Origin of the sequence: Methylocystis echinoides, assembly GCF_040687965.1 — a bacterium.
Lineage (GTDB): Bacteria > Pseudomonadota > Alphaproteobacteria > Rhizobiales > Beijerinckiaceae > Methylocystis > Methylocystis echinoides_A.
The window spans coordinates 1,619,074-1,730,508 of record NZ_CP156084.1 but is presented as its reverse complement, the minus strand read 5'-3'; the positions used below and the strand labels follow the sequence as shown (position 1 = coordinate 1,730,508).

Below are 111,435 nucleotides of genomic sequence, written 5' to 3'. Positions count from 1 at the left end.
GAGGAGACGCATCAATACGGCATCGTCGCCAAGGGCAAGGACTATGGCGCGACCTTTGAAATCACCGGCATGGTCGAGAAGCCCCCGCAGGGGACGGCGCCGAGCAATTTCATCATTTCGGGACGCTATATTCTGGAGCCCGAGATTTTCGCGCTGCTCGAAAAGGGCGAGAAGGGCGCGGGCGGCGAAATCCAATTGACCGACGCCATGATCCACCTCGCCAAAGAGCGCCCCTTCCATGGCGTGCGTTTCGACGGCCGCACCTATGACACGGGCTCCAAGCTCGGCTTCCTCGCCGCCAACGTCGCCTTCGGGCTGGCGCGGCCGGATGTGGCGGAGGGGCTCAAGGCGGAATTGAAGAAGCTTCTGGGGTGAGAGGGAAAGGGCGGAGCGTTCGCCGCCGCCGCCCTCAGCTTGTTGACACGCCTGCGAGGCGGCCTCGTCCTTCGGGACGCCGCCTTCGGCGGCTCCTCACGATGAGGCCTGAGTTTTTGGCCCGTCGTAAAGGAGACCCTCATGCTGAGGAGCTTGCGCAGCAGGCGTCTCGAAGCGTGACGCAGACCGGGCGTCTTCCATCAGGAGGTCGGCCGAGTTTCCGGACGCTGCCGCCATCGCCGCCCGATCGCCAACCGCAGCAAGACGATCTGCGCCGCCAGCGCCACGAACAGCGTCTGCCAGATGACGAAAATTGCGCAGGGCTCGTTGTCGTCGCCGCAGCCAAAGGCGCCGCTGAGCGGGCCCGCCGCCAGCGCGCCCGCGGGCAGTGAAATCGGAAAGGACAGAATCAGCATGGCGCGGCGCGTAAAACGCCCGAGGCCGCGAAGTCGCTCGCCCACATCGTAGTCGTCATAGGCGTTGACGTAGATTGCTAACAAAACGAGCGCGGCCGTGATTGTCGCGATGGCGTAGAGAAGCCAGATCTTCCGGGCGAGGCGCTCCGCCTTGCCGCTGGCCTCCGCGTCGCCGCTCACCCCTTCTTCGGGCGGATGCGGATGATCACGTCGCAGCCGACGATTTCCATGCCCTCGGGCGGGGCCGGGAGGCGGGTGAATTCGACCGAGCCGTCGGCGGCGTCGAACATGCGGCCCGTCGCTTCGTCCATGAAGTGATGGTGCGGCGAGGTGCGGGTGTGAAAATAGGTGCGCGGGCCCTGCACCGCAATCTCGCGCAGAAGCCCCGCCTCGGCGAACTGGTTCAGCGTATTATAGACGGTCGAGAGCGACATGGTGAGGCCGGCTTCGCGGGCCTCGGCGTGCAGCGCCTCGGCGCTGACGTGGCGGTCGCCCTTGCCGAACAGCAGCTTGCTGAGCGCCAGCCGCTGCACCGTCGGACGCAGGCCGGCGTTGCGCAGACGCGTCTTGGGGTCGACCGGCACGCCGGCGGGCTGCTCGCGCAAACGACGGGAATGATCGAAGCTTCTGCCAGTGGGCTGATGCGTCATAGAAGGTCCAATGCGAGAGGTCTCGCCCCTTGAAAAACTCTTGAAGTTCAGTAGACGGCAGCGCAGCGGCGCTGTCAAATGCCGCAAAGTGAAAGATTTCCAAACAAGAGCGTCGTTAAGGCCATGACAAAAAACAGCTCTACGGGCCTTCTCACGGATCGGCGCGCCGCCTTGCGGGGCCTCTCGCTGGCTCTCCTGACCGCCGCCTGGCCGGCGCGCGGCGCGGATTTCAGCGCATTCGTTGAAGGATTATGGCCGTCGGCGCAGGCGGCCGGCGTCTCGCGGGAGACCTTCGAGTCGGCGGTCTCGGGCCTCGCGCCGGAGCCCGGCGTCCTCGCCAAACCAAAGGCGCAGGCGGAATTCACGATTTCCATTCCCGCCTATCTCGCCGCCTCAGTGACAAATGGTCGCGTCGCGCGCGGCCAGTCGGTCGCCGCCGAACTTGCGGGCCCGTTGCGGCGAGCGACGGACCGCCACGGCGTCCCGGGCGAGATCATCGTCGCCATCCTCGGCGTCGAGAGTAATTTCGGCGTCGCGACGGGCGGGGCCGACGCGCTGAAGGTGCTGGCGACGCTCGCCTGGAAAGGCCACCGCGCCGAGACCTTCATCGAGGAATTCGTCGCCGCGCTCGTCATGCTCGAAAAGGGCTATGCGACGCGCGGCCAGTTGCGGGGCTCGTGGGCGGGCGCCATGGGCCAGCCGCAGTTCATGCCTTCGGCCTATCTCAAATACGCCGAGAGCGACGCGGGGACGGGCGCGCCGGACATTTGGCGCTCGCATGCGGATTCCGTCGCGAGCATCGCCAATTTCTTGGCCAAATCAGGCTGGGCCGCGGGGCTGCCGGCGGTGACGGAGGTGCGGCTGCCGGACGCCTTCGACTACGCCGCTTTCGATCTCGACTTCCCGCGCTGGCGCGCGCTCGGCGTCATGCGCGCCGACGGCGCCGCGCTGCCGGCGAGCGGCGCGGCGAGCCTCTATCTCCCCGCCGGCGCGCGCGGGCCGGCCTTCTTGATTTCGGATAATTTCGAGGTCATCCGCCAGTACAACACCTCCGACGCCTACGCCATGTCGGTCGCGGTCCTCGCCGAGCGCATCGCGGGCCGCGACATTCCGCTCGCCCCCTGGCCGCGGGTCGCCCCGCTCTCGACCGCCGACGTCAAGGCCATGCAACAATTGCTCACCGAGAAGGGCCATTACCACGGGACGATCGACGGGAAGCTCGGCCGAACCAGCCGCAACGCCGTGCACGCCTTTCAACTCGCGGAAGGCATTCAGCCGGCAGACGGCTTTGCGACCAAGGAGATTCTCTTGCGGCTGCGCGGCGGCTAAGGCGGCCGGTTACCGCACGGGCGCCGAGACGAAGCCGAAGGCGACGCGGGTCAGCATGTCGGAGCCGAAGCGCTCCTCCGCCCGCCGCACGGTCTGGCCGCCGAGGCTGCGATAGAAGGCGAGCGCCTTCTCATTGTCGGCGAGCGCCCAGACGATGGTCGACAGATAACCGTGCTCGGCGAGTTCACGCCGCGCGGCGCCGAATAATCGGCGGCCCAGGCCGAGGCCCTGATATTCGGGCGCAAGATAAAGTTCGAAAATCTCGCCCGAATAGGGCATGGACGGCACGCGATTGCGCCCATAGGTCGAATAGCCGCCGATCCGCTTGTCACAGTCGAGGACCAGCAGTCCCGTGCCGCGCACGATCGCCGAATGCCACCACCTCGGCCCCCGCCGCGCAATCATGCGCTCGAGTTCGACGCCCGGGATGACGCCACGATAGGCGTCGCGCCAGGAGGCGTCGTGGACGCGAGCGATTTCCTCGGCGTCGCCGGGTCGAGCGTGGCGAATGGAGAAAGCGGTTTTAACCATAGGGATGATGTTAGGGCTCATTCGGCGCTTTGGGCAAGAGCCCCAAACCGACGAAAATGTAAAAAAACGAATGCAGTCCGGCTTAACTTTCGTTAACCTTGCGGCGCTCGGGGATGCACCCGTTGCGCCGCCGGCCTTGGCTTGCGCGCGGCCACGCGTTTGCTTATCCTGAAGCGATTTCGGCCATTGGCCGTTAAGCGAGGACTGTGAATCGTGGCTGTTGCTTACGCCACATATAGAGCCGTCGAGGCGCGTGGACAGCGCGGCGCTTGCGCCGCCGTGACGCCCGACCTGCGTCCGCTCGCCGGCCTGCTGCTGCTTCGTCGCCCCTGATCGCCCGCAGGGCTCTCGCCCAGGCCTTCAGGGGATTTAAAGACGAGAAACCATCAGGCCCTTCGAGGGCGAGCAGCTTTCAGAAAGTTTCCGACATGACCAATCCCGCACACGGCTCCACGGACAGCGCGCGCGTCGTCATTTTCGACACCACCTTGCGCGACGGCGAGCAATCGCCCGGCGCCTCGATGACGCTGGAAGAGAAACTGGAGGTCGCCGATCTCCTGGATCAGATGGGCGTCGACATTATCGAGGCGGGCTTTCCCATCGCCAGTCCCGGCGATTTCGAAAGCGTCGCCGAGGTCGCGCGCCGGGTGAAGAACGCCTCCGTGGCCGGCCTCGCCCGCGCCTCGGAGAAGGACATCGACCGTTGCGCCGAGGCCTTGCGCGAGGCCAAGCGTCCGCGCATCCACACCTTCATCTCCACTTCCCCGGTGCACATGAAATACAAGCTCCAGATGGAGCCCGAGCGGGTGCTGGAGCTGGTCGCGTCCTCGGTGAGCCGCGCCCGCAATCATGTCGCGGACGTGGAATGGTCGGCGGAAGACGGCACCCGCACGGAGATCGATTTCCTGTGCCGCTGCGTGGAGACCGCGATCAACGCGGGCGCGACGACGATCAATATTCCCGACACGGTCGGTTATACGACGCCGCAGGAATATGAGCAGCTGTTCCGCACGGTGCGCGAGCGCGTGCCCAACGCCGACAAGGCCATCTTCTCGGTGCATTGCCATGACGATCTGGGACTCGCCGTCGCCAATTCCCTGGCCGGCGTGCGCGGCGGCGCGCGTCAGGTCGAATGCACGATCAACGGCCTCGGCGAGCGCGCCGGCAACGCCGCGATGGAGGAAGTCGTGATGGCGCTGAAGACGCGCCACGACATTCTGCCCTATCACACCAATATCGACGCGAAGCTGCTGACGCGCGCCTCGAAGCTGGTGTCGGCCGTGACCTCCTTCCCGGTGCAATACAACAAGGCGATCGTCGGCCGGAACGCCTTTGCGCATGAGAGCGGCATCCATCAGGACGGCATGCTGAAGAATGCGCACACTTACGAGATCATGACGCCCGAAAGCGTCGGCGTCTCCAAGACGTCGCTCGTCATGGGCAAGCATTCCGGCCGCCACGCCTTCCGCGAGAAGCTCAAGGAGCTGGGCTATGATCTGGGCGAAAACCAGCTCAACGACGCCTTCAACCGCTTCAAGGATCTCGCCGACCGCAAGAAGTTCGTCTACGACGAAGATCTGATCGCGCTCGTCGACGACGAGATCGTCACCGCCCATGACCACATCAAGGTGCTGGCCTTGATGGTGATGGCCGGCACGCATGGGCCGCAGTCGGCGGCGCTGACGCTCGACATCGACGGCGACAAGGTCACCCATCAGGCGACCGGCAATGGTCCCGTGGACGCCATCTTCAACGCCATCAAGGCGCTGGCCCCGCATGAGGCGACGCTGGAGCTCTATCAGGTCCACGCCGTCACCGAAGGCACCGACGCGCAGGCGGAAGTCTCCGTGCGCCTCTCCGAGGACGGCAAGTCCGTCACCGGCCGCGGCGCCGATCCGGACACGCTCGTCGCCTCGGCGCGCGCCTATGTCTCGGCGCTCAACAAGCTGTTGGTGAAGCGCGGCCGCGCCAAGCCGGAGGCGATGCAGGCTGTTTGACGCGGCCCATTGTCATCTCTGCGTTCGAGCCCCTCCCCTCGCGGGGAGGGAGTCGGCGCGACGCGGCGACGGGGCGGGCACCGCGCCCTGGAACTAAAACCGCGTCTGCAGCCGCAGCGCCATAAAGGTTGCGCGCGGCCGTAGCGCATTCCACGGCTCCACCACCTGGAGATCGCCCGAAAGGCGCACCCACGGCGTGATCGCCCAGTTGTAGAAGGCCTCGATCCCGCCTTCGCTGCGCCGATAGATGCGCCGCTCGGCGAGGCCGGCGAGCAGTGGCGTCGTCAGCCCATAATGGAAGAAGCCGACGCCCCATTGATCGTCGGCTCGGCCCGGCAGCAGATTATTGCCGGCGAGCCCGGCGAGCGCGCTCCAGCGCACGGGGTTCGGATTGCCGTCCGAGAGAGTCGCCAGGCCGAAGAGGCCCCAGCCGACCGAGGGGTTGTCGGGGCTCGCCACGAGATATTGCTGGACCGCGTAGGACGCGAGCCAGAACCCTTTCTTGGTCACGGGCTGACGCGCGATCAGCCGCGCCCTGAGATCGTCCGTTTCCTCGAGGTCGAAGCCGCGCGCATTGCTGTAACCGCCGCGAATCGTATGAAAGCCGCGCAGCCCGCCGATCTCGATCGGCACGGTGACGCCCCCGACGACGCCGACGCCGCGCTCGAAGGGGCGCTGGAGGACGCGCGGATTCGCGGCGTTGCGCGGATCGGCGAAGACGAGCGTCGCGGTCGCAAAATCCGTCTTCAGCGTCGCGATTCCACCGAGAATGTAAGGCGGCGACACGATCAGCCGGTCGGCGACCGTGCCTGGCGACGCGACGCCGATGCCGGTCGACGGCAGGGCGAAGGCGCGGTTCATGAAGGTGTCGAGACCGCCGCCGCCGATCAGCGGCGTCTGCGCGGCGAGGGTCATGGTGTTGAACTTGCCGACGCTGAGCGAGAGTTGCTGACTCAACTGCTGCGTCACGACGAGCGACAGCGCCGAATGGTAATTGTCGTTCGCGATGAACGCCTGCGCGGCGTTCACCGGGACGAGGGCGAAGTCCTTGTTGTTGATGTTGAGCCCGAAGTAATGCTCGTATTGCGCGCTGATCCGCAGACCCCGCCACAGGCCGAGCTTTTCCGCGTCGATCTTCAGGAAGCCGTCGACTTTGCCGCCGTAGCGCGAGACGCCGTTATTGCCTCCCGCCGCGATCCCCTGGAAAAATTGCGTGACCCAGACGTCGGCGTCGACCCCGTACCGGCGCAGCAGCGCCTTGGGACCGTCGGGTGCGTCGGCGAAGGATTTTCGCTTGAGCAGAGAGGCCGCCTCGGGCGCAGGACCGTCTTTGCCGGGCGCGCGGTCCTCGGCGTTCGCGGCGCCGGCGAGGAGTTGCCCCGCCATCACGAAGACGAAAATCTTTCGAGTCTGCTGCAAATCGCCGTTCCGCCTGCGCCGATGACCACAGGCGAGAGTGCATATTTTATGCGTGCGCGGCTATGACAGCCTCGCAACAGCCACGAATTGTTTAATGGTTTTGCGCGCCGGACGGCTCACCTTGCAGCGGCCGGATCCGCGCCTATCTCTTGGATGAGCCGGCGGCCCGTTCCGCCGGAGAAAAACGGCCCGAGCGCGGATGTACCGCCGGGCCGTTTTTCACATGGGGTCAGCGCCAATGATGGCCACGCCACCCCCAATGGCGGTGCGGCCGCCAGCCGTAGCGGCGCCAGCCGTGGCGATGACCAGCGGTCGTCAAGAAACAGCCGCGCGGGCCACACACCCGCACTGCGTGGACCGGCTCCGTCGCGGGCGTTGCGTCGACCCCGACCCTGGCGACGGGCAGCGCCGCCGCGGGTGCTGAAACGAGGACGGCGAAGCCGCAGGCAAAGGCGGCCGAGGCGATGACGTTGACAGAGTTATCCATGCGGATTGTCCCTTTTTCTCGGGTCCTGGGCGCAAGCGCGCAGCAAGTCAGAGGTCTCTCGAAGGAAAAGAAGCCGTCGCCTTGCCGCGCCGCGCCAGAGACGATGAAGGGAACCTGTCGCTGGTCGCCTCTGTGTCAACCCCGCGATTGCGCGCCTGCTATCGACGTGCGCGGCCGAGATTCTTCTCCAGTTCGACGAGGCGCGTCGTCGTGTGCAGCACCGTATCAGGGTTGAGGCTGATCGAATCGATCCCGAGTCGCACGAGGAACTCCGCCATTTCCGGATAATCCGACGGCGCTTGGCCGCAGATTCCAATATGGCGCCCGTTGCGCTTCGCGCCCTCGATCGCCAAGCGGATGATCGTCTTCACGCCCGCGTCGCGCTCGTCGAAATCGAAGGCGACGATTTCGGAATCGCGGTCGACCCCCAGGGTCAGCTGGGTGAGATCGTTCGAGCCGATCGAGAATCCGTCAAAATGCTTCGAGAATTCGTCGATCAGCAACACGTTGTTGGGGATCTCGCACATCACATAGATTTCGAGGCCGTTCTTGCCGCGTTCGAGGCCGAGTTCGCGCATCAGCGCGATCACGCGCTCCGCTTCCTCGACGCGTCGGCAGAAGGGGATCATCAGTTTGACGTTCGCAAGACCGAGTTCGTCGCGAACGCGCTTCATCGCCGCGCATTCGAGCGCGAAGCCTTCGCGGTAGTTGGGGTGCGCGTAACGAGAGGCCCCGCGGAAGCCGATCATCGGATTCTCTTCCTTGCCCTCGAAGGCGCGGCCGCCGAGCAGCGTCGCATATTCATTGCTCTTGAAGTCGGACATGCGCACGATGACGGGCTTGGGATAGAAGGCCGCCGCAATCGTTCCGACGCCCTCGGAGAGGCGCTCGACGAAGAAATCGCGCGGGCTCGGATAATGCGCCGTGAGTCGCGCGATCTCGGCGCGCTCCTTGTCGTCGAGCTTTTCCGGATGAATGAGCGCCATCGGATGCGCCTTGATCGACTCCGAAATGATGAACTCCATGCGCGCGAGGCCAACGCCGTCGTTCGGCAGCGCGGACAGGCCAAGGGCGACTTCCGGGTTGCCGACGTTCATCATGAGATGCGTCGCCGGCCGCTCGAGGCTCGTAAGGTCCGTCTTGACGACGTCGAAGTCGATCTCGCCCTCATAGACCTTGCCGACGTCGCCCTCGGCGCAGCTCACCGCGATGAGATCGCCGGTGCGAATGACATGCGTCGCCTGATCGGTTCCGACAATCGCCGGAATGCCGAGTTCGCGCGCGACGATGGCCGCATGGCAGGTGCGTCCGCCGCGATTGGTGACGATGCCGGCGGCCGACTTCATCACCGTGCCCCAGTCGGGAGAGGTCGTGTCGGCGACGAGGATTTCACCGGGGACGAATTTCGAGAGCTCGCTTGCATGCTCGATGACGCGCGCCTTGCCGAAGGCGATCTTGGCGCCGACGGCGCGGCCCTCGACCTTCACCGGTCCATGCTTCTTGACGCGATATTCCTCGACGACGTTGCGATTTTTTCGCGAGGCGACGGTTTCGGGCCGCGCCTGGACGATATAGAGCTCGCCGTCGACGCCGTCCTTGGCCCATTCGATATCCATGGGACGACGCGCGCCGGCCTTGGCGCTGTAATGTTCTTCGATGGCGATCGCCTGCCCTGCGAGCGCCAGCGCCTCTGCGTCGGTGATGCAGAATTTCTCGCGCTCCTTGCGGTCGGTCGGAATGTTGCGCGTCGTTGCGCGGCCGCGGCTGGAGAAGATCATCTTGATCTTCTTCGGCCCGAGCGACCGCTTCAACACGGCGCGCTTGCCGGCCTTGTAGGTCGGCTTGAAGACATAGAACTCATCTGGGTCGACCGCGCCCTGCACGACGTTCTCGCCGAGCCCATAGGCGCCGGTGATGAAGACGACGTCCTCGAAGCCGGTTTCGGTGTCGATCGTGAAGATGACGCCCGACGCCGCGAGGTCGGAGCGCACCATTTTCATGACGGCGACGGAATTGAACACTTTGAAATGGTCGAAGCCATTGTCGATGCGGTAGCGGATGGCGCGATCGGTGAAGAGGCTCGCGAAACAATGGCGCACGGCGTCGAGCACGGCCGCCGGACCCTGCACGTTGAGATAGGTGTCGTGCTGTCCGGCGAAACTGGCGCTCGGCAAATCTTCAGCCGTCGCCGACGAGCGAACGGCGACCGAGAGGTCCGGCCCATATTCGTCGGTAAGCCGCGCGAGCCCGGCGCGGATGTCGGCCTCGACCTCCACCGGGAGGCCCGCGCCATAGACGATGTCGCGCGCGCGGGCGGCGCGGCGGGCGAGGTCGTCCACATCGTCCGGATTGAGCCCCTCGAGCGCCGCTTTCAGCGCATCCCACGCGCCCGCATCGTCCAATACGCGACGATAGGCCTCGGCCGTGACCGCGAAGCCGTTCGGAACGCGAAGGCCCTTCGCCGTCAATTCGCGATACATTTCACCGAGGGAAGCGTTCTTGCCGCCCACGAGCGGAACGTCCTCTATGCCAACCTCGGAAAAGAAGCGGACATAGCGGCCGTCGCCACGGACGGAGGAAGGGGCCGGCTGGTTTTTGTCGTGCATGTATCGAACCACTTCTCGGTTGGGGCGTCGCGACCTTATCGAAAACCGATACGAAGGAAAATTAACAGGCTGACGGGCGCGCGGGGCCTTGAGGCATTTAGCCGCGCGCCGCGCCCGTCCCATACTGATCGAGCAGCTCGATCACTTCGTCATCGGAGACCTGACGGAAATCGGCGTAATAGCCGCCGACGCCATAAAAATACTCATGCGCCTCGAGGCAGACGATCTCGTCCGCTTCGGCGCGCAGCGCGTCGAGGGCTTCGGTCGACGCCACCGGGACGGCGAGGATCAGCCGTTTCGGCGCCTGCGCCCGCACCGCCCGCAGCGCGGCGCGCGTCGTCGCGCCGGTGGCGACGCCGTCGTCGACGACCACGGCGACCCGGCCCCTTGCGTCGGCGCGGCGCCGGGAGCCGAAGTAGAGTTTGCGTCGCCGTTCGATCTCGGCGCATTCGTGCGCGCAGGCCTCGTTGAAACGAGCGTCGCTGACGCCGATGAGCTCGATCACGTCCTCGTTGCGCACCACGACAGGCGTTCCGCTGTCGGCGACGGCGCCCATGGCGAGTTCGGGCTGATAGGGCGAGCCGATCTTTCGGACCAGCGCCAGATCGAGCGGCGCCTTCAGCGCTCGGGCGATCGGCGCCGCCACCGGCGCGCCGCCCCGCGGCAGCGCGAAAACGACGACCTCCGCGCCGGTAAGGCGGGGAGCCAGTTCTTCGGCGAGCCGTCGGCCCGCTTCTTCACGGTCGAGAAACGGCACGTTCGTTCCCTTCATTTAGAAGTCCTGCGCCAGAAGGCGCTCTGCTATTGAAAGATAGCGGCCCGCGAGCGGCGTCCATTTCTGTGGATGGCGCGGCGCGGGCTCAAGAAGATGCGCGAAGGACAGCCGCGCGCGCAGCGCCGCCCGCCAGGCCCCGTAAAGCGCCACGAGATCGTAAGGCGGCGGCGCGCCAAGTCGTTCCGCAAGCGCCTCCGTGAAGCGCCGCAACAGCGCCGGCGCGCCGAGCTGCGCACATTCGACGCCGAGAAGCGCGATTTCGTCGAAAGGGTCGACCTGCCTGAGCGCCGCATTGAACTCGAGACAGTCGAATATGACTACGGGGTGATTGAGACAAATATGCTCGGGCCGCAAATCGCCGTGGCCGTCGACGACATGCCCCTCCAGCAGGCGCGCCTCCAACCGCCCCCGGGCTGCGGCGAGGCGCGCGTCCAAGGCGTCGAGCAAGCGGGCCGCCTGGTCACGGCTGGCGAAGTCTGGCCGCGTCAAGACCGCGCGGTTGAGGCGCTGTTCGGCGACGAAGCGCGCGACATAGTCCGAGGCAGTGAGGAATGTGCGATCGGCGCCGCGGTAGAAGCGCGCCAGAGCGTCGCAGATTTCACCGAGCTGCGCGTCGCTCGGGCCGCCCTGCGCAATGAGCCTGTCAAGCATCAGGTCGCGCGGCAGCCGACGCATTTCGACGAGCCAGTCGACCACGACGCCGCCGCCGCCAATGGCCAGTCGACCCTCTTCCGTCGTGAGCGCCACGACGCCGAGATAGACGTCCGGCGCCAGACGCCGGTTGAGCTGCGCCTCCGCGCGGCAATCCTCTTCGCGCGCCTCGAGCGTCGAGAAATCGAGGAAGGGATAGCGCACGGGCTTCTTGAGCTTATAGGCGCGCGCGCCGGCGAGAAAGACATAGGACATGTGCGTCTCGACCGCCTCGACCGACGCCGGGCCAAAGACGTAGGACGCGGGCGCGCTCAGGAATCTGAGCTTCTCCGCCAAAGAAGGCTCAAGCATGTCGCCGCTTTCGATGAGGCTGCTCACGTCGGCTGTCTCGTTCACGCTTGCGCGCCGTCGCCATTCTCGTCTCCCCTCACATATGATAGCCCGCTCACGAGCAGGACGGAAAAGGCGATGGCCTGGGAAGACTGGACGCGACATCTCTGGGACTGGCCGCTGGCCTCGCTCGAGATGTGGCGTCGCGCGCTCGAGCCCGGCGATGAGGCGACGGCGGGGCGGCCGCCGCCGCCATGGACGACGCCCGCCCGTCTTACGCTCGAGCTCGCCTCCATGCGCCTGTGGGATTTCTCCACCGCAAGGAAGCAGCGGCCGGCTGTGATTCTCTCGCCCTTCGCCCTGCATGACGCGCAGATCGCCGACCTTGCGCCGGGCCACAGCATTGTGGCGACGCTGCTGCGCCATGGCTGCCGGCGTCTCTATCTGATCGAGTGGAAATCGGCGACGCCGGCGACGCGGCTCGAAACGATCGACGATCTCCTGGCCGCGCTCAATGTCGCAATCGACGATCTGGGCGCGCCGGTCGACCTCGTCGGCCTTTGCCAGGGCGGGTGGCTCTCGCTCCTTTATGCCGCGCGTTTTCCGGCGAAGGTCAGCCGCATCGTCCTCGCCGGCGCGCCGGTCGACGTGGCCGCCGAGGCCTCGGCGCTATCGGAGCCGGTGAAATCAACCTGCGACGACGAAATCCGACGGCTCATCGACCTCGGCGGCGGATGCGTGAAGGGCGAGCGGATGGCGCCGCTCTGGCCGCGCGAAGACGACTGTGAAAAGCGCCTGATCGACGCGCTCGAGATCGAGCCGCCCTTCAGCGCGCCGCGCGCGGCGCGGGCGGCGGCGGCCTTTCGGGAATGGGACCGCCGCACGCTCGATCTGCCGGGCCCCTATTTCCATGAAGTCTTCCGACATCTCTTTCGTGACAATCTTCTCGCGAAAGGCGGCTTCCCGGCCCTCGGCCGCCCCGTCGATCTTGCCGTCCTTCGCCACCCTTTGTTCCTGCTCATCGGCGAGAAAGACGCCATTGCCCCGCCAGCGCAGGCCCTCGCCGTCACGCGCCTTACACAAGGAGCGGCGGAGACGGCGCAAGCGCCTTGCGGTCACCTCGCGTTGTTCATGGGACGAAAGACGATTGCACGAGAATGGCCGCGCGTCGCGGCCTGGCTCACAAAGGCGGAGGCGCATCCATGACCACGGAGCCCATGATCTTCGCGCTCGGCGCCAGCCGCTCCTTCGGCGCCGCGGTCGCCGCCTCCGTCGGACTCGACCTTGCGCCGCTCGAAGAGCGCGCTTTCGAAGACGGCGAATATAAACTGCGGCCGCTCACGAGCGTGCGCGGCCGCGACGTCTATGCGGTGTCGAGCCTTTACGCCGAAGCTGGCGCGAGCGGCGCCGACAAGCTCCTCAAGCTTCTTTTCTTCATTGGCGCGCTCAAGGACAACGGCGCCGCCCGCGTCACGGCGGTCGCGCCCTATCTCGCCTTTTCGCGCAAGGATCGCCGCACCAAGCCGCGCGATCCCATCGCCACGCGTTATGTCGCGCAGCTTTTCGACGCCATGCGCGCAGATGCGGTGATGACGGTGGACGTCCATAATATTGCGGCGTTCGAGAACGCCTTCCGCTGTGAAACCCTGCCGCTCGACGCTCATGCGCTGTTTGCAAAACATGTCGCGCCGCTCGTCGCCCAGGCCCCGGTCGCCGTCGTGTCGCCGGACCTCGGCGGCGAGAAACGCGCCGAGCTTTTCCGCCAAAGGCTGGAGCGTCTGTTGCAGCGGCCGGCCGCCAAGGCCTTCATGGACAAGGTGCGCAGCGAAGGGCGCGTCAGCGGCGAGATTTTCGCCGGCGACGTCGCCGGCCGCACGGCGCTCATCCTCGACGATCTGATCGCCGGCGGCGGCACGGTCGCGCGCACGGCGGCCGCTTGTCGGGCGCAGGGGGCCGCACAGGTCTTCGCCCTCGCGACGCATGGCGTCTTCGCCAAGGCGGCGGGGCAAGTCCTGGGCGCGGCCCCGATCGACAGGTTGATCCTGACCGACTCCGTTCCTGTCCCGGAGGAGAGCCCGGTCGCCCAGGCGCTCGGCGCGCGGCTGTCCGTTCTCCCGCTGGCGCCGCTCATCGGGCAAGCCATCAGGCGTCGTCACGAGAACCGCTCGATTGTCGATCTGCTGGCGGAAGGCCCATAGCGCCTTCACGGAAGCGCTACAATTGACCGCCATTGTTGCGATCCAGTTCATTCTCCAGGAGCCTCATGACCTCCCCGCCGACACGCCGCGACGCCGCGCCGCGCCCCCTCCATCGCGCCACGCCGCCGCTCATGCCGCTGCTCCGGCCGCAGTCCTTCGAGACGGTGGACCGCGTCGCCCAGGCGACCGCCGCCCGCTTTACGCAAGGCATCTCGCCGCATGCGCAAATGTCGGCCTGGATCGATTGGGCGTCGCATCTCGCGCAAGCGCCCGGCCGACAATTGGAGCTTGCCCTGGAGGGCTGGTCCTCCGCGGCGCGGCTCGCGCATTTCGGCCTGCACAATCTGTTCAGCGACAAGGCCGAGCGGCCGTTCCCGCCGGAACCCGACGACCGGCGCTTCGACGATCCGGCGTGGCGGACCTTCCCCTATCTCTTCATCGAACAGGCGCACCTCGCCCAGCGGCAATGGTGGCGAAAGGCCACGCGCGAGGTGCGCGGCATGCGCCCGAACAACGCTTCGCGCGTCTCCTTTCTGGCGCTCAAATATTTAGACGCCTTCTCGCCTTCCAATCTGCCCTGGCTCAATCCCGTCGTCGCCGATCGCACGCAACGCGAAGGCGGCGCCAATCTGTTGCGCGGCTTCGATTATTTCCTCGAAGATTTTCTCGACGTCGCGACGCAGAGCGAAAACGGCAATGGCTATGTCGTCGGCGAGGACGTCGCGGCGACGCCCGGCGAGGTGATCTATCGCAATCATCTGATGGAGCTGATCCAGTACAAGCCCGCGACCGACAGCGTCTACGCCGAGCCGCTGCTCATCGTTCCGGCCTGGATCATGAAATATTACGTGCTCGATCTCGCCGCGCATCATTCGCTCGTGCGCTATCTGGTCGAGCGCGGCTTCACCGTGTTCATGATCTCCTGGCGCAACCCGACCGCCGAGGACCGCGACGTCACGCTCGACGATTACCGCACGCAGGGGATCATGGAGGCGCTCGACGTCGTCGAAGCGGTTCTGCCCGGACGCAAGATTCACGCGGCCGGCTATTGTCTCGGCGGCACGTTGCTGTCCATCGCCGCGGCGACCATGGCGCGCGACGGCGACAATCGTCTCGCTTCGGTGACCCTGCTCGCCTCGCAAACCGATTTCAGCGAGCCCGGCGACCTGATGCTCTTCGTCGACGCGGCGCAGGTCGCCTTTCTCGAAGACATGATGTGGGATCAGGGCTATCTCGACACCCATCAGATGGCGGGCGTGTTCATGGCGCTGCGCTCGAATGAATTATTCTGGGCGCGCGCGATCAAGGAATATCTGCTCGGGGACCGCGAACATGCAACCGACCTCATGGCCTGGAGCGCCGATCAGACGCGCATGCCCTATCTCATGCATTCGCAATATCTGCGCGGGCTCTTTCTGGAGAATCGGCTGACCGCCGGGCGCTTCGCGGTCAATGACGAAGTGATCGCGTTGAAGGACATCAGCGCGCCCATGTTCGTCGTCGGGACGGAGACGGACCATATCTCGCCCTGGCGCTCGGTCTACAAGGTCCATCTCTTCACCGACAATGACATGACCTTCGTACTCACCAATGGCGGCCACAACGCCGGCATTGTCTCGGAGCCCGGACATCCCGGAAGGCGCCACCATATTGCCGTGCGGGCGCGAAACGATCGCTATGTCGGCCCCGATCATTGGCGCGAGCGCGCGAAACTCATCGAAGGCTCCTGGTGGCCGGCCTGGGCGGCGTGGCTCGAGCGCCATAGCGCGGCGGAGCCGGTCGCGCGGCCGCCGATTGGGGCGCCGCGAGAAGGCCACGTTCCGCTCGAGCCCGCGCCGGGAAGCTATGTCCGCCAGCGCTGATGATCGGAAACTTCCCCGCTCGCGCCTGAAAGGGTTTAACCTTATGCCCGCGTTACGATTCGCGAGGGGAAAGACATGGCGACGTTCAGGCCTGACCAGGAGAATTCCGTCTACATTGGACAGGGCGCGCAGCTCACCGGCGAGCTTCGGGCGGATGACATTATCGTCGTCGACGGCGCCTTCGACGGCGAGATTTTCTGTAACCACCTCATCGTCGGTCCCACGGGCGTGGTGAAGGGCAAAATCATCGTGTCGAGCGCCGAGATTTCCGGTCAGGTGAGCGCGGAGATCACCGCCAAGCAGTTGATGAGCGTGCGCGCCACGGGCCGCGTCGAGGGCAGCTGGGATTGCGGCGCCATCGAGGTTGCGCGCGGCGCCGTGTTGAACGGCTCGGCGAATGTGGCCGAAACCACTGGCGCCAAGCCGCGCGAGGTCCCGGCGCCGCGTCGCATCGAGCCGCCCATGATCGAGGAGGAGCACGATGAGCGCGACGCTGTCGCCGCCATTGCGGCGCCGCTCGGCGCGCGGCGGCTGACCAAGTTGAACCTGCGCGTCCCCCGCCGTTCGGTGGGGTGACTGGAAGGGTTCATGGATTTGACGACGTCATTGCGAGTGGAGCGAAGCAATCGGGGAGCAAATGAGGCTCTGGCGCTTGCGCGCTTCTCTCCTGCGATGATGGCGGTCAAACCTTCCAGATCTCCTGCGCATATTCGCGGATGGTGCGGTCGGACGAGAACCAGGCGACCCGCGCCGTATTGAGAATCGCCGCGCGCCGCCACGCCTTCTCATCGCGCCAGCGCGCGTCGACCTGCCGCTGCGCGGCGCAATAGGCGTCGAAATCCTTCGTCACCAAAAAGTGATCGTAATAGGTGAGCGTGTCGACGAGCTGCGCGTAGCGATGCTTGTCATCCGGCGAGAACAGTCCGCTGGCGACGGCGTTGAGCGCCCCGGCGAGGCGCGGGCTTGCGGCGATGGCCTCGCGCGCGTCGATGCCCCGCGCGCGGCTCGCCTCGACCTCATGCGCGGTGAGCCCGAAAATGAAGATGTTTTCGTCGCCGACGCGCTCCCTGATTTCGACATTGGCGCCGTCGAGCGTGCCGATCGTCAACGCGCCGTTCAACGCGAATTTCATATTGCCTGTGCCTGACGCCTCCATGCCGGCGGTCGAAATCTGCTCCGAGAGATCGGCCGCGGGAATGATCTTTTCGGCGAGGCTCACATTGTAATTGGGCAGGAAGACGATCTTGAGAAGTCCGCGCGCCGCCGGATCGGCGTTGACGATCTGCGCCACGTCGTTCGCGAGCTTGATGATGAGCTTCGCCTGATGATAGCTCGCCGCCGCCTTGCCCGCGAAAATTTTCACGCGAGGCACGAAATCTCGGTTCGGCTGCGCGGCGATGTCGAGATAGAGCGCCGCCGCATCCAGCACATTGAGCAGTTGTCGCTTATATTCGTGGATGCGCTTGATCTGCACGTCGAAGAGCGCCTGCGGATCGACCCGCACGCCGACGCGGTCCAAGATCGTCGACGCGAGCCGCTCCTTGTTCTCGCGCTTCGCCGCCGCGAAGCGCTCCTGAAACGCGGGATCGCCGGCGAAGGCTTCAAGGCCTGAAAGTTTCGTGGGGTCGTCGAAGACCGCCGGCCCGATCGTCTCGGCGAGCAGGCGCGAGAGCGGCGGATTGGCCTCCAGCAGCCAGCGCCGGAAGGTGACGCCATTCGTCTTGTTGACGACGCGGTCGGGATAGAGACGGTGGAATTCCTTGAACACCGTCTCTTTGACGAGCTCGCTGTGCAAGGCGGAGACGCCATTGACCTTGTGCGAGCCGAGAAATGCCAGATGCCCCATGCGCACATGACGGCCATTGTGCTCGTCGATGAGCGAGACCGAGGACAGCACGCCCGCATCGCTCACGCCCTCGGCGCGCAACCCGTCGAGATGCATGGCGTTGATGAGGTAGATGATCTGCATGTGGCGCGGGAGCAGCTTCTCCATCAGCCACACCGGCCAGGTCTCCAACGCTTCGGGCAACAGCGTGTGATTGGTGTAGGAGAAGGTCGCCTGGGTGATGCGCCAGGCCTCGCTCCACTCGAGGCCATAGACGTCGACGAGCAGCCGCATCAGCTCGGCGACGCCGATCGCCGGATGGGTGTCGTTGAGCTGGATGGCGACCTTGTCGGCGAGCTTCCGGATGTCGCCCGTCTGCTTCAAGTGCCGGCGGACGAGGTCCTGCAACGAGGCGGAAGCGAAGAAATATTCCTGCCGCAGCCGCAGTTCCTGGCCGGCGGGGGTCGAGTCGCTCGGATAGAGCACCTTGGAGATCGCCTCGGCGCGCACCTGCTCTGACAGCGCGCCGACATGGTCGCCCTGATTGAAGGCGTCGAGACGCAAGGGGTCGGGCGCGCGGGCCGACCAGAGGCGCAGCGTGTTGACGTGGCGGCCACGCCAGCCGACGACCGGCGTGTCATAGGCGACGGCGACGATCGTCTCGGCCGGGCGCCAGACATGCGCGAGCAGATTGTCCGAAAGCCGCGTGCTTTCGACATGGCCGCCGAAGCCGATATCATAGGTGATCTCCGGGCGGGGAAACTGCCAGGCGTTGCCGAAGGAGAGCCAGTCTTCCGGATATTCGTGCTGCCAGCCGTCCTTGATGGTCTGGCGGAAAAGCCCGTGATCGTATCGGATGCCATAGCCCATGGCGGCGATTTCCAGCGTCGCCATGCTGTCCATGAAACAGGCGGCGAGCCGGCCGAGGCCGCCATTGCCGAGGGCCGCGTCCGGCTCCACCTCGCGCAGCCGATCGAGATCGACGCCGAGTTCGGAGAGCGCGTCGCGCATGGCGCCGGTGAGGCCGAGATTGGTGAGCGTGTCGACGAGCAGCCGGCCGACCAGAAACTCAAGCGAAAGGTAATAGACCCGGCGTCGATCCTCCCGGTAATTGCGCTTGGTCGAGGCGAGCCAGGATTCGACGAGACGATCGCGCGTCGCGAGCGCCGTCGCCACGAACCAGTCGCGCGGGCTCGCCGCCTCATTGTCCTTGCCGACCGTATAGGTGAGGCGGCGCTGCACTTCGCTCTTCAGGGCGGCGACGGTCTCGGCGTGGGAATGCTGATTCATCGCGACGACGTTCAACGGGATCTCTTTCTTACCGAGGGAGGCAATTCCGTGGGGGCGGGCGCGACTTTATGAGGCGCGGGCCTTTAGGCAATCCAAGCTTAAACAAGGGGATCGGCCAGGTAAACCAAGGCGCGGCGCGGCGGCGCCGAATTGGTCAGAAGAAGAGCGGTCAGCGCAAAATATAGTCGACGGCGCCCGAGCCGCGGCGGGGCTCCTGCGCGCCGGCGCAGCAGCCGACCGCCACAAGCCGGCGGCCGGCCACGCCCTCGCGGCGCAGATAACGCTCGGCCGCGAGCGCGCGGCGGCGCGCCAGCCCCTCGTTCGACGCGCCCGCGTCGGCATGGCCCCTGACTTCGATCGTCGCCTGCGGACAGCGGCGGATCACCTCCACCGCCTTGTCGAGCGCGAGCGCCGCGCGGCGGTCGATGGTCGTGCGCGCCGGGCGGAAAGCGACGGGCTCCGACGCCGCGGTCTCGTCGAGGGCGCGCTGGCACGCCGTCGCGTCGAGTTCACCGGCGTGCAGAGCGGCGGGGGTGGGCTCGGGGTCGCTGTCGGGCGGCGGCGGCGCGATAGTCGCCGTCCGATCCGGCGTCGTCTCGGGCGCGGCGGGCGCAGCGGTTTGCGCGACGATCACCCGCCGCACGCCCGGCGTCGCGGCGATCTCGGCCATGAGCGCCGGCTTGTCGGCGGCGGCGCTGGGCGCGGTGACGTCCCGGCCAGAGACGCCAAAGCCTGCCGGATCGACCCCTGCGCCTTGCGCGAGGGCGGCGATACGCTTTTGCACATAAGCTTCATAGGCCGGCGCGCCGATTTCGACGGCGCCCCACCACACTAGCGCGACGGGAAGCAAGCCCACGGCCCAGCGTTCGTGATCGTCGAGCGTTCCGCGCTTCAGCGCCGCGAGCGCGGCCCCGAGCAGGAAGGCGGCGAAACAGGCGAGCGCGATTTCGATCGCCGTCGAAACCACGCCCTCGACGGCGCCGACGGCGACCGCCGTCACGCCCGCGACAGAGGCCGCGCCGAACCAGGAGAGCCAGCGCGCCGGCCGGGAGCGAAGCGTCCCGCCGTGGAGGAACGTGGCCGCCGCCGCGCCGATCGCGAGACAGGCGACGAGCCAGGGCCATAGGTGAGCGAGAAAATCCAGCATGGCGGCCTTTGTCGCGGAAAAAAGCCGCGCAGTCGCGACAATGCGGCGCCCAAACAGGGATCGCAAGCCCAACCGTGCGCGCGTGAATCCGACCGCGTTGACTTTCGCGCTCGCGGGCGCGCATCCTCCCGGACGTCTTTTCCCGCCCGGTATCGCAATGGATTTTCAGACCATCCTCGCCGTCAATCTGATGGCGCTTTCGGCCCTGTCCCTCCTCCTCGACCTTTTGCAGCGCCGGGGCGGGCCGCACAGCTTCGCGTTCGTCAACGCCCTGGTGCTTTTCATCGGCGCCTTCGCCCTGTGGTTTTTTCCGCAGGAGGCGGGCAAACTCGTTTCCCTGGCGTTCTTCCCGCTCGTCGCCGCGCCGATGACGCTCGCCGCGCTGCAGTCGCGCCACACCCGCGCCGGACGGCTCGAACAGGCCGCGCGCTGCGCCGATCTCGCCGCCCTGTTTCATCCCACCAGGGCGATGCGCCTTTCCGCCGCCTACGCCCGCGCCGCCGCCATCGACGACCCGCGCGAAAAGGCGCGCGCCTTCGCCGCCCTCGCCGCCGAGGCGCCGCCCGAACAGGCGGCCGCCATCGAGACGCGGCTTCTCGCCGAGCGCGGCGACTGGGCGAAGGCGTTGGCCCTCTCGCAAAATCCCGAAAACGCCCGCCAGCTTTCCGCCTATCGGTTCCGCGCGCTCGGCGAAACCGGCCGCATCGAGGAGCTCATGCGCGATTACGCGCGCTCGGCGGACTCGACCCCCTTGGAGCAGATCGCCTTTTCCTGGCTCTTCGTCCTCGCCTTCGGCGGGCGCCCGCGCGAGGTCGACGCGCTCGTCGCGCATCTTTTGCGCCTCGACCCGGACTCCGCCGCTTATTGGATCGCCGTGGCGCAGAAGCGCGCCGGGGAAGAAGCGCCGGCGCGGGCGACCTTCGAGCGGCTCGCCATCAGCCTCAAGGAGACGCCGGCGGCGATCGCCGCGCGCCGCCAGCTCGCGGCGCCCTGGGGAGAGCCCGCGCCGCTCTCGCCGCGCGCGCAGGAGATCGTCGAGGGCGTCGCCGCGCGCGTCGATCTGGAATGCGCGCGGGCGACGCGGGGCTGGCGGCTGCCGCCGGTCACTTTGACGCTCCTCGTCGTCAATTCAGCCATGTTCGCGGCTGAAACGGCGTTCGGCGGGTCGCAGGATTTGCAGACGCTGATTAGGCTCGGCGCGCTCTGGGCGCCGCTGGCCCTGCATGGCGAAAGCTGGCGTCTCATCACCGCGACGCTGCTGCATTACGGCCCGCTGCATTTTGCCCTCAACATGGTCATGCTGGCCCTCATCGGGCGCGAACTCGAAGATGAAATCGGCGGCTGGCGCCTGCTCGCGGCCTATCTGGGCGCGGCGCTGATTTCATCGGTCGTCGTGCTGGCTGTGATGATCATGGGCGCCGGCTATGGGCTCTATGTCGGGGCCTCGGGCGCGATCTTCGGTCTTTTCGGCGTCGTCGGCGCGTTGAGAATGAAGGACTGGCTGCGCCATCGCGCCAGTCTCGACGCCTTCCGCGCCACGGCGCTCGGCCTCGCCATGCTGGTGCAGATCGCCGCCGATTTCATCCTGCCGATGTCGAGCCTCGCCGCGCATCTCTCCGGCTTCGGCTTCGGGCTGCTGGTCGGGATCATCGTCGAACCGAAGCGCCGATAGGGGCTGGCGCTACACCCGCATCGGCATCAGCACATAGAGCGCGTTGGCGCCGTCGCGGTCCTGGATCAGCGTCGGCGAGCCGGGGTCGGCGAGCTTGAAGAGCGCCGTGTCGCTGTCGAGCTGCTGGGTAATGTCGAGCAGATAGCGGGCGTTGAAGCCGACGTCGAGCGGCGCGCCGTCGTAGTCCGCCTCGATCTCCTCGACGGCCGATCCCTGGTCGGGATTGGTGACCGAGAGCACGAGCTTGCCTTCGGTCAAAGCGAGCTTCACCGCACGGCCGCGCTCTGAGGAAATGGTCGAGACGCGGTCCACGGCCTTGGCGAAAACGTCGCGCTCGACGGTGAGGCGCTTGTCGTTGCCGGTCGGTATGACGCGGGCGTAATCGGGGAAGGTGCCGTCGATGAGCTTCGTCGTCAGCAGCGCGTCGCCGAAGGAAAAGCGCATCTTGTTCGTCGAGAGTTCGATCAGGACGTCGGCCTGCGCGTCCTCGATGAGGCGCAGCACTTCCTGCACCGCCTTGCGCGGCAAGATCACGCCCGGCATGCCCGCGCAACCCTCCGGCGCCGGCAGTTCGAGACGGGCGAGCCGATGGCCGTCGGTCGCGACCGCGCGCAGCATCAGCCGGCCCTCGACCTCCATGGCGTGGAAATAAATGCCGTTGAGGTAATAGCGCGTCTCCTCGCTCGAGATGGCGAACTGAGTCTTCTCGATCAAGCGCTTGAGGTCCGCCGGCGCGAGCGTGAAGCGATGGCTGAACTCCCCCGAGGTGACGTCCGGGAAATCGCTCTCCGGCAACGTCGACAGATTGAAGCGGGAGCGGCCGGAGCGCAGGGTGAGCTGGCCGGTCTCGCCGCTTTCGTCGAGCGACACCTGCGCGCCTTCTGGAAGCTTGCGCACGATGTCGTAGAGCGTATGCGCGGGCAGCGTCGTCGCGCCCGGCTGTCCCACCTCGGCGGGCGCCTTTTCGGTGATCTCGAGGTCGAGATCGGTCGCCTTGAGGGTGAGCGCGCCGTCGCGGGCCGCGATCAGGACATTGGCCAGAATCGGAATGGTCGTGCGGCGCTCCACCACCCTGTGAACATGGCCGAGCGCCCGCAACAGCGCCGCTCTCTCGATCGTGACCTTCATCGCAGGAATACCAGCATTTCATCGGGCGCCGCGCGCCGGGGGCGCAGACTTTGGCAAGCCGGGCGTTGAAGCGCAAGTGCCGACCCCGCGGGGATTGTGGAGAAAATCCGCCCTCCCAGGCGGCGTTCCGGGCTTGGGCGCCGGAAGCCATCGCTTAACCTGCCCTTAAACGGCCTTTCTTAGGGTGAATCGACTACTTGGGGAGGCTGCGGCGGAGCCTCGGGGCGGGTGCAACATGGCGCGTAACGGCAGACGCCGGGAACCCAGGTTCGACGACGAGGCCGAAGACGACGAGCTTCGGGCGGAGCCGAGGCCTCGCGCGCGCAAGTCAGAACGTCCGAAACGGCGCCGCTCGGGCTCGCTCATCGGCGCCCTGATCTACTGGAGCCTGACCCTCTCCGTCTGGGGCGCGATCGGCGGCGGGGCGCTCGCGGTCTATTACGGTTCGCAACTCCCGCCCATCGATCAGCTCTCGGTCCCCAAACGGCCGCCCAATATTGCCATCCTGGGAGCCGACGGGGAGCTTCTCGCCAATCGCGGCGACACCGGCGGGGCGACGGTCAGGATCTCCGAACTGCCGCCTTATCTGCCCAAAGCTTTCGTCGCGATCGAGGACCGCCGCTTCTATTCGCATTGGGGCGTCGATCCGCAGGGCGTCGCCCGCGCGCTGGTGCGCAATGTCGCCGGCCGCGGCGGCATGCAGGGCGGCTCGACCTTGACCCAGCAGCTCGCCAAAAATCTGTTTCTGACGCAGGAGCGCACGATCTCCCGCAAGATTCAGGAGGCGATCCTCGCCGTCTGGCTGGAGCACAAATATTCGAAGGACCAGATCCTCGAACTGTATCTCAACCGGGTCTATTTCGGCTCCGGCGCCTATGGCGTGGAGGCCGCCTGCCAGCGTTATTTTGGCCATGGCGCCAAGACTGCGACGCTTTCGGAGGCCGCCGTCCTCGCGGGGCTGATGAAAGCCCCGAGCAAGCTCGCGCCCGACCGCAATCCGGACGGCGCGACGGAGCGCGCGGCGCAGGTCGTGACCGCCATGGCGCAGGAAGGGTTCATCAACGACAGCGCGGCAAAGGCGGCGCTCGCCAATCCCGCGCAGGTGCAGAAGACCATCGGGGCCGGCTCGATCAACTACGCCGCCGATTATGTCATGGACATGCTCGACGACACCGTCGGCGCGATCGACCAGGACATTGTCGTCACCACCACCATCGATCCGCGGCTTCAGACCGTCGCCGAAGGCGCGCTGAAGGAAGAGCTCGACAAGAAGGGCGCGAAGTTCAACGTGTCGCAGGGCGCCGTCGTCTCGCTCGATCCAACGGGCGCGATCCGCGCATTGGTTGGCGGGCGCGACTATTCGGAGAGCCAGTTCAATCGCGCCGTTTCCGCCAGGCGCCAGCCGGGCTCCGCCTTCAAGCCGTTCGTCTATCTCGCCGGCCTGGAGCATGGCCTCACGCCCGATACGGTGCGCGAGGACGCCCCGCTCAATATCAAAGGCTGGACGCCCGAAAATTACAGCCACGAATATTTCGGCCCGGTCACGCTCACCAAGGCGCTGGCGCTGTCGCTCAATACGGTCGCGGTGCGCGTCGGCATGGAGGTCGGCCCGAAGACGGTGGTGAAGACGGCGCGCCGGCTCGGCGTGCAATCAGAGCTTCAAACCAACGCCTCGCTCGCGCTCGGCACGTCGGAGGTGACGCCGCTCGAACTCGTCGCAGCCTACGCGCCCTTCGCCAACGGCGGCTTCGGCGTGCAGCCCTATATCATCGCGCGCGTGAAAACAGCCGTCGGCAAGACCCTCTATCAGCGCAAGACGCCCGCGCCGTCCCGAGTCGTCGACGCCGACGATGTGGCGATGATGAACGTCATGATGCAGGAGACCCTGCTCACCGGCACGGCGCGCAAGGCGGAGCTGCCCGGCTGGCAGGCGGCGGGCAAGACCGGCACCAGCCAGGATTTTCGCGACGCCTGGTTCATCGGCTACACGAGCCGGCTCGTCACCGGCGTGTGGCTCGGCAATGACGACAGTTCGCCCACGAAAAAGGCCTCGGGCGGCAATCTTCCTGTCGAAATCTGGAGCCGCTACATGGGCATCGCCCATCGTGGGCTGCAGGTCGCCGGCCTGCCCGCGGGCAATTGGCGCTCCGACGGTTCGCTCGACGACGTCGTGGCGCGGCCGCTCGACGAGCTCATCGGGATGTTCACCGGCGGCGGGGGCGCGCCGGCCCCGGCGCCGCCGCCACGCCCGCGGCAATCGGCGCCGCTTCCGCCGCCCGAGCCATCGGCCGGCCGACGCGCGCCAGACGACGCCACTGCGACCATCCCCATTGCGCCGGAGGCCGCGCGCGCTACCCGCGCGGCGCCGCGCAGCGTCGACGAACTGCTGCCGCCGGAGGACATTCCCGACGCCGGCGCCCCCCCGCCAGCGCCCCGCGGACGACGGCCCGCCGCTCAGCGAAACATCTTCGAGGAGCTGTTTGGCGGCGGCTAGAGCATCGGCGCCCGCGCTGGGACGCGGGCTTCCCTCAGGGCGCCGCGCGCTCTTGCTCCTCGGGGGGAACTTGTGCGGAGCCCTCCGTTTCAGCCGCCATCTTCGCCTCCCCCACATAGCGTTGCACGGCGCCGAGCGCGCCTTGCGCCAGTCCGGCAAGGGCAAGCTCAGGGGAGCGGAGCGCGAGCCCGACCGCAAGCTTCGTCCGCCCTACCGCTTCATTCGCATAGCCGCGCAATTGGTCGCTCGGGCCCGACTGAACGACGCCGTCAAACGCCTGCGTCAGCGTCTGATTGAGCCGCTCGGCGGCGCTGCGCTCGCACTCCGGCTCCGGCTCCGGCTCCGCCGCCGCCGGCGCGACGATCGCGATGCGCGGCGGCGTCTCTTCCGGCTCGATTTCGCTTATCGGGTTAGACATTTTCCTGTCGCCTTGTGGTAAGTCTCGCTGAGCCGAAGGTTTAGGCGGCGCTCCCGACCGCGCGGCCGCGATCGCCGACGCCCTCGGCGACGTCTTTCCATTCGCGCATCCAGAAGTCGGCGACGCTGAAGCGCGCGATTTCAGCGCCACGCGGGTCGACGACGACGATAGCGTCGAAGTCAACTGTCTGAAGCGCCTTGGGGCTGCTCAATTCAATCTCGAAGAAACGTCTCACCTGTTCAATGACCTCTGCCTTGTCAGCCGAGGGTCGCTCATACTCGCGCAAAATTTTCGTCTCGGACGGAGCGTCGCCCCTCTGCGCTATGCTGATTTCCCTGACGCGATACGGTTCCATCTTGTCGCCACAACTTTCTCCAGCGCTATGAAGTGAAATTGGCGGCGCGTCGGATGCGTCAAGACCGCCGAACCAACCATGGCTGCAGGGACCGTCCAAGCAGCTCACACGCTCGCCTTCTCATCGTCGCGACCTAGTAATGATTCACGAGGCCAGGCGGTTCAGCTTGGATCGCCGGCGCCAAACTGCTGCGGAGAGTCGCATGACTGAGAACTGGCAATATCAGATCCGCTTCAGGCTGAGCGAGGAACAGGCGGAAGCGGCTCGAAGCCGCACCGACGGTCCGGCCTTCAAGCCGATCGCCGACGTCCTCGCACTACAGAATGCGATGGCGCGGAGCCAATACGACGCCTTTGCCGGCTATGTTTCCGAAGCGGAACGCAACGGCGTCGAGCAGTATCCGCTTTACAAATGGACGAAAGCGACGATCGAAGACCCAATCAAGAGAGCGAAGCACGCCTGCTCTTTCGCCGTTCTGGTCGGCGGCGCCGAAGTCTATGACAAACCCGTCGCGGACGCGCTCGAAGCGGCGTTGCGTCCGCTTCTCGAGCAGGGCGTGATCACGGGCCTATCCCGGCACGATACGAACCCCGCCAATAATCCGCAGCCGCCAGCAAAGTTTCGCTGACGATCGCGGGCCGTCAAAAGCGTAATCGTTGTTTTTTTTGAGAGGCTTGATAGCGCCCGCACGGGCGCTAGCTCACGCCCTGTCGAGGGTGGCTGTTCGTAAAAATGTTTATGAGGGCTTAGCCATGAGACACAAATCATTCGTTGCAGTCGTTTGGGTTGGATTCCTTGTCGGAGCGTCGACCGCGCTTGCGTCGGACATCTGCGTGCAACTTGGCGGCGGCGGCGGCTACGCCGTTTTCAAATCGCCCAAAATCCAGCTCAATTGTTGCCCGCCAGACCCGGCTGAGTTGAACAATTGCGCGCCGCTCAATGGCGTCGAAGCGATCAGTCCGCCACCGCCGAATCCCCCATCTCCCGGTCTCGGCGGCGCGCTGACCGGCACGCTTTGCGTGGATCAACAAGGGAACGGGGTGATTTATCATTATGTTTACCATAACGCCGTCGGGTTGAGAGAAAGCTTGAAGGCGTATTTCGAGTCCGGCTATTGCCGCTTCAAGTTCGGCCCGGTTGGCAAGGACCCCAACTCCGGCATCACAGGAACATGCCGCGGCACCGTGATAACAAACCCGACGCCGCCAGGAGGCTCGGGGACTTTCTTCCAAAGCGCGACGCTTTGGAAATGCGACGTGCCGGTCTTCTCCGCAAATCCAAACTGACGCCGTAGACAGCCATCGGCGACAGGGGAAGGCCCGGTTCTCACCGCGGCCTTCCTGCATTCGTCGTCTTCACGACCGACGGCGTCCCTTTATTTTTAAAAAAATCGTTTTGACGAATTGCTGGGTCCTATCCCGTTATTGTGATCCGCCCTCATGCGGCGGCGTCCGCTACCCCCCGGGCGCGCGGCCCCTCGTCGCCCAAAGTGCGCGCTTGATGCGTCGACCGGCGCGTTATAACGCCGTGGGCTCAACGCGTCGGCGAATCCGCTTCTTGGCTTCGCCGCAATGGGCAAGACGCGATCGACCTCCGGAGCGTGCAATGGACACGAGATTTGAGCGCCCCGCAGGCGTCGCGGGCGAAGAGGAGCGAACGGCGGCGAAGCGGCCAAGGACGGCGTCGGCACAGCTTTAATCGCCGTGGTTTTGGCGGCCGCGGGGGCGTCGCTTGCTGGTCTGGCGCTGTTCGCCGCGGGCGCAGCCCTGGACGTGCTTTTTGGCCCGGGATTTACGCTGAACCGGCGCAACGGGACGGCGCTTCTCGCCATCCTGGTCTTCGCCGGAACCTATTTCGTCATCGCGATCGGAAAGTTGCCGGGCTTCCAGCTCGATCGGGCCGGGGCGGCGCTGCTCGGGGCGAGCCTGATGGTCGGGCTCGGCGTCCTTTCCCTCGACGACGCCTACCGCGCCATCGACCTGGATACGATCACGCTCCTTCTCGGCATGATGATCGTGGTCGCGAACCTTCGCCTCTCCGGTTTCTTCCGGGTGACGAGCGATTTTGTCGTGGCGCGCGCGACGCGCCCCCTGCTGGTGCTGATCGCAATTGTGATGGTCTCTGGCCTGTTCTCCGCCTTCCTTGTCAATGACGCAGTCTGCCTCGTCCTGACGCCGCTCGTTCTCGATCTCGTGAGGCGTCTCCAGCGCGATCCCGTCCCCTATCTGATGGCGATTCCGCTGGCTTCAAACATCGGCGGCGCGGCGACGATCACCGGCAACCCGCAGAATATGATGATCGGCGCCTTTTCACGCATCCCCTATCGCGCCTTTGCGGGCGCTCTTTGGCCCGTCGCCCTTTTTGGGCTGCTCTCGACAATCCTGCTCATTGCGCTCGTCTATCGCCATGAATTCCTCACGCGAGAAAGGCTGCCTGAAATCACGCCGCCGCAGACGCGCTATCGCTCCGCTTTGATGCTCAAGTCTGTCGCCGTCACGGCGGTCATGATGGTCCTGTTTTTCGCGGGACAACCCGTCGCCAAGGTCGCGATCGTCGGCGGCGCGTTCCTGCTGCTGACGCGCAAGGTAAAGTCCGAAAAGGTCTATCGGGAGATCGACTGGCCCTTGCTGCTCATGTTCGTCGGACTCTTCGTGGTTGTGGCGGGTCTCGAGAAGGCGGTGATCACGCCGGACTTCGTCGCCGCCGTTGGGGGCCTCGATCTCGACGCGCCCGCGACCCTCTCGCTCATCACCGCCGGCTTGTCCAACGTCGTCAGCAATGTTCCGGCGGTTCTGGTGCTGAAGCCCTTCGTCTCGAGCGCAGCCGACCCGCAAAAGTCTTGGCTCGTCGTCGCCATGGCGTCCACGCTCGCCGGCAATTTCACCCTCGTCGGTTCGGTCGCCAATCTGATCGTCGCGCAGAAGGCGAAAGCGGGCGGCGTCGACCTCGGTTTCTGGCCTCATTTCAAGCTTGGCGCCCCATTGACGCTCGCGACGATTTGTTTCGGCGTCTGGTGGCTGTAAGGCTTGTGTGAGACTCTTCTGGGGCGGATCGCTTGCGTCTCTCGCCGCAAGCGGGGTTGGTTGTTGGAGGCCGATTCTTGACGTTCTGTTTCGTGGTCGGCGCAGTCGCAGCGGCGTCGCTCTGCCTCGGGGTCTTTTTTCTCTCGGACGGCGCCGTTCGCAAAGCCATTCAATTTTCTTTGGCGCGTCGCGTCGGCGGCCTGTTTTCTCCAAGACTCATCGTCGTCGGCGACAGCCTCGCGGCGTCCTGCCCCTGGAGGAGACTGGCCGCGCATCCTTTCGCCGTTCTCAACCTGGCGATGGGAGGCGCGACGCTGAAGGAAATCGCCGGGCAAATCTACCGCTCCCGCGACATTGCGGCGGACTTCCTCCTGGTGAACGGCGGTCTCAACGATCTCTTGTTCGACCAAGCGGAGGCGCGCCAGATCGAAGCGGATTTCCTTGCGCTTTCGCGTCGGATCGAGGGGAGGACGGTGATCGTGACCCTCATGCCCTTCACCAGCGATCCGGCCAGGACAGCGCATATCGTCAAAGCCAATGAGCTGTTGTCGCGACTGTGTCGCCAGTTCGGATATTGCACCGTGGACCTGAACGCGTCAGTGTCGGTCGATGGCGTGCGCCGACCGGACATGACGGAAGACGGGCTGCATTTTACCGGCGCCGCGGACCGCATATGGCTCGCCGCGATCCGCGATGCGCTTTCGCGCGCGCGAATCTAACCCGGCCGAAAGTTCATTCAATTCCCGCCGCCCGCTTCAATTCGGCGATCAACGCAAACGCTTCGGGCAAAGCAAGAACAGCGGAAGGGGCGCCCTCGAGCGTCACGGCGAGATTGTCGCCGATCAGGCGCGCCTCCAGATCATAATCGCTCGCAATCGGGCTCATATAAATCTGCGGCTCCCGACTTGCCCCGGTCGCCAGCGCCTGCAGGCCGCGCGCGACAATCGCCGCCTCCTGCCGCGTGAAGCGGCGCTCGGGCTGGCCGGCCAGGCGCAATGTTATCAAGGCGCCAAAGGCGACATGTCTCTCGCTTGACAAGGTGAAGGCCGCAGCTCGGTCTGGAGACGACATCTATTTGATTCCTCGTGGCTTTCGCTGGCCGTTGCGAAGGGCGCCGTTCTTGAATGGGCTTTGGGGCCCCTCACCGCATGAGAAAAAGCAATGCCTAACAATTTTTGTGCCCGGCGCCGCCGATCATGAACGACAGCGCAGACCGGTTTCCGTCTGACATCCGCGGCTATCATCAGCGCACCAAGCATGCGCCGCATCGTTATGCGCTGGGTCCCGCCTTCCTCGACTGGACGTCGCAGCCGTCGCCCTATCGCCGCTTCGCCGGCGCAGGGCTCATCGACTTGCCGCTGAGCGCAGAGGCGCAGGCCGTTTTTCCCGGCCCTGCGGAGGAGGCGCGGCCAATCGACCGCAATTCTCTGGGTCTTTTCTTCGAACTGGCCTTTGGCCTCAGCGCCTGGAAGAGCGTCGAGGGGTCGACATGGGCGGTGCGCAACAACCCCTCTTCCGGCAATCTCCATCCAACTGAAGCCTATGCGTTGCTCGACGCAGTCGAAGGCGTCGGCGACGCCGCCGCGCTCTATCATTACGCGCCGCTCGAGCACGCCCTCGAAGAACGCGCCCTCTACGCAGCGGCGCGCCTGCTTCCTTCTGGCGGCTTTCTTGTCGCGCTGACCCAGATTCCGTGGCGCGAGGCCTGGAAATATGGCGAGCGCGCCTTTCGCTACTGCCAGCTCGACGCCGGCCATGCGATTGGCGCGGCGGCGCAGGCCGGCGCCGCGCTCGGCTGGCGCGCGCATGTTCTGGCGTCGCCCGCCGATACGGAGATCGCCGCGCTGATCGGGCTCGATCGACCGGACGCCTTCCACCGGCGCGAGGAAGAACATCCCGATACGCTGCTCTGGGTCGCCGTGGACGGCGGTCCGCCGCCAGCGCTCGATCTTGCGCGGCTCGCGGCGGCCGAGAGGCGTTTTTGCGGGTCAGCCAATCGCCTGAGCGAGGATCACGACGCCTGGCCCGTCGTCGATCTCGCGATGCGGTTTTGTCACAAGGACGCGACCGCTCGGACGCCCGCCGTCGCGCCAAGCCCGGCCCCGCAGCCGGACGGGCCGCCCATCGCGGACGTCGTGCGCCGTCGCCGCAGCGTGCAGCGCATGGACGGCGTCGCGACCCTCTCGCTCGACGCCTTCCAGCGCATGCTTGCGGCGACTCTGCCGGGCGCCGAGCCGATAATGAGCGCCTTCCCGTTCGAGCCGCGCCTCTCTCTCGTTCTCTATGTGCATCGCGTCGCCGGACTCGCGCCGGGCCTCTATCTCCTCGAGCGGGACGAGACCTGCGCGACCCGCCTTCGCGCGGCTTTCTCCGCCGACTTCGACTGGTCGCCTGTCGAGCTTTCCGGCGTCCGGCTGTTTCGTCTGAAGGACGGGCCGCAGGAGCGGGAAGCCACGCGCGCCGCCTGCCTGCAGCCGATCGCCGGCAAGGGCTGTTTCGCCGTCGCGATGATCGCCGATTTCGAGCGCACGCTCGCCGACGAGGGGCCCTTCGCCTATCGGCGCCTGCACTGGGAGGCCGGCCTCATCGGCCAGGTTCTCTATCTCTGGGCGACGGCCGCTGGACTCGCCGGCACGGGAATCGGGTGCTTCTTCGACGACGAGGTCCACGCCCTCCTCGGCCTCGCGGCCGGCGATATGCAGTTCCAGGACGTTTATCACTTTACGGTCGGCGGAGCCGTGGAGGATGCGCGCATCCTCACGCTTCCTCCCTATCCGCGCGAGCGACGGCGTTAGCTCGGCTGGGGACCGCCGCGAGATCGGCCACCACTTCTTCGAGGCGATCCAGAGCGAAATCGAGATCCTCGCGCGAGATGACGAGCGGCGGGGCGAGACGGACCACGGTTTGATGCGTCGCCGTCGACAGCACGCCCTTCTCGAGCAGGCGCAGGCACGCCTCGCGCGCGCTTGCGTAGCGTGGCTCGATCTCGGCGCCCGCCCACAAGCCGCGTCCGCGCACCGCGCGCAGTGCGGGCGCGCGTATCTTTCGCAACCGCTCGAGCATATGTTCTCCAAGGACGCGGCTTTTCTCGACGAGGCCCTCGTCGCGGATCACCTGCAGCGTCTCCAGGCCAATGGCGGCGGCGAGCGGATTGCCGCCAAAGGTCGAGCCATGAGACCCAGGCGTCAGCACGTCCATCACCTCTCGGCGCGCGACAAAGGCTGAAACGGGCAAGACGCCGCCGCCCAGCGCCTTCCCGAGCATGACGCCGTCCGGGCGGATATTTTCGTGCTGGTAAGCGAACCAGGCGCCGGTGCGGCCCAGGCCCGACTGAATTTCGTCGACGAGGAGAAGGATTCCGCGTTCGTCGCAGAGCTGGCGCAAGCCGGCGAGCCATCCCGCCGGCGGCACGATGATGCCGGCTTCGCCCTGAATGGGCTCGACCAGAATGGCGACCGTCTCGGACGTGACGGCGGCCTCCATCGCCGCCAGGTCTCCGAAGCGCGCCGCGCGAAAGCCAGGCGTGAACGGCCCGAAACCGTCACGATAGTCCGGCTCGGATGAGAAGCTGATGATGGTCGTCGTGCGGCCGTGAAAATTTCCTTCCGCCACGATGATTTCCGGATTGGCTGCGCCTTTGACCCAATGCCCCCATCGTCGCGCGGCTTTAATCGCCGTCTCCACCGCTTCGGCGCCGCTGTTCATCGGCAGCGCCACATCGAGGCCGGTGAGCCTGCAGAGCTCCGCGAGAAACGGGGCGAGCCGATCGTTGAAATAGGCGCGGGAAGGAACCGCGAGGCGGCCCGCCTGTTCGGCAAGCGCTGCGACGATGCGCGGATGCGCGTGGCCGAGGCTGACCGCGGAATAGGCGCTCATCATGTCGATGTAGCGCCGGCCCTCGACGTCCCAGAGATAGGCGCCTTGACCGCGCGTCAGCACGACAGGAAGCGGATCATAGTTTTGCGCACAGTGCGGATTGTTGAAGCTTGGGCCCATGTTCTCAGGCGTTTCGCGGCGCCATCTGCACCAGCGAGAGGCGCGCCATAGATAGTTAGGCAAGGGACGCCGCGGCGCCAGCGGCGGCAGCTATGGAGACCTTGGATGGCGGCGCAGACGCTGGCCGGCGACATCGCGCGCGATACGCAAGACATCCTCGCAAGGCTCGGCGTTGCGCCGAACCGGCGTCTCGACGGCGCGCTCGAGGCGCGGTCGCCGATCACCGGCGAGGCCATCGGCAGGGTCGACGCAGGCGGCGCCGCCTCCACCAAGGCCGCCATCGCATGCGCCGACGCGGCTTTCCTTGTCTGGCGCAACGTCCCGGCGCCGCGGCGCGGCGAGCTCGTCCGTCTCTTTGGCGAAGAATTGCGGCGCGCGAAGAGCGAACTGGCTGCGCTCGTGACGATCGAAGCGGGCAAGATCCGCTCGGAAGGCCTCGGCGAAGTTCAGGAGATGATCGACATCTGCGATTTCGCCGTGGGCCTCTCTCGCCAGCTTTACGGTCTCACGCTAGCCACCGAGCGCCCAGGCCACCGGATGATGGAGACGTGGCATCCGCTCGGCGTCGCCGGCGTCATCACGAGCTTCAACTTCCCTGTCGCCGTCTGGGCCTGGAACGCCGCGATCGCGCTCGTCTGCGGCAATTCGCTTGTCTGGAAGCCCTCAGAAAAGACGCCGCTGACCGCCCTTGCGACGGAAACTCTGTTCGAGCGCGCGGTTGCGCGTTTTGGCTCCGCGCCTGACGGCCTTTCGATCGTCGTTCAGGGCGGCCGTGAGGTTGGCGGCGCGCTCGTCGAGGACCCGCGCGTAAGGCTCGTCTCCGCGACCGGATCGACGGCCATGGGCAGAGCGATCGCGCCGCGTCTCGCGCAGCGTTTTGCGCGCACGATCTTCGAGCTCGGCGGCAACAACGCCGCCGTCGTCTGTCCCTCGGCGTCGCTCGATCTCGCCGTGCGCGCGATTGCTTTCGCCGCTATGGGAACGGCGGGACAACGCTGCACGACGCTCAGACGCCTGTTCGTGCATGAGACGGTTTACGACGACCTCATGGCGCGCCTGCGCGCCGCCTTTACGGCGGTCTCAGTGGGCGACCCGCGGGAAGACGCGACGCTCGTCGGCCCGCTGATCGATGAAGACGCCTATGGGGCCATGCGCCGCGCGCTGGATGACGCGCGCATGGCTGGCGGCGTCGTTGTCGGCGGCGAGCGCGCGCTGGCGGATCGCTTTCCCGCGGCCTTTTATGCGCGGCCGGCGCTGGTCGCGATGCCCGAGCAAACGGCTATTGTAAAGCAGGAGACCTTCGCGCCGATCCTATATGTGATGAAATATCGGGACTTCGACGAAGCCATGCGGCTTCAAAACGAGGTCGCTCACGGCCTTTCGTCGTCGATTTTCACGAACGACATGCGGGAGGCGGAGCGCTTCCTGTCGGCGGAAGGCTCCGACTGCGGAATCGCCAACGTCAATATCGGCCCCTCCGGCGCGGAGATCGGCGGGGCCTTCGGCGGCGAAAAAGACAGTGGCGGCGGCCGCGAAGCGGGGTCCGACAGTTGGAAGGCCTATATGCGGCGCGCCACCAACACCATCAATTATTCGGAAGAGCTGCCGCTGGCGCAGGGCGTCGCCTTCGACGTGCCGCAAAACGGAACCTAGTATGAAAACGTCACAAGCTTCGCCCGACGTCCTTCGCTCAAGATTCGCGCGGGCGCTCTCGACGATGTACAAGGCCGAGATGCCGCGCTATCGCGAGATGAGCGAGCTCGTCGCCGCCGTTAACAGCGAGACGCGTCGCGCGCATCCGGAACTCGGCCGCGAACGCGCCGACGCCGGAGAGCCGGACCGGCTCAATCTCGAACGGCATGGCGCAATCCGCGTCGGGACCCCGCAAGAGCTCGCGAGCGTGCGCCGCCTCTTTGCAGCCATGGGCATGTTTCCCGTGGGCTATTACAATCTGTCGACCGCCGGCATTCCGGTGCATTCGACGGCGTTCCGGCCGATCGACGACGACGCTTTGCGACGCAGTCCGTTTCGCGTGTTTACCTCGCTTCTGCGGCTCGACCTGATCAACGACGCGGACTTGCGCGAGCAGGCGACGAAAATCATGGCTCGGCGCGATATATTGACGCCGCGCTGTCGCGCCTTGCTCGACATTCGCGATCGCGACGACGGCTTCGACGAAACGCTTGCGGATGAATTTGTTTCGGAAGCCATCGAAACCTTCCGTTGGCGCGGCGCGGCCGCCACATCCGCCGAAACCTATGCGCGGCTTCAGTCAGCGCATCCGCTTCTGGCCGACATCGTCTGCTTCAAGGGTCCTCATATCAACCATCTTACCCTGACGACCCTCGACATCGACGCGGCCCAAGGCGCCCTGATCGCCCGGGACCTGGCGCCGAAGCCGATCATCGAGGGACCGCCGCGGCGGCGCTGTCCCATCCTGTTGCGGCAAACAAGCTTCAAGGCGCTCGCCGAACCGATTTCCTTTGCGGATGGGGCGAGCGGCCTGCACATGGCGCGGTTCGGCGAGATCGAACAGCGCGGCGCCGCGCTCACCCAATCCGGCCGCGCCTTGTACGATCGTCTTCTGCGCGACGTCTATGCGCGCGTCCCGCTCCCGGCCAGCGACCCGGTTGGCTTTCAACATGCGCTCGATCGCGCCTTCGCGGCGTTCCCCGACGATATGGACAGACTGCGCCGCGAAAAGCTCGCTTATTTCAGTTACGTCCCCGCCGGAGGAGACAGAGCGTCGACCCACGCGCCATCGCCGCGCTCGCTCGAGGACCTCGTCGCCTCGGGTTTTCTGCGCGCGGAGCCCATTCTCTACGAAGATTTCCTGCCGGTCAGCGCAGCTGGGATCTTCCGTTCGAATCTCGCGGAGACGGAGCCGGGCCGGGCGGTGGAAGACGACGATCGGGCAGGCTTCGAAGCGGCGCTCGGGGCCCCGGTGGTCGATGCGCAGGCGCTTTACCAGGAAGCCGAGCGCCGATCGCGCGCGACTGCGCTGCAAGCGCTCGGCGTCGACGAGATCGACCCTCCCGCAACCGAAACGTAAGGCGATGCGCTGGCCTTGCGCCGCAGGCGCGAGTCGCGCATTTTTTGGTCATCAACCCCCGGCTCTCGGAGGCTTCGTGGCTCGACGGTCCGGCAGCGCCGATCTGCCTCTTCACACTGGTCGCGTGCCGGCCTGGCTCGGTCAGCGCATGTCGCGGCTCGGCGCGGTGATCGCCGAGGCCATCGTGCACCATTACGGGCGCGAGGAATTCCTGCGCCGCCTCGCGCATCCCTTCTGGTTCCAGTCCTTCGGCGCCGTCATGGGGATGGACTGGCATTCGTCCGGGATCACGACGAGCGTCGTCGGCGCGTTGAAGCGCGGTCTTGCGCCGCTCTCGGGGGAACTCGGCCTTCACGTCTGCGGCGGCCGCGGCCGCCATTCCCGCCAGACGCCGCTGGAGCTCGCGGCGATCGGCGCGCGCGTCGGCTTCGATGGAGAGGCGCTGGCGCAGGCGAGCCGCCTCGTCGCCAAGGTGGACAGCGCCGCCGTGCAGGATGGTTTCGACCTTTATCTGCATGGCTTCATCGTCGCGGATGACGGCCAGTGGGTCGTCGTTCAGCAGGGAATGAACGGCGACGCCCGACTCGCCCGCCGCTATCACTGGCTTTCGGAGGGCTTGAAGAGTTTCATCGAGGCGCCGCACGCCGCGATCGAGGGCGAAAACCAGGGCAATATCTTAAATCTCACCGACCGGCGCGCGGAAGCGTCGAGGCTGCGCCAACTCGATCTCCTGCGCGATCTCGGGCCCGACGGCGTCGCCCGCGAGGCGGCCGCGATCGAGGGAAAAACGCAACCGCCGTCCGCGCAGCCCTTGCTGCCGCATCTGGTCATGCCCGCCCATCACGACGTCCGCCCCAAGGACGTCATGCTGCGCCGGCTGCATGGCGCGCTCGCCGCCGCGGCCGACAGCGGCCCCAAAGATTTTGCCGATCTCCTGCTCGTGCCGGGCGTGGGCGCCCGCACGGTGCGCTCTCTCGCCATGGTGGCCGAGGTCGTGCATGGCGCGCCCTGCCGCTTCGCCGATCCGGCCCGCTTCTCGCTCGCGCATGGCGGCAAGGACCGGCATCCCTATCCCGTCCCTCTCGCGGTTTACGACAAGACGATCGACGTGCTCAAAAGCGCGGTCACGCGCGCCAGGCTCGGCGACGACGACAGGCTGGAGGCATTGCGCCGGCTCGACGCGCAAGCGCGGCGCCTCGAGCGAACCGCCGCCGGTCCCTCTCTGCCAGAGTTCATCGACGAGGAGAGGACCCGCTCGCACGATTACGCGGGCCGCAGCGTCTTCGGCTGGGAGCCCGCGCCAGACGGCGATGCGGGGGACGCCACAAACAGGCGGACAGGCGGCGCCATGGCCAAGCGATAACCCACGCCAGACGGCGCTTTCGGCCCCGCCGCGATTGCGTTACCTTTGCCCCTTGTCGGCAGGAGCAACCGCGCGCGCATGACCATCGTCCCCATCCGCTATGTCGAACCCGTTTACCGGCCGCCGAGCGAAGCGGAGTCGCTGATCGTGCCTGTGACGGACGGCTGCTCCTGGAACAAATGCACCTTCTGCGAAATGTATACGGCGCCGCAGAAGCGGTTTCGTCCGCGCGACGAGGAAGACATCCGCGAGAGCCTGCGGCGCTGCGGCGAGACTTTCGGCGATGGCGTCAAACGCGTGTTTCTCGCGGACGGCGACGCCATGACGCTCTCGACGCGCCGCCTGGCGAATGTGCTCGAAACGATCCGCCGCGAGCTGCCCGGCGTCCGGCGCGTCTCGAGTTATTGTCTGCCGCGCAATCTGCGAAAGAAATCAGTCGCCGAGTTGCAAGAATTGGCGGCGCTGGGATTGTCGCTCGTCTATGTCGGAGCGGAATCCGGCGACGACGAGGTGCTGGCGCGCGTGAACAAGGGCGAGACCTTCGCGTCGTCCGCCGAGGCCCTCGACAAGCTGGGCGAAGCGGGAATCAAGCGCTCCGTCATGATCCTGAACGGCCTCGGCGGCGTGACGCTCTCGCGTCAGCATGCGTTGAATTCCGCGGCGCTGATGAACGCTGCGCAACCAGAGTATCTCGCCACCCTCGTCGTGAGTTTTCCACTGGGCGAGACGCGTTTTCGCGAGAACTTTCCTGGCTGGGAGCCGTTGAGCGTCCTGGGCTTGATGCAGGAGATGGCGCTGTTTCTTTCCGCGCTGGAGCTCAAGCGCACCGTCTTTCGCAGCGACCATGCGTCGAACTGGCTGATCTTGAAAGGAACGCTCGGCGCGGACAAAGCGCGGCTCCTGCAACAGCTGCACGCCGCCATCGCCGCGCCGGAAGCCGCGCCGCTGCGGCCGGCCTGGGCGCGCGGCTTGTAACGCCGCTGTCTTAACTCGATTCCGGAGCCGTCATGGCCACGCTCTTCGATGCCGTTAAGCTCGGCGATCTCGAATTGCCCAATCGCATCGTCATGGCGCCGTTGACGCGTTGCCGCGCCAGCGAAGGCCGCACGCCCAATGCGCTCATGCGGGAGTACTATGCGCAGCGCGCCTCCGCCGGCCTCATTCTCTCGGAAGCGACCTCCATCACGCCAATGGGGGTGGGCTATCCCTCTACGCCCGGCGTCTGGTCGGAGGCGCAGGTCGAGGGCTGGCGCGAGATCACGCGGGCGGTTCACGCGGGGGGAGGCCTGATCATGCTGCAATTATGGCATGTCGGGCGCATCTCTCACCCGATCTACCTCGACGGCGCCAAGCCGGTCGCGCCGAGCGCGATCGCCGCGGCGGGTCATGTGAGCCTGCTGCGCCCGTTCCAGCCCTACCCCGAGCCCCGGTCGCTCAACATCGACGAAATTCCCGGCGTGATCGAGGCCTATCGCCGCGGAGCGGCCAACGCCAAGCGCGCGGGTTTCGACGGCGTCGAACTGCATGGCGCGAATGGCTATCTGCTCGACCAGTTCCTGCAGGACAACGCCAACAAGCGCGCCGATCGCTATGGCGGATCGATCGAGAATCGCGCGCGGCTCATGCTGGAGGCGACGGACGCCGTCATCGAGGTGTGGGGGCGGGGTCGCGTCGGCATGCATCTCGCGCCGCGCGGCGACGCGCACTCGATGGGCGACTCCGATCCAAAGGCGACCTTCAGTTATGTCGCGCGCGAACTTGGCCGGCGCGGCCTCGCCTTCATCTGCGCACGGGAGCATCAGGGCCCGGACGCCCTCGGCCCTCTTTTGAAAAAAGAATTCGGCGGGCCCTATATCGCCAACGAAGGCTTCACCTTCGAGACAGCGGAAGCGGCGGTTGCGGCGGGCGAGGCGGACGCCGTCGCCTTCGGCAAGTTATTCATCGCCAATCCGGACCTTCCGGACCGTTTTCGTCGCCGCGCCACATTGAATGCGCCCCGACCGGAAAGCTTCTACACGCACGGACCGGAAGGATACGTTGATTATCCCGCGCTCCGCGGCGACTGAAACCACCCTGGCTTTGTGCGCGGCGGACCGCATACTCTCCCCGCGGCGCGGAATTAAAGGGTCGCCTGATTGGGAGGATTGCCTAGAGGGAACTACTTAGATCGTTCGGAAGTTGACTGTGTAGGCGCGTTGCACGGGAGGGACGGATGTCGAGGACCCGAGCAGAGCAACAAGAATTAATGCAGGATGAAGCGCGGGCCACGCTGGCGACGATGCAGCAGCTGGGCGCGTCAATGCGTCTTTCCCTGGAAGCGGTGACCTATGAGTCCCTTCCCGACGAAATTGGGTTGCTCCTTCTGCGTCTGGCCCTGGCCGAGCTGCTCAAGCGCGCCGCCGAGGAAGAGGCGCGGGAGGGAAATCCCCAGTCTGGCCCTGAGGAGTGGATTGGACTCGAACGCTGGGCCTGGGCCAACGCGACGATCGCTTGGAGCGGCCGGATGACCGGCCGCTGACCTCGAGCGCCTCTGGAGATCGCGCGCGCCGCGTCGAATTTGCCGTGCTTGCCCCATGAAGTCGACTTGCTAGCTAAGGGCGCGGGGCGTGAGGCGGAGTATGCGCGATGTCTCTCACCAGAGATGCCATAACGGCTGAAAATGCGGCGGCGTACGGCGGGCTCATCGACGCGGTTGGCGGCGTGGCCACCGTTGTCCTCGCGATTTGCGGGCTCGTCAACATTGCGCCCGGGCCTCTGAGCGCGGTCGCGACAATTGTCTTCGGGGTCGCGCTTCTCATTCAGGGCGGGGCGATGGTTTCCGAATACGCTCAGGTGACGTTTCCGGCGGAGATGGACGAGGCTTCCGCCGACTCCTTCGGCGGCAACAGCCTCGTCACGGTATTCCTGGTGGGCGCAGCGGGAATCGTTCTGGGTATCCTCGCCTTGCTCGGCATTCAGTCCGGCACGCTGACGCCCGTCGCCGTGATCGCCTACGGGACGGCCCTGCTCCTGAGCAGTAACGCCGTCTGGCGGCTCTATGCGATGCGCCGGGCGTCGAGACGGCAGCCGGGCGCCGCCACCCACGGCGGCGGCGAGATCATCGCCAGCGAAATGGCCTCCGGATCCGCTGGGCTGCAGGCGGTCGCGGGTCTGACGGCGATTGTCCTGGGCGTCATCGCTCTCGCCGGCGCGCCGAATGACTTGACGCTCAACCTCGCCGCCCTGCTGGTTCTCGGCGCCACGATCATATTGACCGGCGGCACGCTGAGCGCCACGGTCATCAGCTTTATGCGCAAGTAGGCTGCCTCAGGCAACGTCGTCTTGGAGGCCGCCCGACAAGGCGGCCTCCTGCGCGTCAGTCGCGCTGTGCGCGATCGAGAGCCTGTTTGAGGACTGGCCGCAGCAGTTCGGCGAATTTTTCGGCGCCCTTCGGCGTGGGATGGATGGAATCGAAGAAATAGGAACCGCCCTGCGGCCCGTCGGCGACGGGAGCCATGGCCGAGGCGAGATCGAAGGTTTCCGCGCCCGCCATACGCGCTGCGTCGAGATAGAGACGGGCGCGCGCGCGTTCGGAGGCGGCCGCATCCTTCAGATCGATGGCCCGAACCCCTTCCGCGGTCTTACACGTCAGAAAGACTCGCAGATCGCTTCCATAGAAGCTTTCGCTCGGCGCCGAGAATGCGCCCGGCTCGCTCACAACCAGCAAATCCGCGCCGAGGAGATCTTTGACCTCCTGCCGGAACTTCGGAAAAATTTCCTTCCATTCCTCGTATAGTCTGGCGGAAATCCGGTCCGGCGCATCGGCGCCGTCGCAGTCTTTCAAGGGAACGCGCGGGAGGAGCTGCGTGCCGTTCTGGCTGAGGCGCAGTCCGTCGACGACGATCGAATGCGGCGACGACGCGCCGGCGTCCTGCGCTGTCGACGCATTGCTGAGTCTTGCGACGCGGATCAAATGACGCAGCCACGCCACGGTGCGCAACGAGGTCGTCTCCGGTCTGAGCGCCTGTTCGAATTCCCGCTTGAAGATTTCAACGGAGCCCGCAGGGAACTGGGCCGGATCATATCGAAAACCAATTTCCGCCAAGCGCCGCGACCAGCTCGCGTCATTGTGATTTGTCGCCAGGACCACGAGGTCGAACCGATCGCCGCGCTCGGCGAGATATCTCACCGTCGGAAAATGCGACAGCACCCCGGCCTGCGACATGGACGCGTTATAGGTCGCGATTTGTCCGGCGTCGTTCAGGCGCGCCGGCCATCGTTGCTCGGGCGACAGAAAGATGCCTTCCGTGACGCTGCCTCCCAGGAACAGCACCTTATGCTTTGCGCCCTCGGCGGGATCTGGCGGGATGAAACGGCTCGGTCCGATCTTGAAATCGACCTTATTGGCGTCCGGGTACAGACCTCTGATGTCGAAAACGGCTGTGTAGCCCGCTGGAAACAGGCGCGGCGCCCCGGGATTTCGCTGCGCGGTCGCAATATATTCGGCGACGGAGCCCTCGCTGCCGGGGACCGGCGGCAAGATGTAGCGAAAAGCCGCCTCGGCGAGCGCGAGACCAACTGCCGTCGAGAGAAGGACGGCGAGAACAGCCATAAGCCTGTTTTTCATCGATGGGCACAAAATCCAGGGAAAGAGACCGGCAATCCGCGCGCGCGGCCAAAGCCTTGCCGGAATTTACAGATGTGGCGAGCGATTGCAAGCAACGCCCCGAGGCGTTCGCCGGGCGGTCGTCGCGGTCTCCCTTGCAAGAAGGCTACGCCTCTTGCGAGCCCTTCTCCAGGCTGCGGCGCGTGAACAGGATCTCGGGCAGTTCGCCGATTTCCTGCGCCATCCGGCGGAAGGCGAGATAGGGAAGCAGCACCAGAAAAAGCAGCAGGCCGCTGGCGAAGAGCTGCCAGAGCGAGCCGCCGGCGATCTCGCTCATAGCCTCATGAACGCCGCGCCCGTGAAAATGGCCGACGACGATCTCCTCGACAATGCTCAAGATCACCAACGCGACCGTAAAGATGAGCGCCTTGCTCACGATCTGGGTCAGCAGGATCGCGTGGCTTCCTTGCTTCTCCCCGAGTTTCACGGCCTCGAGAACCAAGATGAACTTGCCGAGAATCAGCGCCTTGACGACGGCGACCCCAACCGGCGCGAATTCAACGCCAACCGTGCGCAGGACCGCCGATTTGTAGAACAACAGCGCAAAAAACCAGACCATCAGATAGGTCGACACGGAGATATAGGCGACGAGCTCATGCCGCGCGCGCTGCATGAGCTTTCGTTTTCTGGAGCCAGGGGCGGTCGTAGAGGGGGCGTCGGCGCCCGCGCGCGCGGCGCTGGAGCGCGCGAGCAAGGCGGCGGCAGGCGGGGCGGGATCGGGCGCGAATTGCGGCAAGCTGCGGCCGTCGACCCATTCCGGCATGCCGGGCGCCCAGACGAAATGGGGCTCGTCCTGGGCCAGGGCAATCCGCCGCGCCAGCGCTTCCGCCGACACCGGCCCGACCGTTTCGCCGGCCTCCGCGTAAAACCATTGGTCCGTCATGGGCGACCCATCGTGTTAAATCGTCGTCTGCACAAGATAGCACAGCTCGGGCTCCGTACGCGCCAGGCGACGTTCGACTAGCCCCCGCCCGCTGGCGCGACGGCAAAGTTGAGAATTTCATTCGTGTAGTGCTCATGCACTTCGGAAAACGGCTTCTGCTCGGCCGTGTAGAGCACCGCCTTGTGCTCGAAGAGCTCATGCGGGAGGGCGAGCGCGCCCGACATCCGGGTGGGCGCCGCCGGGGCCGCGAGCTCCCACCCTGCGGGCAAGGGCGACCAGCGCGTCGTCGCTTCGATCGTGCGCCGGAAGGGCTGGAGAGCCGCCACCGCCTTTCCGAAGGGCGTCTCGGTCGTCTCCAGCGTTCGGTTCATGTCCTCGGTGAGCCGGCCGGGCGCATACCAGTTCTCGGCCTCGGAAAGCACATGGTCGCCGCACATCAGCGCGACGCGCCGATATTTGACCGGCTCGCCGGCCTCCAAGCGCAGGCGCTGGCGAATTTCCGCGCTTGCAGACACTTCGGGACCGGCGACCCGCCGCGCCACAATCTTCGGCTCGGGCGCCATTTTGTGAGCCGCGCACCAGCTTTCGAGGGTTGCGGTTGCGCTGCGCGCCGTCAAAAGCTCAGCGTTCAGCGTCTGGATCAGCGCAAGAATTTCGACGCGCGACAGAAAGCTGTCCGGCCAGGACTGAGGCTGCGCCGTCGCGGCGGAAACGAACACAAGCGTCGATATCGTTATGACTGAAAAAAACGATCTTGAGCTCATCGCGCTCCCGCCCCATGGCTTCCGGGCGCGACTTTAACCTCAAAGGGTCACATCGACATCCAGGAATTATAGGAGGCCGCATGCTGCAGGGCCGTGAAGGTCACGACGACGTTCATCACCTCCGTCATCACCGCAATGGCGACAGCTCCAAAAAGGCCCGTGGCGAGGATCGCTTTCATCTGCTCTCTCCTTCTCGTTAACCTCTTATTAACGAGTCGGGCGCGCCCCCGATGTGAGCGGGCGCACGTCTCACAGCGACTGCGCGCGGCGGCGCACGCAAGTACAACTGTTTTTCCCCGGAGTGATTGCAAGCGGCGCCATGCGGTCAAAGCCGCCGCGGCGCTCGCCAGCCCGATCGCGTCAGGCGGCGGGCGCGTCCAGACCGAGCGTCTGAGTGATTTCCGCGAGCGTCGCCTTTTCCGTCTCGCTCATGCGTATGCCGCCGAAGCCCAGAAACGTGTCTTCGAGTCCGGCTTCGGCGACCTTGCGGGCGATGTCGAGAAGCCATGACTTGAACGGGGCGGCATGCTCGCCGGCCTTCGCGTCGAGGACGGCGGCGACTTGATGAAGGGCGTCGAGCGCACGAGGCTTGATCTCGTCGAGACCGGCGCCCTGAACGATCGTGCGCACGCCTTCCCGCGCATCGGCGCGGCCGCTCGACGTGAGCAGCTCTTCGGCCACGCTCTTGATCAGCGCGTCGCCCGCCCCGGCGCGCGCCTCAGCGAGCATGCGCGCGGCCGCGAAGGCCTCCTGCAGCAAGCCGATGAAGCCGCTCGGATCGGCGGCGCTCACCGCATAGCCCGCGAGCAAGGGCGACTGGACCAGCTTCTTCCATTCGGACGGGCTAAAATCTGACTTGCTCGACATGGCCTTGCTCCGCTGTGCGCCTCCTCCAGATAGATCGCCATGGTTGGCTCGGAAAGGCCAGCTCCGTGACCGAGGAAGGCGCACCGCCTCGCCTCGAAGGAGGCCGTCATGCACAAGATCATGATCATCGCCGCCGTCGCGCCTTTCCTTCTCGCCGCGCCGGTCCAGGCGGACGAAAGCGAAAGGCAGCTCGGCAACGTTCAGCGCTACGGCGGGCATTGGCGGCACATGCGCCGCGACTGGAGCGGCGTCTATGGCTACGCCACCCCGGGAATTTGCTGGCAATTCGACTATCCGCGGGCGCAGTGGGTGTGGACCTGCTGACAGGCGCCGCGTGCGTTCAAGGGACGCCGGACGTGCGCGGGGGCTGCGCCGGTCGGCGGCCGCCCGCTTTAGGAGAAACGCCCATGCTCTCGACGGTTCTGGTTGTTCTGCTGATCCTGCTGCTCATCGGCTCACTGCCGACCTGGCCTTATAGCGCCGAGTGGGGCTATGGCCCCGGCGGCGTCGTGGGCGCGGTTCTCGCCATCGTTCTCGTCCTCGCGCTGCTCGGCCGCCTGTAGCCTGCGGTCAGCTCGGGATTACGCGACAGGCGCAGGCAGCCATGCGGCCGTTTGTCGCCGGCGCGTTTCGCCTGCGCGGCTATCGGCCGAAAACGGCTGCGCAATCTGGCACGAGATAAGCAAGGTTGTCGTGCGGCGCGACGTTGCGCCGGGAGGAGGACGACGCAATGCTCGACAAGCCCAGGACGGCCGACTCCATCACGCGCACGTCGATCATGCGCCTCAGCGCCAATCCCTCCAGACCCAAGAAGACGTTGCAACCTCTTGCCCTTCCGCCCTTCGGCGACGGCGACCGGACGGCCTGGGGCGACGCGCGTCGCGCTCTGCGGCCGATCAATCTGGAGCGGCGGGCGCGTTTCGCGCGGATCGACGCGTGATCCAGGACGACAGGCGCGGCGGCGCGCCGCGCGGCGTTTCGCCAGCAAACTGTGCAGCCTATTTCTCATCGAGGCGCCAGGCGCCGTCCCAGGCGTCTGCGGGCGCCGCCGCCGACATCTGCTCGAGCCTGCGCAGAAAGAGATGCGACGGGCCGTCTGCTGGCGCGGCGCAAAGACCGGCTGTAAAGGCGGAGCGCGCCGCGTCCCAGTCTCCGGCGCGATAGGCGACGAGCCCCTCGGCAAAGCGCGTCCGCAGCGCCGATTGCTCCGCCGAGAGAGCGCCCTTGCGTCCCATGATTTCGAAGATGCGTTCCGGCTTCTCCTGACCGGCCAGGGCGACGAGGTCGATCTCCCGCGTTTCGACGACGGCGTCGGCCGCGCGCGCCGTTCTCTCGCAGACGAGCGCGCGCACGCCATAATGTTTGCAGGCGCCTTCCAGACGCGACGCGAAATTCACCGTGTCGCCGACGACGGTGTAATTCATCATGTGCTCGGAGCCGATGCTGCCGACGAGCGCCTCCCCCGTCGCGACGCCGATGCGTATGTCGAAGGAGATGGGGGCGCTGCGCATGCCGAGGAGCTCCGGAAAGCTCGCCCGCAGGCTTTCGAGCCGCTCGAGCATCGCGGCGGCGGCGACGCAGGCGAGCTGCGTCTGGTCGCCATCCGCATGGAAGGGCGGGCCCCAATAGGCCATGATCGCGTCGCCGATATATTTGTCGATGACGCCGTCGTTCTCGCGGATCGGCGCCGACATCGTCGAAAAATAGCTGTTTAGAATTTTGACGAGGCCCTGCGGCGTCATGCGTTCGCTCGTGCCGGTGAAGCCCGCGACGTCGCAGAACAGCACGGTCATGACGCGGCGCTGGCCGTCGGCGCCGAGCGCAGACCTGTCGATCAGCCCCTGCACCACGCGCGGATCGACGTAATGGCCGAAAGTGTCGAGAATGCGCGCCTTCTGGCGCAGCTGCTCGACCATCTGGTTGAAGGCATGGGTAAGGTGGCCGATCTCGTCATGGGTCGTGACCGCCACCTCGTGGTCGAGCCGCCCGGCTTCGACCGCGCGCGCGCCTTCCAGCAGACGCCGCACCGGGCCCGTGACGCCGTCGCTCACCAGCGTCGAGAAGACAACGCCGAGCGCCGCCGCGAGCAGGGTGACGACGGCCGCGACCCACATGACGTGCTGCTGCGTCTCCAGCGTCGCCCTGCCGTCGGCGCGCAGAAGCACGAGCATCTCGGCGCGAATGGCCTCGAACTGAGCGTTCACTTCGTCGCGCAGATGATCGACGCGCACGAGGCCGTCGGCGACGGCGCGCTGGTCTTTGGCCTCTATCGCGGCGAGGAGCCGGGCGATTTCCTCGTTGAGAAAGCGACGCGGCCCAGTCATCAGCGCCTCGAGGCGGCTGTCGAGCCGCACGAAGGCCTTTTGATCCTCGAAGCTGCCGCCCTCGCCGATCAGAGCCGCCATTGACGCGCGGGCCGCAGCGACCTCGCGCTCGACCTCGAGTCCCTTGGCGAGGAAGGTCTTCTTCGTCTCCTCGAAATTGGTCGCGTCCAGCGTGGGCGCCAGCGTTTCGATGACTAAGCGACGCAGCGCCAGCGCCCGCTCCAGCGATCTGATATGCGCCCGCGCCAGACTGCCATAAGCCGGGACATGGACCGCCGTGAGCTCATCGAAGCGGTCGCCGACGCGGCGCACCATGACGAGAGACAGGACCGAGGTCAGCGCCATCAGCACGATCAACGCCAGGGCGATGCCCATGATTTTTCGTCTGATGGAATTTGTGAACATGTGGCCCCCGTTTTTCGAGGCGGCCAACTTAAACCAAGCTGAACGCTCGAGGGAACCCAGCCGAAAATAAACGGACGGCGCCGCGTTTCAGCGAGGTCAAATATCGAGGTCGCGGTAGACGGCGATTTCCCGCTCGCGCGCCAGCCGCGCGTCCTCGCCCGCGCGAAACCCGCGCCAAACGTCGAAGATCATCACGAGCGTCGTGAACAGGCCTGTGGTCTTGGCGATGAGGAAACCGAAGGGAAAAATGATGCGCTCCGGCGGCACGATGAACTGAGCGCCAATGAAGATGGATGCGGCGTTGAGAAAATAGGCGGGCCGATAAAGCGATTTCTCCTTCCAGGCGCTGCGCGCATAGTGGCGCGAGTTCTTTTTGACCGCCCGGTTATATTCGGGATTGGGGAAGAGCCCGAAGAAGCGCCGCTTGGGCGGCAAGGCGTTGGGCCCGGCGATCAGCGCGCGCAAAAGCTGCTTGATCTCGAAATGGGCGACGAGCGCAAGCAGCGCATTGGCCGCGAAAAGGCCGAGCTTGAGCTGCGGCAGAGACACATAGAGCTGTGCGGCCACGTCCACGAAGAGGAGCTGCGTCGCCGCATTGAGCGCGAAGGCGGAACGGTGAAACGCCGCGCGGTTGATGCTTTGGATCTTTTCATCGAAGAAGGCGACGCCCGGCTTGTCGCGCACGAGGATATGCAGCGTCAGCCGCTCCTCTTCGTCGAGCGTCCATCGCCGCCCCAGTTCGTCGATCGTCTCGCCGGGCGTCGCGCCCTTCGGGATCTTGAAGGTGACGCGCGCGACGAAGGACGACAGGCGCGACAAGAACCCGCGCGCGGCCGCATAATGAGACGTAACAGTGCCCAGAAGGTTTTCGGGTTCCGCCATTTTTTCCTTTCCGGCGCCGCTTCGCCGCCACGAGGGCGACAAAGCGACTCGGCGGAAACTTATGCGGCTTTGCAAGGCCTCCGCAAGTCGGCCTCAGTGCCCGCCAGCGTCGGCGGCGCGCGCCGCCTCGAAGAGGAACCAGGTGCGCTTTTCGGTTTCGTCGAGATATTGCTCGATCAGGCTCGCTGTTGCGATATCGTCCCAATCGTCGCAGATCCCGTGCGCCTCGCGCATCGACTTGGCGATGGCGATGTTGTCGTTCATCAGCTCGACCAGCATCTCATAAGGCGAGACGAAGTCTTTCTCGTTTTCGCTGAGCGACGCCAGCTGCAGGATCTGATTGAGCGAGCGCAGCGTCGGCTGGCCGAGCTTGCGCACCCGCTCGGCGAGGGGATCGATCGACTCCAGGATCTGCTCGCTCTGCTCGTCGAGCATCTCGTGGAAGTCCCGGAAATTCGGCCCGCTCACGTGCCAGTGGAAATTCTTTGTCTTGACGTAAAGCACGTAGGCGTCGGCGACCAGCCGGTTGATCCGTTCCGCGACCACGGCCGTCGCTTCCTCGGACAGATCGCTCGGCGTATTGAGCGACACGCGTTCGGTGTCGCTGCTCTCTGAGACATTCAAGGGCATCTCGCGCCTCCTCGGGGCTTGCCTCCAGCGTTACGGGAGAACGCGCGCTCGCCGACGATGTTCCAGCCCAAAAAAGCGTCAACGCCGCCGGCCCGCGTTCGGCCGCTCATTTCAGGCGACGCGCGTCGCCTTGCGTTCGAAAAACAGCGCCTGGCTGATCGTCGCCTTCACCGTATCGACCTTGTAAGGCTTGCTGATGAGAAAGGCCGGCTCGGGCCGCTCTCCGGTGAGCAGCCGCTCGGGGAAGGCCGTGATGAAGATGACCGGGCAGTCGAAGGTCTCGAGCATCTCATTGACCGCATTGAGGCCCGAACTGCCGTCCGCGAGTTGAATGTCGGCGAGGATGAGGCCTGGACGATGGCCGCGGGCGAGGTCCACCGCCTCCCTGTGGGTGCGGGCGACGCCGATGACGTTGTGGCCGAGATCGCGGGCGATGAATTCGATGTCCTGGGCAATGAGCGCTTCGTCCTCGATGATGAGCACGTCGGTCGCGACGCGCTCGGCGATCTCGCGTCCCGCCTGCGCGATCAGAGTCTCCACCTCCTGCGGGGTGACGGAGAGAATGTCGGCGACGTCCTCGATTGAAAAGCCTTCGACGGTGCGCAGCAAGAACGCCTGTCGAGAGCGCGGCGTCAGCAGGCTCACATTCCGCTCGGCGGGCGTCACCTCGTCGTCGGGCCTATCCTCGACATTGAGCGTGATGGACGACCAGCAGCGCATGAAAAGATGGTAGAGGCCGACCTTGGCCGACATATTCGGCGGGAAGGCGTCGATATCCGCGATGAGCGCCTCGAGCGTCGCGACGACATAAGCGTCGCCGCTCTTCTGCGAACCGCAGAGCGCGCGCGCGAAACGGCGAAGATAGGGGAGATGCGGAGCGATCTCTCGGGAGATATTCATGACGGCACCCTGCGATCTTGTGAGAGTCTGCTGGCGCGGTTGAGCAATACGCCGCGCCGGGTTAGAAATCCACTTTTTCGAACTGGAACGATCCAGCCTTCCCGGTGTTGCCTATTTAGGCGCCTGGAGCGAGGGCGCTTAGCTAGGACACCGTCAAATAAGGCGCGCGTTCTTGGGGCTGTAGATGACGCAGGAAAACGAGCAGGAAGAAAGAAAGGTTTCACCGCCGCGGGAAGCGGGCGACGCGCATGGCGACGATCAAGTCGACGGCGTCGATGTGGCCTTTCTGGAGCCCCACATTCAGGAGCAGTTGGGGCGGGTTCTGCGCTCATTCTGCGACGACCTCATTCAACAGCCAATCCCGGACAAATTCGTCGTGCTGCTCGCCCAGCTCGAAGCCAAACAGCGTGAGAAGAAATGACTGACGCTGCATTCGGAGAGCAGATGGTGGCGCAGATTCCCTACCTGCGCGCCTTCGCCATCTCTCTTTCGGGGTCATATAGCGTGGCCGACGACCTCGTCCAAGATACGCTCGTGAAGGCGTGGTCGCACGCCGACAGCTTCGAGCCCGGCACGAATTTTCGCGCCTGGCTGGTCACCATCCTGCGCAACACCTATTTCTCTCAATATCGCAAGCGGTCGCGCGAGGTGCAGGACAGCGACAATGTCCTCGCCGAGCAGATCCCGGTGAAGGGGGGGCAGGAATCCAACGTCACGATGCAGGACGTCCAGAAGGCGCTCAATAAACTGGCGCCCGAGCACCGGGAAATCTTGCTGATGATCGGCATCACCGAATTGTCCTACGAGGAGGCGGCGCAGGTCTGCAACATCGCCGTGGGCACGGTGAAAAGCCGACTGAACCGCGCCCGGGCCAAGCTCGCCGAACATCTGGGGCTCAAGGGCGTGCATGAGATCGACTACGATCCGACGATGACGGGCCTTGCCGCTCGCAAGAGCACCAAGGCGCTTTAGAGCCGTTAAAAAAAATTCTCCCACTTTCGCCTTGCTGTGGAACTTGGCGAAGGCGTGGCTGGTTTCAGCCTAAGATTTAGCCCCTGGGATTCGTGGCGGCGGCGATCCTGGCGTCTGTCGCGCGCGCGGAGGAAGTGAGTGGACACACAGGTCCTGCGGCGAATTTCTGGCGTCGCCGTTTTGCTGGACGCATTTTTCGTTTTTGGCGCGCGAGCGGCGCTCGCGGCGCAACTTTCGTCAGTTTCCGCAGATTCTTGGTTCTCCGACGCGGCGGCGCTCGGGCTGGCGATCGTCTTCGCCGGCTCCGTCTATGCGCTTTTTCGCCTCGACCAGGATCGCCGCCGTACCGCCGCCGCCACGCACAGGCTTGCGGAGATGGCGCACCGCCTGAAGGCGGGCGCCCAGCCAGGCTGGGTCGCGACGGGAGTCGCCGACGTCGACGACATCGCCCGCACGCTCGACGAGTTCGAGCAGCGGTTGCGCCGCAAGCGCGCGCTGCTGACGCAGCTCAACGCAGAGGTCATCCGCGGCGGCGGCGCGAACGGATTCAACAACCAGCTGCGGGCGATCATCGACGCGCTTCCGGTGGGCGTCCTTTTGGCGGAAGCGCCGAGCGGCCGCATTCTGGAAGGCAACAAGGCGCTCGAGGCGATCCGCCGCGGCCCGGTCATCTATTCTGAAACCGTCGGCCAATATCGGCATTGGGTCGCCGTGCATGAAAACGGCGAGCCGGTCACGCCGGATGAATATCCGCTCGCCCGCGCCCTCGCCGGCGAGGAAAAGCCCGTCCTCGAGTGCCGTCATCAGCGCGGCGACGGCAGCTGGGGCTGGATCAACATTGTCGGATCGCCGATCCGCAACGAACGCGGCGCCATCATCGCCGCGATCATCGCCGTCACCGACATCGACGAGATCAAGAGCGCCGAGGAGCATCGGCGCAGCATGAACATGGAGTTGCACCACCGCGTGAACAATTCGCTGGCGATGATCCAGGGCATCGCCAACATCACCGCGCGCACGGCGACCGACTTCTCCTGTTTCCGGAACAGTTTTTCAGACCGTATCCAGTGCCTGAGCCGCCTCTCCACGCTGCTCGTCAAGAAATCCTGGACCGAGACGCCGATGCGCGAATTGGTGACGACGGCGCTCGCCGCCGACAGCCCCGGTCTGCGCGACCGCGTCGCGCTCTCGGGCGACGACGTGGAGCTGCGTTCCGAGGTCGCGCTGGCGCTGGGCATGGCCCTGCACGAGCTTCTGTCCAACGCCGAACGCCACGGCGCGCTCTCCGCCGAGGCCGGACGAATTTCCGTCGACTGGCGCGTCGCGGACAGCGAAGGGCGCCGGCTCCGGGTCGAGTGGAAGGAGCGTGGCGGCCCCCCCGTCTCCGAGCCTCAGCGCACGGGCGTCGGACAGTATCTCATGAAGTCGGTGCTGGCGCGCCAGTTTGGCGGCGACATTGACTTCGCCTACGAGTCCGACGGCCTGCGCGCGACCCTCACAGCGGAAATCTGAGCGGGGTTCAGTCGTCGCCAGGCTCATGCGGGGTCACGCGCAGCGCGGTGACGCGGTTTCTGATCTTGCGCATCACTTCGAAGCGGAAGCCGTGGAAGGTGAACACCTGTCCCGCGTCCGGAATGGCGCCGGCTTCGTGGATGACGAGGCCGGCGATGGTCGTCGCCTCCTCGTCCGGCAGGCTCCAGGCCATGACGCGGTTGAGGTCCCTTACCGGCACCGCGCCGTCAACGAGCACCGAGCCGTCCGGCTGCGGGCGCACGCCCTGCACCGCGAGATCGTGCTCGTCACGGATGTCGCCGACGATCTCCTCGAGAATGTCCTCGAGCGTGACGAGGCCCATCACCTCGCCATATTCGTCGACGACGAGCGCAAAATGCGTCTTGCGCTTGAGGAAGGCCTCGAGCTGGTCCTCGAGCGTCGTCGCCTCGGGCACGAACCAGGGGGCGAACATCACCTCGTCGATCTTGATCTTGGAGGCGTCGCCGCCCGCGGCGTCGAGGGCGCGCAGCAGATCCTTCGAATGCAGCACGCCGACGAAATTATCCGGCCGCTCGCGCCACAAAGGCATGCGGGTGAAGGGCGAGGATAAGACTTCCCGCACGATTTGAACGGGCGGCAGATCGGCGTCGATCGTGCGCATCTTGGTGCGGTGAATCATCACGTCCGCGACATGCAGGACCTGCAGGTCGAGCACGCCGCCGAACATGTCGCGCGCCGCCCGCTCGACATTGCCCTCTTCGTGCAGAATGTCGACCGCGCCCTTGAGCTCTTCATAGGGGGAGAGCATGGTGCGGCCGTGGCCGAGCTCGACGCCCGCAAGGCTCAAGACCCAGCGCACGATCCATTCGACCGCCGCGAGCAGCGGCCCGAAGATCGAGACGAAGGGCGTGATGAAGCGCACGACCTTGAGCGACATCGCGTCGGGGTAGTTGATCGCGAGGGTCTTTGGCAGCACTTCGGCGAAAACGAGCAGCAGCACGGTCATCAGGATCGTGGCGTAGACCGCGCCATTCTCCCCTGCGATGGCGGTGAGCACGCTCGTCGTGAAGGCGGAGCCGCCGATATTGACGAGGGTGCTGCCGAGCAGCAGCGCGGCGATCATGCGGTTTCGTTGGCGCAGCAGGCGGTTGACGGCGCCGGCCCGCCGGTCGCCCTCCTTCTCCAGCGTATGCATCCGGGCATGGGAGGCGGCCGTCAGCGCCGTCTCCGACCCCGAAAAAAAGGCGGAGAGCAAAACGCAGAGAATGACGATCAGCACATCGGACCACTCGAACGCCGCGCCGCCGGTTCCAAGCCCATGCATGTTCGTTACCGCGCGAGTTCGTCTTTCAGAAAGCCCAGAGCCTCTGCGGGCTCGACGGATTTGGCGATGAACGCCTCGCCGACACCGCGCATCAGGATGAAGGTCAGCGCGCCGCCCTCGACTTTCTTGTCCTGATACATGGCGGCGAGAACGGCCTGCGCGTCGTCGCGCCAGCCGGGAATCTGGCGAATCTCCGTCGGCAGGCCGACGCTTGCGAGATGGCGCGCGACGCGCTCGGCGTCCTGCGGCGCGCACAGCCCGAGACGCGCCGAAAAACGTGCGGCGCAGGCCATGCCGATGGCGACGCCCTCGCCATGCACGAGGCGCTCGCTGTCATAGCCCGCGAGAAGCTCGAAGGCGTGGCCAAATGTGTGGCCGAGATTGAGCAGCGCGCGGTCGCCCTGCTCCGTCTCGTCGCGTCCGACGATGGCGGCCTTGGTCTCGCAGCTCACCGCGACGGCGCAAATCTGCTCGGCGCGGCTGTGGAACACCGCCTCGGCGTCCGCCTCGAGCCATTCGAAGAAGCGCTTGTCGCCGATCAGTCCGTATTTCACGACCTCGGCGTATCCGGCGCGAAATTCGCGCAGCGGCAGGGTGCGCAGCACGTCGACGTCGGCGAGCACCAGCGCGGGCTGGTGAAAGGCGCCGATGAGATTCTTGCCGTGAACGGAGTTGATCCCCGTCTTGCCGCCGACCGACGAATCGACCTGCGAGAGCAGCGTCGTCGGGATCTGCACGAAGCGCGAGCCACGCCTGACGCTCGCTGCGACAAAGCCCGCAAGGTCGCCGACGACGCCGCCCCCGAAGGCGACAATGAGATCGCGCCGCTCGATCTTCGCCGCCAGGACCTCGTCGCAGACGCGTCCGAAGGTTGCGAGCGACTTCGAGCCCTCGCCGGGCTTGACGATGATCGTCTTATGGCGAACGCCCGCTTTCGACAGGCTTTTTTCCAGCGTGGGCAAATGCAGCCGCGCGACGTTTTCGTCCGTCACGATCGCGCAGGCGGCCCCCGGCGCGACAGTGGAAATATGATCGCCCGCCTCCTCCAGAAGGCCCGCGCCGATGAGAATGTCGTACGAGCGCCCGCCGAGCGCGACATGGACGCTCTCGCGATGGGTCGCGCCCTGGTCCGCCTGAATGCGCTCGAGATTGAGGTGGGTCATGGCCTTGGCGAAATCCTTCTTGTGGGCGGCGCGGCGCGTGGCGTTGAGACGCGGCAATTCGGCGATCAAGGCGTCGAGCGTCGCCTCCACCATGACGTCTTGCGGCTCGTCGTGCGATTCGACGCGAATGTCGGCGAGTTCATAGAGCGGCCGGCGGGTTTCGAGCAGGCGGCGCAAGGTCTCCTCGGGATCGTCCGTATGCAGGAGCGGCCTGTCGTTCTTGCGACGCACGCGCTTCATCAACGTCTTCAAGTCGGCGTCGAGCCAGATCGAGACGCCGCGCTCGCCGATCCGCTCGCGGGTGCGGGGGTCCATGAAGGCGCCGCCGCCGGTGGCGAGCACGATCTGGCCGCTGTTGAGGAGGCGCATGATGACGCGGCGTTCGCCGTCGCGGAAATAGCGCTCGCCATATTTGGCGAATATTTCGGGAATGGTCATGCCCGCGGCCGCCGCGACGATCTCGGCGTCGGCGTCGACGAAGGGGAGGCCGAGGCGGGCGGCGAGGCGCTGGCCGATGGCGCTCTTGCCCGAGCCCATCATGCCGACGAAGACGAGGGCGCGGCCAGCCAGAGCCGCCCGAACGGCGACAATGCGCTCGTCGGCGCCGCCGGGCGTCGGCGCCGGCGTCGGGCCAAGAGGTTGCGGTCGTGTCATGGACGGCAATTTACACTAAAGCGCGCGGAAAATTCAGCCCGTCTCGGCGGCGCGCGCGAGAAAGGCCGACATGAAGGTCGGCAGGCGGGGATCGTCGTGGCGCCCCGGCGCCAGAAGATGGGCGTCGCAAAGCTCCGGCGCGGCCTCGGCGGCGAGATGAGCGCGGACGCGGGCGCGGAGCGCTTCGGCCGGCTCCGGCCAGTCGATGCGCTTGATGCAGGCGACGCGCTGGCGATCGAAAATGACCGTCCAGCCCTCTGCGGCGACCCCCTCGGCGGCGGGCAGGCCGGTCTCCTCGGCAAGCTCGCGCCAGAGGCTCCCCGACAGATCCACGACGCCGCCCGGGAGCACGTCGTCGAGATCGGGGGTGCCGGCGGGGAAGTAACGCTGTCCCGCGGCGGAATGGCCCGGGCCCATTTCGCCCAGAAGATAGGCGCCGTCGCTCGAGCGCACCGCCGGCATGGCGAAGCAATTATGAACGGTGGCGTCTGGCCAGCCGAAATCCCGCCAGGCGAGGAAATGCGAAAAGCGCGTCTCGAAGGCGTCGAGTTTCAACGCGCTCGAACCCGCCTCGGTCTCGACGGCGACGCGACAAGCGAGCAGCACCGGCCCGTCATAGAGCGTGGGGTTGACGGCGCATCGCGCGGCCCAGTGACGCGCAATCGGCTCCGCCGCCTCTCGGGCGAAGGCCCAGTCGTGCGAGACCAGGCGGCAATCCAGGCGGTCGATCGCCAGGAAGCTCGGCTCATCCGTCAAAGACGCAGCCTCCCCTCGCCGACGCGCATGACCTGGCCGCCGATCGCAACGCCCGCCAACGCGCCGTTTTCAACCCGCATGCGCAGGGTGATGCGCGAGGGCCGCCCCATGGCGTAGCCCTGTTCGATGAACACTTCATGCTCGCCATCCCTGGGGCGTTCGAAGGCGAGCGCCACGGCGGCGAAGGCGGCGGCGGCCGACCCCGTCGCCGGGTCTTCCTCGAAGCCGAGCCCCTGCGCCAGCATGCGCGCGTGCACGGCGGCGGCCGGATCGACGGTCTCCCGCGTGTAGAGGAAGACCCCGGCGGCGTCGCCGAGCGCGGCCGCAAAGGCGGCGGGCGCGCGGCGGGCGCGGTCGAGCGCGGCGCGGGAGCCTATGGGCGCGAAGACGAAGGCGGGCCCCGCCGCGAAGGCGCTCGGGACATGGGCGTCGAAGCCGATGTCAGCGGGCTTGAGCGATAAAGCGGCGGCGAGCGCCGCCGCCGTAGGGGCCGGCCCGGCCTGGCGGGGCGTCATGGGCAGCGCGCATTCAGCGTAAGCGACGCCGCTGCGCCCGCGCAAGGCCTCGCAGCGCAAGAGGCCGACGTCGGCCTCCAGCGCGACGACGACGCCATGGCGGGCCAGAGCGTCGCCGGCGCGGGTCTCGGCGAGCAGCGCAGCCGTCCCGATCGTCGGATGGCCCGCGAAGGGCAGCTCCCGCTCGGGCGTGAAAATGCGCAGGCGGGCGCTGTGGACGGGGTCGCGCGGTTCGCAGAGGAACACCGTCTCGCTTAAATTGAACTCTCGCGCGACGGCGCGCATCGCTTCCGCCGACAGCCTGTCGGCGCCCTCGACGATCGCGAGCGGATTGCCGCTAAATCGGCGATCGGTGAAGACGTCGACGAGATGGTAGGCGAGGCCGGTCATGTCCCTGCGGTCAGCCCTGCAGTTGCAGGACGGCGACGCTGTCGCGAAATTCGACCAGTTCGACGATCCGCCCATTCTCGAAGCGCACGAAGTCGGCGAGTTCGACGATGCCGCGCCGGCCCGTGCCGCGATGACGCCATTCCACCGCGCGGCGCGCGGCGACGGCCCGGCCGTCGACGATCATGCGCGGCGTCGCCGCGCCCACCTGCTCGAAGTCGACGTTGATCGCGCCGATGATGCGCGTCAGCGCGTCGACGCCGCCGTGCCGACCCGCGTAGAAGATGGTCGCCGGATCGCCGACGAATTCGCACACGACGTCAGCGGCGCAATAGACGCGAAACAGATCGATGTCCGGCCCCTCGCGCGAGAAATTGCCGAGCTCCATCAGGCGGCGCGCCATTTCCTCGCGGCTGAGACAGGGCGGCGGGGGCTCGAGCATCTCCGCGAAGCTTCTCAACCGCGCGCCCGTCTCGCGTTCGGGCGCATGATCGTCGATGAACTCGTCCATCTCGGCGACGCGGCCGTTCCGCCAGCGCAGAAAATGCGCCAGATCCTTGCAAAGCACCCCGCCCGAGCCGCGGCGACGCCAGCTCCCCCGCCAGCGCACGGCCGTGCGGTCGCCCTCGACCAGCACGTCCAGAATCTCGGCGTCGAGCGGCTCGAATTCGATGTCCGCGCGCCTCATATCCTCCCGGAGCGCGTCGCGCCCCGACCACGCGCCGGCGGGATAAGGCGTGACCTTGGCGCAGTTATGCCGCAGCTCCACATCCTCGACAAAAAATTTCAGGAACGCCTCGGCGTCGCCCGACATGCGCGCGTGGATCAGCTCGTGAACGCGCCGGCGCGTCTCCTTCTCGACAGCACGATCAGCCGGCCCGCCCAAGTCATACATCGCCACTCTGCCCCCTCCTCACGCGCCGCCAGGCAGCGCTTTAGGATTGTTTTTGGGAGCATTAGAGCCCCTGCATCCCGGGTTGTCGACACTTTGTTTCCCAACCGGCGCGCGATCCGCGCGGCTGTCTGTCAGTCCTGCATCCGCACCAGCGAGACCGTATCGCGAAATTCGGTCAGTTCGGCGATCAGTCCGTTGTCGAACCGCACGAAATCCGCGAGCTCGCAGACGCCGGTCCGGCCGGTGCCGCGGTGACGCCACTCGACCTGTCGCCAACAGGCGGCGCGCGCGTCCTCGATCAGGATCTTCGACAGCCCAAGCGCCCGCTGCTCGAAATCCACATGAACCGCCCGTATGATTCCCAAAAGCGCGTCGAGGCCCTTATGGCTCCCGGCGTAAGGCAGTCGGGCTCGATCGCCTGCAAAAACGCAGGCAATATCGGGCGAGCACCATTTGCGGACGAGGTCGGGTTCGGGGCGCCCCGTCTCCAGCTGCAGCAGGCGGCGCGCGCAGCGCTCCATTTCCTCGCGCAGCACGCCGGGTTGCCGCGGCGTCAGCAGCGCTTCGAAAGAGGGGAGACCGACGGAGGCGGGCGCCGGCTGGCAATAAGCGTCGAAAAACTCGTGCATTTCGACGACGCGGCCGTTGCTCCACCGGAGAAAATGCGCGGCGTCATTGGTATAGACCCGCCCGTTTTCATGCCGACGCCAGTCGGCGCGCCAGCGCACCGCCGCCTGATCGCCATCCACCAGAATGTCGATGATCTCATGATCGCCGGGCAGGTAATTTTCGTCCGTGCGACGGAAAAGGTCGCGCAGACCCTCGACGCCGTTCCAAACGCCGGGACCGATCATGCCCTCGCGCCAGCTGTGGCAGGACAGCACGACGGTCGGGTCGACGAAGGAGACGAAACGGTCATAGTGCCGGCGCATCCGGCAATCGAGCATTTCCGCGATGATGAAGCGTATGTCGGTCGCGCTCAGCGCGACAGCTCGGTTCCCCTCAACCGGCATGTCGCCATCCCCCGCCCTGAAAACAATTCGCCAAATCGGCGGCGCGCGCGCCCTGCCCGCTGCGCGCCGCATAGTCTTATGATGGGATCAGTTACGCTCTTTGTCGACAAGCTTGTTCTTGCCGATCCAGGGCATCATCGCGCGCAGGCGCGCGCCGACGTCCTCGATCGGATGCGCGGCGTTGCGGGCGCGGGTCGCCTTGAAGGAGGTCTGGTTGACCTTGTTCTCGAGCATCCAGTCGCGGGTGAATTTGCCGGACTGAATGTCCTCGAGAACGCGCTTCATCTCGGCCTTGGTCTCGGGCGTGATGATGCGCGGGCCGGTGACGTACTCGCCATACTCAGCCGTGTTGGAGACCGAATAATTCATATTGGCGATGCCGCCCTCATAGATGAGGTCGACGATGAGCTTCACTTCGTGCAGGCACTCGAAATAGGCCATCTCCGGCGCATAGCCGGCCTCGACCAGCGTCTCGAAGCCGTTGCGGATCAGTTCGACGAGGCCGCCGCAGAGCACGACCTGCTCGCCGAAGAGATCGGTCTCGCATTCCTCGCGGAAGGTCGTCTCGATGATGCCGGCCTTGCCGCCGCCGATGGCGGACGCATAGGAGAGCGCGATGTCCTTGGCGTTGCCGGAGGCGTCCTGATGCACGGCGACGAGGCAGGGCACGCCGCCGCCCTTCAAATATTCGCCGCGCACCGTATGGCCGGGGCCCTTGGGGGCGACCATCAGCACGTCGAGATCCTTGCGCGGCTCGATGAGATTGAAGTGGATGTTGAGGCCATGCGCGAAGAAGAGCGCCGCGCCCTGCTTGAGATTGGGGGCCAGCTCATTGGCGTAGATCTCGCCCTGCAGCTCGTCGGGCGTCAGCATCATGACGACGTCGGCCCATTTGGCGGCCTCCGGCACCGACATCACTTTGAGGCCGGCGGCTTCGGCCTTGGCGGCGGAGGCGGAGCCGGAACGCAGGCCGACCGCGACCTCGGGAACGCCGCTTTCCTTGAGATTGAGGGCGTGAGCGAAGCCCTGGCTGCCGTAGCCGATGATGGCGACCTTCTTGCCCTTGATCAAATTGATGTCGGCGTCCCGATCGTAGTAAACGCGCATTTCCTGTCGTTCCCCTGGGTCTCTGGTGGCGTGGCGGATGACGGGACCGCCCTTGCGTGACGTCATGAATATCGCGGCCCTTTTACGCGGGGGCGCCCCGAAGGTCAAAGCCCCCTGTCCCTCCTCCGCCTGCGCGCCAAAGGGAAAGCGCGCAACGCCGCACCCGCATTGGAGGGCGGCTTCGGCTCTTTCCGCCGCAAGGCCGGGATGGGAAGGGCAAGCTTTAGATCGGCTCGGGCCCGCGCGAGATCGCCGCGACCCCCGTGCGCGAGACCTCCACGAGGCCGATGGGGCGCATCAGATCGACGAATTCGTCGATCTTGTCGGGCCTGCCGGTCAATTCGAAAATGAAGCTCTCGGTCGTGGCGTCGACCACGCGGGCGCGGAAGGCTTCGGCGAGCTGCAACGCATCGGTGCGATCCTCGCCGCGGCCGCGCACTTTGACCATCGCCAGTTCGCGCTCGAGCGAGCGCTTGGAGACGGTAAGATCGGTGACCTGCCGCACCGGGACGATGCGCTCGAGCTGGTGATGGATCTGGTCGATGGTTTCGGGCGCGCCGGAGGTCACGATGGTGATGCGCGAGCGATGCTCGGCATGGGCGACCTCGGCGACGGTAAGGCTCTCGATGTTATAGCCCCGCCCCGAAAACAGGCCGACGACGCGCGCGAGCACGCCGGGCTCATTGTCGACGAGCACGGAAAGCGTATGCGACTCGACTTTCGAATTGCTGGTCGAGGCGGAATAGGGAGAAGGCGGCGTGGCGGGAGCGTTCATGATCGACCTGTCTTTACGCCGTCATGGCGGGCGGAGCGAAGCAATCCAGCGCTTCCGCCCGCGGCCCGCATGACGGCCAGAATTTCCACGTGACGCGGCCGCGTCACACCAGCATCTTGCCCTTTTCGTCGATGATCGCCCCGATGTCGACGCCGGCGTCGTCGGAGAGATCGGCGAGCAGCATGTCGTTGTGCGCCTTGCCGGAGGGGATCATCGGGAAGCAGTTTTCGACCTTGTCGACGAGGCAGTCGAAGATCACCGGCCCGTCGTAGTCGAGCATCTCCTGGATCGCCGCGTCGAGAAGCTTCGGGTCCGAGCAGCGAACGCCCTTGCCGCCGAAGGCTTCCGCGAGCTTCACGAAATCCGGCAGCGCCTCCGAATAGCTGTGCGAATAGCGGCCGCCGTGCAGAAGCTCCTGCCACTGGCGTACCATGCCCATATATTCGTTGTTCAAGATGAAGATCTTCACCGGCAGACGATACTGGATCGCCGTCGACATCTCCTGGATGTTCATCAGAATCGAGGCTTCGCCGGCGATGTCGATGACGAGCGCATTGGGATGCGCGAGCTGCGCGCCGATCGCCGCGGGCAGGCCGTAGCCCATCGTGCCGAGGCCGCCGGACGTCATCCAGCGGTTGGGCTCGTCGAAATGATAATGCTGGGCGGCCCACATCTGGTGCTGGCCGACCTCGGTCGTAATATAGACGTCGCGATCCCTGGTCAGCGCATAGAGGCGCTGCACGGCGTATTGCGGCTTGATCGTCGTATCGGAATTGCGGAAGGCGAGCGACTTCTTGCCGCGCCAGTCGTCGATCTGCGCCCACCAATGATCGAGCGGCTGCTTCTCGGCGTGCATCGCCTCGGCGCGCCAGGTGCGCACCAGCGCTTCCAGCACGTGGGCGCAATCGCCGACGATGGCGAGATCGACCTTGACGTTCTTGTTGATCGACGAGCGGTCGATGTCGATGTGGATCTTCTTCGAGCCCGGCGAGAAAGCGTCGAGGCGGCCGGTGATGCGGTCGTCGAAACGCGCGCCGACCGCGATCATCAGATCGCAGTCATGCATGGCGTTATTGGCTTCATAGGTGCCGTGCATGCCGAGCATGCCGAGCCAGTTCTGGCCCGAACCCGGATAGGCGCCGAGCCCCATCAGCGTCGAGGTGATCGGAAAGCCTGTGAGGCTCACGAGCTCGCGCAGCAGCGTCGAGGCCGAGGGGCCGGAATTGATGACGCCGCCGCCCGTATAGAAGATCGGACGCTTGGCGGCGGCCATCAGCTTCACGGCCTCGCGGATCTGCTCCATGTCGGCGTCGAGCTTGGGCTGATAGGTCTTGTGCTGCGCCCCGCGCGGCGGCGTATAGACCCCCCGGGCGAACTGCACGTCCTTGGGAATGTCGATCACCACCGGGCCGGGACGACCGGAACGCGCGACATAAAACGCCTCGTGCAGAATGCGCGGCAGATCCGCGACGTTCTTGACGAGATAATTGTGCTTGGTGCAGTGGCGCGTGATGCCGACCGTGTCGCATTCCTGGAATGCGTCGGAGCCGATGAGATGCGTCGGCACCTGTCCGGTGATGCAGACCACGGGGATCGAGTCCATCAACGCGTCGGTGAGGCCCGTCACCGTATTGGTGGCGCCGGGGCCGGAGGTGACGAGCAGCACGCCGACCTTGCCGGAAGAGCGCGCATAGCCTTCGGCCGCATGCGCCGCGCCCTGTTCGTGGCGCACGAGAATGTGCTTCACCCGCTCCTGATGGAAGAGCACGTCATAGATCGGAAGCACCGCGCCGCCCGGATAGCCGAAAATAATCTCGACGCCCTGATCCTTCAGGGCTTCGACAACCATTTCTGCGCCGGTCATTTCCTTCGACATTGCTTCGTTCCGATCTATTCATCTCACGGGGTCGAGACCCGCTGCGGGCAAGAAAAAAGGCCCTCTCGGGGCCTTGGGTCAAGCGCCGTCGACGGAAGGCGGGCCCTACCCCCGCTCCGACACCGGCGCCAATTCTACGACGAGAAGACCGCGCATCGCGCCCCACTATCTTGACGCGCAGACGTTACGGGAGGCGGGCGCCAGAATCAAGCGGCGAGTTGGCGCGCTTCCGCCGGTTCTATCGCGCGATCCAGCCGCCGTCGACGACGAGCAGGTGGCCGATAATGAAGCGCGCCTGTTCGGAGGAAAGGAACAGCGCCGCCTCCGTCAGCTCCTCGGCGCGGCCCATGCGGCCGATCGGGAAGAGCCTGCCGGCGGCTTCGGGCGTAATCCCCTCCTTCTCCATCCATTGGTGAAACACGTCGCCCGGCGCGTCGATGCCGCAGGCGCAGATGGCGTTGACGCTGATATTGTCCTTGGCGACCTCGAGCGCGACGGTCTTGGTGAGCCCGTCGACCCCGCCCTTGCTCGCCGCATAGGCGCCCTCGCCCGGATTGCCGGTGAGGCTTCCCGTGATCGACGACTGATTGACGATGGCGCCGCCGCCGTTTTTGCGCATCTGCCGGATCTCGTGCTTCATGCAGAAGAAGACGCCGCGCAGATTGACGTCGAGATGGAAGTCGAAGCCCTCCGCCGTCTCGTCGACGATCGGCTGAAAGCGCACCACGCCGGCGTTGTTCACGGCGCAGTCGAGGCGGCCGAAGGCGCGGGCCGTCTCCGCCACCATCGCCTCGACCTCCCGCTCGATGCGCATATCGGCGCGGATGAAGACGCCCGCGCCGCCGGCGGCGCGGATCATGGAAAGCGTCTCCGCCCCGCCGGCTTCGTCGATATCGGCCACCGCGACTTTGGCGCCCTCTCGCGCAAAAGCCAGCGCGGTGACGCGGCCGAGCCCCCGCGCCGCGCCCGTGACCAGCGCGACCTTATTGTCGAACCGCCCCACGTCCCCCTCCCCGAAAAGTTCGTCAGGGCGCGATGTTAACCGACCGCGCGGGGGCGCCAAACCGCTTCAGGCGCCTTCGGCGGCGAGAACCCGCTGCACCGCCGGGTCGGCCGCCATCATGTCGTGATGGGCGCGCACGGCCGGAAAGGCGGAAAGCCCGTCGTCGAGCAGCGTCTGCGCCCAGCGCTCCATCGGGAAGACATAGGCGTCGAGATAGCTGCGCTTGTCGCCCAGGAAAAAACGCTTCCCGGTCAACTGCGCGTCGACGAGCAGGAATTTCTTGTGCGCAAGCGCCTTCGCCGCCTCGCGGATATCGTCGAAGGCCTCCTTCTCCCGCGCCCGCGTATAGCGATTCGGCACGAAGAGCGGGAAGAAGGCCGGGTGCAGGTCGCCGGTGATGAAAAAGCTCCAGCGGTCGGCTTCCGCCTGCTCCTTGTCGCCGCCCTCGACTGCAAGCCTTGCCTGGGGGTGGCGATGGGCGAGGTAGCGCAGGATCGCGGCGTCCTGGGTCAGGATCCAGCCCGACCCGTCGTCGAGCGCGGGCACGGCCCCGGCGGGGTTGATCTTCAGATATTCCTTGTCGCCGAATTCGACTTCCTTCGTGGCGTAGGGCGCGCCGATCCATTCGAGGGCGATGTGGGCGGCGAGCGAGCAGGCGCCGGGATGGTAGTAGAGCGTGAACATGGCGGGGGCTCCCAATGAGGAACCCTGCGACAAGTAGAGGGCGCCCGCAGCCGTTCCGCCGAAAGCGCCGCCTTGGCGCCCCGAAAGAGAAGCTGATCGTCCTCTACTGCTGGGACGGCTGGCGCAGCCTCGCCGCCACCGCTGCGCTGGCGCTTCTCCAGAATGGCTATCGCGTCAAGGAGCTCCATGGAGGCGTAGCGGCCTGGCAGAGCCTCGATCTGCCCCAACAGAGTGAACGCCTCTCGCCGGAGCGACGCGCCTCGGGGGCATGGCCAATTTTCGACGGGAATTATCGCGTCCCCGCGGTTCTCCCGACCGCCGCCGCCATCACCCCCTCGACCGCGCCCTCCAGCACCATCATGGGGTCGGCCGTCTTCGCAGCATCGAAATGCCCGGAGATCGTCAACATGGCGACGCCATGGGCAAGCGCCCAGATCTGCAGCGCCACATGACGCGCCCCCTGCGCCGGGGCGCCGGCCTGCTGCAGCCAGGCGACGACCGCGCGCCACAGGATTTCCAGCGCATGATCGGCGGCGCCGCCGGCCTGCGGATCGGCGAGCGTCGCCGCTTGGCCGAACATGGCGGCGTAAAGCCCGGTCTCCTCGCGGGCGAAGGCCAGATAGGCGGCGCACATGGCGCGCATCGCCGTTCGCGCGTCGGGACGGCCCTCGTTCCAGGCGGCCTCGATCTTGTCTCCGAAGGTTTCGAAGCCCTGCCGGGCGATTTCGGCGAGCAGCGCGTCGCGGCCGGAGAAATGGCGATAGGGGGCCGCGGGCGTGACGCCGGCGCGCCGCGCGGCTTCGGTGAGGGTCAAGGCCGCGGGGCCGCCTTCCGCGAGAAGCTCGACGCCCGCGTCGACCAGCGCCTGCTTGAGCGAACCGTGATGATAGCCGCGTTTCACCTGCATCGATTCGCTCGGGCCGTCGTCAGGCGAGGTCGGGCGAGGTCAAAGCCCCTGTCGCAACACAAGCGGCGCGGACCCCACCCCGCGGCCTGCGGCCGCCGACCTCCCCGTAAAGGGGAGGTATGGGACCCAGCCTCGTAAGACGGCGCCTGAAACCTCACCCCGCGAGCTTGGCCATCAGCGCATCCGAGATCTCGAAATTGGCGTAGACGTTCTGCACGTCGTCATTGTCCTCGAGCGTGCCGACGAGCTTCAAGATCTTTTCGCCCGACTCGTCGTCGACCTTGATCGTGTTCTGCGGACGCCAGACCAGCGCCGCCTTCTTCGGCTCGCCGAATTTCTCCTCGAGCGCCTTGGCGACGTCGCGCAGGGTCTCCACCGAGGTGACGATCTCATGCGCCTCCTCCGTCGCCGAGACGTCGTCGGCGCCGGCGTCGATCGCGGCTTCCATCATGGCGTCCTCGGAGGCGACCTTCTTGTCGAACTCGATCATCCCGACACGGTCGAACATGAAGGAAACCGCGCCCGTCTCGGCGAGCGCGCCGCCCGCCTTGGTGAAATAGGAGCGCACCTCGCCCGCCGTGCGGTTGCGGTTGTCGGTCAAGGCCTCGATGATGACGGCGACGCCGCCCGGCGCATAGCCCTCGTAGCGCACTTCGTCGTAGGTCTCGGCGTCGGCGCCGGAGGCCTTCTTGATCGCGCGTTCGATATTGTCCTTGGGCATGTTCTCCGCCTTGGCCGCGAGAACCGCAGCGCGCAGGCGGGCGTTCATGTTGGGATCGGGCAGGCCCGTCTTGGCGGCGACGGTGATTTCGCGGGCGAGCTTGGAGAAGAGCTTGGAGCGGATCGCGTCCTGCTTGCCCTTCTTGTGCATAATGTTCTTGAACTGACTATGCCCGGCCATCGTCTCTTGCCCTTGGTCCTCTTAAAAACCGCCGCGACTGGCGTTCAAGCCGTCTATAACCCTCGCGGCGCCGGAAATAAAGAAAGGCGCCTGGATGAGTCTCAAAGACGAAAAGAAGGGTCCCGCGAAGCGCCCGGCCGATCCGCTGCGCCGCCGCGAGCCTTTGCCCGATCAGCGCCCCAAGCCGGTTTACGAGGATCCTCAGGCCGCCGCGCGCGTGGCGACGCTGCTCGCCAGCCCCGCTTACCGCGTAGCGGATTCGGACATTGACTTCCTCACGAGCGACGACGCCCGCGGCCCGCGACTGGAGCTCGACTATCTCAAAGCCGAGCTGCTGTTGCGCCAGCACGGCGTCACCGACGCCATTGTCGTCTTCGGATCGACCCGGATCGTGGAGCCCAAGGCGGCGCAGGCCCGGCTCGACGCGGCCCGCAGCCTCGCGGCCGCCGCCCCCGACGATCCGGAAGCGGCGCGGCGCCTGAAGATCGCCGAGCGCATCGCCGGCAAGGCGCATTATTACGACGTCGCCCGCGAATTCGGGCGGATCGTCGGCGCCTCCGGCCAATTGCCGGACGGCGGCCGGCTCGCGGTGGTCACCGGCGGCGGGCCCGGCATCATGGAGGCGGCGAATCGGGGCGCCTATGACGTCGGCGCGGAGACTGCGGGCTTCAACATTACGCTGCCGCACGAGCAGTTCCCCAACCCCTATCTGACGCCGGAGCTTTGTTTTCGCTTTCATTACTTCGCCATGCGCAAGCTGCATTTCGTGCTGCGGGCGCGGGCGCTGGTCGCTTTTCCCGGCGGTTTCGGGACGCTCGACGAATTGTTCGAGACCCTCACCCTCGCCCAGACCCGGGTGATGAAGCCCCTGCCGATTATTCTCGTCGGCGAAGCCTATTGGCGCGGCGTCTTCGATCCCGACTTTCTCGTCGAGGAAGGCGTCATCGCGCCGGAAGACCGCGATCTGTTCTGGTACGCCGAGACGGCCCGGGAGATTTGGGAGGGAATTTTGCGCTGGCGGCAAGAGGCCGGCGATCCGCTTTTCTGAAAAGCCTGCGAAGCGAAAAAAGCGCCGCCGGGCTTATTGTAGGGGCACAGCCTGCCCCCTATCTGTGTTTCTGCGGCGGAGCGCCGTCTCTGTTAGAGTCTGGAGGATTTCGCATGAGCTGGTTCAAGGGAATCGTGGGCGGCGTCATTGGCGCAGAAGCGTTGAACCTCATCAAGGATTACGTCGAGAAGGAAGGCGGCCTCGACGCCGTCGTCAAGAAATTCAGGGACGGCGGCTACAAGCAGCAGGTCGAGTCGTGGATTTCGACCGGCCAGAACCAGGCCATCAGCAGCATCGAGGTCGGCCAGGCCGTCGGCGTCGAAAAGCTCAAGAAACTGGCCGAGGCGACCGGGATCGACTTCAACAAGGCCCGCGATCTTCTCGCCGAATATCTCCCCGTCGCCATCGACAAGGCGACGCCGGAGGGCAAGTTGCCCGCGCCCGAGAAAGAAGTGAAGAAATCTCTTTACTGACTGTGCCTTAGTTATTAAGACGAGCAGCCGCCGGAGTTTCCGGCGGCTTTTCTTTTGCCGCTTGAGCTTGACCATGGCCCGCCCTGGCTTGCCTCGGGGGGACCTTTTCAGTAGAGCCTTCGATCACACCATTGGACAAGGACGATTGATGACCAAGCGCGCGCTTGTAACTGGCGTTACCGGGCAGGATGGCGCCTATCTTTCGCAATTTCTGCTCGAAAAGGGCTATGAAGTGCATGGCGTGGTCCGCCGCTCGTCGCATCGCGGCGTCGAGGACCACCGTCTGCGCTGGCTCGGCATCAGCGGCAAGCTGCATCTGCACGACGCCGACCTCATCGACCTGTCGAGTCTCCTGCGCACCATCGAGGACGTCCGTCCCGACGAGATCTACAATCTCGCCGCGCAGTCCTATGTCGCCTCCTCCTGGCGCCAACCGATCCTGACCGCCAATGTCACCGCCGTGGGCGTGACCAACATGCTCGAGGCCATGCGGCTCGGCGCGCCGGGCGCGCGCTTCTATCAGGCCTCCTCTTCGGAGATGTATGGGCTCATCCAGGAGCCGATGCAGAACGAGAAGACGCCCTTCTATCCGCGCTCGCCCTACGCCGTCGCCAAGGTTTACGGCCACTGGATCACGGTGAATTATCGCGAGAGCTTCGGCCTGCACGCCTCCTCCGGCATTCTCTTCAATCATGAGAGCCCGCTGCGCGGCGTCGAATTCGTCACCCGCAAGGTCACGCGCGGCGTGGCGCAGATCAAGCTCGGCCAGGCGAGCGAGCTGCGGCTCGGCAACATCGACGCCAAGCGCGACTGGGGCCACGCCAAGGACTATGTCCGCGCCATGTGGATGATGCTGCAGCAGGAAAAGCCCGACGACTATGTGGTGGCGACGGGCGTGACGACGACGGTGCGCGACATGTGCCGCATCGCCTTCGATCACGCCGGCCTCGACATGGAGAAGCATCTCGTCATCGATCCCGCCTTCTTCCGCCCGGCGGAGGTCGACGTGCTGCTCGGCGACTCGAGCAAGGCGCGCAAGGTTCTGGGCTGGGCCCCGGAAATCACCCTCGATCAGATGATCCGCGAGATGGTGGACGCCGATCTCGAGCGGCTGCGGCGCGAATCCTAAATCTTGGGAGCGCCCGGCATGGCGGCCTATGAGCGCATTCTGCTGACGGGCGGCTCCGGCTTCGTCGGCGCGCATCTCGCCGCCAGACTGGCGGACGCCTATCCCGACGCCCGCCGCGTCATGCTGATGCGGCCGGGCGAAAGCGGCGCGCGTCCCGACTTTTCCGTCGCCGTCGCCGATCTTCTCGACGAGGACGCGATCGACCGCCTCATTGCCGATCTCGCGCCCGATCTCGTGCTCCATCTCGCCGGACAGGCCTCGATCGGACAGGCGGCCGGGGCCCCCGAACAGACTTGGCGGGTCAATTTCCATGGGGCCTTCGGCCTTGCGGCGGCCGTCGCCCGCCATGCGCCGCAGGCGGTCGTGCTGTTTTGCTCGACGGCCATGGCCTACGGTTCGAGCTTCCGCGACGGCGTTCTCAACGAAGACGCGCCGCTGCGCCCGATGGACGTCTACAGCCGCTCCAAGGCCGCGGCGGAAAGCGCCATGGCCGATGTGCTGGGGCCGCGGGCGCGGCTCGTGATCGCGCGCCCGGTCAACCATTCCGGACCCGGTCAGCGCAGCCGCAGTTTCGTCCTCGCTTCCTTCGCCGCGCAGATCGCCGCTATTGAAGCGGGGGTCGCGGAACCGCGCATGAAGGTCGGCGACCTGTCGAAGGCGCGCGACTTTCTCGACGTGCGCGACGTCGTGGACGCCTATATGCGGCTCGTCGCCGAGGCCCGCGAACTCCCCGACCGCGTGTCGGTGTTCAACATCGGCAGCGGCGAGGCGCGGACCATCGCCGCGCTTCTGGAGATGCTGCGCCTGATGGCGCGGCGGCCCTTCGAGGTCGAGGTCGATCCTGCGCTGCTGCGCCCCTCGTCGACGGACATCGCCCGCGTCGCCTGCGACGCCTCGCGCCTCGCCGCCGCCACCGGCTGGCGACCGAACTACGCCATCGAACAGACTTTGGGCGCCCTTCTCGACGAATGGCGCGCCGAATTCGCACGGCCGGGGACGCCTTCGTGAACGATCCCGGCGCTACGCCCGAAGACGACAGGCGCGCGCGCATCCGGCTGCTCGAATTCCAGCTCGAGCATTTGCGCCGCGAGGCCCTGCATCTCACCCATGAACGGCAGCGGCTGATCTACTCGGTCGCCGGCCGCCTCTATGATGTCCTGCTGCCGATCGAACGCAAGATCGCCCAAGCGGGCGCGCGGTTCCTCGCGCCGTTTCGAAAGAAGCAGCCGCAGGCCGCCGCCCCCGCAGCCCCGGCCCCGGCGTCGACCCCCGTCGCCGCAACGGCCCCGCGGCCGGCGCGCCGCCTGCTGCTCGACGTCACCACCACGGCGAAATTCGACGGCGGGACGGGAATTCAGCGCGTCGTCAAGGAAGTGGCCCGGGCCTGCCATAGCGGAGGCGGGTTCGACATTCCCGCCCGCGCCGTGCGCTGCGAGGGCGGCCGCCTCTATTCGGCGAACGCCTTCACGGCCAAGCTCGGCGGCGCCGAGACCGGACCCGACGTCGAAATCGCGATCGAACCCGGCGACCGTCTCCTCACCCTCGCCGACAGCTGGAACGCCTTCGACGAGCTTGCGCCCATCTTCGACCGAATACGGGGCGAGGGCGGCGAAATCGTCACCTGCATCTTCGACCTCATCCCGGAATTGCACCCTTACGCCTGTCACGAGGTGACGCCGCCGCGCTATCGAGCCTGGCTGCGCCGCGCGCTTGTCGAAAGCGACGCCTTCCTCGCGATTTCGCGCACCGTCGCGGAGGAGCTTGCGGCTTTCGTCGCCGAGAAGCGGCTGCCGCATCGCCCGGGGCTCAAGATCGGCTGGTTCCAGTGCGGCGCCGATCTCGCCGCGCCTTCAGCCGAGAACCCGCGTCCCAAGATCGCTCAGGCCGTCTCCGGCGAGACGCCGGTGTTTCTGATGGTCGGCACGATCGAGCCGCGCAAGGGCCACCGGGTCGCGCTCAAAGCTTTCGAGGCGCTGTGGGCGCGGGGCGTCGAGGCGCGGCTCGTCATCGTCGGCCGGCGCGGATGGCTGGAGGAGGCGGTCGTCGCCGAGATTCTGGGCCACCCCGAGCGGGGCCGCCGGCTGTTCTGGTTCGACGACGTCGGCGACGGAGAGCTCTCCTACCTTTACGACCACAGCCGCGCGCTGATCCTGCCTTCCTATGCGGAGGGCTTCGGCCTGCCGATCGTGGAGGCGGCGCTGCGCGGACGCGCGGTCATCTGCAGCGACATCCCGGTGTTTCGCGAGGTGGGGCGCGACGGCGCGCTGTATTTTCGGGTCAACGACCCGATGGCGCTCGCGGCGGCGATCGAAGACTTTCTCTCCGGCGCGCGGCGGGCCGATCCGGCGCAGGCGCTCAGGGTTTCCTGGGCGGAAGCGGCCCGCAAAATCGTCGAGACCATCGCCCGCGACGACTGGCTGACGCGGCTCGCCTGAGCGGCGGCCTTCCCCGCAGCCGACAACGAGCCGTTTCCGCCCCGCGCCAAAGCATGTTAGAGAGGCGACAATCGGTCGCGCTTTCCGGGCGCTCTATCCCGGAGGCTGCGGCTTTTCGCTTGTTTTGCGGCCGCCGACGGCGGGCCGGCACCAGAGGACGCTCTCGAAATGGCGCTCAATATCCCGCTCGTAAAAGATCAGACGGCCCAGACGGTCTTCAAGATGCTCAATCTCGAGGCGTCGCAACTGTCGCTGCCGGAGTCGCAGCAACTCATGAAAGGGGCGCTCGCGGCCTATGTCGTGCTGCAGACGGGGGCGCAGTTTTTCTCGCACTCCCTTCTCGCCAGCATCTTCTACGGCGTCGCCACCGCGGCCGTTCTCTATGGCGCGACCTTCTATCTCCTGCGCTACCTCAAGCAGGAGGAAAAATTCGTCAAGACGCTCACCGCAATGGCGATCATGGGCGCCATCGCTGCGCTCGCCTACATCATCCTGCACGTCATCGTCGGCGTCGCCCTGCCGCCGCCGCTGCCGACCGATCGTCTGGCCCGCTTCCTGCTGTTTCCGATCATCGTCTGGATCGTGTTCATGTACGCCTTCCTGCTGCGCCATGTGTCGCTGCGGCCGATTCCGGCCTTCGTGACGGCGTCGCTCTATGTGCTGGCGATTGAGATCGTGCTCTCGGCGGTGAAGTTCTAAAGAACGAAATCACCCGATCGGACTTGAACTTAGCCGGCGTCCGAGAGCGGGCGTCGGCGACGAACGCTAACCATTTCAGCATGTTAAGCGCGCATTAAGCATAATCGCTCATTCTTCCTTCATCGCCGCGCCACGTGGCCGCGCGAGCCGGCGTCAGCAAGGAAGAGACCATGTTCCCCCAGTTTTTGCGCGCCCGCGCGACGCTCCTCGCCGCGCTCCTCAGCGTCTTCGCGCCCGAAAGCCAGGCCGCCGATCTCTTCGCCCTCCCCGAGGCGCCGGAGCTGCCGGAGGAGCCGGTCGAATGGGGCTCGAACTGGTATCTGCGCGGCGACGTCGGCATCCAGCAGGTTCATGTTCCCTCGCTTTCCGCCTATTTCGCGCCGCTCGCCAATCAGACCCTTGTCTCGGGCGGTCTCGGCGGCGGCTATCAATTCAACGACTGGCTGCGCGCCGACGTCACCATCGACCGCAGCGTCTTCCGCAAGGCCGCTGTGACCGGCCAATACTGGTGCCCCTATCAGATGGTTGGCCTCAACAATCTGGTGAGCGGAGCTGCCGTCGGCGTCCTTGCCAATCCAAACGACACCTGTTCGCAATACAGCCAGGCCACCCTCAGCCGCACGAGCGTTCTCGCCAACGCTTATCTGGACCTCGGCCATTTCTGGGGCTTCACGCCCTATGTCGGCGCCGGCGTCGGCATGACCTATGGCTCCGCCTCGTCGAGCGTGGGCTATTTCAGAAACGCCGACGGAGGTCTGTGGGGGCCGGACCTCACCCTCCCAGCGGGCTACCCTGCCGTTTGGCTCTACCCGAATGGCGGGTCCTACCCCATCCAGCTTCCCTTCAACCTGACGAACTGGAACACCTGGGAGACCAGAACCTCCTGGCAGTTCGCCTGGAACGTCATGGCCGGCGTGAGCTACGACGTCACCCAGAATTTCAAGGTCGACGTCGGCTACCGCTACCTCAACGCCGGGAAATATACGGGCCTTCCGGCCTATACGCCCCAGGGCGTCTATGTCCCCCCCATGACCAGGGACATCACGTCGCAGGAAGTGCGGGTGGGGTTCCGTGTGACGACGAACTGACGCCTGCAGCCCGGGAAGCGTTCGAGGAGGCGCGGCCAGCGGCGCCTCTGTTTATTTGTGGGGAGGGATGTTAGGAAGCCCGCGCTTCATTTTTTTGGCCGTTCGACCGATTGCGGCGCGGCTTCCAGCGCGGGTGTGTTTTCTCATGTCAGCTTCCCTCGACGTCCTCGGCATTGGCAACGCCATCGTCGACACGATTTCCCGCGCCGAGGACGACCTCCTTGTCTCCGCCGGGCTCATCAAGGGCTCCATGGCGCTCGTGGACGAGGCGCGCGCGGACCAGCTCTATGAACTGATGGGGCCGACGACGGTTATCTCCGGCGGCTCGGCGGCGAATACGATGGCGGGGATCGCCAGCCTCGGCGGGCGCGCCGGCTTTGTCGGCAAAGTCAAGGCGGACGCGGCGGGCCAGGAATTCACCCATGACATTCGCAAGGCGGGCGTCGCCTTCGACACGCCGCCGGCGACGGACGGCGCGGCCACGGCGCGCTGCCTGATCTTCGTGACGCCCGACGGCCAGCGCACCATGAACACCTTCCTCGGCGCCTGTCAGGCGCTGGGGCCCGACGACATCGACGAAAAGGCGGTCGCCGCGGCAAGCGTCCTCTACATGGAGGGCTATCTCTGGGATCCGCCGGGGGCCAAGGAAGCGTTTCTGCGCGCGGCGAAGGTCTCGCGCGCCAATGGGCGCAAGGTGGCGCTGACTCTTTCCGACTCATTCTGCGTCGGCCGCTATAGGGCCGAGTTTCTGTCGCTCGTCCGGGAGCGCGTGGTCGACATTCTCTTCGCCAATGAGAGCGAATTGCACGCGCTTTACGAAACCGCCGATTTCGACACGGCCGTCGCGGCGCTGGGCGCCGAACCGGGGCTGCTCGGCGTGGTGACGCGCTCCGAGAAAGGCTGCGTCGTCGCCAATGGCGACAGGCTCATCGCGGCGCCGGCCTATCCGGTCGATGAAGTCGTCGACACGACCGGCGCCGGCGATCTTTTCGCCGCAGGGTTCCTCACCGGCTACGCGAGGGGGCTGCCGCATCAGACGAGCGCCGCGCTCGGGGCGATGGCGGCGGCGGAAATCATCTCTCATGTCGGCGCGCGGCCGCAGAAAAATCTGCTGCAGCTCGCCCGCGACAACGGCATTTTCGCCTGAATGAACGGGAGGAAGAATATGCGCATGGTCAAAAAGACGTTCGCCGCCGCTCTTGTCGCCGCCGCCGCGGGCCTCGCCCTCGCGCCGACGGCGCTGCGCGCCGAGCCCGAAACGACGCTGACCGCGGACGGTCTGAAATATATCGACGTAAAGCCGGGCTCCGGCGCTTCGCCGAAAGTCGGCCAGACGGTCACCGTGCATTACACCGGCTGGCTCTATGTGAACGGCGCGAAGGGCAAGAAATTCGACAGTTCCCGCGACCGCGGCGAGCCCTTCGAATTCCCGCTCGGCATGGGCCAGGTCATCAAGGGCTGGGACGAAGGCGTCGAGACCATGAAAGTCGGCGGCAAGCGCACACTCATCATTCCCCCCGAGCTCGGCTATGGCGCCCGCGCCATGGGCAACGCCATCCCCGCCAACTCCTGGCTCATTTTCGACGTCGAACTGCTCGGCGTGAAGTAAGCGCCACGGCTGGTCGCGCGCCCTTCCCTCCCCCGCGCGGGAAGGGCCGGGGCGGGCGAAGGCCGCGGCGGACGACGTCCGCTAGACCCGGCAAGGAGCACACCCGCCATGACTTCGATCTGGGCGCAGGCGGCGTTTGTTTTCGGGCTCGCGCTCCTCGCGGGCCTGATCGCGCATCGCTTTCGCCTGTCGACGGCGCTCGTCGAGATTAGTGTCGGACTTTGCGCGCAGGCCCTTCTCGGCCTCATCGGCTATGAATGGATTTTCGCCGTTCAGGAGCCCTGGGTGAAGACGCTGGCGGGCGTCGGCGCGATTCTCCTGACCTTTCTCGCCGGCGCGGAGCTCGATCCGGACGTCTTCAGACGCAAATGGAAGGAGGCGGCCGCCATCGGCGGCGCGAGCTTCCTCGTCCCTTCCGTCGCCTGCTTCGCGGCGGCGCATTTTCTGCTCGGCTGGGACTCGTCGCCCGCTTTGCTCGCCGGGATCGCGCTCGCCGCCACGTCCGTCGCCGTCGTCTACACTGTGATGATGGAATATGGCTTCAACCGCACGGATTATGGCAAGACGATTCTCGCCGCCTGTTTCATCACCGATCTCGGCACGGTGGTGACGCTCGGCCTCGTCTTTGCGCCCTTCACCTGGAAGACGTTGCTGTTCGTCGCCGCTCTGGCGGGGGCCTTTATCTGTCTGCCGAAAATCACGCCCATCGCTTTCGCGCGATTCGGCGGCCGACCCTCCGAGTTCGAAGCAAAATTCCTGCTTTTCGCGCTGTTAGGCCTCGGGGCGCTGGCGACATGGGCGGGGAGCGAAGCGGTGCTGCCGGCCTATCTCATCGGCATGGCGCTCGCCGGCAGCGTCGGCCGCGACAGCGCCCTCATCCGACGCTTGCGGACCATCACGATCGGCCTGCTGACGCCTTTCTATTTCATTCGCGCCGGCTATTTCGTGTCGCTGCCCGCCGTGATCGCCGCGCCGGTCGGCGTGGTGATCTTTCTTGCCGTGGAGATCGGCGGCAAGGTCGCAAGCGTCTATCCGGTGGCGCGGCGCTTCGACGCGCCGCATAAGGATGCGATGTATACGACGCTGCTCATGGCGTCGGGCCTCACCTTCGGGACAATTTCGGCGCTGTTCGGGCTCTCCAACAACATCATCGACCAGGCGCAATATTCGACCCTCGTCGCCGCCATCATCGGCACCGCGGTCGTTCCCACGCTCATCGCCAACCGCTATTTCCTGCCCCGTCACCTGCTGCCGCGAGACGACGGCGCCGTGGCGCGGGAAGAACAGGTCGAGAAGGCGCTCGAGACCTCCGACGTGCGGTCGTGACGCGCGCGCGCGCGGCGCACGGCGAGAGGGAAAGCAGCGCCGCGATTCACGGCTGCTCCATCAACTCCTCGGCTTGGAGCTCGGTGAGGGTGGGCTTTTTCGCAGGCTTGTCGAGATGCGCGGGCCGCGCGAGCCAGATGATGGCGGCAAGGCAGACGAAAATGAAGGCGCCGAAATAGAAGGCGTCATCGAGGGCGAGCAGCAGCGACTGCTGCCGCATCAACCGCGAAACCTGCAGCCGCGACACCGCTTCGCTCATGCCGAGATCCTGCAGCTTGCTCATGAGCGCGCCCAGAACGTCGAGCGACGGGAAACGGCGGCCGCCCAACTGATCCGCCATGCCCAGCTGATGAAAGGGCGCGCGACGAAATTGCACGACGGCCTGCGAGGTGATGCCATAGGCGCCGAAAGCCGTGCGCAGCATGGCGAGCTCCTCCGCCGCGCGAATGAGCTTTTTGCCGGGGAGCCCCTGCACGGCGATCGCGGCGGGCGGCGCGAAGAAGGTGGCGAGGAAAAAGCCGAAGAACAGCATCGGCGCCGTGATCTGGTCGAAGGAGGCGACCTTGTCATATTCGCCGAGCCAGGTCAGCGTCACCGCGAAGCCGATGAAATTGAGGCTCGCGAGATAGCGCAGCTCGATGTGCTTCGTGAGCAGGTGCACGACCGAGACGACGGGCGCGGCGAAGACGGCCATGGTGAGATAGACGAGGCCGGCCAGCGAGGAGGTATAGCCGAGCAGCGTCTGCAATTGCCCGACGAAGACCGACAATGTGCCCTGAATGACGAGAAAGCCGGCGACTGAGCAGAAGGTCGCGACCGCGTAATTGCGGTGGCGAAACAGCCTGACGTCGAGCGCCGGATTGCGCTCGCCGAGCTCCCACAGAATGAAGGCCGGAAAGGCGACGACCACGACGACCATGACCGCGCCGAGAACGGCCGAGCCGAACCAGTCGAAGTCGTTGCCCTGATTGAGAATGGTCTGCACGCCGACGAGGGTGACGGCGATCAGCGCAAAGCCGACCGCGTCGAAGCGCACGATTCTGCGCTTGACAGGGCGGCCGTAGAACAGCGCGAAAACCAGACCGGCGATGGGCAAGCCCAGAATGATGTTCGAGTAAAACAGCATCCGCCAGTCGACATACTCCGCCCAGAAACCGCCCATGAAGACGCCCAGCGTGAAGGGCGCCATGCTGAGCACGCCCCACCAGGCGACCCCGTAAACGCGATATTTCTCGGGAAGCTCGGTCAAGACGAGCGTCTGCCCGAGCGGCAGGATGATCCCGCCCGCCAGCCCGAGCAGGAAGCGCATCGGCACGAAGAACCAGATGGTTTCGCTCGTGGCGCAGGCGAAGGAAAAGACCGCATAGGCGACGAAGGCCCAGCAGTAGACCCGGTAGTCGCCATAGCGCCCCGCGAGCCAGCGCGCGAGCGGCAGGCCCAGGACGACGCCCATCATGTGGTCGGTGGTGCCCCAGGTGCCGAAGCTCGGATTGACGCCCTGCAGGCTCCCGGCCGCATAGGGCACGAGCACCGTGTAACCCGGCACATTCGAAAGGGCGATGACGTTGCCGACGGCGACGGCGACGTTGAACAGCAGGAAGCGCCAGCCCGTGAGCTTCTCGTCGACGGTAAGCATCAGGGGCCCCTCCGGCGCCCGGCGGCGGAGAGGCGGATCGTATTTGCGTTGATTGGGTTTTGCACGACAGACTCCGACTGGCGGCTGGCCAAACAGGAGTCATCGGCCCCGAGGGCGGTTACAAGGCGAACCCCATCGCCTGCCGCGAGTTTAGCGCCGCAAGGCGGGGGCCTGTCAACCGGCGCCTCGGCGCTCAGCCGAAATTACAAGCCGTAGATCTTGGCGAAATCGGCGTCCTTGGCGGCGACCTGCTTGGCGAGGTCGACGACGACCTTGCACTGCTTCCAGGTGGCGTCGTCCTGCATGCGGCCGTCGATCATCACCGCGCCGGTGCCGTCGGGCATGGCGTCGAGCACGCGCTTGGCGAAAGCGACTTCCTTCGGATCGGGCGAGAAGACGCGCTTGGCGATGTCGATCTGCGTCGGATGCAGCGACCAGGCGCCCGCGCAGCCGAGCAGGAAGGCGTTGCGGAACTGGGCCTCGCAGGCCGGCGCGTCGGAGAAATCGCCGAAGGGGCCGTAGAAGGCCTTGATGCCGGCGGAGGCGCAGGCGTCGACCATTTTGGCGATGGTGTAGTGCCACAGATCCTGCTGGAAGCTCGCCCGCAGGCCCGCGCCCGGATCGGCGTCGGCGATCACCTTATATTCCGGGTGGCCGCCGCCGACGCGCGTGGTCTTCATGGCGCGCGAGGCCGCGAGATCGGCCGGGCCGAGGCTGATGCCATGCATGCGCGGCGAGGCCGCGGCGATGGCGTCGACGTTCTTCACGCCCTCCGCCGTCTCCAGAATGGCGTGGATCAGAATGGGCTTCTGGACGCTGTTTCTCGCTTCGAGCTGGGCCAGAAGCTGGTCGAGATAGGCGATGTCCCAGGGACCTTCGACCTTGGGGAGCATGACGACGTCGAGCTTGTCGCCGACGGCGCCGACGATCTCGATCATGTCGTCGAGCGCCCAGGGGCTGTTCAAGGCGTTCATGCGGGTCCACAGGCCCGTGGAGCCGAAATCCGTGGACTTGGCCATGTCGATGAAGCCGGCGCGCGCGGCTTCCTTGGCGTCGGCGGGGATGGCGTCCTCGAGATTGCCGAGCACCACGTCGACCTGCTTGGCGATGTCCGGAACCTTCGCCCGCATTTTCTCGACATGCGGCGGCACGAAATGGATCATCCGCTCGACCTTGACCGGAAGCTCGCGATAGGGCGACGGCGCGCCAATGGCCAGCGGACGATAGAACTGATTGGGCAGTTTCATGCGGGAGAGCTCCGGATCGCGCGTTCCTTGGGGGACGAAAAACGGCCGACGGGCCATGAGGACGCGTTTCAAATGACGCGTCGAGCTAGCGCAGACCGGCCCGAATGGCAATGGCGGGGGCGACTGGCCCCGACTTCGCATCTCTCGAGCCGATCCGGCCAACCAGACAAGACGAAAGCGACATCATGCCGAGCGACGCGCTGCGCGACTTTCTCACCGAACACGGCTTCGGGCCGGACGAGGTCAATGGCCGCAACGGCGACGGCGCGACGCCGCTGATGGTCGCGGCGCGGCGCGCGACGGCGGCGCTGGCGCAGGAGCTCCTCGACGCGGGCGCCGATCTCGACGCCGAGAACGCAGACGGCAATCAGGCGCTGTGGCTCGCCTGCGTCACCGAAAACATCGAGACCATCGAGCTGCTCATCGCCGCCGGGATCGACGTGCAGCATGTCAACGCCACGGGCGCGACGCCGCTGATGTTCGCCGCCTCTTCGGGCCGGGCGCGCGCGGTCGCGCGGCTCTTGGCGGCGGGGGCCGACCCGCTGTTCGAGACCGGGCTCGGCCTGACCGCCCTCGACATGGCGTCGACCTTCGAATGCCTCAGCCTGATGCGCGCAGCGGCCAAGCGCCCGGCCGCGGGGGGCTAGGGGCAAGCGGTCTTCACGATGATTCCGTCGCGATGCAGGTAATATTCGACGCAGCTGCGGTCGTTGACCAGCACCGGCCGCTTGCCGATTTCGGCGGCCTTGAGAAAGTCGAGGACGGTCGTATGCCCCTTGCCGTCCCAGTCCATCTCCTCCCAGCCATAGCCCGCCCGCCAGGCGGCGAAGGCGCGCACCGACAGGAAAAAGACCGGGATGACGAGCAGCGCGAGAAGACTGGTCACAATGAGGCGGCGCTTGCCGAAGGGCTCGGACATGTCTGGCTCCAAATGGCTTTAGATGAAAGGTTACCCCGCGCGGCGTGAATGAGAAACCTTATCGGACGCTTTAGCGGCTCGGTCGCGGGGGCGCCCCGTTTTGGGAGCCGGGAGAAGAAAAGGCGCACAAAACGGGGTCGAATCGGGCCCCCTTGATTCGCGCCCGCCGAAGGTGAACAAAGCCTTATGACCGAGAAAGACCTTTCCCCGCGCGCCGCAGCCTCGGCGCCCCTGACGCTGTGGCGCGGCGCGTCGATGAAATGCCCCCGCTGCGGCGAAGGGCGCATTTTTCAAGGCTACCTGAAACGTCGGGACCGCTGCGCGCATTGCGGCGAGACCTTCGAGGGATTGGACGCCGACGACGGCCCGGCGTGGCTCACCATCGGCCTCGTCGCCCATATCGTCGTGCCGTTGCTCATCGTCCTCGAGCGCGGCGAACTCATGCCCTATTGGCAGGAGGCGGCGATTCTCGTGGTCGTGACGATCGTCGCCACGCTGCTCTTTCTGCCGATCTCAAAGGGGTTTTTCGTCGCGGCGCTGTGGCTGATCGACCGCAAGAATTAGATTTTCCGGAGCTTGGCCTCGGTCAGCGCCCAGTCGGCCGACTTCTCTCGGCAGGCGGCGCCTTGCAATTTCTCGTCGGTCTCGCCCGCTTCTATGTCGGCGACAAAGGCGCGGCAGATTTTGCCGTCGAGCGGATAGGCCTGTCCAAGCGGCGTGAAGGAGCCCTTGGCGCCAGTCTGCGGATTGTCCCAATGAACGCTCGCCCCGGAGCCTTGCGGATCGAGCGCGGTGCTCATCGCCGCCATGGCGCGGCGCAGGTCTTCGGCGTCGAGATGGCGGGAGAGCTTCGGCGCAGGCTTGGCGATGGAGCCGGTCGCGTCGTCGGGCGCGCCCCGCCACAGCGCTGAATTGGGAGAAGACGCCATCGGAATGGCGATCGAGCACCCAGAGGCGGCGCAGGCGAGCATGATGGCGCCAACGGCCCCGAAGCGCGGGAATTGAGCAATGAGGCTGTCGGTTATATGTCTGATACTCAAGAACTGCAAAGGGCTGCCTTCCAACGCGCCGCGCCCGGATCAGGCGCCTCCCAGGAGAGGATTTTCCCGTGAACGCGTTAACGTCGGGTGACTTTGTCGAAGCCGTAGAGCCGTTTGATCTTTTCGGAAGATGGTTTGAGGATGCGCAGGCCAAGGAAGTTAACGACCCCGAGGCCATGGCGGTGGCGACGGCCGACGCCGACGGCCTGCCGGACGCGCGCATGGTGCTGATGAAGGAGTGGAGCCCGGAGGGCTTCGTCTTCTACACCAACGCGGAGAGCGCCAAGGGGCGACAGCTCGCCGCCAATATGAAGGCGGCGGCCCTCTTCCACTGGAAATCGCTGCGCCGTCAGGTGCGCCTGCGCGGCCCGGTCGAGGCGGTGAGCGAGGCGGAATCCGACGCCTATTACGCCAGCCGCCCGCGCGACTCGCGCATCGGGGCGTGGGCCAGCCAGCAGTCGCGCCCGCTCGAGAGCCGCTTCGCGCTGGAGAAATCGGTGGCGTCATATGCGGCGAAATATGCGATTGGCGACATTCCGCGGCCGCCCTATTGGCGCGGCTTCCGCATCAAGCCGATCGCCATGGAGTTTTGGCAGGACCGACCCTTCCGTCTGCACGACCGCCTGCGCTTCTTCCGTGAGGCTCCTGGCCAGGACTGGCGCAAGGAGCGCCTCTATCCATGAGACGCAGCGTCGCCCCATTGGCGCTCGCCTGCGCCTCTCTCTTGAGCTTCGAAGCCGGGGCGCAGGGGATCTTCGACAATCTCTTCGGCCCCGACCGGCCCGAACGCGCGGCGCCGCGCTCGGCCCCGGCGCGCGACGTTCCCCAGAAAGAGAAAAAACGTCCCGACGCCGCGGCCGCCGCCAAGGCCAAGAAAAAAGGCGAGCCCGCCAAGGGGCAGCCGGAGACCGCCGCCAAGCCCGGCGCTCCGGGCGGCGAGGCCCCGCCCCCGCCCTATGCGGGGCAGCTTATGAGGCTGTCTGAAGTGCTTGGCGCGCTCGCCTTTCTGCGCGATCTCTGCCAGGCGAAGGACGGCGGCGACTGGCGCGACAAAATGTCCGCGCTGCTCGAGGCGGAAGCGCCGAGCGGGCCGCGGCGCGACAAATACGTCGCGGCCTTCAATCGCGGCTTCCGCGGCTATGAGCTGACCTATCGGGTCTGCACGCAGAACGCCAAAGACGCGACCGCGCGTTATCTCGACGAGGCCGCCAAAATCTCGCGCGACGTGAGTTATCGATTCGGCAGTCCTTAAGATTATCTGCAAGCTGGAATTAACCTTTTGGAAAGAGGCCGGTCGCGCCCGGCGGGCGCCTTGTCTAAAGTGCATCGCATGATGCAGCTGAACCTAGCGACTTTCGACGACACCGGCGGCGAGCAGCAGCGCGCCGCTTTGGCCTATGTGACCGAAGCCTTCGCCGAGGCGATTTTGGCGGGAATTGAAAGCGAGTCCTTCGCCCAGGCGGCGTTGTCGGCGGCGCTGCGCGAGCTCGTCGCGACCTATGGCGAAGAGGCGGTCGCGCGCTTCGTCGAGACGCTGCCCGGCCACATTCGCGCCGGCGAGTTCACCTACGCCGCGCGGCATTGACGCAAGTCAAGGGCAGGCGTTTTCGCCAAAAGGCGACTGACTTTTCCGGCGGGATAGGGCAGAACAGCCGTCGCGTAACGGCGCGGCGGGCGAATTTTGCGCGAGAGCCCGCGCGCGAGCGGCCCGTGCGCCGCGCCAAGACGAGCGATGACCCGAACGATCATCTGTCTCGCCCGCCACGGCGAGACAAATTGGAATATTGAACGTCGTTTCCAGGGCCAGTTCGACATTGCCCTCAATGCGCGCGGCCGCGCCCAGGCGCAGGCGCTCGCGCATGAGCTGGACGGCGCCCATTTCGACCGCGTCTACGCGAGCGATCTCCGCCGCGCCCTCGCCACCGCCGCGCCCATCGCCGCGTCGCGCGGGCTCGAGGTTCGCGCGACGCAGCGGCTGCGCGAGAAGGACGACGGCGCCTGGCAAGGCCACACCCACGCCGAGGTGCAGGTCAAATACGCCGACGACTATCCGCATTATCTCTCGCGCAAGCCCGACTTCGCGGCGCCCGAGGGCGAGACGCTCGAAGAATTCGCCCGCCGCGTCCGCCTGGTGCTGACCGACATCGCCCGCGAGAGCGCCGGCCTCACGGTGCTCGTCGTCGCCCATGCGGGCGTGCTCGACATCGCCTGGCGGATCGCCACCGGCAAGGCGCTTTCCGAGAAGCGCGAGCATCCGGTGCTGAACGCGACGCCGAACTGGATCGCCTATGACGACGGCGAATGGTCGCTCGTCGATTGGGCGCGGCCGGAGGGGCGGGCGGAAATCGCAGCGCCCTGGGACGGGGTGGCGCTGCCGCGGCGCGAGGCCGCCCGGGCGCTGATCGTCGAGCCGGCCGGCCGTGCGCTGCTCATGCAATACGCCGGCGGCCTGTCGCCGCATTTTCTGGCGCTGGGGCATCACCACTTCTGGGCGACGCCGGGCGGCGCGCTCAAGGAGGGCGAGACGTTCGAGGCGGCGCTGCGGCGGGAAGTCGCCGAGGAGACCGGTCTCCTCCTGCGCGGCGACGTCGGCCCCGTCGTCGCGACGCGGGAGTTCCCGATGGAGCTCGGCGAAGATTGGCACCAGGCGATCGAGCGCTATTTCCTGATCAGAACGGAAGAGTTCGCGCCTGCGCCGCAAAGCCTTACGCCGGAAGAAAAGGTGCACCTGCTCGGTTGGCGCTGGTGGTCGGCGGACGAGATCGCGGCGTCTCAGGAGCTCATCTTCCCCGAGGGCCTCGAAGCGTTGCTGCGCAAGGTCAATCCATAACGCCCCCGCCTCCGCCAACGGGCGCGCGTCTGGGGAGGTTCTATGCTGACGTCCGCGCCTGCGGGTTCGATGCGCGGCGAATTGCGCCGCTCCGTGGCGGTCCCCGATGGCGGGAAGCTCCTTAGACGCATCTTTGTCTTTCTCGGCCCCGGCTATCTCGTCGCGACCGGCTATATGGACCCTGGCAATTGGGCGACGGCCCTGGCGGGCGGCTCGAAGTTCGGGACGGCCCTGCTGTTCGTGGCCGTGCTGTCGAGCCTCATGGCCGTCGTGCTGCAATCGCTCTCGGCGCGGCTTGGCGTCGGCGCCGGGCTCGATCTCGCCCAGGCCTGCCGGGCCCATACGCCCTTCCCCGTCGCGGTCGGGCTGTGGATCCTCGCCGAGGCCGGGATTTTTGCAACGGACCTCGCCGAAGTCATCGGCACGGCGATCGGGCTTCAGCTTCTCTTCGGCCTGCCGCTGGCGATCGGAATCGTCGTGACGACGCTCGATGCGTTTCTCGTGCTCGCTTTCGAGCGTCTCGGCTTTCGCAAGATCGAGCTGTTCGTCGTCGCGATGCTCGCCTTGATCGGTCTCTGCTTCGCAGCGCAGCTGGTGATGGCCCGACCCGACATGGCCGAGGTCGCGCGGGGGCTCGTCCCCACGTCGCGCTTCGTCACCGACCCCGAGATGCTCTATCTCGGCCTCGGCATCCTGGGTGCGACGGTGATGCCGCATAATCTCTTTCTCCATTCCTTCGTGGTGCAGACGCGCGCCGTGGGCGTCTCGACGCGCCAGAAGCGTGAGGCGATCCGCTTCGCCGTGATCGACAGCGCGCTCGCTCTGTTCTTCGCATTGCTCGTCAATGGCGCGATCCTCGTCCTGGCGGCGGCGGTCTTTCACACGCGGGGCCTAACTGACGTCGCCGAGCTCGGCGAGGCGCATCGGCTCATCGCGCCGCTCCTCGGCGAGCCTGTGGCGGCGACGCTGTTCGCCGTGGCGCTCATTGCGTGCGGGCTCAATTCGACGGTCACCGCCACCCTCGCCGGGCAGATCGTCATGGAAGGCTTCGTCCATCTTCGCCTCGCCCCCGCGACGCGCCGGCTCGTGACGCGGGCGATCGCGATTGCGCCCGCCATTGCGGTGACGCTTTATGCCGGTGAGAGCGCGACGGCGCGGCTTCTCGTGCTCAGCCAGGTGGTGCTGAGCGTGACCCTGCCCTTCGCCGTCGTTCCGCTCGTTCTCTTCACGGCCCGCCGCAAGGTGATGGGCGATCTTGTCGCCCCGAGGCGAACGACGCTCGTCGCCGCCGTCATCGCCGTCGCAGTTATCGGGCTCAATCTGAAGCTTCTGTGGGACGCCCTCGCCGGCGCCGCGCTATGAGAAGCGCTCCCAAGCCGTTTGCCGCGAAACCCCGAGGCTCTTGGCGATTTCCGACCAGCTCACGCCCTGTTCCCGCAGGGTCTCGACCATGACCTGAAGTTGATCCCGGTAGCCGTCCGCGGCGGCGTTGATCGGCGCGAGAAGCGCGAGCAATCGCTCCCGCGGCCAGGCCCTGGGGTCGAAGGAGCGGTCGGCCCCGGGGCCGTCTCCGTGCATAATCGCTTGGCAGACCCCGACGCATTCGTTGCAGATATGCACGCCGGCGGGGCCGGCGGCGAATTTCTCGATCTCGTCCTGCGACTTGCCGCAGAAGGAACAGTGCAGTTTCTTCGCCAAGACCGCCTCCGTCAGGTCCGACCTGACTGCAGGTCAAGCCTGATGAAATCCGTGTCCACGCCAAAACGCCAACAGGCGTCCAGCCGCCGGAACATGGGCGGGAGCTTGCGCGTTCAAAAACGCAACAATTTCAAAACAGGAAAGACCCCATGAAAGTCCCTGCGCTCGGTCACGCCGAGATCGAAAAGGCTTTGATTTCCCCGGCGTCGGTTTTCGACGCGCCTCATGAAGTGGTCGATACGCCGGCCCTCGCCAAAATCATGAAGATCGAAATCCTCAAGCGCTGGGAGCTCGACGCCCGCGCCCTTTTGCGGGCGACGGAGGAAAATATGGCCGGCGGCGAACCGAGCGAGATCGACGCCGTGAACGAGGCGCTCGCGCGCCTCGACCCCGAGGGCAGGGCGCTCGACGACTTTGCTCGCGCGCCGACGAAGCTTTGATTCGGCCCTGCTCGCGCTTGCGTTAGCTCCGCGCTTCTCCCACATAGTAATTCAGACATTTGCGCCCGCGCCGCTTCGGGCGGGCGCTTCCATGGGCTGATTGGACCAAAATGCGCGACCCCTACGACGTACTCGGCGTTTCCAAATCGGCGAGCGCGGCCGACATCAAGAAGGCCTACCGCCAGCTCGCCAAGAAATACCACCCCGACCGCAACAGGGACGACGCGAAGGCCAAGGAGCGCTTCGCGGAGATCAACACGGCCTACGAGATCGTCGGCGACGAGAAAAAGAAGGCCCAGTTCGACCGCGGCGAGATCGGGCCGGACGGCAAGCCCAAGGGCTTCGAAGGCTTTGGGGCCGGACCGGGCGGCTTCTCGCGCGCCTGGCGCTCGAGCAGCGGGCCCGGGGCGAACCAGCATTACGAATTCAATTTTGGCGGCGGCGGCGGTCAGGGGGGCGCCGGCGGTTTCGATCCCAGCGATCTCTTCGCCGATCTCTTCGGCGGCCGCCGGCGCGCCCAGCAGACGCCCGAGCGCGGCGAGGACGTGGCGGCGACGGCGACCGTGCCGCTCGAAACCGCCGCGAAGGGCGGCTCGGCCCGCGTCATTCTGCCCTCCGGCCGCACGCTGGAAGTCAAAGTTCCCGCCGGCGTCGAGGACAGTCAGCAAATCCGCCTGCGCGGCCAGGGCCAGCCGGGCCTGCGCGGCGGCGAGTCGGGCGACGCCCTGGTGACCGTGAAGATCGCGGCGCATCCCTATTTCAGGCTCGAGGGGCGCGATCTGCGCCTCGATCTGCCGGTGACGATCTACGAGGCGGCGCTGGGGGCGAAGGTCCAGACGCCGACGCTCGACGGCAAGGTCGAGCTCGCGGTCCCGGCCGGCTCCAACGGCGGCCGCGTGCTGCGCCTGCGCGGCAAGGGTCTGCCGGCGACCGAGAGCAAGCCCGCGGGCGACCTCTATGTGGCGCTGAAAATCATGCTGCCGGAGGAGCCCGACGCCGAATTCGAGGCGAGACTGCGCGAGCTGCGGGAGCGCCATCATTACGATCCGCGCCGGAAGATGGGCTAAGCGAGGTCGGTTTTTGGCTGCCTGGCGCTTTTCCGGCGGCCGTAACGCAATCGTCGTCACAGCCGGCCGCCGCCGCGCGCTTGACCCGCGGCGATTTCCGCGCGACCTAGGGCGAAACGCATCAACGGAGCCGCGACCAGAGCCATGACCGACGCGACAGAGTCCCGCCTGCCCGATCCCGTTTCCGCCGAACCGGCGCCGCGCAAAAAGACCTGCGCCGTGCGGATCGGCGCGGGCGCGGGCGCCGTGACGGTTGGCGGCGGCGCGCCCATCGTCGTCCAGTCGATGACCAACACCGACACCGCCGACGTCGACTCGACCGTCGCGCAGGTGACGGCGCTCGCCCAGGCGGGATCGGAGATCGTCCGCATCACCGTCGACCGCGACGAGGCGGCGGCGGCCGTGCCGCACATTCGCGAGAAGCTCGACGCGAAGGGGATCAATGTCCCCCTCGTCGGCGATTTTCACTACATCGGCCATAAGCTCCTCGCCGATCATCCGGCCTGCGCCGAGGCGCTCGCCAAATATCGCATCAATCCCGGCAACGTCGGCTTCAAGGACAAGAGGGACCGCCAGTTCGGCGCAATCGTCGAACTCGCCGCCAGGCACGACAAGGCGGTGCGCATCGGCGCCAATTGGGGCTCGCTGGATCAGGAGCTCTTGACGCATCTCATGGACATCAACGCCGCCTCGGACCGGCCGATCGACGCCCGCGCCGTGACGCGCGAGGCGCTGGCGCGCTCGGCGCTGATGTCGGCGGCGCGCGCCGAGGAGATCGGCTTGCCGAAGAACCGCATCGTGATTTCGGCGAAGGTCTCGGCGGTGCAGGACTTGATCGCCGTCTACCGCATGCTCGCGCAGCGCAGCGACTACGCCCTGCATCTGGGGCTGACCGAAGCCGGCATGGGCTCCAAGGGCGTCGTCGCGTCGGCCGCGGCGCTGGGCGTGCTGCTGCAGGACGGCATCGGCGACACGATCCGCGTCTCGCTCACCCCCGAACCCGGCGGCGACCGCTCGCTCGAGGTGCGCGTCGGGCAGGAAATTCTGCAGACCATGGGCTTTCGCACCTTCGTCCCGCTCGTCGCGGCCTGCCCCGGCTGCGGCCGCACGACCTCGACCGTCTTCCAGGAGCTCGCCCGCGACATTCAGGAGCATATTCGCGAACGCATGCCCATCTGGCGCGCGCAATATCCCGGCGTCGAGACGCTCAACGTCGCGGTGATGGGCTGCATCGTGAACGGCCCCGGCGAGTCGAAACACGCCGACATCGGCATTTCTCTCCCCGGCACCGGCGAGACGCCGGCGGCGCCCGTCTTCATCGACGGCAAGAAGGCCATGACCTTGCGCGGCGAGGGCATCGCCGAGGAATTCACCCGCATCGTCGACGATTATATCGCCCGCCGCTATGGCGGCGCGAAGGAAGGCGCGGCGGCGGAGTAAGGGGCCGGCGCCTCACTCCCGCAGCTTATCTGCCGCCGCGCGCAGGTCCCGCCACGCCGCCCGCTTGAGCGTCGGGCTTTTCAGCATGGCGTCGAGGCTGTTGAACACGTAGGCCCGGGCCCCGCCTGTAAGGTCGAAGGGCTTGCCGCGCAGCTTCGCGACCGGTTCATGCGTCGCGAGCGTCACCCGCGCCGGCGCTTCGCCGAAGAGGAGTACGACCCGCGGCCGCGCAAGTTCGACGTGACGGCGGGCGAACGGAGCAAGAATCGTTATTTCCTGCGGCGTGAGCGCCCTGTCGCCCGGCGGCCGCCAGGGCGCGACGTAAGCCAGATAGGCGCTTTTCCGGTCGAGGCCGATTGCGGCGAGCATATTGTCGAGAAGCCGCGCCTGCAGGCCGCTGAACGCCTCGCCGGTCGTTTCCTCCGTCACGCCCGGCGCGGCGTCGAGCGCCATGAGCGGCGCCCCCGGCGCTCCGGCGCCAAACAGGAAATGCTCCGCCATGTCGCGGAAGGGCGCGTGCGGAAATTCGGCGAGCCGCAGGGCGAGCGCGTCGAGATCCGACGCCGCGGCGGCCGCCGCCTCCGCCGCGCGCGCGGCGTCCTCCGGCGCGGCGACGACCGACGCCGGCCGGCGGGGTTGCAGCGGAAGGGGGGCCGGCGACTCGCGTGGCGCGACGATCGGCGTGGGGTCGATGGCAGGCGCCGGCGCGCGCGCGCTTTCGGCGTAGCGATCATGCGGCGCGTCGTCGAGCGCAAGATCGACGCCGCTCTCGACATGCCAGTCGAGCAGGGCGAGGAGCGCGTCGCGGAGGTCGGGCGGCGGGGCGATGGCCATAGGGCACATTACCTCGCACGGCCGATGAAGCGGGAGAAAAATGCGGCGCGCCGGGTTTACCCGACGCGCCGCCAGCCTCAGCTGCAAGGCGGCTTCGTCCTTCGAGACGCCCGCTTCGCGGGCTCCTCAGGATGAGGCCTAAGTAATTGTGACAAGAGTAAAAGCCCCTCATGCCGAGGAGCCGGCGACGCCGGCGTCTCAACGGCGCGAGGGGCGTCGCCGCCGGTTCTTACTTCTTTTTGTTATACGCCTCGACCACGTCCTCGACCGTATGCAGGCCGGGCTCGGGCGCATTCACGAGCACGGCCATATTGCCGGGGGCATGCTCGTTCTTCCACATTTTCGTATGCGCCAGCGGGATCTTGTCCCAGGCGAAGACCTCCGACATGCAGGGGTCGAGGCGGCGGTCGATGACGAACTGGTTCGCCGCCGCAGCCTGTTTCAAATGCGCGAAATGCGAGCCCTGAACGCGCTTCTGGCGCATCCAGACATAGCGGGCGTCGAAGGTGAGATTGAAGCCCGTCGTGCCGGCGCAGAAGACCACCATGCCGCCGCGCTTGGCGACGAGGCAGGAGACCGGGAAGGTCTGTTCGCCGGGATGTTCGAAGACGATGTCCACATCCTTCTTGCCGGTGATGTCCCAGATCGCCTTGCCGAACTTGCGCGCTTCCTTGGTCCATTCGTGGAATTCCGGCGAATTGACCTTTGGGAGCTGGCCCCAGCACTTGAAGTCCTTGCGGTTGATGACGCCCTTGGCGCCGAGCGACATGACGTAGTCGCGCTTGGACTCGTCCGAGATCACGCCGATGGCGTTGGCGCCCGAGGCCGCGCAGAGCTGCACGGCGAAAACGCCGAGGCCGCCCGAAGCGCCCCAGACCAGCACATTGTGGCCGGGCTTCAACTCATGCGGCTCATGGCCGAAGAGCATGCGATAGGCGGTGGCGAGGGTTAAGGTGTAGCAGGCCGACTCTTCCCAGGTGAGGTGCTTGGGGCGCTCCATGAGCTGGCGGTCCTGCGCGCGGCAGAACTGGGCGAAGGAGCCGTCGGGCGTCTCATAGCCCCAGATGCGCTGCGACGGCGAGAACATCGGGTCGCCGCCGTTGCACTCCTCGTCGTCCCCGTCGTCCTGGTTGCAGTGGATGATGACTTCGTCGCCGACCTTCCAGCGCTTCACCTTGGAGCCCACCGCCCAGACGATGCCCGAGGCGTCGGAGCCCGCGATGTGATACGGCATTTTATGCCCGTCGAGCGGGGAGATGGGTTCACCGAGCGAGGCCCAGACGCCGTTGTAGTTGACGCCGGCGGCCATTACGAGGACGAGCACGTCATGGCTGTCGAGCTCCCAGGTGGGGAGAACCTCGAGCTGCATCGCCGTCTCCGGCGGCCCATGGCGCTCTTTCCGGATCGCCCAGGCGTACATGTTCTTGGGAACATGCCCGAGCGGCGGGATTTCGCCCAACTCGTAAAGGTCTTTCTTCTCGCTCAAGGTAAAGCTCCCTCCATTCCGGTCGCCGGATGCTGCTTTTAGAATATCGGGCGAGCTTATAATGGTCCGGCGCCGCCTGGCATAGGGTGAAAATAGCGATGCGCCCGGCAGGTTTTGCCTATGCCCGGCGGGAAACCGATCGTCGGGGGAGCGTTCTGCGGACCGACGCGCGATAGATATCGTGCTGCAAACAGGCGCTCGCGTGGGGTGCGAACCCCTCGCGACTCCCGCCGGCGGCGCGGTTCTTTCCTGGAGACGGAAAGCCATGAGCGAAACACAAGTCTCGGCCCTCGACCACACGATCCAGCAGACCAACGCCTGGCTGAAGGCGCTGGCGGAAGAGCATCGTCTCGGCAACCGGCCGCACGCCTATAGCGCGTTGCGCGCCGTGCTCCACGCCTTGCGCGACCGGCTGACGCCCGAGCAGGCGGTTCACCTCGGCGCCCAGCTTCCGCTGCTCGTGCGCGGAATTTATTACGCCGGCTGGCGCCCCGCCGGGACGCCGGACGTCTCGCGGCGGCTCGACGACTTCGAAGCGCGGATCGCCCAGGAATTACCGTACAATTTTCCGGTCGACACCGCGACCGCCGCGCGCGCCGTCTTCGCGGTGATCTGGCGGGAGATCGACTTCAACGAAACCGCCAAGGTCGTCTCCGACCTGCCGACGCCGCTGCGGGAGCTGTGGCCCGAGGAAGCGCGCAGCCTCGCAGCGGCGCGGACGGGAGAGTGACGCCGAAACGCGGCGCTCGCTTGGCCTAGCGTCAGCTTTGCCTCGTCGCTCTGGCGCTAAGTCGCGACGGCGCCTCGCGGCGTCTCGCCCGCTTCCGCCTGCGCCGCGCCCATGCTATCGCAGCGGCGAGGAGGACAAAAATGAACGACACGTCTGCGCCGCGCCGCGATAAGCCCTGGATGTTTCGCACCTACGCCGGTCACTCGACCGCCGAGGCGTCGAACCGGCTTTATCGCTCCAATCTCGCCAAGGGCCAGACGGGTCTCTCGATCGCTTTCGACCTGCCCACGCAAACGGGCTACGACAGCGACCACATCCTCTCGCGCGGCGAAGTCGGCAAGGTCGGCGTGCCGGTCTCGCATCTTGGGGACATGCGCACCCTCTTCGACGGCATTCCGCTCGCCGAGATGAACACGTCGATGACCATCAACGCCACCGCCGTGTGGCTGATGGCGCTCTATATCGCCGCCGCCGAGGAGCAGGGCGCGCCCCGCGCCAAGCTGCAGGGCACGACGCAAAACGACATCATCAAGGAATATCTCTCGCGCGGCTCCTATGTCTTCCCGCCGGCGCAGTCGCTGCGCCTGACGCAGGACCTCATTCTCTTCACCACGAAGGAATGCCCCAAGTTCAATCCGATGAACGTCTGCTCCTATCATCTGCAGGAAGCGGGCGCGACGCCGGCGCAGGAACTCGCCTATGCGCTGGCCACCGCCGTCGCCATTCTCGACGGGGTGAAGAAAGCCGGCATGTCGGATGAGGACTTCGCGCAGGTCGTCGGGCGCATTTCCTTCTTCGTCAACGCGGGCATGCGCTTCGTCACCGAACTCTGCAAGATGCGGGCGTTCACGGAGTTGTGGGAGGAGATCACCCGCGACCGCTATGGCGTCAAAGACGAGAAGCTGCGGCGCTTCCGCTACGGCGTGCAGGTCAATTCGCTCGGCTTGACCGAGCAGCAGCCGGAAAACAACGTCTATCGCATCCTCATTGAAATGCTGGCGGTGGTGCTCTCCAAGAACGCCCGCGCCCGCGCCGTGCAGCTTCCCGCCTGGAACGAGGCGCTCGGCCTGCCGCGGCCCTTCGATCAGCAATGGTCGCTGCGCATGCAGCAGATCATGGCCTATGAGACGGACCTGCTCGAATACGGCGACATCTTCGACGGCAATCCGGAGATCGCCCGCAAGGTCGCGGCGCTGAAGGACGAAGCCAGGGCGGAACTCAAAAAGATCGACGAGCTCGGCGGCGCCGCGGCGGCGGTCGAGATCGGCTATATGAAGTCGAAGCTCGTCGAAGCGAATACGGCGCGTCTCGAGGCGATCGAAGCGGGCGAGCAGATCGTCGTCGGCGTCAATAAATTCACCTCGACCGAGCCGTCGCCGCTCGCGTCCGGCAGCGACGCCATCATGGTCGTCCCGGAGGGCGTCGAGGCCGACCAGATCGCGCGGCTGAACGCCTGGCGCGAGCGCCGCGACGCCAAGGCCGCGAAAGCCGCCATCGAGGAGCTGGCGCGCGCGGCGAAAGAAGGCCGCAATATGGTCGAGCCCTCGATCGCCGCCGCCAAGGCCGGCGTCACGACGGGCGAATGGGGCGGCGTGCTGCGCGGCGTCTTCGGCGAATATCGCGCGCCGACGGGCGTCTCCTCGACGGCGCGCCAGGTCGGCGGCCAGCTCGACAAGGTGCGCGGCGAGGTCGAGCGCGTCTCGCAGAAGATCGGCAAGCGCGCCAAGTTCCTTGTCGGCAAGCCGGGCCTCGACGGCCATTCCAACGGCGCCGAACAGATCGCCGTGCGCGCCCGCGACGCCGGCTTCGACGTGATCTACGCCGGCATTCGCTCGACGCCCGCGGAACTCGTCGAGACCGCGAAGAAGGAGGGCGTGCATTGCATCGGGCTCTCCATCCTCTCCGGCTCGCATGTGACGCTCGCCCATGAGGTCATGCGGCTGATGAAGGAAGAGGGAGTGTCCGCCCCGCTCGTCGTCGGCGGCATCATTCCGCCAGCGGACGAGAAGCTCCTGCTCGAGTCGGGCGTTGCGGCGGTCTATACGCCGAAGAATTACGACCTCAACGTCATCATGACCGACCTCGCGCAGATCATCGAGCGAAGCGTGAACTAAGGGTTCGCAGACTCTCGAAGCGGCGTTATCAGGCGCTTGCCGGCCACGTTCTCGCCTCCCTCCCCCCACGAAGCGGCGGGGAGGGATGAAGGGTGGGGGGCGGGGCCGCACTCGCGCGCAGCCTTATGGAGATGCGCGCGTCGCCTTCAATTGAACAATCTTTCGCAGCGCGATATGCAGTAAGGCAGCCAGCCGCTGCAATCTTTGCATGAGCGTCAATCGGCGTCTTGCGCGCCGGGAAGGATTTTGAAGGATGGACGTCGCCGTCGGGCCGCAGCCGAGTTTCTTCTCCCGCGAACGGTCCATCGCTGCGCCCGGATTCAATCGCTGGCTCGTGCCCCCGGCCGCGCTCGCGATCCATCTCTGCATTGGCATGGCCTATGGCTTCTCGGTCTTCTGGCTGCCGCTGTCGCGCGTCGTTGGCGGCGCCGCGCCAAAGGAATGCCCGGCCGACATGGGGCTCTTTTCGACCCTAGTCGCGACAGACTGCGACTGGAAGATCAGCATGCTCGGCTGGACCTTCACGCTGTTCTTCGTGCTACTCGGCTCCTCGGCGGCGATTTTTGGGCATTGGCTCGAGACCGCCGGTCCGCGCAAGGCGGGCCTCGCCGCGGCTTTCTGCTGGTGCGGCGGCCTGCTGATCTCGGCGCTGGGCGTGTATCTGCACCAGATCTGGATGCTGTGGCTCGGCTCCGGGGTGATCGGCGGCGTTGGCCTCGGCCTCGGCTATATCTCGCCCGTCTCGACGCTCATCAAATGGTTTCCCGACCGGCGCGGGCTCGCGACAGGCCTCGCCATCATGGGCTTTGGCGGCGGCGCCATGATCGGCGCGCCGCTCGCCGACAGGCTCATGGGCTATTTCGCGACGCCCACCTCGCCCGGCGTCTGGCAGACCTTCGTGGCCCTCGCCGGCATCTATTTTCTCTTCATGGTGTCCGGGGCGCTCGGCTATCGCGTGCCGCCGGACGGCTGGTCGCCGCAGGGCTTTGCGCCGCCGGCGCCGGCCGCCAACGCCATGGTCACGCACCGCCATGTGCATCTCGACGTTGCCTGGAAGACCCCGCAGTTCTGGCTGCTGTGGGGCGTCCTCTGCCTCAATGTGTCCGCCGGCATCGGCGTCTTGGGCATGGCGTCGCCCATGCTGCAGGAGGTGTTCGGCGGCAAGCTCATTGGCCTCGACATCGGCTATGACAGCCTTACGGCCGACCAGAAGAAGCAGATCGCCGCCATCGCGGCGGGCTTCACCGGTCTCTTGAGCCTGTGCAACATCGGGGGCCGCATTGGCTGGGCGTCGGCCTCCGACAAATTCGGGCGCAAGGCCACTTACGCCATCTTCTTCGTGTTGGGCCTCGTTCTCTACGCCGCCGTTCCCTTCGCGGCGAAGGGCGGCGTGGTCTTCCTCTTCGTGCTGCTCTTCGCCGTCATCATCACCATGTATGGCGGCGGCTTCTCGACCATTCCCGCCTATCTCGCGGATATTTTCGGCACGCATTACGTCGGCGCCATTCATGGACGCCTGCTCACCGCCTGGTCGACCGCGGGCGTGCTCGGCCCGGTGCTGGTGAACTATATTCGCGAATATCAGCTCTCGATCGGCGTGCCGCGCGAGGCGGCCTATAATCAGACGATGTATGTCCTCGCGGGCCTGCTGCTTTTCGGCCTCGTCTGCAATCTTCTCGTCCGCCCTGTCGCCGAAAAATATTACATGACGGACGAAGAAGTCGCCGCCGCCAAGAAGACGACGGTCGCCGCTGTTCGGGAAGAGGAGAAAGAGCCGCACGCGGATTTCGAGGATTATATCGAGGACGCGCTCGAACCCGCCGACGCGCCAGTCGCCGCCGTGCGCCTGCGCGCCCTGCCGAACGGCTTCTCCCCGGTGCTGCTGCTCGCCTGGGCCGCGGTCGGCGTTCCCCTGGCGTGGGGGGTCTCCATCACCCTTCTGAAGGCGCTGGCGCTCTTCCATTAGGCGCTTGCGGGCGAAGCCAACCGTGCGGGGCGGCGTGCATTTTTTCCCGGCGAGAGCCTCGCCCCGCCATGTTTTCTCTCCATTAACCAAATATCGGCACAGTGAAAATTCCGTAATGCCCCGGCCCGCTTAAAAAAAGCGGCCGCTTCCGGCGGGAGAGAAAATGGCGACGGCTTGCACCAATGGGCTCGACACGGGCTTCGTCGACCTCGGCTATATGAAAGTGGCGGCGCTCGGCGTCGTGCAGGGGATCACCGAACTTCTGCCGATCTCCTCCACCGCGCACATGCGCATCGTCCCCGCGCTGCTCGGCTGGAAGGACCCCGGTTCGGCCTTTTCGGCGGCCATGCAGCTCGCGGCTCTGGCCGCGGTGGTCAGCTATTTCTGGGACGACATTCGATCCCTCGCCGTCGGCTCCATCGACGCGCTCAAACGGCGCGACTTCAACGACTGGACGTTCCGCTTCGTCATGTGGGTCGGCTTCGCCACGATCCCCATCGGCGTCGCCGGCCTTCTGCTGTCGCACACGCTCAATACCTGCGGCTCGCCGCTGCGCACGCTGCCGGTGATCGGCATTTCGTGCATCGTGATGGCGGCGCTGCTCGCGCTCGCGGAGCTTTATTGCAACCACAAGCGCACGCTCGATCACGTGACGCTGAAGGACGCGATGATCGTCGGCTTCGCCCAGGTCGGCGCGCTCATTCCCGGCGTGTCGCGTTCGGGCTCGACGCTCACGGCGGCGCTGTTTCTCGATTTGAAACGCGAGGAGGCGGCACGCTTCTCCTTCCTCCTCGGCCTGCCCGCCATCGCGCTTGCGGGATTGAAGGAGCTTTGGGAGCTGCACAAGGCGCACCTCGATCTGCACGGCTGGTCGGTGCTCACGCTCGGCCTTATCGTCGCCTCGATCTCCGCCTTCGTCGCGATCTGGGGCCTTCTGCGCATTCTCGAGCGTTTCTCCGCCTGGCCCTTCGTCGCCTATCGCGGAATCATCGGCGTCGTGCTGCTCGTCGGCTTCTACGCCGGCTGGCTCGTTTAAGAGCGCAAACGAAGCGCCTGAGGCGGCCTCGTCCTTCGAGACGCCGCCTCAGGCGGCTCCTCATCAGGATGAGGCCTTAAGTCCTGGCTCAAGAATCACACGGATCGCGCTCTTATTCCGCAGCCGCCCGCAGGCTCTGTCGGATTTGCGTGCGCAGTTCGTCGATGGGCGCCAAGCGGCCTTTGTCCTCATAATGCCAGAAGGTCCAGCCGTTGCAGGCCGGCAGGCCCTGCGCCAGCGCGCCTGTCTTGTGAATCGAGCCGACGAAGCCCGATAGCGACAACGCGCCGTCCGCGCGCACGACCGCGGCGTGGCGCTTCTTCGCGTCGCGCAGCACGGCGCCGGGCGCAATGAGCCCCGCCTCGACGAGGCTCGCGAAGGCAATACGCGGTTCGCTGCGTTTCGAGGGCGCGGTCGCGACGGCCTCCTCGGGCAGCGGCTCGACTGCGGCGATGCGCGCGACGGCGGCATTGGCGTAAGTCCCATCGCGTTCGAGACCGATGTAATCGCGGCGCAGCCGCTTGGCGACGGCGCCCGTTGTGCCGGACCCAAAGAACGGATCGAGCACCAGATCGCCCGCCTTAGAGGCCGAGAGAATCACACGCGCCAGCAGCGTCTCGGGCTTTTGCGTCGGATGCGTCTTGCGGCCCGTGGCGTCCTTCAAGCGCTCGGCGCCGGTGCAGATCGGCAGGAGCCAGTCCGAGCGCATCTGGCAGTCTTCATTGCCGGCCTTCAGCCCCTCGTAATTGAACGTGTAATTTTTCGCGCCGGCGTCGCGCGCGGCCCAGATCATCGTTTCATGGGCGTTGGTGAAACGGCGGCCGCGGAAATTCGGCATGGGGTTGTTCTTGCGCCAGACGATGTCGTTCAAGATCCAGAACCCGAGATCCTGCATGATCGCGCCGACGCGGAATATGTTGTGATAGGAGCCAATGACGAAGATTGTCGCCTGGGGCTTCATCACCTGCCGCGCGGCCGAGAGCCATTCGCGGGTGAAAGCGTCATAGGCGGCGAAATCGGCGAATTTGTCCCAGTCGTCGTCAACCGCGTCGACGAGGCTCTGATCGGGCCGCGTGAGCTTGCTCGCGAGTTGGAGATTATAGGGCGGATCCGCGAAGACGAGGTCGACGCTTTCGGCGTCGAGACCCTTCATCAGCGACACGCAATCGCCTTGCAGGATCATGTTGCGCGCCGGCCGCGCGCGGCGCGGCCCATCCTTTAAATCCCCGGTACGCGTGACCTTTATCCGGGTTGTGAGGCGGGCCGCCCCGACGCGCGCGCTACTCATTTACGCAAACACCACAAACGCTACGAACACGCAGGATGATGCCCAAACGAGGTAAAGGCCGCGTATAGAGAGCCAGCGCCGGACCGTCCCTTTTTCGAACGATTCTGTTAATGAAATAACAAGCTTAGCAATAAGCTAACGGCGACGCTCAGCCCTCGCGCAGCGGCGAGAAACTCATGCGGTGGAGAGGCGTTGGGCCGATCTCGCGCAGCGCGTCGAGATGGCGTGGCGCGGCGTAGCCGACATTCGTCTCGAAACCGTAAGGGGGGAAATGCGCGCCGAGCCGCCGCATCATGGCGTCGCGCGCGACCTTCGCGACAATGGAGGCGGCGGCGATGGAGAGCGCCGCCGCGTCGCCTTTGACGATGGCGCGACAGGGGCAGGAGAGGCGCGGCGGATCGGACCCGTCGACGAGGACATAGGCCGGCGCGCGGGAGAGCCCGGCGATGGCCCGGGTCATGGCGGCGAGCGAGGCTTGCCGGATGTTCATGGCGTCGATTTCCGCCGGCGTGACGAAGGAGACGCTGACCGCAAGGGCCTTCTTCATAATGCGCTCGAAGGCGTCTTCGCGCTCTTTCTGGGTGAGCGCCTTGGAATCGTCGAGGCCGCGCGGCAGGCGCTTCGGGTCGAGAATGACGGCGGCGGCCGCGACAGGCCCGGCGAGCGGCCCGCGGCCCACTTCGTCGACGCCGGCGACCGGCCACACCCCCTGTCGGAACAGACGGCCCTCGATGCGGAAATCCGGACCCGCGCTCATCGCTCCGCCGCTCCAGAGCGGCGCGACCGGAGGGCGGGGTCTTTCGCATTGGCGCGCATTTGCTTAGCAAAGCGCCTGCGCCGTCGAAGCGCAACAGAAAGCTTGCCCTTTTCCCCTTAAAAAAGCGCGAGTTGCTGGGGCCCTTTGCGCGGCGGTTCGAAGAGATCGGCGCGCAGCCGCGTCGTCGTCGAGGAGAAGCCGAGCCGCTTGGCGGCGAGCTCGAAGCGCCGGCCGATCATCCAGGCATAGGGCCCCTCTCCCGTCATGCGCTTGCCGAAGGTCGCGTCATAAGTCTTGCCGCCGCGCGTCGAGCGCACCAGCGAGAGCGCCCGGCGCGCCTTGTCCGGGAAATTGGCGACGAGCCATTCGCTGAACAAATCGCGCAGTTCGAGCGGCAGGCGCAGCATGACATAGCCCGCCTCGCGCGCGCCCGCGGCGTAAGCCCTCGACAGGATGGCCTCGATTTCATCGTCGTTGATCGCCGGAATAATCGGCGCCGTCATCACCGCGACCGGCACGCCCGCCGCCGCGAGTTTCGCCATCGCGTCGAGCCGTCGTTCGGGCGTCGCGGCGCGGGGCTCCATCACCCGCGCCAGGCTGGGATCGAGCGTCGTGACCGAAAGAGCGACCTTGACGAGGCCCTCTTGCGCCATGGGGGCCAGCAGATCGAGGTCGCGCAGCACCAGCGCGGATTTTGTGACGATGGCCACCGGATGTTTCGCCCGCGCCAGCACTTCGAGAACGCTGCGCATCACCCGATGGCGCCGCTCGGCGGGCTGATAGGGGTCGGTGTTGGCGCCGATGGCGATGACCTTCGGCGTGTAATTTTGAGCGGACAATTCCCGTTCGAGGAGCTGGGCCGCGCCTTCCTTGACGAAAATCTCCGTCTCGAAATCGAGACCGGGCGAGAAGCCCATATAGGCGTGGGTCGGTCGCGCGAAGCAATAGACGCAGCCATGCTCGCAGCCGCGATAGGGGTTGATCGAGCGATCGAAGGAGATGTCCGGCGAATCATTCCTGGTGATGATCGTGCGGGGCTTCTCGACGTGGAAATTGGTCTTGAGCGCCTCGAGGCCCTCCATCGAGCCCCAGCCGTCATCGACCTCCTCGCGGACTTCCTTCTCATAGCGCCCGCTGCGCTTGGAGAGCGCGCCGCGCCCGCGCCGGCGCTCCGATCCGACGTGCGCGCCGACGCCAGCGGAGCCCTCCGCGTCGGGCGAAATTTCCGCGAGCCGAGCCATGACGAACTCCCGCCGTCGACCGGGAGGCCGGTCCCCCGGCCTCCCATAATCGCGCTTGGGGAGGCCGGTCGCCCGGCCTCCCATGATCACGCTTCGGGGACTTACGCGCCGCCCCGGCTCGACCTGCCAGTGCGGAACAAAGCGCGAATAACGAACAGATATAGAACAAATCTGGCCGTGGCAAGGGGTCGGAACAAGCGGCTGCGTGCGCCGTGAAGCTCAAAAGAAATAACCCCTCCGGCTTGGCGGAGGCCTCCTTTGGGAGGCCCTCGAAGCAGGAGGGGTCGTGCGTCGACCTGTTTACATTTCCGCGCCCGCGCGCCCGCGCGGCGCGTCCGCCAGGGAGCGCCTTCAGCGCACCAGAATATTCTTGAACTGCCAGGGGTCGGTTTCGTCGATGTCCTCAGGGAAGAGGCCGGGGCGTCCCTCGAGCGGCGTCCAGTCCGTGTAATAGCCCTTCACAGGGCCGAGATAGGGGAGCTGGACCTCGAGGCAGCGCTTGTAGTCGACCTCGTCGGCCTCGACGATGCCGGCCTCCGGATTTTCGAGCGCCCAGACCATGCCGGCGAGCGCCGCCGAGGAGACCTGAAGGCCGGTGGCGTTCTGATAGGGCGCGAGGTCGCGCGTCTCCTCGATCGAGAGCTGCGAGCCGTACCAATAGGCGTTCTTGGCGTGGCCATAGAGCAGCACGCCGAGTTCGTCGATCCCGTCGACGATCTCGTGCTCGTCGAGGATCTTCCATTCGGGCTGCATCCTGCCGGCGGCGCCGAAGATTTCGTGGAGCGACAGCACCGCGTCATTGGCCGGGTGATAGGCGTAATGGCAGGTCGGCCGGTAGACCGCCTTGCCGCTGTCGTCACGCACGGTGAAGTAATCTGCAATGGAAATCGATTCATTATGCGTGACCAGGAAGCCATATTGCGCGCCGGGCGTCGGGCACCAGCTGCGCACGCGCGTATTGGCGCCGGGCGAGAGCAGGTAAATCGCCGCCCCGCAGCCCGTCGGGTGGGTGCGGCCGATCTCCGGCAACGCCTTCTCATGCGTTCCCCAGCCGAGCTCGGCGGGTTGCATGCCCTCCGAGACGAAGCCCTCCACCGACCAGGTGTTGACGAAGACATTGAGCGGCTTGGGGTCGCGGGCGCGCTGCGTGTCCCGCTCGGCGATATGAACGCCCTTGACGCCGAGCTTCTGGGCGAGCGCGCCCCATTCCGCGCGGGTCGTCGGCTCCTTGTCGAAAACGCCCGTATCTTTCGCGATATTCACGAGCGCCTGTTTCACGAACCAGGACACCATGCCCGGATTGGCGCCGACGCAGGAGACGGCCGTCGTCCCGCCGGGGTTCTTGCGGCGCTCGTCGAGAATGGTCTCGCGCAGCGCGTAATTGGTGCGCGCCTCATTGCCCATGGACTTGTCGAAATAAAAGCCCGGCCAGGGCTCGACCACCGTGTCGACGTAAAGCGCCTTCAGCTCGCGCGCGAGTTTCATGATCGCGAGCGAGGAGACGTCGACCGACAGATTGACGATAAAGCCCTGTCCGCCGCCCTTGGCGAGGAGCGGCGTCAGCACCTCGCGGTAATTTTCGGGCGTAAGCTTCTCCTTGAGAAAAGCAATGCCGCGCTCGTCGAGCAGGCGGCGATGCGTATCGACGGGGTCGATGACCGTGAAGCGCTGCTTGTCGAAGTCGAAATGGCGTTCGATCAGGGGCAGGATGCCGCGCCCGATGGAGCCGAAGCCGATCAAGACGATCGGGCCGGTGATTTTGCCATAGACGGGCCAGACGGACATAGGTGCGGTCTCCTGCGCTTCTTAACGAATGTTGCGCCGCGATAAAGCAAGAGCGGGCGTCTTAATCAAGTGCGGGCGTTCTCGCGCTCTTGACCCCCGCCGGCCGGCCGCCAGAATCAACGGGCCAAGGGAGACGAGCGCGATGGAACCCGCGAAGCACGGCGGCGTCGAGGGCGGAGCAGGCCGCGGGGCGACGCTACGCCTCGTGCCGGCCGCCGCCGAGGAGCCCCAAAAGGCCAGGCCGGTGAAGCTTCTTGCGAGCGATTCGGTCGAGGACGCCGCGGTCTGCGTCTTCTCGGCGTCGCTCGACCACTTCGAAGCCAATCTGCCGGCCTTCAAGGGGGACCAGTCGGCGGAAGCCGTTCATCAAATGCGGGTCGCTTTGCGGCGGCTGCGGGCGGCGATGGGTCTCTTCAAGGACGCGCTGTTCGGCGAGGCGCTGGAGGCGGCGCGGGCGCGGGCCAAAGACCTCGGCTCCGTCCTCGGCGCGGCGCGCAATTTCGACGTTTTTCACGAGATGCTCACGGCGGCGCCGGGCGAGGCCTTGAGCGACGATCCGGGCTTTTACGCGCTGCTCGACGCGCTCGAGTTGCGGCGCGCCAAGGCCTATCGCGCGGCCCGGGCGGAGCTGGAGGGGCCGCGGCTCGAAGATTTCCTGGGCGACTTCCGTAAAGCTATCGCCGAGCGGGACTGGCGCGCGGCGGCCGGCATGTCGGATGAAGGATCGGCGCGCGCTTTCGCGCGTGAGACGCTCTCGCGGCTGCGCAAGCGCGTCCTGAAGAAAACCAGGGGCCTCGCCAAGCGCTCGCCGGAAGAGCGCCACGCCGCCCGTATCGCCTTAAAGAAAGCCCGCTATGGCGCGGAGTTTTTTGAAAGCCTGTTCGACGCGGACGCGGCCGCCGAGTTCTCGGCGGCGCTCGCCAAGAGTCAGGACGGGCTCGGCGCCTTCAACGACATCGCGATGGCGGGCCGGCTGCTGGACGACGTCGACGCCGAAAGCGCCACGAGCCTGCGCCCCTCCGGCTTCGTGCGCGGCTGGTTCGCCCATGCGGCGCAAGAGGGCGCGGCGCATGCGCGGAAGACCGAAAAGAAACTCAAAAAGCTCAAGCCGTTCTGGAGTTGACTCCCCCGCCCTTTTTCGGCGTCACGGCGAGGGCCAGGGCGGCGCGCCTCACCCGGAAACCGATGACGCGGCGTCGCCGTCGATGCGGCCGAGCACGCCGTTCGGCAGCCGCGGACCGCCGCCGAGATAGCGGTTGCGCTCACGCACCATTTTCGTCACGCCGGCGAAATCGATCTTGCCGGAGCCGAGCAGCGGCACGCGCTCGACGCAGACGACCTCGGCCGGGATCGAGAGATCCGAGGCGCCTTTCGATTTGGCGTAGGCCATGAATTCGGCGCGGCTCGCCTCCTTCTCCTGCGTGACGAGCACGACGCGCTCGCCCTTGCGCGCGTCAATCTCCGTCGCGGCGGCGGAAATCGCCTTGGGCCAGAGTTCGGCCGCGAGCTGCTCGACGGCGGCGAGCGACACCATCTCGCCGCCGACCTTGGCGAAGCGCTTGGCGCGGCCCTTGATCGTCACAAAGCCCTGGGCGTCGATCGTGACGATGTCGCCCGTGTCGTACCAGCCGCCCTGCGGCGGCTGCAGTTCGCCGGGACGCTCGGCCTTGAGATAGCCCATCATGACATTGGGGCCGCGCACCAGGAGACGGCCGCCCTCCTCGACGCCCGGCACGGCCTCGAGCCGGGCCTCGACGCCGGGCATGAGCCGGCCCACCGTGCCGAATTTGTTGAACATCGGCGTATTGAGCGCGAGCACGGGGGCCGTTTCGGTGACGCCGTATCCCTCGAGGATGCGAATGCCGAATTTTTCGCACCAGACGTCGCGGGTCGATTGCTTCACGGGCTCGGCGCCCGCGACGACATAGCGGATCGAACGGAAGTCGTAAGGATGCGCCGAGCGCGCATAGCCCGCCAGAAACGTGTCCGTGCCGAAAAAGATCGTGGCGTTGGTGCCGTAGATCATCTCCGGCACGATGCGGTAATGCAGCGGCGACGGATAGAAATAGACCGGCACGCCGGAGATGAGCGGCAGCATGAAGCCGATCGTCAGGCCGAAGCAGTGGAACACCGGCAGCACGTTGAAGACCTTGTCCTTGCGGCCGAAGTCGATGCGCGCCGCCGCCTGCGCCGCGTTGACCAGCATGTTTCTGTGCGAGAGCGCCACGCCTTTCGGCGCGCCCTCCGAGCCCGACGTGAACAGCACGGCGGCCATGTCGTCGGACTTGCGGGGGAGGACCGGCTTTCTGTAGCGCAGGAGCGCGCCGAGCCTGTCGACGGCGCCGATGCTTGCGCGCATGTCTTCGAGATAGACGAGCGTTACTTTTTCACAGAGAGCGGCCGCGAGCCTGTCGAGCTTGCCTTTCTCGATGAAGTTTTTCGAGGTGAGAATGGTCGTCACCCGCGCCGCTTCGCAGCCCGAGAGGATATTGCTCGCGCCCGCGGTAAAATTGATCATGGCGGGAACGCGCCCGGCCGAGATCGTCGCGAGAAACGCGACGCCGGCCGCATTGGCGTTCGGCAGCATGACGCCGACGACGTCGCCCGGCGCGCCGATACTGGCGATCCGCTCGGCGAGCGCGCGCGTGCTGACGAGGATTTTTCGATAGGTGAGCTGGCCGGTGAGCGGATCTTCGAGCGCGACGCGCGACAAGCCGTGCGTGTCGCCGGCGCGCACGACCGCCTCGAAGATCGTCTCGTCGACCTTCGTCGTGCGGAACACGAGGTCCGACATGATCTGATAAAGCGCCGCGCCCGCCGCCATGCGGCGCGTCTTGCCCTTGAGCGCCTCGTCGACCGTGAGGCGCACGGGCTCCAGAATGGTGAGCGTGAATTTGGGAAACCAGCGCCGCCGCGCCTGCTCGCGGGTCAGGCGCGAAAACATCGTCGCCTCGGGGCCGTCGATCTTCACCGGCACGACGAGGGCGCCGGATTTCTCGGCGATGAGGCCGGCGCCGTCGTAGACCTTCATCAGGCTGCCCGTGACGGTGAGGCGTCCTTCCGGAAAGATCACCAGCGGATCGCCCGCCTTCACGGCGTTGACGAGCGTGCGCGTGCCCATCGGCTTCGTCGGATCGAGCGGAATGGCGCGGGTGAAGTGGAGAAAAGGCCTCACCCACCAGCGTTTGGAAATGCCCGAGTCGATCGCGAAGACGGGATCCCTTGGCATGACCGAGAGAATCGCCGCCGCGTCGAGAAAACTCACGTGATTGAGCGCGACGATCGGGTTCGGGCCCGCCTTGTCGAAATTGTCGATCCCCTTCACGTCGAGCCGGTAGAAGGCGCGAAAGAAGATCGACAGCGCGTCAAGAAAAGGGTTGGTGACGACTTTCCTCCTGATCCAGATCGCGGAGAGAAAGGCGACCGCGCCCATGCCGAGGAAAAGCTCGGCGAGCGTCACGCCCTTGCTTTGCAGAAAGGCGACCCCGGCCCCGCCCAGCGCCATGAAGGCGGCGTTGTGGACATTGACCGCCGCGACGGTGCGGGCGCGCTGATCGGCCGGGCTTTGCGCCTGAATGGCCGCGAAGGACGGAACGATCATCAGCCCGCCGGCGAGCGCCAGCAGCGCAAGGTCGATCGAGGCGCGCAGCGCGCCGGGTTGATCGAAATAGGCGGCGATGTCGAGATTGGAAACCGAGCCCTCGGCGGCGCGGCGCAGCTCCATGACGCCGAGATCGATGGAAGCCGCGGCGATGATGGCCGCGCCGACGACGGCGGGCAGCAACACGATGCGCCCCTTGAGCAGAAAGGCGGCGAGGCCGGAGCCCACGCCGATGGCGATCGCAAAGATCGCGAGATGCAGCGTCACGACGCTTTCGGCGCCATGCAGCGACTGGGTGACGAGCGGCGGCATCAGCGACATGGCGATCGAGCCGTAGAGCCAGAACAGGCTCGTCACCGTGGTGAGGCGCTTGAGCTGCGGCGCGGCGCGCAGCGCCTTGAGCAGCCGGAAGGTCGAGCGCACGATATTGGCGTCGATCTTGAGATCGGCGGCGCCCCGCGGCGTCGAGGGGATGAACCAGGCGGCGGCGTAGGCCGCGAGCGCCACGCCCATGACCCCGCCGACGAAGCCCACGGCCCCGAGCCGCTCGTCATGGGTCTGCATGGCGAGGCCGCCGGCGATCGTGCCCGTGAGAATCGCGAAGAAGGTCGCACTTTCCACGAGCGCATTGCCGGCGGGAAGCTCCTCCCGCGTCAGATGGTCGGGCAGAATGCCATATTTCACCGGCCCGAACAGCGCGCCGGTGACGCCGAAGAGCAGCAGCGCGGCGAAGAGCGTCGGCACATTCTCGAAATAAAAGCCCGCGGCCGAGATGCTCGCGACCCCTATTTCCGCCAGGCTCAGCGCTCTCGCGATTCGCGCCTTGTCGAATTTATCCGCCATCTCGCCGGCAAGCCCGGAGAGCAGAAAGAAGGGCGCGATGAAGATGGCGCCGGCGAGCGTCACCAGCGACGCGCCCTCCGAACCGCCGAATTTCGCCAGGATAAGCAGGACGAGCGCGTTCTTGAGGAAATTGTCGTTGAACGCCGCGAAGAACTGGCGCCAGAAAAGCGGCGCGAAACGGCGCGTGGCCAGAAGCGATTGCGACATGAGCTTTGTTCCAACAGGCGGGCCGGCGACATTTGACCAATGTTGACCAATGATCAAGACGCCGGCCCCTTTCAACATGATCGGTTTTCAGCCGCCAACCTTGGCGACGTCCATCAGCAGGCGCTCGGCCTTGGCGTCCTCGATCCGGTTCAAGAGCTTCTCCGCCTCGACATTGTCGCGGATGGTCTTGGCGAGGACGATGCAGGACTGCACCAGCATCACCATGCCCATGAGTAGAAAGCCCTTCATCCAGTAATCGATGGGCATGACAAACACGCCGCCGGCCATCATGGCCGCGGCGAGGCCGAAGGCGGCGTAGGAGAAGGTCACGAAAGCGGCGGAGTGCTTGATCGGCTGTGCGGTCATTGTCGTTTCTCCTTGTTGCATGCGAAGTCCCCAGCGCATGGCGGGCTTTGATCACGCGGGCGCGCTCGGCGCCGCAGCCCTCCGTCTGAGGCGGGCGAGAACATCCGCGGCGCGGGGCGCGGCTGGCGGACCGAAGCCGGCCGCCGCGAGGGTCTCCTGAAGCGTCTCGGCGGGGGCCGCGACGTCGAGAGAATCGAGCGCGGCCTCTGCGGCGCTCGCCTCCAGCTGACGCTCGCGCAGCCGCGCGAGCGTCGCCTCGGCTTCCGAAAGGGTGGCGCGATGACAGGGGGGCTCCTCCAGTCGTCCCTGACGGGCGATTCGCACCGCCTCGGCCGCCCGGGCGATCCGGCGTCCCCGGTCGAGTTCCGCGAGCCGCGCGGTCTGGCGCTGAAGAGCGCGTTCGAGCTTGCCGATCTCGACCGCAAAAGTCTGGCGCGCCGTGTCGGCGGCGGCCGCGTTGGCTTCGAGCGCCGCAATGGCGGCCGCGGCCTTTTCGGCGAGATCCTCGCGGCCGCCCCTCAGGGCCTCGACCGCGCGGCTTTCGAGCGCCTCGATCTCGGCCCGCACCGCAGAAAGTTTTTTCGCTTCGACCCCATCCTGGGCGGTCGCGAGGGCGAGCGCCTTTTTGGCGCGCGCGAGGGCTGAGGCGGCATCTCGGATCTGCTGGTCCAGAATGACCAGCGCATGGCGGTCCGCGAAGCGCTCCTCAGCCTCGAACGCCCGCCCCCTCAGCAAGGTGATCACGGTCTTCAGCATGACCTGCTCCGGTGTGAACTTCGTTCAAGAAAGAGAGGTAGCCCAACTTTGAACTTTGTTCAAGAGAAATGTTGAACTGCGTTCGAAGGCGTGCTTAACGGTTGAGCCATGCTGGAACCGCGCGCCCGCTTTGGCGGTTTGAACAAATGTCCGTGTCCGGCGCCGCCGCCGGCCCTCGCCGACTGCGCGCGGAACCCGAAAGGATGCCTTGGGTGAGCGAGACCAGGACCGAGGCCGGCGCGCAGCGCCGCTCGAAATTGCGCGAGCGTCTTCTGGACGTCGCCCGCCAATCGATCGCCGCGCGGGGGCTTGCGGGACTGAAGGCCCGCGACCTCGCCTCGGAGGCGGGGTGCGCCCTGGGCGCGATCTACACGGCCTTCGACGATCTCGACGAGCTGATCCTGCGGGTCAATCTGTCGACGCTGCAGCGTCTGGGCGAAGCGCTCGACGGCGCCCTGCGGGACGCAGAGCCGGCCGGCTCCCTGCGCGCGATGGCCCGCGCCTATCTCGATTTCGCCCGCGCCGAGGAGCCGAGTTGGCGGGCGTTGTTCGAGCATCGCCTCTCCGGCGGCGCGCCCGTGCCCGACTGGTATGTGGACGCCCGCAACCAGCTTTTCTCACGCCTCGAGACGCCGCTCGGCCAATTGCTTCCCGGTCAGGACCAGGAGTCTCGCGCCCGCCTCGCCCGCACCCTGTTTTCCGCCGTGCATGGCGTGGTAGCGCTGGGCCTCGAACAGAAGCTCGCGGCGACCCCGCCGCAGACGCTCGACGCCCAGCTCGACGCGCTGGTCCGCCTCATCGCCGCCGGCCTCGAAAAGGAAGCCCAGGCGTAACGCGCCCGGATCGCTTGCCAGGCGCGGCGCGACCTGACATAGGCGCGCATGGCTTTCCTTCTGCTCTTCGTCGTCGCGATTTGGGCCGGCGCGCAAAATGCGCTGGCCGGCGGCGGGTCGTTCCTCATTCTGCCGACGTTGATGTTCACCGGGATGGATGCGCTCGCCGCGAACATCACCTCCTGCGTCGCGCTTTTTCCCGCTCAGGTCGCCACCGGGTGGACCGGACGAACGCATGCGAGAGGCGTGGGGACCGTGTCGCTCCTCTGGCTCTTCGCCATCAGCATCGTCGGCGGCGCCATCGGCGCGGTGATCCTGCTGGCGACGCCCCGCGGCCTCTTCGCCCACCTCGTGCCCTGGCTCGTGCTGTTTGCGACGGGCCTTTTCGCCTGGGGCAGCTTTTTCAGGAAGCCAGGGGAGGCCCATGGCCATCTGAGCCCGGGGGGCGCGGGGTTCGTCCAATTTCTGATTGCGACCTACGGCGGCTATTTCGGCGGCGGCGCCGGCTTTCTCATGGTCGCCGCGCTGACCATGGCGGGACAGGCCGTGCGCATCGCCAGCGCCACCAAGAACGTGCTGGCCGGGGTGATGAACGCCTCCGCCGTCGCAATTTTCCTGTTTTCGCCGGATCTGCACTGGACGCAGGCGCTGGTCACCGCGGCGGGCGCAACCATCGGGGGCGTCTCCGGCGCGCGGCTCATCCATGTGATCGACGAGCGGGTCTTGCGCCTCTTCATCATCGGCGTCGGCTCGGCGCTCACGGTCGGCCTGTTCCTCAAAGCGCCGTGAAAATTCCTTGAAACACAACGCTCGCGGGTGACGAATTGTCAAGCTTTCGGCGCGATGATCGTGTCGACGAGCCGCCGTGATTGAACCGCCATGCGTCTTTCAACCGCTGACCGACTGCGACAAAAAATTGCCCCCACGGAGGAAAAGCGCGTCGCCGCGCGCCTGAAATCCTATGTCGAGGCCTGGGCCGATCCCGGCGGGGTCAAGCCGGCGATCCCCTGCGTGGTGATCGACATTTCGACGACGGGCGCCCGGATCGACTGCAAGGCCGAATTACCCGATCAGTTCATTCTGGTCTTCGGCCAAGCGCGGCATTTGGCCAAGGTCGTCTGGCGCCGTCAGACGCTCTTCGGCGTCGCCTTCCGCAAGGGCGTTCGTCGGCCGCGCGCGGGCGCGGCCCCGAAGCTCGTGGCGGAGGCCTAATTCGCCATCGCTTTTTCAATTTCCGGGACGAGAACCGTCGCCGCGGCGGAGGGCGTCAGCGGACCGATGAATTTATAGGCGATGGTTCCGTCGCCCTTGATCACGAAGGTCTCCGGCACGCCATAGACGCCGAAGTCGATGGCCGTGCGGCCGGCGGGATCGACGCCGACGCGCTGGAAAGGATTGCCCGCCTCCTGAAGGAAGCCCAGGGCGTTGGCGGCTTCGTCCTTGTAGGAGAGGCCGTAGAGCTCGACGCCTTTGCCCTTCAGCTTCTCGTCGCGAGCGATCGACATCAGCGTCACATGCTCCTGGCGGCAGGGCGCGCACCAGCTCGCGAAGACATTCACGAGGCTGACATGGCCCTTACGCAAATCCGCGGTGGCGAGGCCGGGAGCGTCGAGCCCCGCAAGCGCCGGCAGATCGAACTGCGGCGCGGGCTTGCCGATCAGCGCGGAAGGGATGCGCGAGGCGTCGCCGGAGAACAGCCGAACGAGAAACAGCGCCGCGAGCAGCGCAAAGAGAACGAGCGGCAGGAAGCGCAGCGGCGAACGCTGCGACGCGGTCAGCGGCTCGCTCACGCAGCGCCTCCGTCCTGGTCGCGCGCCGTAAAGCGCGCGAGCTCCGCCTTGAGGCGCCGATAATCGAGGATGATACGCGCCGCCATGCCGCCGATGGTGAGAAAGGCGATCGCATAGGCAGCCGCGACGTAGCTTGCGTGGTCGCTCATTGCGCGGCCTCCAGCGAGGGCGAGCCACCTTCGTCTCGCGCGCCCTCCTGCAGCGCCTGAAGCGACAGTCGCGCCAGGCGGCGGCGCAGGATTTCGTTGCGGATCGCCATGAAATAAAGGGTGAGGAACAGGAGCGTCGCCGCGAGCGCCATCACCAGGAGGGGCCACAGCATCGCGCCCGAGATCGTCGGCCCGCCGATGCGGAAGACGGAGGCCGGCTGATGCAGCGTATTCCACCAGTCGACCGAATATTTGATGATCGGAATGTCGATCGCGCCGACCAGCGTCATGATCGAGGCGACGCGCGCGCCGCGCGGCGTGTCGTCCATCGTCTGGCGCACGGCGATGAGGCCGAGATAGAGCAGGAACAGCACCAGCATCGAGGTGAGCCGCGCGTCCCACACCCAATAGGTCCCCCACATCGGCTTGCCCCACAACGACCCGGTGACGAGGCAGACGAAGGTGAAGGCGGCGCCGAGCGAGGCGGCGGTCTTTTGCGCGGCGTCGGCGAGCGGATGCTTCCACACGAGCACGCCGAGCGAGGCGGACGTCATCGCCACATAGGCGAAAAGCGCCAGCCAGGCCGCGGGCACGTGAATATACATGATGCGCACGGTTTCGCCCTGCTGATAATCGGGCGGCGCGGTGAAGGCGCCGTAGAGCCCGATGGCAAGGAGGACCAGCGTGACGCCGGCGAGCCACGGCAGGACGATGCGCGCGAAATTCAGAAAGCGCGTCGGATTGGCGTAGTCGAGAATATTCGGCATCTTCCGACCTGATAAACGAAAGCGGACGCCGCTGCACGGCGCCCGCTGTCTGGAGCCTTTGGTCCGCCGCGCTTAATTGGCCTTGGTCGCGGCCTTTGTCGAGTCCTTGGCGACGTCCTTGGACTGTTCCGCCAGGATCTGAGCCTTGGACTTGCCATGGAGCAGGTCGATGGCGGCGATGAGCTGCTTGTCCTTCTTCTCGTCCGGCGGCACATAGGCCTGCGAGCCCGTCTTCTCGTCCTCGCCGTTCTTCAGATGGCCCTTGAGCGAGGCTTCGCCCTTGGTGTCGTCCTTGCCCTTCAGCTCGTCCGGGACTTCCTGCAGGATCACCATGTCGGGATCGATGCCCTTGGCCTGGATCGAGCGGCCGGACGGCGTGTAATAGCGCGCCGTGGTGAGGCGCAGCGCGCCGCTGGCGCCGCCGAGCGGGATGATGGTCTGCACCGAGCCCTTGCCGAAGGAGCGCGTCCCGATCAGCGTGGCGCGCTTGTGGTCCTGCAGCGCGCCGGCGACGATCTCGGACGCCGAGGCCGAGCCGCCGTTGATCAGCACCACGACCGGCTTGCCCTTGGAGAGATCGCCGGGACGGGCGTTGTAGCGCTGGGTCTCGTCGGCGTTGCGGCCGCGCGTCGACACGATCTCGCCCT

At 66.2% G+C, this 111,435-nt stretch carries 110 protein-coding genes, 1 pseudogene and 1 riboswitch (2 of these 112 cut by a window edge); of the genes and pseudogenes, 56 read left to right on the top strand and 55 right to left on the bottom strand.

Translation table 11 applies throughout. The features are described 5' to 3' along the window. On the top strand, positions 1-375 hold the 3' end of the coding sequence (gene galU / locus RVU70_RS08365; protein WP_363350868.1) for a UTP--glucose-1-phosphate uridylyltransferase GalU. It extends 510 nt beyond the left edge of the window; 375 of the gene's 885 nt are visible here — the last part of the coding sequence; its start codon lies off the left edge, out of view; its stop codon occupies positions 373-375. 200 nt (positions 376-575) lie between these two features. Here the strand turns inward: galU and RVU70_RS08360 are convergent, their stop codons facing one another. Together RVU70_RS08360 and irrA are read right to left on the bottom strand one after the other, a co-directional pair. Then, entirely contained in the window at positions 576-971 is a 396-nt protein-coding gene (locus tag RVU70_RS08360) for a hypothetical protein (RefSeq protein WP_363350866.1), read from the bottom strand. Beyond that, positions 968-1,441 (bottom strand): iron response transcriptional regulator IrrA, encoded by a 474-nt coding sequence (irrA, locus tag RVU70_RS08355; protein ID WP_363350863.1) that lies wholly within the window; start codon positions 1,439-1,441, stop codon positions 968-970. The genes RVU70_RS08360 and irrA overlap by 4 nt, the downstream gene beginning before the upstream one ends. Before the next feature lie 123 nt (positions 1,442-1,564). Here irrA and RVU70_RS08350 point away from each other — a divergent pair, with 123 nt between their 5' ends. Then, positions 1,565-2,770 (top strand): lytic murein transglycosylase, encoded by a 1,206-nt coding sequence (locus RVU70_RS08350; RefSeq protein ID WP_363350861.1) that lies wholly within the window; start codon positions 1,565-1,567, stop codon positions 2,768-2,770. 9 nt (positions 2,771-2,779) lie between these two features. Here RVU70_RS08350 and RVU70_RS08345 read toward each other — a convergent pair whose 3' ends face one another. Next, on the bottom strand, positions 2,780-3,301 hold the full coding sequence (locus tag RVU70_RS08345) for a GNAT family N-acetyltransferase (RefSeq protein WP_363351276.1): 522 nt from the start codon (positions 3,299-3,301) through the stop codon (positions 2,780-2,782). 428 nt (positions 3,302-3,729) lie between these two features. Between RVU70_RS08345 and RVU70_RS08340 the strand changes: the two genes are divergently transcribed. After that, on the top strand, positions 3,730-5,298 hold the full coding sequence (locus tag RVU70_RS08340; protein ID WP_363350859.1) for a 2-isopropylmalate synthase: 1,569 nt from the start codon (positions 3,730-3,732) through the stop codon (positions 5,296-5,298). Positions 5,299-5,391: 93 nt separating this feature from the next. On the opposite strand, the gene RVU70_RS08335 is transcribed toward RVU70_RS08340, so the two are convergent. From RVU70_RS08335 to RVU70_RS08315, 5 genes are all read right to left on the bottom strand, one after another. Continuing rightward, positions 5,392-6,717 (bottom strand): carbohydrate porin, encoded by a 1,326-nt coding sequence (locus RVU70_RS08335; RefSeq protein WP_363350857.1) that lies wholly within the window; start codon positions 6,715-6,717, stop codon positions 5,392-5,394. Between the two features lie 229 nt (positions 6,718-6,946). Next, entirely contained in the window at positions 6,947-7,204 is a 258-nt protein-coding gene (locus RVU70_RS08330) for a hypothetical protein (RefSeq protein ID WP_363350855.1), read from the bottom strand. 158 nt (positions 7,205-7,362) lie between these two features. Beyond that, positions 7,363-9,810, bottom strand: coding sequence for a phosphoenolpyruvate synthase (ppsA, locus tag RVU70_RS08325; protein ID WP_363350853.1), 2,448 nt, complete (start codon positions 9,808-9,810; stop codon positions 7,363-7,365). Between the two features lie 97 nt (positions 9,811-9,907). Beyond that, entirely contained in the window at positions 9,908-10,567 is a 660-nt protein-coding gene (locus RVU70_RS08320) for a phosphoribosyltransferase family protein (protein WP_363351274.1), read from the bottom strand. 15 nt (positions 10,568-10,582) lie between these two features. Next, complete coding sequence (locus tag RVU70_RS08315; RefSeq protein WP_363350851.1) at positions 10,583-11,632, bottom strand: hypothetical protein; 1,050 nt, start codon at positions 11,630-11,632, stop codon at positions 10,583-10,585. Positions 11,633-11,704: 72 nt separating this feature from the next. Here RVU70_RS08315 and RVU70_RS08310 point away from each other — a divergent pair, with 72 nt between their 5' ends. The 4 genes from RVU70_RS08310 (at position 11,705) to RVU70_RS08295 (ending at position 16,202) form a co-directional block, all read left to right on the top strand. Then, positions 11,705-12,772: an alpha/beta fold hydrolase gene (locus tag RVU70_RS08310; RefSeq protein ID WP_363350849.1), complete on the top strand. Its 1,068-nt coding sequence runs from the start codon at positions 11,705-11,707 to the stop codon at positions 12,770-12,772. Next, positions 12,769-13,764: a ribose-phosphate diphosphokinase gene (locus RVU70_RS08305; RefSeq protein ID WP_363350847.1), complete on the top strand. Its 996-nt coding sequence runs from the start codon at positions 12,769-12,771 to the stop codon at positions 13,762-13,764. The genes RVU70_RS08310 and RVU70_RS08305 overlap by 4 nt, the downstream gene beginning before the upstream one ends. 65 nt (positions 13,765-13,829) lie before the next feature. Next, a complete protein-coding gene (locus RVU70_RS08300) occupies positions 13,830-15,626 on the top strand; it encodes an alpha/beta fold hydrolase (RefSeq protein WP_363350845.1) in 1,797 nt (598 codons plus the stop codon). Between the two features lie 75 nt (positions 15,627-15,701). Then, on the top strand, positions 15,702-16,202 hold the full coding sequence (locus RVU70_RS08295; RefSeq protein ID WP_363350843.1) for a polymer-forming cytoskeletal protein: 501 nt from the start codon (positions 15,702-15,704) through the stop codon (positions 16,200-16,202). Between the two features lie 106 nt (positions 16,203-16,308). Here RVU70_RS08295 and RVU70_RS08290 read toward each other — a convergent pair whose 3' ends face one another. Beyond that, a complete protein-coding gene (locus RVU70_RS08290) occupies positions 16,309-18,741 on the bottom strand; it encodes a glycogen/starch/alpha-glucan phosphorylase (protein ID WP_363351272.1) in 2,433 nt (810 codons plus the stop codon). A gap of 169 nt (positions 18,742-18,910) precedes the next feature. Next, a complete protein-coding gene (locus tag RVU70_RS08285) occupies positions 18,911-19,888 on the bottom strand; it encodes an OmpA family protein (RefSeq protein WP_363350841.1) in 978 nt (325 codons plus the stop codon). A gap of 157 nt (positions 19,889-20,045) precedes the next feature. On the opposite strand from RVU70_RS08285, the gene RVU70_RS08280 reads away from it, so the two are divergent. Beyond that, on the top strand, positions 20,046-21,560 hold the full coding sequence (locus RVU70_RS08280) for a rhomboid family intramembrane serine protease (protein WP_363350839.1): 1,515 nt from the start codon (positions 20,046-20,048) through the stop codon (positions 21,558-21,560). Positions 21,561-21,569: 9 nt separating this feature from the next. Here RVU70_RS08280 and dnaN read toward each other — a convergent pair whose 3' ends face one another. Then, a complete protein-coding gene (gene dnaN, locus RVU70_RS08275; RefSeq protein WP_363350837.1) occupies positions 21,570-22,688 on the bottom strand; it encodes a DNA polymerase III subunit beta in 1,119 nt (372 codons plus the stop codon). A gap of 235 nt (positions 22,689-22,923) precedes the next feature. On the opposite strand from dnaN, the gene RVU70_RS08270 reads away from it, so the two are divergent. After that, positions 22,924-25,182: a PBP1A family penicillin-binding protein gene (locus RVU70_RS08270; RefSeq protein ID WP_363350835.1), complete on the top strand. Its 2,259-nt coding sequence runs from the start codon at positions 22,924-22,926 to the stop codon at positions 25,180-25,182. Between the two features lie 34 nt (positions 25,183-25,216). Here RVU70_RS08270 and RVU70_RS08265 read toward each other — a convergent pair whose 3' ends face one another. After that, entirely contained in the window at positions 25,217-25,600 is a 384-nt protein-coding gene (locus RVU70_RS08265) for a hypothetical protein (protein ID WP_363350833.1), read from the bottom strand. A gap of 40 nt (positions 25,601-25,640) precedes the next feature. Continuing rightward, positions 25,641-25,835 carry a hypothetical protein gene (locus RVU70_RS08260; protein ID WP_363350831.1) on the bottom strand — a complete coding sequence of 65 codons (195 nt, stop codon included), beginning with the start codon at positions 25,833-25,835 and terminating at the stop codon, positions 25,641-25,643. Between the two features lie 322 nt (positions 25,836-26,157). Between RVU70_RS08260 and RVU70_RS08255 the strand changes: the two genes are divergently transcribed. From RVU70_RS08255 to RVU70_RS08240, 4 genes are all read left to right on the top strand, one after another. Further along, on the top strand, positions 26,158-26,583 hold the full coding sequence (locus RVU70_RS08255) for a hypothetical protein (protein WP_363350829.1): 426 nt from the start codon (positions 26,158-26,160) through the stop codon (positions 26,581-26,583). A 124-nt stretch (positions 26,584-26,707) separates the two neighbouring features. After that, positions 26,708-27,241, top strand: coding sequence for a hypothetical protein (locus tag RVU70_RS08250; protein WP_363350827.1), 534 nt, complete (start codon positions 26,708-26,710; stop codon positions 27,239-27,241). A gap of 417 nt (positions 27,242-27,658) precedes the next feature. After that, a complete protein-coding gene (locus RVU70_RS08245) occupies positions 27,659-28,978 on the top strand; it encodes an SLC13 family permease (RefSeq protein WP_405044866.1) in 1,320 nt (439 codons plus the stop codon). Positions 28,979-29,055: 77 nt separating this feature from the next. Beyond that, positions 29,056-29,697, top strand: coding sequence for a GDSL-type esterase/lipase family protein (locus RVU70_RS08240; RefSeq protein ID WP_363350825.1), 642 nt, complete (start codon positions 29,056-29,058; stop codon positions 29,695-29,697). Between the two features lie 13 nt (positions 29,698-29,710). Here the strand turns inward: RVU70_RS08240 and RVU70_RS08235 are convergent, their stop codons facing one another. Continuing rightward, positions 29,711-30,049 (bottom strand): hypothetical protein, encoded by a 339-nt coding sequence (locus tag RVU70_RS08235; protein WP_363350823.1) that lies wholly within the window; start codon positions 30,047-30,049, stop codon positions 29,711-29,713. Between the two features lie 125 nt (positions 30,050-30,174). Between RVU70_RS08235 and RVU70_RS08230 the strand changes: the two genes are divergently transcribed. Next, positions 30,175-31,773 carry a SagB/ThcOx family dehydrogenase gene (locus RVU70_RS08230; RefSeq protein WP_363350821.1) on the top strand — a complete coding sequence of 533 codons (1,599 nt, stop codon included), beginning with the start codon at positions 30,175-30,177 and terminating at the stop codon, positions 31,771-31,773. On the opposite strand, the gene rocD is transcribed toward RVU70_RS08230, so the two are convergent. Continuing rightward, positions 31,736-32,974 (bottom strand): ornithine--oxo-acid transaminase, encoded by a 1,239-nt coding sequence (gene rocD / locus RVU70_RS08225; RefSeq protein ID WP_363350819.1) that lies wholly within the window; start codon positions 32,972-32,974, stop codon positions 31,736-31,738. The genes RVU70_RS08230 and rocD overlap by 38 nt on opposite strands. 105 nt (positions 32,975-33,079) lie before the next feature. On the opposite strand from rocD, the gene RVU70_RS08220 reads away from it, so the two are divergent. The 7 genes from RVU70_RS08220 (at position 33,080) to RVU70_RS08190 (ending at position 40,689) form a co-directional block, all read left to right on the top strand. Then, on the top strand, positions 33,080-34,627 hold the full coding sequence (locus tag RVU70_RS08220) for an aldehyde dehydrogenase family protein (RefSeq protein ID WP_363350817.1): 1,548 nt from the start codon (positions 33,080-33,082) through the stop codon (positions 34,625-34,627). Between the two features lies 1 nt (position 34,628). Next, positions 34,629-36,026 (top strand): VOC family protein, encoded by a 1,398-nt coding sequence (locus RVU70_RS08215; protein WP_363350815.1) that lies wholly within the window; start codon positions 34,629-34,631, stop codon positions 36,024-36,026. 76 nt (positions 36,027-36,102) lie between these two features. Then, positions 36,103-37,389, top strand: coding sequence for a DUF763 domain-containing protein (locus tag RVU70_RS08210; protein ID WP_363350813.1), 1,287 nt, complete (start codon positions 36,103-36,105; stop codon positions 37,387-37,389). Between the two features lie 78 nt (positions 37,390-37,467). Next, the gene (locus RVU70_RS08205; protein WP_363350811.1) at positions 37,468-38,364 is read left to right on the top strand and encodes a radical SAM protein; all 897 of its coding nucleotides are present in this window, start codon (positions 37,468-37,470) and stop codon (positions 38,362-38,364) included. Between the two features lie 32 nt (positions 38,365-38,396). Further along, entirely contained in the window at positions 38,397-39,455 is a 1,059-nt protein-coding gene (locus RVU70_RS08200) for an alkene reductase (RefSeq protein WP_363350809.1), read from the top strand. Positions 39,456-39,634: 179 nt separating this feature from the next. Further along, a complete protein-coding gene (locus tag RVU70_RS08195; protein ID WP_363350807.1) occupies positions 39,635-39,907 on the top strand; it encodes a hypothetical protein in 273 nt (90 codons plus the stop codon). A gap of 107 nt (positions 39,908-40,014) precedes the next feature. Continuing rightward, the gene (locus RVU70_RS08190) at positions 40,015-40,689 is read left to right on the top strand and encodes a hypothetical protein (RefSeq protein ID WP_363350805.1); all 675 of its coding nucleotides are present in this window, start codon (positions 40,015-40,017) and stop codon (positions 40,687-40,689) included. A gap of 55 nt (positions 40,690-40,744) precedes the next feature. Here the strand turns inward: RVU70_RS08190 and RVU70_RS08185 are convergent, their stop codons facing one another. The 5 genes from RVU70_RS08185 to RVU70_RS08165 all read right to left on the bottom strand — a co-directional run bounded on the left by RVU70_RS08185 (position 40,745) and on the right by RVU70_RS08165 (position 44,548). Further along, complete coding sequence (locus RVU70_RS08185) at positions 40,745-41,980, bottom strand: hypothetical protein (RefSeq protein ID WP_363350803.1); 1,236 nt, start codon at positions 41,978-41,980, stop codon at positions 40,745-40,747. Between the two features lie 160 nt (positions 41,981-42,140). Further along, positions 42,141-42,917: a DUF4339 domain-containing protein gene (locus RVU70_RS08180; protein WP_363350801.1), complete on the bottom strand. Its 777-nt coding sequence runs from the start codon at positions 42,915-42,917 to the stop codon at positions 42,141-42,143. A 77-nt stretch (positions 42,918-42,994) separates the two neighbouring features. After that, positions 42,995-43,681, bottom strand: coding sequence for a hypothetical protein (locus RVU70_RS08175; protein WP_363350799.1), 687 nt, complete (start codon positions 43,679-43,681; stop codon positions 42,995-42,997). A 47-nt stretch (positions 43,682-43,728) separates the two neighbouring features. Next, positions 43,729-43,860: a hypothetical protein gene (locus tag RVU70_RS08170; RefSeq protein ID WP_363350797.1), complete on the bottom strand. Its 132-nt coding sequence runs from the start codon at positions 43,858-43,860 to the stop codon at positions 43,729-43,731. Positions 43,861-44,041: 181 nt separating this feature from the next. Continuing rightward, complete coding sequence (locus RVU70_RS08165) at positions 44,042-44,548, bottom strand: hypothetical protein (protein WP_363350795.1); 507 nt, start codon at positions 44,546-44,548, stop codon at positions 44,042-44,044. A gap of 108 nt (positions 44,549-44,656) precedes the next feature. Between RVU70_RS08165 and RVU70_RS08160 the strand changes: the two genes are divergently transcribed. The 3 genes from RVU70_RS08160 to RVU70_RS08150 all read left to right on the top strand — a co-directional run bounded on the left by RVU70_RS08160 (position 44,657) and on the right by RVU70_RS08150 (position 45,488). Continuing rightward, positions 44,657-44,872, top strand: a complete 216-nt coding sequence (locus RVU70_RS08160) for a hypothetical protein (protein ID WP_363350793.1) — start codon at positions 44,657-44,659, stop codon at positions 44,870-44,872. A gap of 83 nt (positions 44,873-44,955) precedes the next feature. Beyond that, positions 44,956-45,111 carry a DUF3309 family protein gene (locus RVU70_RS08155; RefSeq protein ID WP_363350791.1) on the top strand — a complete coding sequence of 52 codons (156 nt, stop codon included), beginning with the start codon at positions 44,956-44,958 and terminating at the stop codon, positions 45,109-45,111. Positions 45,112-45,278: 167 nt separating this feature from the next. Further along, positions 45,279-45,488, top strand: coding sequence for a hypothetical protein (locus RVU70_RS08150; RefSeq protein WP_363350789.1), 210 nt, complete (start codon positions 45,279-45,281; stop codon positions 45,486-45,488). Positions 45,489-45,546: 58 nt separating this feature from the next. On the opposite strand, the gene RVU70_RS08145 is transcribed toward RVU70_RS08150, so the two are convergent. The 4 genes from RVU70_RS08145 to RVU70_RS08130 form a co-directional block, all read right to left on the bottom strand. Continuing rightward, a complete protein-coding gene (locus RVU70_RS08145; protein WP_363350787.1) occupies positions 45,547-47,277 on the bottom strand; it encodes an adenylate/guanylate cyclase domain-containing protein in 1,731 nt (576 codons plus the stop codon). Positions 47,278-47,373: 96 nt separating this feature from the next. Then, positions 47,374-48,159, bottom strand: a complete 786-nt coding sequence (locus RVU70_RS08140) for a hypothetical protein (protein ID WP_363350785.1) — start codon at positions 48,157-48,159, stop codon at positions 47,374-47,376. 93 nt (positions 48,160-48,252) lie between these two features. After that, positions 48,253-48,789: a DNA starvation/stationary phase protection protein gene (locus tag RVU70_RS08135; RefSeq protein ID WP_363350783.1), complete on the bottom strand. Its 537-nt coding sequence runs from the start codon at positions 48,787-48,789 to the stop codon at positions 48,253-48,255. 111 nt (positions 48,790-48,900) lie between these two features. Next, positions 48,901-49,689 (bottom strand): response regulator, encoded by a 789-nt coding sequence (locus RVU70_RS08130; RefSeq protein WP_363350781.1) that lies wholly within the window; start codon positions 49,687-49,689, stop codon positions 48,901-48,903. A gap of 184 nt (positions 49,690-49,873) precedes the next feature. On the opposite strand from RVU70_RS08130, the gene RVU70_RS08125 reads away from it, so the two are divergent. The 3 genes from RVU70_RS08125 to RVU70_RS08115 all read left to right on the top strand — a co-directional run bounded on the left by RVU70_RS08125 (position 49,874) and on the right by RVU70_RS08115 (position 52,173). Further along, positions 49,874-50,110, top strand: coding sequence for a NepR family anti-sigma factor (locus RVU70_RS08125; RefSeq protein WP_363350779.1), 237 nt, complete (start codon positions 49,874-49,876; stop codon positions 50,108-50,110). Then, positions 50,107-50,661: a sigma-70 family RNA polymerase sigma factor gene (locus RVU70_RS08120; protein ID WP_363350777.1), complete on the top strand. Its 555-nt coding sequence runs from the start codon at positions 50,107-50,109 to the stop codon at positions 50,659-50,661. The genes RVU70_RS08125 and RVU70_RS08120 overlap by 4 nt, the downstream gene beginning before the upstream one ends. Positions 50,662-50,799: 138 nt before the next feature. Next, positions 50,800-52,173, top strand: a complete 1,374-nt coding sequence (locus tag RVU70_RS08115) for an HWE histidine kinase domain-containing protein (protein ID WP_363350775.1) — start codon at positions 50,800-50,802, stop codon at positions 52,171-52,173. Between the two features lie 7 nt (positions 52,174-52,180). Here RVU70_RS08115 and RVU70_RS08110 read toward each other — a convergent pair whose 3' ends face one another. The 11 genes from RVU70_RS08110 to RVU70_RS08060 all read right to left on the bottom strand — a co-directional run bounded on the left by RVU70_RS08110 (position 52,181) and on the right by RVU70_RS08060 (position 64,307). Then, positions 52,181-53,479 (bottom strand): HlyC/CorC family transporter, encoded by a 1,299-nt coding sequence (locus RVU70_RS08110; RefSeq protein WP_363350773.1) that lies wholly within the window; start codon positions 53,477-53,479, stop codon positions 52,181-52,183. Between the two features lie 5 nt (positions 53,480-53,484). Then, positions 53,485-55,296, bottom strand: coding sequence for a 3-dehydroquinate synthase (gene aroB / locus RVU70_RS08105; RefSeq protein WP_363350771.1), 1,812 nt, complete (start codon positions 55,294-55,296; stop codon positions 53,485-53,487). A 33-nt stretch (positions 55,297-55,329) separates the two neighbouring features. Then, on the bottom strand, positions 55,330-56,052 hold the full coding sequence (locus RVU70_RS08100) for an NUDIX hydrolase (protein ID WP_363350769.1): 723 nt from the start codon (positions 56,050-56,052) through the stop codon (positions 55,330-55,332). After that, positions 56,049-56,957 (bottom strand): PhzF family phenazine biosynthesis protein, encoded by a 909-nt coding sequence (locus RVU70_RS08095; protein ID WP_363350767.1) that lies wholly within the window; start codon positions 56,955-56,957, stop codon positions 56,049-56,051. The genes RVU70_RS08100 and RVU70_RS08095 overlap by 4 nt, the downstream gene beginning before the upstream one ends. A gap of 10 nt (positions 56,958-56,967) precedes the next feature. Then, positions 56,968-57,849: a nuclear transport factor 2 family protein gene (locus tag RVU70_RS08090; protein ID WP_363351268.1), complete on the bottom strand. Its 882-nt coding sequence runs from the start codon at positions 57,847-57,849 to the stop codon at positions 56,968-56,970. Positions 57,850-57,980: 131 nt separating this feature from the next. Beyond that, positions 57,981-58,862: a nuclear transport factor 2 family protein gene (locus RVU70_RS08085; RefSeq protein WP_363350765.1), complete on the bottom strand. Its 882-nt coding sequence runs from the start codon at positions 58,860-58,862 to the stop codon at positions 57,981-57,983. An 87-nt stretch (positions 58,863-58,949) separates the two neighbouring features. Beyond that, on the bottom strand, positions 58,950-59,969 hold the full coding sequence (gene ilvC / locus RVU70_RS08080) for a ketol-acid reductoisomerase (RefSeq protein WP_363350763.1): 1,020 nt from the start codon (positions 59,967-59,969) through the stop codon (positions 58,950-58,952). 223 nt (positions 59,970-60,192) lie between these two features. Further along, a complete protein-coding gene (ilvN, locus tag RVU70_RS08075) occupies positions 60,193-60,744 on the bottom strand; it encodes an acetolactate synthase small subunit (protein ID WP_363350761.1) in 552 nt (183 codons plus the stop codon). A 103-nt stretch (positions 60,745-60,847) separates the two neighbouring features. Next, positions 60,848-62,620, bottom strand: coding sequence for an acetolactate synthase 3 large subunit (locus tag RVU70_RS08070; protein ID WP_363350759.1), 1,773 nt, complete (start codon positions 62,618-62,620; stop codon positions 60,848-60,850). A 238-nt stretch (positions 62,621-62,858) separates the two neighbouring features. Further along, positions 62,859-63,623: an SDR family oxidoreductase gene (locus tag RVU70_RS08065; RefSeq protein WP_363350757.1), complete on the bottom strand. Its 765-nt coding sequence runs from the start codon at positions 63,621-63,623 to the stop codon at positions 62,859-62,861. 66 nt (positions 63,624-63,689) lie between these two features. Continuing rightward, positions 63,690-64,307, bottom strand: coding sequence for a glutathione S-transferase N-terminal domain-containing protein (locus RVU70_RS08060; protein WP_363350755.1), 618 nt, complete (start codon positions 64,305-64,307; stop codon positions 63,690-63,692). 14 nt (positions 64,308-64,321) lie between these two features. Between RVU70_RS08060 and RVU70_RS08055 the strand changes: the two are divergent. Then, positions 64,322-64,507 (top strand): annotated as a pseudogene (locus tag RVU70_RS08055) (rhodanese-like domain-containing protein); the annotation flags it as partial. A gap of 89 nt (positions 64,508-64,596) precedes the next feature. Here the strand turns inward: RVU70_RS08055 and RVU70_RS08050 are convergent. Next, on the bottom strand, positions 64,597-65,214 hold the full coding sequence (locus RVU70_RS08050; RefSeq protein ID WP_363350753.1) for a TetR/AcrR family transcriptional regulator: 618 nt from the start codon (positions 65,212-65,214) through the stop codon (positions 64,597-64,599). Between the two features lie 154 nt (positions 65,215-65,368). Next, the gene (locus RVU70_RS08045; protein ID WP_363350751.1) at positions 65,369-66,115 is read right to left on the bottom strand and encodes a YebC/PmpR family DNA-binding transcriptional regulator; all 747 of its coding nucleotides are present in this window, start codon (positions 66,113-66,115) and stop codon (positions 65,369-65,371) included. Positions 66,116-66,209: 94 nt separating this feature from the next. On the opposite strand from RVU70_RS08045, the gene RVU70_RS08040 reads away from it, so the two are divergent. From RVU70_RS08040 to RVU70_RS07995, 10 genes are all read left to right on the top strand, one after another. Further along, entirely contained in the window at positions 66,210-67,163 is a 954-nt protein-coding gene (locus RVU70_RS08040) for a TIGR00730 family Rossman fold protein (RefSeq protein WP_363350749.1), read from the top strand. Further along, on the top strand, positions 67,112-67,636 hold the full coding sequence (locus tag RVU70_RS08035; RefSeq protein ID WP_363350747.1) for a YidB family protein: 525 nt from the start codon (positions 67,112-67,114) through the stop codon (positions 67,634-67,636). The genes RVU70_RS08040 and RVU70_RS08035 overlap by 52 nt, the downstream gene beginning before the upstream one ends. 148 nt (positions 67,637-67,784) lie before the next feature. Next, complete coding sequence (gene gmd / locus RVU70_RS08030) at positions 67,785-68,765, top strand: GDP-mannose 4,6-dehydratase (protein ID WP_363350745.1); 981 nt, start codon at positions 67,785-67,787, stop codon at positions 68,763-68,765. A gap of 18 nt (positions 68,766-68,783) precedes the next feature. Continuing rightward, positions 68,784-69,773 carry an NAD-dependent epimerase/dehydratase family protein gene (locus RVU70_RS08025; protein WP_363350743.1) on the top strand — a complete coding sequence of 330 codons (990 nt, stop codon included), beginning with the start codon at positions 68,784-68,786 and terminating at the stop codon, positions 69,771-69,773. Next, a complete protein-coding gene (locus RVU70_RS08020; protein WP_363350741.1) occupies positions 69,770-71,200 on the top strand; it encodes a glycosyltransferase family 1 protein in 1,431 nt (476 codons plus the stop codon). The genes RVU70_RS08025 and RVU70_RS08020 overlap by 4 nt, the downstream gene beginning before the upstream one ends. Before the next feature lie 168 nt (positions 71,201-71,368). Beyond that, positions 71,369-71,899 (top strand): hypothetical protein, encoded by a 531-nt coding sequence (locus tag RVU70_RS08015; RefSeq protein WP_363350739.1) that lies wholly within the window; start codon positions 71,369-71,371, stop codon positions 71,897-71,899. A gap of 170 nt (positions 71,900-72,069) precedes the next feature. After that, entirely contained in the window at positions 72,070-72,987 is a 918-nt protein-coding gene (locus tag RVU70_RS08010; protein WP_363350737.1) for an outer membrane beta-barrel protein, read from the top strand. A gap of 145 nt (positions 72,988-73,132) precedes the next feature. Next, positions 73,133-74,134 (top strand): adenosine kinase, encoded by a 1,002-nt coding sequence (locus RVU70_RS08005; protein WP_363350735.1) that lies wholly within the window; start codon positions 73,133-73,135, stop codon positions 74,132-74,134. Positions 74,135-74,152: 18 nt separating this feature from the next. Then, positions 74,153-74,596, top strand: coding sequence for an FKBP-type peptidyl-prolyl cis-trans isomerase (locus RVU70_RS08000; protein ID WP_363350733.1), 444 nt, complete (start codon positions 74,153-74,155; stop codon positions 74,594-74,596). 108 nt (positions 74,597-74,704) lie between these two features. Beyond that, positions 74,705-75,922, top strand: a complete 1,218-nt coding sequence (locus RVU70_RS07995; protein WP_363350731.1) for a cation:proton antiporter — start codon at positions 74,705-74,707, stop codon at positions 75,920-75,922. Between the two features lie 46 nt (positions 75,923-75,968). Here the strand turns inward: RVU70_RS07995 and RVU70_RS07990 are convergent, their stop codons facing one another. Next, complete coding sequence (locus RVU70_RS07990; protein WP_363350729.1) at positions 75,969-77,558, bottom strand: MFS transporter; 1,590 nt, start codon at positions 77,556-77,558, stop codon at positions 75,969-75,971. 86 nt (positions 77,559-77,644) lie between these two features. Then, a riboswitch (Fluoride riboswitch) is annotated at positions 77,645-77,707 on the bottom strand. A gap of 54 nt (positions 77,708-77,761) precedes the next feature. Beyond that, positions 77,762-78,805 carry a CoA ester lyase gene (locus RVU70_RS07985; RefSeq protein ID WP_363350727.1) on the bottom strand — a complete coding sequence of 348 codons (1,044 nt, stop codon included), beginning with the start codon at positions 78,803-78,805 and terminating at the stop codon, positions 77,762-77,764. 185 nt (positions 78,806-78,990) lie between these two features. On the opposite strand from RVU70_RS07985, the gene RVU70_RS07980 reads away from it, so the two are divergent. Continuing rightward, entirely contained in the window at positions 78,991-79,452 is a 462-nt protein-coding gene (locus tag RVU70_RS07980; RefSeq protein WP_363350725.1) for an ankyrin repeat domain-containing protein, read from the top strand. Here RVU70_RS07980 and RVU70_RS07975 read toward each other — a convergent pair. Next, a complete protein-coding gene (locus tag RVU70_RS07975; RefSeq protein WP_363350723.1) occupies positions 79,449-79,724 on the bottom strand; it encodes a hypothetical protein in 276 nt (91 codons plus the stop codon). The genes RVU70_RS07980 and RVU70_RS07975 overlap by 4 nt on opposite strands. 186 nt (positions 79,725-79,910) lie before the next feature. Here RVU70_RS07975 and RVU70_RS07970 point away from each other — a divergent pair, with 186 nt between their 5' ends. Further along, a complete protein-coding gene (locus tag RVU70_RS07970) occupies positions 79,911-80,288 on the top strand; it encodes a DUF983 domain-containing protein (RefSeq protein ID WP_363350721.1) in 378 nt (125 codons plus the stop codon). On the opposite strand, the gene RVU70_RS07965 is transcribed toward RVU70_RS07970, so the two are convergent. Continuing rightward, positions 80,285-80,764 carry an RT0821/Lpp0805 family surface protein gene (locus RVU70_RS07965; protein WP_363350719.1) on the bottom strand — a complete coding sequence of 160 codons (480 nt, stop codon included), beginning with the start codon at positions 80,762-80,764 and terminating at the stop codon, positions 80,285-80,287. The two genes, RVU70_RS07970 and RVU70_RS07965, sit on opposite strands and share 4 nt — an antisense overlap. Positions 80,765-80,832: 68 nt before the next feature. On the opposite strand from RVU70_RS07965, the gene pdxH reads away from it, so the two are divergent. The 5 genes from pdxH (at position 80,833) to RVU70_RS07940 (ending at position 84,956) form a co-directional block, all read left to right on the top strand. Then, entirely contained in the window at positions 80,833-81,447 is a 615-nt protein-coding gene (gene pdxH, locus RVU70_RS07960) for a pyridoxamine 5'-phosphate oxidase (protein WP_363350717.1), read from the top strand. Beyond that, the gene (locus RVU70_RS07955; RefSeq protein ID WP_363350715.1) at positions 81,444-82,016 is read left to right on the top strand and encodes a TIGR02301 family protein; all 573 of its coding nucleotides are present in this window, start codon (positions 81,444-81,446) and stop codon (positions 82,014-82,016) included. The genes pdxH and RVU70_RS07955 overlap by 4 nt, the downstream gene beginning before the upstream one ends. Positions 82,017-82,094: 78 nt before the next feature. Then, on the top strand, positions 82,095-82,349 hold the full coding sequence (locus RVU70_RS07950) for a hypothetical protein (RefSeq protein WP_363351267.1): 255 nt from the start codon (positions 82,095-82,097) through the stop codon (positions 82,347-82,349). Positions 82,350-82,496: 147 nt separating this feature from the next. After that, the gene (locus RVU70_RS07945) at positions 82,497-83,594 is read left to right on the top strand and encodes a histidine phosphatase family protein (RefSeq protein WP_363350713.1); all 1,098 of its coding nucleotides are present in this window, start codon (positions 82,497-82,499) and stop codon (positions 83,592-83,594) included. A 42-nt stretch (positions 83,595-83,636) separates the two neighbouring features. Then, entirely contained in the window at positions 83,637-84,956 is a 1,320-nt protein-coding gene (locus RVU70_RS07940) for an Nramp family divalent metal transporter (protein WP_363350711.1), read from the top strand. On the opposite strand, the gene RVU70_RS07935 is transcribed toward RVU70_RS07940, so the two are convergent. Beyond that, complete coding sequence (locus RVU70_RS07935; protein WP_363350709.1) at positions 84,951-85,292, bottom strand: ClpX C4-type zinc finger protein; 342 nt, start codon at positions 85,290-85,292, stop codon at positions 84,951-84,953. The genes RVU70_RS07940 and RVU70_RS07935 overlap by 6 nt on opposite strands. 149 nt (positions 85,293-85,441) lie before the next feature. Here RVU70_RS07935 and RVU70_RS07930 point away from each other — a divergent pair, with 149 nt between their 5' ends. The 3 genes from RVU70_RS07930 to ispG all read left to right on the top strand — a co-directional run bounded on the left by RVU70_RS07930 (position 85,442) and on the right by ispG (position 88,239). Then, positions 85,442-85,732, top strand: coding sequence for a hypothetical protein (locus tag RVU70_RS07930; protein ID WP_363350707.1), 291 nt, complete (start codon positions 85,442-85,444; stop codon positions 85,730-85,732). Between the two features lie 110 nt (positions 85,733-85,842). After that, a complete protein-coding gene (locus tag RVU70_RS07925) occupies positions 85,843-86,799 on the top strand; it encodes a J domain-containing protein (protein ID WP_363350705.1) in 957 nt (318 codons plus the stop codon). Positions 86,800-86,943: 144 nt separating this feature from the next. After that, positions 86,944-88,239: a flavodoxin-dependent (E)-4-hydroxy-3-methylbut-2-enyl-diphosphate synthase gene (gene ispG, locus RVU70_RS07920; protein WP_363350703.1), complete on the top strand. Its 1,296-nt coding sequence runs from the start codon at positions 86,944-86,946 to the stop codon at positions 88,237-88,239. A 12-nt stretch (positions 88,240-88,251) separates the two neighbouring features. Here the strand turns inward: ispG and RVU70_RS07915 are convergent, their stop codons facing one another. Both RVU70_RS07915 and ccrA read right to left on the bottom strand, forming a co-directional pair. Beyond that, on the bottom strand, positions 88,252-89,073 hold the full coding sequence (locus RVU70_RS07915) for a uracil-DNA glycosylase (RefSeq protein WP_363350701.1): 822 nt from the start codon (positions 89,071-89,073) through the stop codon (positions 88,252-88,254). A gap of 229 nt (positions 89,074-89,302) precedes the next feature. Next, the gene (ccrA, locus tag RVU70_RS07910) at positions 89,303-90,559 is read right to left on the bottom strand and encodes a crotonyl-CoA carboxylase/reductase (RefSeq protein WP_363350699.1); all 1,257 of its coding nucleotides are present in this window, start codon (positions 90,557-90,559) and stop codon (positions 89,303-89,305) included. Positions 90,560-90,824: 265 nt separating this feature from the next. Between ccrA and RVU70_RS07905 the strand changes: the two genes are divergently transcribed. The 4 genes from RVU70_RS07905 to uppP all read left to right on the top strand — a co-directional run bounded on the left by RVU70_RS07905 (position 90,825) and on the right by uppP (position 96,405). Then, positions 90,825-91,289 (top strand): DUF2267 domain-containing protein, encoded by a 465-nt coding sequence (locus RVU70_RS07905; protein WP_363350697.1) that lies wholly within the window; start codon positions 90,825-90,827, stop codon positions 91,287-91,289. A 140-nt stretch (positions 91,290-91,429) separates the two neighbouring features. Continuing rightward, positions 91,430-93,403 carry a protein meaA gene (locus tag RVU70_RS07900; RefSeq protein ID WP_363350695.1) on the top strand — a complete coding sequence of 658 codons (1,974 nt, stop codon included), beginning with the start codon at positions 91,430-91,432 and terminating at the stop codon, positions 93,401-93,403. Positions 93,404-93,656: 253 nt separating this feature from the next. Beyond that, positions 93,657-95,369: an OFA family MFS transporter gene (locus RVU70_RS07895; protein WP_363350693.1), complete on the top strand. Its 1,713-nt coding sequence runs from the start codon at positions 93,657-93,659 to the stop codon at positions 95,367-95,369. A gap of 163 nt (positions 95,370-95,532) precedes the next feature. Continuing rightward, the gene (uppP, locus tag RVU70_RS07890; RefSeq protein WP_363350691.1) at positions 95,533-96,405 is read left to right on the top strand and encodes an undecaprenyl-diphosphatase UppP; all 873 of its coding nucleotides are present in this window, start codon (positions 95,533-95,535) and stop codon (positions 96,403-96,405) included. Positions 96,406-96,517: 112 nt separating this feature from the next. Here uppP and RVU70_RS07885 read toward each other — a convergent pair whose 3' ends face one another. The 4 genes from RVU70_RS07885 to RVU70_RS07870 all read right to left on the bottom strand — a co-directional run bounded on the left by RVU70_RS07885 (position 96,518) and on the right by RVU70_RS07870 (position 101,476). After that, positions 96,518-97,693: a site-specific DNA-methyltransferase gene (locus RVU70_RS07885; RefSeq protein ID WP_363350689.1), complete on the bottom strand. Its 1,176-nt coding sequence runs from the start codon at positions 97,691-97,693 to the stop codon at positions 96,518-96,520. 148 nt (positions 97,694-97,841) lie between these two features. Further along, positions 97,842-98,450, bottom strand: coding sequence for a ribonuclease HII (locus RVU70_RS07880; RefSeq protein WP_363350687.1), 609 nt, complete (start codon positions 98,448-98,450; stop codon positions 97,842-97,844). A gap of 116 nt (positions 98,451-98,566) precedes the next feature. Beyond that, positions 98,567-99,691, bottom strand: a complete 1,125-nt coding sequence (locus tag RVU70_RS07875; RefSeq protein ID WP_363350685.1) for a PA0069 family radical SAM protein — start codon at positions 99,689-99,691, stop codon at positions 98,567-98,569. A 351-nt stretch (positions 99,692-100,042) separates the two neighbouring features. Beyond that, positions 100,043-101,476 carry a homospermidine synthase gene (locus tag RVU70_RS07870; RefSeq protein WP_363350683.1) on the bottom strand — a complete coding sequence of 478 codons (1,434 nt, stop codon included), beginning with the start codon at positions 101,474-101,476 and terminating at the stop codon, positions 100,043-100,045. Between the two features lie 142 nt (positions 101,477-101,618). Here RVU70_RS07870 and RVU70_RS07865 point away from each other — a divergent pair, with 142 nt between their 5' ends. Beyond that, entirely contained in the window at positions 101,619-102,599 is a 981-nt protein-coding gene (locus tag RVU70_RS07865; protein ID WP_363350680.1) for a CHAD domain-containing protein, read from the top strand. Positions 102,600-102,647: 48 nt separating this feature from the next. Here the strand turns inward: RVU70_RS07865 and RVU70_RS07860 are convergent, their stop codons facing one another. From RVU70_RS07860 to RVU70_RS07850, 3 genes are all read right to left on the bottom strand, one after another. Then, positions 102,648-106,127, bottom strand: a complete 3,480-nt coding sequence (locus RVU70_RS07860) for an acyl-[ACP]--phospholipid O-acyltransferase (RefSeq protein WP_363350678.1) — start codon at positions 106,125-106,127, stop codon at positions 102,648-102,650. Positions 106,128-106,214: 87 nt separating this feature from the next. Beyond that, a complete protein-coding gene (locus tag RVU70_RS07855) occupies positions 106,215-106,493 on the bottom strand; it encodes a YiaA/YiaB family inner membrane protein (RefSeq protein ID WP_363350676.1) in 279 nt (92 codons plus the stop codon). A 51-nt stretch (positions 106,494-106,544) separates the two neighbouring features. Continuing rightward, positions 106,545-107,249: a PspA/IM30 family protein gene (locus RVU70_RS07850; RefSeq protein WP_363350674.1), complete on the bottom strand. Its 705-nt coding sequence runs from the start codon at positions 107,247-107,249 to the stop codon at positions 106,545-106,547. 203 nt (positions 107,250-107,452) lie between these two features. Between RVU70_RS07850 and RVU70_RS07845 the strand changes: the two genes are divergently transcribed. The 3 genes from RVU70_RS07845 (at position 107,453) to RVU70_RS07835 (ending at position 109,294) form a co-directional block, all read left to right on the top strand. Beyond that, on the top strand, positions 107,453-108,082 hold the full coding sequence (locus RVU70_RS07845) for a TetR/AcrR family transcriptional regulator (protein WP_363350672.1): 630 nt from the start codon (positions 107,453-107,455) through the stop codon (positions 108,080-108,082). Positions 108,083-108,130: 48 nt separating this feature from the next. Next, positions 108,131-108,871: a sulfite exporter TauE/SafE family protein gene (locus tag RVU70_RS07840; protein WP_363350670.1), complete on the top strand. Its 741-nt coding sequence runs from the start codon at positions 108,131-108,133 to the stop codon at positions 108,869-108,871. 90 nt (positions 108,872-108,961) lie between these two features. Beyond that, the gene (locus RVU70_RS07835) at positions 108,962-109,294 is read left to right on the top strand and encodes a PilZ domain-containing protein (RefSeq protein WP_363350668.1); all 333 of its coding nucleotides are present in this window, start codon (positions 108,962-108,964) and stop codon (positions 109,292-109,294) included. Here the strand turns inward: RVU70_RS07835 and RVU70_RS07830 are convergent. From RVU70_RS07830 to RVU70_RS07815, 4 genes are all read right to left on the bottom strand, one after another. Further along, positions 109,291-109,872: a DsbE family thiol:disulfide interchange protein gene (locus RVU70_RS07830; protein ID WP_363350666.1), complete on the bottom strand. Its 582-nt coding sequence runs from the start codon at positions 109,870-109,872 to the stop codon at positions 109,291-109,293. The two genes, RVU70_RS07835 and RVU70_RS07830, sit on opposite strands and share 4 nt — an antisense overlap. After that, positions 109,869-110,021 (bottom strand): heme exporter protein CcmD, encoded by a 153-nt coding sequence (gene ccmD / locus RVU70_RS07825; RefSeq protein ID WP_363350664.1) that lies wholly within the window; start codon positions 110,019-110,021, stop codon positions 109,869-109,871. The genes RVU70_RS07830 and ccmD overlap by 4 nt, the downstream gene beginning before the upstream one ends. Continuing rightward, a complete protein-coding gene (locus tag RVU70_RS07820) occupies positions 110,018-110,788 on the bottom strand; it encodes a heme ABC transporter permease (protein ID WP_363350662.1) in 771 nt (256 codons plus the stop codon). Before RVU70_RS07820 ends, ccmD begins: the two co-directional genes overlap by 4 nt. A 72-nt stretch (positions 110,789-110,860) precedes the next feature. After that, positions 110,861-111,435 carry the final stretch of a S41 family peptidase gene (locus RVU70_RS07815; RefSeq protein WP_363350660.1) on the bottom strand. Its footprint extends 784 nt past the window's final position, so the window shows 575 of its 1,359 coding nt (coding positions 785-1,359); the start codon falls outside the window, past its right edge; the stop codon is at positions 110,861-110,863.

Bases quoted from the DNA above. Each gene is read 5' to 3' on its own strand.
- irrA (WP_363350863.1), bottom strand. From the start codon at position 1,441: ATGACGCATCAGCCCACTGGCAGAAGCTTCGATCATTCCCGTCGTTTG.
- RVU70_RS08350 (WP_363350861.1), top strand. From the start codon at position 1,565: ATGACAAAAAACAGCTCTACGGGCCTTCTCACGGATCGGCGCGCCGCC.
- RVU70_RS08345 (WP_363351276.1), bottom strand. From the start codon at position 3,301: ATGGTTAAAACCGCTTTCTCCATTCGCCACGCTCGACCCGGCGACGCC.
- RVU70_RS08340 (WP_363350859.1), top strand. From the start codon at position 3,730: ATGACCAATCCCGCACACGGCTCCACGGACAGCGCGCGCGTCGTCATT.
- RVU70_RS08330 (WP_363350855.1), bottom strand. From the start codon at position 7,204: ATGGATAACTCTGTCAACGTCATCGCCTCGGCCGCCTTTGCCTGCGGC.
- ppsA (WP_363350853.1), bottom strand. From the start codon at position 9,810: ATGCACGACAAAAACCAGCCGGCCCCTTCCTCCGTCCGTGGCGACGGC.
- RVU70_RS08310 (WP_363350849.1), top strand. From the start codon at position 11,705: ATGGCCTGGGAAGACTGGACGCGACATCTCTGGGACTGGCCGCTGGCC.
- RVU70_RS08305 (WP_363350847.1), top strand. From the start codon at position 12,769: ATGACCACGGAGCCCATGATCTTCGCGCTCGGCGCCAGCCGCTCCTTC.
- RVU70_RS08300 (WP_363350845.1), top strand. From the start codon at position 13,830: ATGACCTCCCCGCCGACACGCCGCGACGCCGCGCCGCGCCCCCTCCAT.
- RVU70_RS08295 (WP_363350843.1), top strand. From the start codon at position 15,702: ATGGCGACGTTCAGGCCTGACCAGGAGAATTCCGTCTACATTGGACAG.
- RVU70_RS08290 (WP_363351272.1), bottom strand. From the start codon at position 18,741: ATGAATCAGCATTCCCACGCCGAGACCGTCGCCGCCCTGAAGAGCGAA.
- RVU70_RS08285 (WP_363350841.1), bottom strand. From the start codon at position 19,888: ATGCTGGATTTTCTCGCTCACCTATGGCCCTGGCTCGTCGCCTGTCTC.
- RVU70_RS08280 (WP_363350839.1), top strand. From the start codon at position 20,046: ATGGATTTTCAGACCATCCTCGCCGTCAATCTGATGGCGCTTTCGGCC.
- dnaN (WP_363350837.1), bottom strand. From the start codon at position 22,688: ATGAAGGTCACGATCGAGAGAGCGGCGCTGTTGCGGGCGCTCGGCCAT.
- RVU70_RS08270 (WP_363350835.1), top strand. From the start codon at position 22,924: ATGGCGCGTAACGGCAGACGCCGGGAACCCAGGTTCGACGACGAGGCC.
- RVU70_RS08265 (WP_363350833.1), bottom strand. From the start codon at position 25,600: ATGTCTAACCCGATAAGCGAAATCGAGCCGGAAGAGACGCCGCCGCGC.
- RVU70_RS08255 (WP_363350829.1), top strand. From the start codon at position 26,158: ATGACTGAGAACTGGCAATATCAGATCCGCTTCAGGCTGAGCGAGGAA.
- RVU70_RS08250 (WP_363350827.1), top strand. From the start codon at position 26,708: ATGAGACACAAATCATTCGTTGCAGTCGTTTGGGTTGGATTCCTTGTC.
- RVU70_RS08235 (WP_363350823.1), bottom strand. From the start codon at position 30,049: ATGTCGTCTCCAGACCGAGCTGCGGCCTTCACCTTGTCAAGCGAGAGA.
- RVU70_RS08230 (WP_363350821.1), top strand. From the start codon at position 30,175: ATGAACGACAGCGCAGACCGGTTTCCGTCTGACATCCGCGGCTATCAT.
- rocD (WP_363350819.1), bottom strand. From the start codon at position 32,974: ATGGGCCCAAGCTTCAACAATCCGCACTGTGCGCAAAACTATGATCCG.
- RVU70_RS08220 (WP_363350817.1), top strand. From the start codon at position 33,080: ATGGCGGCGCAGACGCTGGCCGGCGACATCGCGCGCGATACGCAAGAC.
- RVU70_RS08215 (WP_363350815.1), top strand. From the start codon at position 34,629: ATGAAAACGTCACAAGCTTCGCCCGACGTCCTTCGCTCAAGATTCGCG.
- RVU70_RS08205 (WP_363350811.1), top strand. From the start codon at position 37,468: ATGACCATCGTCCCCATCCGCTATGTCGAACCCGTTTACCGGCCGCCG.
- RVU70_RS08200 (WP_363350809.1), top strand. From the start codon at position 38,397: ATGGCCACGCTCTTCGATGCCGTTAAGCTCGGCGATCTCGAATTGCCC.
- RVU70_RS08195 (WP_363350807.1), top strand. From the start codon at position 39,635: ATGCAGGATGAAGCGCGGGCCACGCTGGCGACGATGCAGCAGCTGGGC.
- RVU70_RS08190 (WP_363350805.1), top strand. From the start codon at position 40,015: ATGTCTCTCACCAGAGATGCCATAACGGCTGAAAATGCGGCGGCGTAC.
- RVU70_RS08185 (WP_363350803.1), bottom strand. From the start codon at position 41,980: ATGGCTGTTCTCGCCGTCCTTCTCTCGACGGCAGTTGGTCTCGCGCTC.
- RVU70_RS08180 (WP_363350801.1), bottom strand. From the start codon at position 42,917: ATGACGGACCAATGGTTTTACGCGGAGGCCGGCGAAACGGTCGGGCCG.
- RVU70_RS08175 (WP_363350799.1), bottom strand. From the start codon at position 43,681: ATGAGCTCAAGATCGTTTTTTTCAGTCATAACGATATCGACGCTTGTG.
- RVU70_RS08170 (WP_363350797.1), bottom strand. From the start codon at position 43,860: ATGAAAGCGATCCTCGCCACGGGCCTTTTTGGAGCTGTCGCCATTGCG.
- RVU70_RS08165 (WP_363350795.1), bottom strand. From the start codon at position 44,548: ATGTCGAGCAAGTCAGATTTTAGCCCGTCCGAATGGAAGAAGCTGGTC.
- RVU70_RS08160 (WP_363350793.1), top strand. From the start codon at position 44,657: ATGCACAAGATCATGATCATCGCCGCCGTCGCGCCTTTCCTTCTCGCC.
- RVU70_RS08155 (WP_363350791.1), top strand. From the start codon at position 44,956: ATGCTCTCGACGGTTCTGGTTGTTCTGCTGATCCTGCTGCTCATCGGC.
- RVU70_RS08150 (WP_363350789.1), top strand. From the start codon at position 45,279: ATGCTCGACAAGCCCAGGACGGCCGACTCCATCACGCGCACGTCGATC.
- RVU70_RS08145 (WP_363350787.1), bottom strand. From the start codon at position 47,277: ATGTTCACAAATTCCATCAGACGAAAAATCATGGGCATCGCCCTGGCG.
- RVU70_RS08140 (WP_363350785.1), bottom strand. From the start codon at position 48,159: ATGGCGGAACCCGAAAACCTTCTGGGCACTGTTACGTCTCATTATGCG.
- RVU70_RS08135 (WP_363350783.1), bottom strand. From the start codon at position 48,789: ATGCCCTTGAATGTCTCAGAGAGCAGCGACACCGAACGCGTGTCGCTC.
- RVU70_RS08130 (WP_363350781.1), bottom strand. From the start codon at position 49,689: ATGAATATCTCCCGAGAGATCGCTCCGCATCTCCCCTATCTTCGCCGT.
- RVU70_RS08125 (WP_363350779.1), top strand. From the start codon at position 49,874: ATGACGCAGGAAAACGAGCAGGAAGAAAGAAAGGTTTCACCGCCGCGG.
- RVU70_RS08120 (WP_363350777.1), top strand. From the start codon at position 50,107: ATGACTGACGCTGCATTCGGAGAGCAGATGGTGGCGCAGATTCCCTAC.
- RVU70_RS08110 (WP_363350773.1), bottom strand. From the start codon at position 53,479: ATGCATGGGCTTGGAACCGGCGGCGCGGCGTTCGAGTGGTCCGATGTG.
- aroB (WP_363350771.1), bottom strand. From the start codon at position 55,296: ATGACACGACCGCAACCTCTTGGCCCGACGCCGGCGCCGACGCCCGGC.
- RVU70_RS08095 (WP_363350767.1), bottom strand. From the start codon at position 56,957: ATGACCGGCCTCGCCTACCATCTCGTCGACGTCTTCACCGATCGCCGA.
- RVU70_RS08090 (WP_363351268.1), bottom strand. From the start codon at position 57,849: ATGTATGACTTGGGCGGGCCGGCTGATCGTGCTGTCGAGAAGGAGACG.
- RVU70_RS08085 (WP_363350765.1), bottom strand. From the start codon at position 58,862: ATGCCGGTTGAGGGGAACCGAGCTGTCGCGCTGAGCGCGACCGACATA.
- ilvC (WP_363350763.1), bottom strand. From the start codon at position 59,969: ATGCGCGTTTACTACGATCGGGACGCCGACATCAATTTGATCAAGGGC.
- ilvN (WP_363350761.1), bottom strand. From the start codon at position 60,744: ATGAACGCTCCCGCCACGCCGCCTTCTCCCTATTCCGCCTCGACCAGC.
- RVU70_RS08070 (WP_363350759.1), bottom strand. From the start codon at position 62,620: ATGTCGAAGGAAATGACCGGCGCAGAAATGGTTGTCGAAGCCCTGAAG.
- RVU70_RS08060 (WP_363350755.1), bottom strand. From the start codon at position 64,307: ATGTTCACGCTCTACTACCATCCCGGCGCCTGCTCGCTCGCCGCCCAC.
- RVU70_RS08050 (WP_363350753.1), bottom strand. From the start codon at position 65,214: ATGCAGGTGAAACGCGGCTATCATCACGGTTCGCTCAAGCAGGCGCTG.
- RVU70_RS08045 (WP_363350751.1), bottom strand. From the start codon at position 66,115: ATGGCCGGGCATAGTCAGTTCAAGAACATTATGCACAAGAAGGGCAAG.
- RVU70_RS08040 (WP_363350749.1), top strand. From the start codon at position 66,210: ATGAGTCTCAAAGACGAAAAGAAGGGTCCCGCGAAGCGCCCGGCCGAT.
- gmd (WP_363350745.1), top strand. From the start codon at position 67,785: ATGACCAAGCGCGCGCTTGTAACTGGCGTTACCGGGCAGGATGGCGCC.
- RVU70_RS08025 (WP_363350743.1), top strand. From the start codon at position 68,784: ATGGCGGCCTATGAGCGCATTCTGCTGACGGGCGGCTCCGGCTTCGTC.
- RVU70_RS08015 (WP_363350739.1), top strand. From the start codon at position 71,369: ATGGCGCTCAATATCCCGCTCGTAAAAGATCAGACGGCCCAGACGGTC.
- RVU70_RS08010 (WP_363350737.1), top strand. From the start codon at position 72,070: ATGTTCCCCCAGTTTTTGCGCGCCCGCGCGACGCTCCTCGCCGCGCTC.
- RVU70_RS08005 (WP_363350735.1), top strand. From the start codon at position 73,133: ATGTCAGCTTCCCTCGACGTCCTCGGCATTGGCAACGCCATCGTCGAC.
- RVU70_RS08000 (WP_363350733.1), top strand. From the start codon at position 74,153: ATGCGCATGGTCAAAAAGACGTTCGCCGCCGCTCTTGTCGCCGCCGCC.
- RVU70_RS07995 (WP_363350731.1), top strand. From the start codon at position 74,705: ATGACTTCGATCTGGGCGCAGGCGGCGTTTGTTTTCGGGCTCGCGCTC.
- RVU70_RS07990 (WP_363350729.1), bottom strand. From the start codon at position 77,558: ATGCTTACCGTCGACGAGAAGCTCACGGGCTGGCGCTTCCTGCTGTTC.
- RVU70_RS07985 (WP_363350727.1), bottom strand. From the start codon at position 78,805: ATGAAACTGCCCAATCAGTTCTATCGTCCGCTGGCCATTGGCGCGCCG.
- RVU70_RS07980 (WP_363350725.1), top strand. From the start codon at position 78,991: ATGCCGAGCGACGCGCTGCGCGACTTTCTCACCGAACACGGCTTCGGG.
- RVU70_RS07975 (WP_363350723.1), bottom strand. From the start codon at position 79,724: ATGTCCGAGCCCTTCGGCAAGCGCCGCCTCATTGTGACCAGTCTTCTC.
- RVU70_RS07970 (WP_363350721.1), top strand. From the start codon at position 79,911: ATGACCGAGAAAGACCTTTCCCCGCGCGCCGCAGCCTCGGCGCCCCTG.
- RVU70_RS07955 (WP_363350715.1), top strand. From the start codon at position 81,444: ATGAGACGCAGCGTCGCCCCATTGGCGCTCGCCTGCGCCTCTCTCTTG.
- RVU70_RS07950 (WP_363351267.1), top strand. From the start codon at position 82,095: ATGATGCAGCTGAACCTAGCGACTTTCGACGACACCGGCGGCGAGCAG.
- RVU70_RS07945 (WP_363350713.1), top strand. From the start codon at position 82,497: ATGACCCGAACGATCATCTGTCTCGCCCGCCACGGCGAGACAAATTGG.
- RVU70_RS07940 (WP_363350711.1), top strand. From the start codon at position 83,637: ATGCTGACGTCCGCGCCTGCGGGTTCGATGCGCGGCGAATTGCGCCGC.
- RVU70_RS07930 (WP_363350707.1), top strand. From the start codon at position 85,442: ATGAAAGTCCCTGCGCTCGGTCACGCCGAGATCGAAAAGGCTTTGATT.
- RVU70_RS07925 (WP_363350705.1), top strand. From the start codon at position 85,843: ATGCGCGACCCCTACGACGTACTCGGCGTTTCCAAATCGGCGAGCGCG.
- ispG (WP_363350703.1), top strand. From the start codon at position 86,944: ATGACCGACGCGACAGAGTCCCGCCTGCCCGATCCCGTTTCCGCCGAA.
- RVU70_RS07915 (WP_363350701.1), bottom strand. From the start codon at position 89,073: ATGGCCATCGCCCCGCCGCCCGACCTCCGCGACGCGCTCCTCGCCCTG.
- RVU70_RS07905 (WP_363350697.1), top strand. From the start codon at position 90,825: ATGAGCGAAACACAAGTCTCGGCCCTCGACCACACGATCCAGCAGACC.
- RVU70_RS07900 (WP_363350695.1), top strand. From the start codon at position 91,430: ATGAACGACACGTCTGCGCCGCGCCGCGATAAGCCCTGGATGTTTCGC.
- RVU70_RS07895 (WP_363350693.1), top strand. From the start codon at position 93,657: ATGGACGTCGCCGTCGGGCCGCAGCCGAGTTTCTTCTCCCGCGAACGG.
- uppP (WP_363350691.1), top strand. From the start codon at position 95,533: ATGGCGACGGCTTGCACCAATGGGCTCGACACGGGCTTCGTCGACCTC.
- RVU70_RS07885 (WP_363350689.1), bottom strand. From the start codon at position 97,693: ATGAGTAGCGCGCGCGTCGGGGCGGCCCGCCTCACAACCCGGATAAAG.
- RVU70_RS07880 (WP_363350687.1), bottom strand. From the start codon at position 98,450: ATGAGCGCGGGTCCGGATTTCCGCATCGAGGGCCGTCTGTTCCGACAG.
- RVU70_RS07875 (WP_363350685.1), bottom strand. From the start codon at position 99,691: ATGGCTCGGCTCGCGGAAATTTCGCCCGACGCGGAGGGCTCCGCTGGC.
- RVU70_RS07870 (WP_363350683.1), bottom strand. From the start codon at position 101,476: ATGTCCGTCTGGCCCGTCTATGGCAAAATCACCGGCCCGATCGTCTTG.
- RVU70_RS07865 (WP_363350680.1), top strand. From the start codon at position 101,619: ATGGAACCCGCGAAGCACGGCGGCGTCGAGGGCGGAGCAGGCCGCGGG.
- RVU70_RS07860 (WP_363350678.1), bottom strand. From the start codon at position 106,127: ATGTCGCAATCGCTTCTGGCCACGCGCCGTTTCGCGCCGCTTTTCTGG.
- RVU70_RS07855 (WP_363350676.1), bottom strand. From the start codon at position 106,493: ATGACCGCACAGCCGATCAAGCACTCCGCCGCTTTCGTGACCTTCTCC.
- RVU70_RS07850 (WP_363350674.1), bottom strand. From the start codon at position 107,249: ATGCTGAAGACCGTGATCACCTTGCTGAGGGGGCGGGCGTTCGAGGCT.
- RVU70_RS07845 (WP_363350672.1), top strand. From the start codon at position 107,453: ATGCCTTGGGTGAGCGAGACCAGGACCGAGGCCGGCGCGCAGCGCCGC.
- RVU70_RS07840 (WP_363350670.1), top strand. From the start codon at position 108,131: ATGGCTTTCCTTCTGCTCTTCGTCGTCGCGATTTGGGCCGGCGCGCAA.
- RVU70_RS07835 (WP_363350668.1), top strand. From the start codon at position 108,962: ATGCGTCTTTCAACCGCTGACCGACTGCGACAAAAAATTGCCCCCACG.
- ccmD (WP_363350664.1), bottom strand. From the start codon at position 110,021: ATGAGCGACCACGCAAGCTACGTCGCGGCTGCCTATGCGATCGCCTTT.
- RVU70_RS07820 (WP_363350662.1), bottom strand. From the start codon at position 110,788: ATGCCGAATATTCTCGACTACGCCAATCCGACGCGCTTTCTGAATTTC.